General features: G+C 46.9%; 127 protein-coding genes and 3 tRNA genes (2 of these 130 cut by a window edge). 68 read left to right on the top strand and 62 right to left on the bottom strand.

From position 1 onward, the window contains the following. From cysM to eutC, 18 genes are all read left to right on the top strand, one after another. A protein-coding gene (gene cysM / locus A7981_RS04020) for a cysteine synthase CysM (protein WP_067264332.1) crosses the window boundary here: on the top strand, positions 1-732 show its 3' portion. Its footprint begins 156 nt before the window's first position; 732 of the gene's 888 nt are visible here — the last part of the coding sequence; its start codon lies beyond the left edge, outside the window; it ends in the stop codon at positions 730-732. Positions 733-769: 37 nt separating this feature from the next. Further along, positions 770-1,549, top strand: a complete 780-nt coding sequence (locus A7981_RS04025) for a 3'-5' exonuclease (protein ID WP_067264335.1) — start codon at positions 770-772, stop codon at positions 1,547-1,549. A gap of 326 nt (positions 1,550-1,875) precedes the next feature. Continuing rightward, positions 1,876-2,814 (top strand): ABC transporter substrate-binding protein, encoded by a 939-nt coding sequence (locus tag A7981_RS04030; protein ID WP_082889254.1) that lies wholly within the window; start codon positions 1,876-1,878, stop codon positions 2,812-2,814. Between the two features lie 38 nt (positions 2,815-2,852). Then, a complete protein-coding gene (locus A7981_RS04035; protein WP_067264341.1) occupies positions 2,853-3,818 on the top strand; it encodes an ABC transporter permease in 966 nt (321 codons plus the stop codon). Between the two features lie 10 nt (positions 3,819-3,828). Continuing rightward, positions 3,829-4,740 (top strand): ABC transporter ATP-binding protein, encoded by a 912-nt coding sequence (locus A7981_RS04040; RefSeq protein ID WP_067264343.1) that lies wholly within the window; start codon positions 3,829-3,831, stop codon positions 4,738-4,740. Between the two features lie 3 nt (positions 4,741-4,743). Further along, the gene (locus tag A7981_RS04045) at positions 4,744-5,520 is read left to right on the top strand and encodes a creatininase family protein (RefSeq protein WP_067264347.1); all 777 of its coding nucleotides are present in this window, start codon (positions 4,744-4,746) and stop codon (positions 5,518-5,520) included. Between the two features lie 50 nt (positions 5,521-5,570). Next, positions 5,571-6,935: a type III glutamate--ammonia ligase gene (glnT, locus tag A7981_RS04050; protein ID WP_067264350.1), complete on the top strand. Its 1,365-nt coding sequence runs from the start codon at positions 5,571-5,573 to the stop codon at positions 6,933-6,935. A 242-nt stretch (positions 6,936-7,177) separates the two neighbouring features. Next, positions 7,178-7,642, top strand: a complete 465-nt coding sequence (nikR, locus tag A7981_RS04055; RefSeq protein WP_067264353.1) for a nickel-responsive transcriptional regulator NikR — start codon at positions 7,178-7,180, stop codon at positions 7,640-7,642. Between the two features lie 8 nt (positions 7,643-7,650). Further along, positions 7,651-8,379 carry an urea amidolyase associated protein UAAP1 gene (locus tag A7981_RS04060; protein WP_067264355.1) on the top strand — a complete coding sequence of 243 codons (729 nt, stop codon included), beginning with the start codon at positions 7,651-7,653 and terminating at the stop codon, positions 8,377-8,379. Further along, the gene (locus tag A7981_RS04065) at positions 8,376-9,044 is read left to right on the top strand and encodes an urea amidolyase associated protein UAAP2 (protein WP_174545132.1); all 669 of its coding nucleotides are present in this window, start codon (positions 8,376-8,378) and stop codon (positions 9,042-9,044) included. Before A7981_RS04060 ends, A7981_RS04065 begins: the two co-directional genes overlap by 4 nt. A 99-nt stretch (positions 9,045-9,143) precedes the next feature. Continuing rightward, the gene (locus A7981_RS12335) at positions 9,144-9,272 is read left to right on the top strand and encodes a hypothetical protein (RefSeq protein ID WP_256365540.1); all 129 of its coding nucleotides are present in this window, start codon (positions 9,144-9,146) and stop codon (positions 9,270-9,272) included. Further along, entirely contained in the window at positions 9,265-12,921 is a 3,657-nt protein-coding gene (gene uca, locus A7981_RS04070) for an urea carboxylase (protein WP_067264360.1), read from the top strand. Before A7981_RS12335 ends, uca begins: the two co-directional genes overlap by 8 nt. Continuing rightward, a complete protein-coding gene (gene atzF / locus A7981_RS04075) occupies positions 12,921-14,309 on the top strand; it encodes an allophanate hydrolase (RefSeq protein ID WP_067264363.1) in 1,389 nt (462 codons plus the stop codon). The genes uca and atzF overlap by 1 nt, the downstream gene beginning before the upstream one ends. 31 nt (positions 14,310-14,340) lie before the next feature. Further along, positions 14,341-14,751: an amidase gene (locus A7981_RS04080; protein ID WP_067264365.1), complete on the top strand. Its 411-nt coding sequence runs from the start codon at positions 14,341-14,343 to the stop codon at positions 14,749-14,751. Positions 14,752-15,019: 268 nt separating this feature from the next. After that, the gene (locus A7981_RS04085; protein WP_067266511.1) at positions 15,020-15,865 is read left to right on the top strand and encodes a TorF family putative porin; all 846 of its coding nucleotides are present in this window, start codon (positions 15,020-15,022) and stop codon (positions 15,863-15,865) included. A 60-nt stretch (positions 15,866-15,925) separates the two neighbouring features. Continuing rightward, the gene (eat, locus tag A7981_RS04090; RefSeq protein WP_067264368.1) at positions 15,926-17,293 is read left to right on the top strand and encodes an ethanolamine permease; all 1,368 of its coding nucleotides are present in this window, start codon (positions 15,926-15,928) and stop codon (positions 17,291-17,293) included. A gap of 97 nt (positions 17,294-17,390) precedes the next feature. Continuing rightward, positions 17,391-18,788 carry an ethanolamine ammonia-lyase subunit EutB gene (locus A7981_RS04095; RefSeq protein WP_067264370.1) on the top strand — a complete coding sequence of 466 codons (1,398 nt, stop codon included), beginning with the start codon at positions 17,391-17,393 and terminating at the stop codon, positions 18,786-18,788. Positions 18,789-18,852: 64 nt separating this feature from the next. Beyond that, a complete protein-coding gene (eutC, locus tag A7981_RS04100) occupies positions 18,853-19,707 on the top strand; it encodes an ethanolamine ammonia-lyase subunit EutC (RefSeq protein ID WP_082889205.1) in 855 nt (284 codons plus the stop codon). 50 nt (positions 19,708-19,757) lie between these two features. Here eutC and A7981_RS04105 read toward each other — a convergent pair whose 3' ends face one another. Next, positions 19,758-20,768 (bottom strand): helix-turn-helix domain-containing protein, encoded by a 1,011-nt coding sequence (locus tag A7981_RS04105; protein WP_067264373.1) that lies wholly within the window; start codon positions 20,766-20,768, stop codon positions 19,758-19,760. A gap of 395 nt (positions 20,769-21,163) precedes the next feature. Then, on the bottom strand, positions 21,164-21,658 hold the full coding sequence (locus tag A7981_RS04110) for a hypothetical protein (RefSeq protein WP_067264376.1): 495 nt from the start codon (positions 21,656-21,658) through the stop codon (positions 21,164-21,166). A 236-nt stretch (positions 21,659-21,894) separates the two neighbouring features. Here A7981_RS04110 and rlmD point away from each other — a divergent pair, with 236 nt between their 5' ends. The 10 genes from rlmD to A7981_RS04160 all read left to right on the top strand — a co-directional run bounded on the left by rlmD (position 21,895) and on the right by A7981_RS04160 (position 31,703). After that, positions 21,895-23,220 (top strand): 23S rRNA (uracil(1939)-C(5))-methyltransferase RlmD, encoded by a 1,326-nt coding sequence (rlmD, locus tag A7981_RS04115; protein ID WP_067264378.1) that lies wholly within the window; start codon positions 21,895-21,897, stop codon positions 23,218-23,220. Between the two features lie 223 nt (positions 23,221-23,443). After that, on the top strand, positions 23,444-24,904 hold the full coding sequence (locus tag A7981_RS04120) for an ABC transporter substrate-binding protein (protein WP_067264381.1): 1,461 nt from the start codon (positions 23,444-23,446) through the stop codon (positions 24,902-24,904). A 24-nt stretch (positions 24,905-24,928) separates the two neighbouring features. Further along, positions 24,929-25,792, top strand: coding sequence for a hypothetical protein (locus A7981_RS04125; RefSeq protein ID WP_131800928.1), 864 nt, complete (start codon positions 24,929-24,931; stop codon positions 25,790-25,792). After that, positions 25,789-26,271, top strand: coding sequence for a L,D-transpeptidase (locus tag A7981_RS04130; protein ID WP_067264387.1), 483 nt, complete (start codon positions 25,789-25,791; stop codon positions 26,269-26,271). Before A7981_RS04125 ends, A7981_RS04130 begins: the two co-directional genes overlap by 4 nt. Further along, on the top strand, positions 26,264-27,172 hold the full coding sequence (gene nikB / locus A7981_RS04135; RefSeq protein ID WP_067266518.1) for a nickel ABC transporter permease: 909 nt from the start codon (positions 26,264-26,266) through the stop codon (positions 27,170-27,172). Before A7981_RS04130 ends, nikB begins: the two co-directional genes overlap by 8 nt. Next, positions 27,169-27,993 (top strand): ABC transporter permease, encoded by an 825-nt coding sequence (locus tag A7981_RS04140; protein ID WP_371440339.1) that lies wholly within the window; start codon positions 27,169-27,171, stop codon positions 27,991-27,993. Before nikB ends, A7981_RS04140 begins: the two co-directional genes overlap by 4 nt. 1 nt (position 27,994) lies before the next feature. Beyond that, positions 27,995-28,711, top strand: a complete 717-nt coding sequence (locus A7981_RS04145; RefSeq protein WP_067264390.1) for a queuosine precursor transporter — start codon at positions 27,995-27,997, stop codon at positions 28,709-28,711. 10 nt (positions 28,712-28,721) lie between these two features. After that, the gene (gene nagZ, locus A7981_RS04150) at positions 28,722-29,771 is read left to right on the top strand and encodes a beta-N-acetylhexosaminidase (protein ID WP_067264392.1); all 1,050 of its coding nucleotides are present in this window, start codon (positions 28,722-28,724) and stop codon (positions 29,769-29,771) included. Positions 29,772-29,875: 104 nt separating this feature from the next. Then, a complete protein-coding gene (locus tag A7981_RS04155; RefSeq protein WP_067264394.1) occupies positions 29,876-30,565 on the top strand; it encodes a Bax inhibitor-1/YccA family protein in 690 nt (229 codons plus the stop codon). Between the two features lie 88 nt (positions 30,566-30,653). Continuing rightward, positions 30,654-31,703: a rhomboid family intramembrane serine protease gene (locus A7981_RS04160; RefSeq protein ID WP_067264397.1), complete on the top strand. Its 1,050-nt coding sequence runs from the start codon at positions 30,654-30,656 to the stop codon at positions 31,701-31,703. Between the two features lie 20 nt (positions 31,704-31,723). On the opposite strand, the gene A7981_RS04165 is transcribed toward A7981_RS04160, so the two are convergent. Genes A7981_RS04165 through A7981_RS04190 form a run of 6 tightly spaced genes read right to left on the bottom strand, consistent with a single transcriptional unit; the run spans position 31,724 to position 36,880 of the window. Next, positions 31,724-31,948, bottom strand: a complete 225-nt coding sequence (locus tag A7981_RS04165) for a hypothetical protein (RefSeq protein WP_254258496.1) — start codon at positions 31,946-31,948, stop codon at positions 31,724-31,726. 35 nt (positions 31,949-31,983) lie between these two features. Beyond that, on the bottom strand, positions 31,984-32,487 hold the full coding sequence (gene tadA, locus A7981_RS04170) for a tRNA adenosine(34) deaminase TadA (RefSeq protein WP_067264399.1): 504 nt from the start codon (positions 32,485-32,487) through the stop codon (positions 31,984-31,986). 15 nt (positions 32,488-32,502) lie between these two features. Next, complete coding sequence (locus tag A7981_RS04175) at positions 32,503-34,458, bottom strand: DUF3488 and transglutaminase-like domain-containing protein (protein ID WP_067264401.1); 1,956 nt, start codon at positions 34,456-34,458, stop codon at positions 32,503-32,505. Beyond that, entirely contained in the window at positions 34,459-35,448 is a 990-nt protein-coding gene (locus A7981_RS04180) for a DUF58 domain-containing protein (RefSeq protein WP_254258497.1), read from the bottom strand. After that, positions 35,429-36,340, bottom strand: coding sequence for a MoxR family ATPase (locus A7981_RS04185; RefSeq protein ID WP_067264405.1), 912 nt, complete (start codon positions 36,338-36,340; stop codon positions 35,429-35,431). The genes A7981_RS04180 and A7981_RS04185 overlap by 20 nt, the downstream gene beginning before the upstream one ends. Positions 36,341-36,376: 36 nt before the next feature. Then, positions 36,377-36,880 carry a phosphate-starvation-inducible PsiE family protein gene (locus tag A7981_RS04190; protein WP_067264407.1) on the bottom strand — a complete coding sequence of 168 codons (504 nt, stop codon included), beginning with the start codon at positions 36,878-36,880 and terminating at the stop codon, positions 36,377-36,379. A gap of 229 nt (positions 36,881-37,109) precedes the next feature. Between A7981_RS04190 and A7981_RS04195 the strand changes: the two genes are divergently transcribed. The 3 genes from A7981_RS04195 to A7981_RS04205 all read left to right on the top strand — a co-directional run bounded on the left by A7981_RS04195 (position 37,110) and on the right by A7981_RS04205 (position 39,312). Further along, the gene (locus A7981_RS04195; RefSeq protein ID WP_067264409.1) at positions 37,110-38,180 is read left to right on the top strand and encodes an alkene reductase; all 1,071 of its coding nucleotides are present in this window, start codon (positions 37,110-37,112) and stop codon (positions 38,178-38,180) included. A 61-nt stretch (positions 38,181-38,241) separates the two neighbouring features. Beyond that, positions 38,242-38,841 (top strand): nitroreductase family protein, encoded by a 600-nt coding sequence (locus A7981_RS04200; protein ID WP_067264412.1) that lies wholly within the window; start codon positions 38,242-38,244, stop codon positions 38,839-38,841. Between the two features lie 87 nt (positions 38,842-38,928). Then, entirely contained in the window at positions 38,929-39,312 is a 384-nt protein-coding gene (locus tag A7981_RS04205; protein ID WP_067264415.1) for a co-chaperone YbbN, read from the top strand. A gap of 66 nt (positions 39,313-39,378) precedes the next feature. On the opposite strand, the gene A7981_RS04210 is transcribed toward A7981_RS04205, so the two are convergent. The 9 genes from A7981_RS04210 to purB all read right to left on the bottom strand — a co-directional run bounded on the left by A7981_RS04210 (position 39,379) and on the right by purB (position 45,961). Further along, positions 39,379-39,927: a YcnI family protein gene (locus A7981_RS04210; RefSeq protein WP_067264418.1), complete on the bottom strand. Its 549-nt coding sequence runs from the start codon at positions 39,925-39,927 to the stop codon at positions 39,379-39,381. Between the two features lie 10 nt (positions 39,928-39,937). Further along, positions 39,938-40,264, bottom strand: a complete 327-nt coding sequence (locus A7981_RS04215; RefSeq protein ID WP_067264421.1) for a hypothetical protein — start codon at positions 40,262-40,264, stop codon at positions 39,938-39,940. 40 nt (positions 40,265-40,304) lie between these two features. Further along, positions 40,305-41,318: a peptidoglycan DD-metalloendopeptidase family protein gene (locus tag A7981_RS04220; RefSeq protein WP_067264424.1), complete on the bottom strand. Its 1,014-nt coding sequence runs from the start codon at positions 41,316-41,318 to the stop codon at positions 40,305-40,307. Further along, entirely contained in the window at positions 41,318-41,974 is a 657-nt protein-coding gene (locus A7981_RS04225; protein WP_067264427.1) for a protein-L-isoaspartate(D-aspartate) O-methyltransferase, read from the bottom strand. Before A7981_RS04225 ends, A7981_RS04220 begins: the two co-directional genes overlap by 1 nt. A 46-nt stretch (positions 41,975-42,020) precedes the next feature. Next, positions 42,021-42,761: a 5'/3'-nucleotidase SurE gene (gene surE / locus A7981_RS04230; RefSeq protein WP_067264439.1), complete on the bottom strand. Its 741-nt coding sequence runs from the start codon at positions 42,759-42,761 to the stop codon at positions 42,021-42,023. Positions 42,762-42,879: 118 nt separating this feature from the next. Next, complete coding sequence (locus A7981_RS04235) at positions 42,880-43,602, bottom strand: HugZ family protein (RefSeq protein ID WP_067264442.1); 723 nt, start codon at positions 43,600-43,602, stop codon at positions 42,880-42,882. Between the two features lie 9 nt (positions 43,603-43,611). Beyond that, a complete protein-coding gene (gene wrbA, locus A7981_RS04240; RefSeq protein ID WP_067264445.1) occupies positions 43,612-44,205 on the bottom strand; it encodes an NAD(P)H:quinone oxidoreductase in 594 nt (197 codons plus the stop codon). Then, a complete protein-coding gene (locus A7981_RS04245; protein WP_067264447.1) occupies positions 44,202-44,585 on the bottom strand; it encodes a hypothetical protein in 384 nt (127 codons plus the stop codon). Before A7981_RS04245 ends, wrbA begins: the two co-directional genes overlap by 4 nt. A 5-nt stretch (positions 44,586-44,590) precedes the next feature. After that, positions 44,591-45,961: an adenylosuccinate lyase gene (gene purB, locus A7981_RS04250; protein WP_067264450.1), complete on the bottom strand. Its 1,371-nt coding sequence runs from the start codon at positions 45,959-45,961 to the stop codon at positions 44,591-44,593. 137 nt (positions 45,962-46,098) lie between these two features. Here purB and A7981_RS04255 point away from each other — a divergent pair, with 137 nt between their 5' ends. From A7981_RS04255 to A7981_RS04270, 4 genes are all read left to right on the top strand, one after another. Beyond that, complete coding sequence (locus A7981_RS04255; RefSeq protein ID WP_131800929.1) at positions 46,099-46,428, top strand: hypothetical protein; 330 nt, start codon at positions 46,099-46,101, stop codon at positions 46,426-46,428. A 109-nt stretch (positions 46,429-46,537) separates the two neighbouring features. Beyond that, positions 46,538-49,105 carry a bifunctional aconitate hydratase 2/2-methylisocitrate dehydratase gene (acnB, locus tag A7981_RS04260; protein ID WP_067264458.1) on the top strand — a complete coding sequence of 856 codons (2,568 nt, stop codon included), beginning with the start codon at positions 46,538-46,540 and terminating at the stop codon, positions 49,103-49,105. Between the two features lie 186 nt (positions 49,106-49,291). Beyond that, on the top strand, positions 49,292-49,759 hold the full coding sequence (locus tag A7981_RS04265) for a FecR domain-containing protein (protein WP_131800930.1): 468 nt from the start codon (positions 49,292-49,294) through the stop codon (positions 49,757-49,759). Then, positions 49,749-50,342: an OmpA family protein gene (locus tag A7981_RS04270; RefSeq protein ID WP_067264463.1), complete on the top strand. Its 594-nt coding sequence runs from the start codon at positions 49,749-49,751 to the stop codon at positions 50,340-50,342. Before A7981_RS04265 ends, A7981_RS04270 begins: the two co-directional genes overlap by 11 nt. A gap of 66 nt (positions 50,343-50,408) precedes the next feature. Here the strand turns inward: A7981_RS04270 and A7981_RS04275 are convergent, their stop codons facing one another. From A7981_RS04275 to sodC, 3 genes are all read right to left on the bottom strand, one after another. Then, positions 50,409-50,942, bottom strand: coding sequence for a TIGR00645 family protein (locus A7981_RS04275; RefSeq protein ID WP_067264465.1), 534 nt, complete (start codon positions 50,940-50,942; stop codon positions 50,409-50,411). Between the two features lie 57 nt (positions 50,943-50,999). Further along, the gene (locus tag A7981_RS04280) at positions 51,000-51,845 is read right to left on the bottom strand and encodes a 23S rRNA (adenine(2030)-N(6))-methyltransferase RlmJ (RefSeq protein WP_067264468.1); all 846 of its coding nucleotides are present in this window, start codon (positions 51,843-51,845) and stop codon (positions 51,000-51,002) included. Between the two features lie 79 nt (positions 51,846-51,924). Continuing rightward, positions 51,925-52,446, bottom strand: a complete 522-nt coding sequence (gene sodC, locus A7981_RS04285) for a superoxide dismutase family protein (protein ID WP_067264472.1) — start codon at positions 52,444-52,446, stop codon at positions 51,925-51,927. Between the two features lie 148 nt (positions 52,447-52,594). Between sodC and A7981_RS04290 the strand changes: the two genes are divergently transcribed. From A7981_RS04290 to A7981_RS04320, 7 genes are all read left to right on the top strand, one after another. Continuing rightward, the gene (locus A7981_RS04290; protein WP_067264475.1) at positions 52,595-52,888 is read left to right on the top strand and encodes an EF-hand domain-containing protein; all 294 of its coding nucleotides are present in this window, start codon (positions 52,595-52,597) and stop codon (positions 52,886-52,888) included. 135 nt (positions 52,889-53,023) lie between these two features. After that, positions 53,024-53,992, top strand: coding sequence for a cation diffusion facilitator family transporter (locus tag A7981_RS04295; protein ID WP_082889206.1), 969 nt, complete (start codon positions 53,024-53,026; stop codon positions 53,990-53,992). Between the two features lie 77 nt (positions 53,993-54,069). Further along, on the top strand, positions 54,070-54,252 hold the full coding sequence (locus A7981_RS04300; protein WP_067264479.1) for a 4-oxalocrotonate tautomerase family protein: 183 nt from the start codon (positions 54,070-54,072) through the stop codon (positions 54,250-54,252). After that, positions 54,249-56,060: an excinuclease ABC subunit UvrC gene (gene uvrC / locus A7981_RS04305; RefSeq protein ID WP_174545134.1), complete on the top strand. Its 1,812-nt coding sequence runs from the start codon at positions 54,249-54,251 to the stop codon at positions 56,058-56,060. The genes A7981_RS04300 and uvrC overlap by 4 nt, the downstream gene beginning before the upstream one ends. Next, positions 56,060-56,638, top strand: coding sequence for a CDP-diacylglycerol--glycerol-3-phosphate 3-phosphatidyltransferase (gene pgsA / locus A7981_RS04310; protein ID WP_067264485.1), 579 nt, complete (start codon positions 56,060-56,062; stop codon positions 56,636-56,638). The genes uvrC and pgsA overlap by 1 nt, the downstream gene beginning before the upstream one ends. 60 nt (positions 56,639-56,698) lie before the next feature. Continuing rightward, a tRNA-Gly gene (locus A7981_RS04315) sits at positions 56,699-56,774 on the top strand. 70 nt (positions 56,775-56,844) lie between these two features. After that, positions 56,845-56,918: transfer RNA gene (locus A7981_RS04320), tRNA-Cys, on the top strand. A 49-nt stretch (positions 56,919-56,967) separates the two neighbouring features. Here A7981_RS04320 and A7981_RS04325 read toward each other — a convergent pair. Further along, positions 56,968-58,848, bottom strand: coding sequence for a transporter substrate-binding domain-containing protein (locus A7981_RS04325; protein ID WP_067264488.1), 1,881 nt, complete (start codon positions 58,846-58,848; stop codon positions 56,968-56,970). Between the two features lie 604 nt (positions 58,849-59,452). Between A7981_RS04325 and A7981_RS04330 the strand changes: the two genes are divergently transcribed. From A7981_RS04330 to A7981_RS04340, 3 genes are all read left to right on the top strand, one after another. Further along, a complete protein-coding gene (locus A7981_RS04330) occupies positions 59,453-60,094 on the top strand; it encodes a phosphatase PAP2 family protein (RefSeq protein ID WP_067264492.1) in 642 nt (213 codons plus the stop codon). A gap of 101 nt (positions 60,095-60,195) precedes the next feature. Beyond that, positions 60,196-60,282: transfer RNA gene (locus A7981_RS04335), tRNA-Leu, on the top strand. Between the two features lie 230 nt (positions 60,283-60,512). Beyond that, complete coding sequence (locus tag A7981_RS04340; RefSeq protein ID WP_067264494.1) at positions 60,513-61,691, top strand: hypothetical protein; 1,179 nt, start codon at positions 60,513-60,515, stop codon at positions 61,689-61,691. A 9-nt stretch (positions 61,692-61,700) separates the two neighbouring features. Here the strand turns inward: A7981_RS04340 and A7981_RS04345 are convergent, their stop codons facing one another. The 11 genes from A7981_RS04345 to A7981_RS04400 form a co-directional block, all read right to left on the bottom strand. Continuing rightward, complete coding sequence (locus A7981_RS04345; protein WP_067264497.1) at positions 61,701-62,684, bottom strand: tyrosine-type recombinase/integrase; 984 nt, start codon at positions 62,682-62,684, stop codon at positions 61,701-61,703. 156 nt (positions 62,685-62,840) lie between these two features. Beyond that, entirely contained in the window at positions 62,841-63,746 is a 906-nt protein-coding gene (locus tag A7981_RS04350) for a hypothetical protein (protein ID WP_131800931.1), read from the bottom strand. A gap of 157 nt (positions 63,747-63,903) precedes the next feature. After that, entirely contained in the window at positions 63,904-64,737 is an 834-nt protein-coding gene (locus tag A7981_RS04360; RefSeq protein ID WP_067264510.1) for a protein NO VEIN domain-containing protein, read from the bottom strand. Further along, on the bottom strand, positions 64,738-66,510 hold the full coding sequence (locus tag A7981_RS04365; protein ID WP_067264512.1) for a DEAD/DEAH box helicase: 1,773 nt from the start codon (positions 66,508-66,510) through the stop codon (positions 64,738-64,740). Next, positions 66,507-67,763, bottom strand: coding sequence for a hypothetical protein (locus A7981_RS04370; RefSeq protein WP_067264513.1), 1,257 nt, complete (start codon positions 67,761-67,763; stop codon positions 66,507-66,509). The genes A7981_RS04365 and A7981_RS04370 overlap by 4 nt, the downstream gene beginning before the upstream one ends. Before the next feature lie 5 nt (positions 67,764-67,768). Then, a complete protein-coding gene (locus A7981_RS04375; protein WP_067264515.1) occupies positions 67,769-68,227 on the bottom strand; it encodes a BglII/BstYI family type II restriction endonuclease in 459 nt (152 codons plus the stop codon). Between the two features lie 5 nt (positions 68,228-68,232). Further along, positions 68,233-69,168 carry a site-specific DNA-methyltransferase gene (locus tag A7981_RS04380; protein ID WP_067264518.1) on the bottom strand — a complete coding sequence of 312 codons (936 nt, stop codon included), beginning with the start codon at positions 69,166-69,168 and terminating at the stop codon, positions 68,233-68,235. Between the two features lie 99 nt (positions 69,169-69,267). Then, a complete protein-coding gene (locus A7981_RS04385) occupies positions 69,268-69,978 on the bottom strand; it encodes a hypothetical protein (RefSeq protein ID WP_067264519.1) in 711 nt (236 codons plus the stop codon). 4 nt (positions 69,979-69,982) lie between these two features. After that, positions 69,983-70,486 carry a hypothetical protein gene (locus A7981_RS04390; RefSeq protein WP_067264520.1) on the bottom strand — a complete coding sequence of 168 codons (504 nt, stop codon included), beginning with the start codon at positions 70,484-70,486 and terminating at the stop codon, positions 69,983-69,985. A gap of 2 nt (positions 70,487-70,488) precedes the next feature. Beyond that, positions 70,489-71,376: a ParA family protein gene (locus A7981_RS04395; RefSeq protein WP_067264521.1), complete on the bottom strand. Its 888-nt coding sequence runs from the start codon at positions 71,374-71,376 to the stop codon at positions 70,489-70,491. 56 nt (positions 71,377-71,432) lie between these two features. Further along, positions 71,433-71,702 carry a helix-turn-helix transcriptional regulator gene (locus A7981_RS04400; RefSeq protein WP_254258498.1) on the bottom strand — a complete coding sequence of 90 codons (270 nt, stop codon included), beginning with the start codon at positions 71,700-71,702 and terminating at the stop codon, positions 71,433-71,435. A 58-nt stretch (positions 71,703-71,760) separates the two neighbouring features. On the opposite strand from A7981_RS04400, the gene A7981_RS04405 reads away from it, so the two are divergent. From A7981_RS04405 to A7981_RS04410, 3 genes are read left to right on the top strand one after another with little or no spacing between them, the layout of a single operon-like run. Continuing rightward, a complete protein-coding gene (locus A7981_RS04405) occupies positions 71,761-71,967 on the top strand; it encodes a DNA-binding protein (RefSeq protein ID WP_067264523.1) in 207 nt (68 codons plus the stop codon). After that, positions 71,964-72,179, top strand: coding sequence for a hypothetical protein (locus tag A7981_RS11985; protein WP_131800932.1), 216 nt, complete (start codon positions 71,964-71,966; stop codon positions 72,177-72,179). The genes A7981_RS04405 and A7981_RS11985 overlap by 4 nt, the downstream gene beginning before the upstream one ends. Positions 72,180-72,181: 2 nt before the next feature. Then, complete coding sequence (locus A7981_RS04410) at positions 72,182-72,364, top strand: hypothetical protein (RefSeq protein WP_067264524.1); 183 nt, start codon at positions 72,182-72,184, stop codon at positions 72,362-72,364. A gap of 1 nt (position 72,365) precedes the next feature. Here the strand turns inward: A7981_RS04410 and A7981_RS04415 are convergent, their stop codons facing one another. Then, on the bottom strand, positions 72,366-72,557 hold the full coding sequence (locus A7981_RS04415; protein WP_067264527.1) for a hypothetical protein: 192 nt from the start codon (positions 72,555-72,557) through the stop codon (positions 72,366-72,368). Positions 72,558-72,599: 42 nt separating this feature from the next. On the opposite strand from A7981_RS04415, the gene A7981_RS04420 reads away from it, so the two are divergent. The 10 genes from A7981_RS04420 to A7981_RS04460 all read left to right on the top strand — a co-directional run bounded on the left by A7981_RS04420 (position 72,600) and on the right by A7981_RS04460 (position 78,655). Further along, complete coding sequence (locus A7981_RS04420; RefSeq protein ID WP_082889207.1) at positions 72,600-73,832, top strand: replication initiation factor domain-containing protein; 1,233 nt, start codon at positions 72,600-72,602, stop codon at positions 73,830-73,832. Between the two features lie 2 nt (positions 73,833-73,834). Beyond that, complete coding sequence (locus A7981_RS04425) at positions 73,835-74,125, top strand: hypothetical protein (RefSeq protein WP_067264530.1); 291 nt, start codon at positions 73,835-73,837, stop codon at positions 74,123-74,125. A 2-nt stretch (positions 74,126-74,127) separates the two neighbouring features. Then, the gene (locus tag A7981_RS04430) at positions 74,128-74,316 is read left to right on the top strand and encodes a hypothetical protein (protein ID WP_067264533.1); all 189 of its coding nucleotides are present in this window, start codon (positions 74,128-74,130) and stop codon (positions 74,314-74,316) included. Positions 74,317-74,325: 9 nt separating this feature from the next. After that, positions 74,326-74,469: a hypothetical protein gene (locus A7981_RS12055; RefSeq protein WP_165595535.1), complete on the top strand. Its 144-nt coding sequence runs from the start codon at positions 74,326-74,328 to the stop codon at positions 74,467-74,469. Positions 74,470-74,526: 57 nt separating this feature from the next. Beyond that, positions 74,527-74,661: a hypothetical protein gene (locus A7981_RS12340; RefSeq protein ID WP_256365541.1), complete on the top strand. Its 135-nt coding sequence runs from the start codon at positions 74,527-74,529 to the stop codon at positions 74,659-74,661. A gap of 207 nt (positions 74,662-74,868) precedes the next feature. Then, entirely contained in the window at positions 74,869-76,215 is a 1,347-nt protein-coding gene (locus tag A7981_RS04435; RefSeq protein ID WP_131800933.1) for a hypothetical protein, read from the top strand. A 1-nt stretch (position 76,216) separates the two neighbouring features. Further along, positions 76,217-76,561 carry a DUF2523 family protein gene (locus A7981_RS04440; RefSeq protein ID WP_082889208.1) on the top strand — a complete coding sequence of 115 codons (345 nt, stop codon included), beginning with the start codon at positions 76,217-76,219 and terminating at the stop codon, positions 76,559-76,561. 2 nt (positions 76,562-76,563) lie between these two features. Continuing rightward, positions 76,564-76,782 (top strand): hypothetical protein, encoded by a 219-nt coding sequence (locus A7981_RS04445; RefSeq protein WP_067264539.1) that lies wholly within the window; start codon positions 76,564-76,566, stop codon positions 76,780-76,782. Next, the gene (locus A7981_RS04450; RefSeq protein WP_067264543.1) at positions 76,775-77,971 is read left to right on the top strand and encodes a zonular occludens toxin domain-containing protein; all 1,197 of its coding nucleotides are present in this window, start codon (positions 76,775-76,777) and stop codon (positions 77,969-77,971) included. The genes A7981_RS04445 and A7981_RS04450 overlap by 8 nt, the downstream gene beginning before the upstream one ends. Before the next feature lie 393 nt (positions 77,972-78,364). After that, positions 78,365-78,655 carry a hypothetical protein gene (locus A7981_RS04460; protein ID WP_067264546.1) on the top strand — a complete coding sequence of 97 codons (291 nt, stop codon included), beginning with the start codon at positions 78,365-78,367 and terminating at the stop codon, positions 78,653-78,655. Positions 78,656-78,753: 98 nt separating this feature from the next. Here A7981_RS04460 and A7981_RS04465 read toward each other — a convergent pair whose 3' ends face one another. Both A7981_RS04465 and A7981_RS12345 read right to left on the bottom strand, forming a co-directional pair. Beyond that, positions 78,754-79,494 carry a DUF4124 domain-containing protein gene (locus A7981_RS04465; RefSeq protein ID WP_165595536.1) on the bottom strand — a complete coding sequence of 247 codons (741 nt, stop codon included), beginning with the start codon at positions 79,492-79,494 and terminating at the stop codon, positions 78,754-78,756. A 251-nt stretch (positions 79,495-79,745) separates the two neighbouring features. Then, complete coding sequence (locus A7981_RS12345) at positions 79,746-79,880, bottom strand: hypothetical protein (RefSeq protein ID WP_256365542.1); 135 nt, start codon at positions 79,878-79,880, stop codon at positions 79,746-79,748. A gap of 39 nt (positions 79,881-79,919) precedes the next feature. Between A7981_RS12345 and A7981_RS04470 the strand changes: the two genes are divergently transcribed. Then, positions 79,920-80,849, top strand: a complete 930-nt coding sequence (locus tag A7981_RS04470) for a DedA family protein/thiosulfate sulfurtransferase GlpE (protein ID WP_067264552.1) — start codon at positions 79,920-79,922, stop codon at positions 80,847-80,849. 30 nt (positions 80,850-80,879) lie between these two features. Here the strand turns inward: A7981_RS04470 and A7981_RS04475 are convergent, their stop codons facing one another. The 12 genes from A7981_RS04475 to aat form a co-directional block, all read right to left on the bottom strand. After that, the gene (locus tag A7981_RS04475; RefSeq protein ID WP_067264555.1) at positions 80,880-81,137 is read right to left on the bottom strand and encodes a hypothetical protein; all 258 of its coding nucleotides are present in this window, start codon (positions 81,135-81,137) and stop codon (positions 80,880-80,882) included. 54 nt (positions 81,138-81,191) lie between these two features. Then, complete coding sequence (locus A7981_RS04480) at positions 81,192-81,473, bottom strand: helix-hairpin-helix domain-containing protein (protein ID WP_067264557.1); 282 nt, start codon at positions 81,471-81,473, stop codon at positions 81,192-81,194. Positions 81,474-81,519: 46 nt separating this feature from the next. Continuing rightward, positions 81,520-82,221, bottom strand: a complete 702-nt coding sequence (gene pyrF / locus A7981_RS04485; RefSeq protein WP_067264559.1) for an orotidine-5'-phosphate decarboxylase — start codon at positions 82,219-82,221, stop codon at positions 81,520-81,522. After that, positions 82,218-83,381: a lipopolysaccharide assembly protein LapB gene (lapB, locus tag A7981_RS04490; RefSeq protein WP_174545135.1), complete on the bottom strand. Its 1,164-nt coding sequence runs from the start codon at positions 83,379-83,381 to the stop codon at positions 82,218-82,220. Before lapB ends, pyrF begins: the two co-directional genes overlap by 4 nt. Positions 83,382-83,474: 93 nt before the next feature. Continuing rightward, positions 83,475-83,732 carry a lipopolysaccharide assembly protein LapA domain-containing protein gene (locus A7981_RS04495; RefSeq protein ID WP_067264564.1) on the bottom strand — a complete coding sequence of 86 codons (258 nt, stop codon included), beginning with the start codon at positions 83,730-83,732 and terminating at the stop codon, positions 83,475-83,477. 129 nt (positions 83,733-83,861) lie between these two features. Next, positions 83,862-84,146, bottom strand: coding sequence for an integration host factor subunit beta (locus A7981_RS04500; protein ID WP_067264567.1), 285 nt, complete (start codon positions 84,144-84,146; stop codon positions 83,862-83,864). A gap of 11 nt (positions 84,147-84,157) precedes the next feature. Then, entirely contained in the window at positions 84,158-85,873 is a 1,716-nt protein-coding gene (gene rpsA, locus A7981_RS04505) for a 30S ribosomal protein S1 (RefSeq protein ID WP_067264570.1), read from the bottom strand. 102 nt (positions 85,874-85,975) lie between these two features. Then, positions 85,976-86,656 carry a (d)CMP kinase gene (gene cmk, locus A7981_RS04510; protein ID WP_067264573.1) on the bottom strand — a complete coding sequence of 227 codons (681 nt, stop codon included), beginning with the start codon at positions 86,654-86,656 and terminating at the stop codon, positions 85,976-85,978. A 34-nt stretch (positions 86,657-86,690) separates the two neighbouring features. After that, entirely contained in the window at positions 86,691-87,983 is a 1,293-nt protein-coding gene (gene aroA, locus A7981_RS04515; protein WP_067264575.1) for a 3-phosphoshikimate 1-carboxyvinyltransferase, read from the bottom strand. Beyond that, positions 87,984-88,874 carry a prephenate dehydrogenase/arogenate dehydrogenase family protein gene (locus tag A7981_RS04520; protein WP_067264579.1) on the bottom strand — a complete coding sequence of 297 codons (891 nt, stop codon included), beginning with the start codon at positions 88,872-88,874 and terminating at the stop codon, positions 87,984-87,986. It abuts the gene before it with no gap. Between the two features lie 239 nt (positions 88,875-89,113). Further along, positions 89,114-89,848 carry an arginyltransferase gene (locus tag A7981_RS04525; RefSeq protein WP_067264582.1) on the bottom strand — a complete coding sequence of 245 codons (735 nt, stop codon included), beginning with the start codon at positions 89,846-89,848 and terminating at the stop codon, positions 89,114-89,116. Beyond that, a complete protein-coding gene (gene aat, locus A7981_RS04530) occupies positions 89,845-90,540 on the bottom strand; it encodes a leucyl/phenylalanyl-tRNA--protein transferase (protein WP_067264585.1) in 696 nt (231 codons plus the stop codon). The genes A7981_RS04525 and aat overlap by 4 nt, the downstream gene beginning before the upstream one ends. A gap of 97 nt (positions 90,541-90,637) precedes the next feature. Between aat and A7981_RS04535 the strand changes: the two genes are divergently transcribed. The 4 genes from A7981_RS04535 to A7981_RS04550 all read left to right on the top strand — a co-directional run bounded on the left by A7981_RS04535 (position 90,638) and on the right by A7981_RS04550 (position 96,068). Beyond that, positions 90,638-91,012: a hypothetical protein gene (locus A7981_RS04535; RefSeq protein WP_131800935.1), complete on the top strand. Its 375-nt coding sequence runs from the start codon at positions 90,638-90,640 to the stop codon at positions 91,010-91,012. 85 nt (positions 91,013-91,097) lie between these two features. Next, complete coding sequence (locus A7981_RS04540) at positions 91,098-92,489, top strand: TolC family protein (RefSeq protein ID WP_254258499.1); 1,392 nt, start codon at positions 91,098-91,100, stop codon at positions 92,487-92,489. Then, positions 92,489-93,862 carry a multicopper oxidase family protein gene (locus A7981_RS04545; RefSeq protein WP_067264595.1) on the top strand — a complete coding sequence of 458 codons (1,374 nt, stop codon included), beginning with the start codon at positions 92,489-92,491 and terminating at the stop codon, positions 93,860-93,862. Before A7981_RS04540 ends, A7981_RS04545 begins: the two co-directional genes overlap by 1 nt. A 49-nt stretch (positions 93,863-93,911) precedes the next feature. Beyond that, positions 93,912-96,068 carry a YgiQ family radical SAM protein gene (locus tag A7981_RS04550; protein WP_067266535.1) on the top strand — a complete coding sequence of 719 codons (2,157 nt, stop codon included), beginning with the start codon at positions 93,912-93,914 and terminating at the stop codon, positions 96,066-96,068. A gap of 82 nt (positions 96,069-96,150) precedes the next feature. Here the strand turns inward: A7981_RS04550 and A7981_RS04555 are convergent, their stop codons facing one another. The 5 genes from A7981_RS04555 to A7981_RS04575 all read right to left on the bottom strand — a co-directional run bounded on the left by A7981_RS04555 (position 96,151) and on the right by A7981_RS04575 (position 98,662). After that, complete coding sequence (locus A7981_RS04555) at positions 96,151-96,552, bottom strand: response regulator (protein WP_254258500.1); 402 nt, start codon at positions 96,550-96,552, stop codon at positions 96,151-96,153. Between the two features lie 131 nt (positions 96,553-96,683). Further along, positions 96,684-97,316 (bottom strand): response regulator transcription factor, encoded by a 633-nt coding sequence (locus A7981_RS04560; RefSeq protein WP_067264601.1) that lies wholly within the window; start codon positions 97,314-97,316, stop codon positions 96,684-96,686. Positions 97,317-97,382: 66 nt separating this feature from the next. Further along, positions 97,383-97,940, bottom strand: coding sequence for a bacterioferritin (locus A7981_RS04565; protein ID WP_067264604.1), 558 nt, complete (start codon positions 97,938-97,940; stop codon positions 97,383-97,385). Between the two features lie 64 nt (positions 97,941-98,004). Beyond that, positions 98,005-98,433, bottom strand: coding sequence for a hypothetical protein (locus tag A7981_RS04570; RefSeq protein WP_131800936.1), 429 nt, complete (start codon positions 98,431-98,433; stop codon positions 98,005-98,007). A gap of 64 nt (positions 98,434-98,497) precedes the next feature. After that, entirely contained in the window at positions 98,498-98,662 is a 165-nt protein-coding gene (locus A7981_RS04575; protein WP_067264610.1) for a DUF1328 domain-containing protein, read from the bottom strand. 129 nt (positions 98,663-98,791) lie between these two features. Between A7981_RS04575 and A7981_RS04580 the strand changes: the two genes are divergently transcribed. Together A7981_RS04580 and A7981_RS04585 are read left to right on the top strand one after the other, a co-directional pair. Beyond that, a complete protein-coding gene (locus tag A7981_RS04580) occupies positions 98,792-100,186 on the top strand; it encodes a CHASE3 domain-containing protein (RefSeq protein WP_067264613.1) in 1,395 nt (464 codons plus the stop codon). A gap of 159 nt (positions 100,187-100,345) precedes the next feature. Next, positions 100,346-100,861 carry a BON domain-containing protein gene (locus A7981_RS04585; RefSeq protein ID WP_067264617.1) on the top strand — a complete coding sequence of 172 codons (516 nt, stop codon included), beginning with the start codon at positions 100,346-100,348 and terminating at the stop codon, positions 100,859-100,861. 83 nt (positions 100,862-100,944) lie between these two features. On the opposite strand, the gene A7981_RS04590 is transcribed toward A7981_RS04585, so the two are convergent. From A7981_RS04590 to rpiA, 5 genes are all read right to left on the bottom strand, one after another. Continuing rightward, a complete protein-coding gene (locus tag A7981_RS04590; RefSeq protein ID WP_067264620.1) occupies positions 100,945-101,472 on the bottom strand; it encodes a lipocalin family protein in 528 nt (175 codons plus the stop codon). A gap of 79 nt (positions 101,473-101,551) precedes the next feature. Then, positions 101,552-103,003 (bottom strand): DEAD/DEAH box helicase, encoded by a 1,452-nt coding sequence (locus tag A7981_RS04595; RefSeq protein ID WP_067264623.1) that lies wholly within the window; start codon positions 103,001-103,003, stop codon positions 101,552-101,554. A 122-nt stretch (positions 103,004-103,125) separates the two neighbouring features. Further along, a complete protein-coding gene (locus tag A7981_RS04600) occupies positions 103,126-103,863 on the bottom strand; it encodes a pseudouridine synthase (RefSeq protein WP_067264627.1) in 738 nt (245 codons plus the stop codon). Between the two features lie 2 nt (positions 103,864-103,865). Next, positions 103,866-104,384 carry a DUF3617 domain-containing protein gene (locus A7981_RS04605; protein ID WP_067264630.1) on the bottom strand — a complete coding sequence of 173 codons (519 nt, stop codon included), beginning with the start codon at positions 104,382-104,384 and terminating at the stop codon, positions 103,866-103,868. Between the two features lie 45 nt (positions 104,385-104,429). Continuing rightward, a complete protein-coding gene (gene rpiA, locus A7981_RS04610; RefSeq protein ID WP_067264634.1) occupies positions 104,430-105,104 on the bottom strand; it encodes a ribose-5-phosphate isomerase RpiA in 675 nt (224 codons plus the stop codon). Positions 105,105-105,157: 53 nt separating this feature from the next. Here rpiA and A7981_RS04615 point away from each other — a divergent pair, with 53 nt between their 5' ends. Continuing rightward, positions 105,158-105,931: an RNA methyltransferase gene (locus A7981_RS04615; protein ID WP_067264648.1), complete on the top strand. Its 774-nt coding sequence runs from the start codon at positions 105,158-105,160 to the stop codon at positions 105,929-105,931. On the opposite strand, the gene hslO is transcribed toward A7981_RS04615, so the two are convergent. Beyond that, entirely contained in the window at positions 105,928-106,803 is an 876-nt protein-coding gene (gene hslO / locus A7981_RS04620; RefSeq protein WP_067266548.1) for an Hsp33 family molecular chaperone HslO, read from the bottom strand. The two genes, A7981_RS04615 and hslO, sit on opposite strands and share 4 nt — an antisense overlap. Positions 106,804-106,992: 189 nt before the next feature. On the opposite strand from hslO, the gene A7981_RS04625 reads away from it, so the two are divergent. Then, positions 106,993-108,654, top strand: coding sequence for a diguanylate cyclase (locus tag A7981_RS04625; RefSeq protein ID WP_067264651.1), 1,662 nt, complete (start codon positions 106,993-106,995; stop codon positions 108,652-108,654). On the opposite strand, the gene gluQRS is transcribed toward A7981_RS04625, so the two are convergent. From gluQRS to A7981_RS04640, 3 genes are read right to left on the bottom strand one after another with little or no spacing between them, the layout of a single operon-like run. Next, a complete protein-coding gene (gene gluQRS / locus A7981_RS04630; protein WP_067264655.1) occupies positions 108,651-109,547 on the bottom strand; it encodes a tRNA glutamyl-Q(34) synthetase GluQRS in 897 nt (298 codons plus the stop codon). The two genes, A7981_RS04625 and gluQRS, sit on opposite strands and share 4 nt — an antisense overlap. A gap of 4 nt (positions 109,548-109,551) precedes the next feature. Continuing rightward, positions 109,552-109,863 (bottom strand): DUF3301 domain-containing protein, encoded by a 312-nt coding sequence (locus A7981_RS04635; protein ID WP_067264657.1) that lies wholly within the window; start codon positions 109,861-109,863, stop codon positions 109,552-109,554. A gap of 16 nt (positions 109,864-109,879) precedes the next feature. Further along, positions 109,880-111,058 carry a PilT/PilU family type 4a pilus ATPase gene (locus A7981_RS04640; protein WP_067264660.1) on the bottom strand — a complete coding sequence of 393 codons (1,179 nt, stop codon included), beginning with the start codon at positions 111,056-111,058 and terminating at the stop codon, positions 109,880-109,882. A gap of 237 nt (positions 111,059-111,295) precedes the next feature. Here A7981_RS04640 and A7981_RS04645 point away from each other — a divergent pair, with 237 nt between their 5' ends. Next, a complete protein-coding gene (locus A7981_RS04645) occupies positions 111,296-111,967 on the top strand; it encodes a hypothetical protein (RefSeq protein ID WP_067264664.1) in 672 nt (223 codons plus the stop codon). Between the two features lie 8 nt (positions 111,968-111,975). Here the strand turns inward: A7981_RS04645 and pap are convergent, their stop codons facing one another. Then, a protein-coding gene (gene pap / locus A7981_RS04650; RefSeq protein WP_067264665.1) for a polyphosphate:AMP phosphotransferase crosses the window boundary here: on the bottom strand, positions 111,976-112,830 show its 3' portion. Its footprint extends 633 nt past the window's final position; 855 of the gene's 1,488 nt are visible here — the last part of the coding sequence; its start codon lies off the right edge, out of view; it ends in the stop codon at positions 111,976-111,978.

A 112,830-nucleotide genomic window follows, 5' to 3' on the forward strand; every position in this document is an offset into this window, starting at 1 on the left:
GCCGAAGCGCGTGGCGATATCAAACCCGGAGATACGCTGATTGAAGCGACTTCGGGTAATACCGGGATCGCATTGGCAATGGCCGCTGCCATGCGCGGCTACAAGATGGTGCTGGTGATGCCAGAGAACCAGAGTATCGAGCGTCGACAGACAATGAAAGCATTTGGCGCAGAGCTTGTGCTCACCCCAAAAGACGGCAGTATGGAGCTGGCGCGTGATGTTGCCTTGAAGCTGCAAGCCGAAGGTGAAGGCATCGTGCTGGATCAATTCGGTAATCAGGATAACCCGCTGGCGCACTACGAAGGTACAGGCCCCGAGATATGGCGTGATACCAAGGGCAAGGTGACGCATTTCGTTTCCAGTATGGGCACAACAGGCACCATCATGGGCACATCGCGTTACCTGAAAGAGCAAAACCCTGATATCAAGATCATCGGTGTGCAGCCTGAAGAGGGCGCGCAGATTCCCGGTATCCGTAAATGGCCTGAAGAATATCTGCCCAGCATCTATGATGCAAAACGTATCGATGAGTTGGTCTATGTGAGCCAGAAACATGCGGAGAGCCTGACAAGGAAACTTGCCAGCGTTGAAGGTATATTCGCAGGTATATCATCTGGCGGTGCTTTGCATGCCGCGCTTGAGCTTTCCAAGACGGTGGAGAATGCTGTGATTGTCTCTATCGTGTGTGATCGTGGTGACCGCTATCTTTCCACTGGTGTATTCCCGGCTTAGTGTGCTTGCGCGTGATTTTTAGATAAAGTGAGCTGAGATGATCCCCACCCTAGTTTTTGATATCGAAACTGTTCCTGATACCGAGGGTATCAAGGGTTTGCTCGACTTGCCTCATGAAACTGCGGCGGATGATATCGCTAACATTGCCTTTCATCAGCGCCGTCAGAAGAATGGCACTGACTTTCTGCCGCTGCATCAGCACCGCGTAGTAGCGATCTCATGCGCGCTGCGTGAGGGCGACAGTTTCAAGGTATGGACTTTAGGCGCACCGGATGAACCTGAAGGCCAGATCATTCAACGCTTTTATGATGGCATCGAGAAATACACGCCCAATGTGGTCTCATGGAACGGTGGCGGATTTGATCTGCCCGTTTTGCATTATCGCGGGCTGATCCACGGTGTACAGGCACCACGGTATTGGGATATGGGCGATGATGACCGTGAGTTTAAATGGAACAACTATATCAGCCGTTACCATATGCGCCATCTTGATTTGATGGATGTCATGGCGATGTTCAATGCACGTGCCAATGCCCCGCTGGATGATATTGCGCAGTTATGCGGATTCCCCGGCAAGCTCGGCATGGATGGCAGTAAGGTGTGGGATGCATTTAAGAATGGCGAGATCGAGGCGATACGTAACTATTGCGAGACAGATGTTGCTAATACCTATCTGGTATTTCTGCGTTTTCAGCTTATGCGCGGTCAGTTGAATCGGGAATCTTACGCCAGTGAAATCGCGCTGGTGCGTGACACACTGGCTTCTTATGGTGCCGTACACTGGCAGGAGTTTCTAGCTGCATGGCCCCCTAGTTAGGCATCATCTTTTTCTGTTATTGGTTCGACCTTTAAAAACCGCTGGCTGATTTAATCTCCCAGCGGTTTTTTTACGCTTGAAACCGGTATATTGTTATGCACGTTTTTCAGGCGTGGTGCGATGGATTGGTGCAAATTTTCGTTTTATATATTTCTCTGTTTTGCTCGATGATCAATCAACTCCATGAATATTAGATATAAATATTAGTGGCATACCACTTGCTTTAGTATTACTGAATTTAATTTTAGTAATACTATGACAAAGGAGCCATCGTGACATCACTATCTAGTTCTGGACGTTTCAAGCAGTTTTCGGCAGCGGCAGCTATGGTCGCTACACTATTTATTTCCAGCGTTGCACAAGCCGCGCCACTCAAGATCGGCTATAGCGATTGGCCGGGCTGGGTGGCTTGGCAGGTTGCGATTGAAAAAGGCTGGTTCAAAGAGGCTGGGGTCGATGTCAAGTTCGATTGGTTCGATTATTCGGCTTCGATGGACGCATTCGCCGCAGGCAAGATCGATGCGGTCACCGTGACTAATGGTGATGCGCTGGTGACAGCCGCTGGTGGTGCAAAAAACGTGATGATCATCGTTACCGATTATTCTAATGGTAACGACATGATTGTCGGCAAGCCGGGAATCAAGACGCTGAAAGACCTTAAAGGCAAGAAGATCGGTCTGGAGTTGGGTCTGGTTGAGCATCTGTTGCTACTGAATGGTCTGGAAAAAGTCGGCTTGAAAGAGACCGATGTGACCATTGTGAATACCCCCACTAATAACACGCCACAGGCATTAGCTTCTGGCGATCTGGCAGCGATCGGCGCTTGGCAACCGAACTCCGGTGAAGCGATGAAGCGCGTACCTGGTGCAAAGCCGATTTACACCTCCGCTGATGAGCCTGGCCTGATCTACGATGTATTGACTGTGAGTCCAAGCAGTCTTTCCAGCCGCAGAGCAGATTGGGAGAAGGTCGTGAAGGTTTGGGGCAAAGTAGTGACCTACATCAACGACCCAAAGACCCAGCCAGATGCTGTGAAGATCATGTCCGCGCGTGTTGGCCTCAAACCTGAGGCTTACTTGCCATTCCTCAAAGGTACCAGATTGTTGACCCTTGATGAAGGCAAAGCCGTCATGGTGAAGGCTGATGGTTTCAAATCACTTTATGGCTCTTCAAAGATCGTGGATGACTTCAACGTCAAATCCGGCATTTACAAGAAGCCGCAAGATTTGAACCGTGCCATTGACCCTACCCTAGTTAATAAATAAGCAACCAATCAATAAGCTACGAAGTCTGGAGAGGTTGAATGGGATTATCCAACTGGTTCGTCGTCAGGCAGGAGCTTAGTTCGCGCAGGAAAAAAGGCTTAGCGGTTGCTTCTTTTCTGCTGCCTATCCTCCTGTGGTGTCTGGTGAGTTATGTGCCTTTTATCTGGCACCCGATGATGAAAGTCAGTGAGCCTGGTGATGTAGATTATTTTCAGGTGGATATGCTGGTGGATAAGGTGACTTACCGTCAGGAGCTAGAGAATATGCAAGAGGCTGGCAAAGCTTTACCCACGGCCAGCCCTGCTAATCCTATTTATCTACCAGCACCGCATGCTGTAGTGGAAGCTTTTTATACTGCGTTTACTACACCGCCTGCCCAGCGTGATGGCCTCTGGTTGCACCAGAGTTTGTGGCAGAGCATACAGGTGATCTTCTGGGGATTTTTGATCTCATCGCTGATTGGTGTTCCCTTGGGAGTGCTGGCTGGTACTTATACAGTCGTTTCAAGATTGTTCGAGCCGTTTATCGAGTTTTTTAGATACTTGCCGGCACCAGCTTTCGGCGCGCTGGCGGTGGCTGTGCTGGGGATTTATGACGGCCCCAAGATCGCCATTATCGTGATTGGCACGTTGTTTCAGCAAATACTGGTCATCGCCAACACTACGCGCAAACTGGACTACTCGCTGCTGGAAGCCGCCATGACTTTAGGCACCAGCAAGATCAAGCTGTTGCGCTATGTGGTCATTCCTGGGGTATTACCTGACCTCTATCGCGATCAGCGCATCTTGCTCGGCTGGGCGTGGACTTATCTGATCGTAGCTGAGCTGATAGGCACATCATCAGGCATCACATGGTTCATCACGCAGCAAGCGCGGTATGAGCATTTCGATAATGTATATGCCGCTATTCTCATGATCGGCATCATCGGACTAAGTTGTGACTTGTTGCTCGCTTGGCTAGGTAAGCGTTTGTTCCCCTGGAACAAATCAGCGAACAAGGAATAAGGAGTACATCATGGAAAACGATATGGACTACCTGAAGCAGTCAGATGCGGTGAAAGCTCGCTTTGACAAGATCAAACAGCGTGAAGTGATTCTCGAAGTGAAGGGGCTGGATAAGGTTTACAAAACTGCAAAAGGTCATACGACTGCGTTGAAAAATATCAATTTCAAGGTACATAGGCGTGAGTTTGTCTGCGTGATTGGCCCTTCCGGTTGCGGAAAATCATCGCTGATTCGTATTCTAGCTGGGCTTGAAAGTTATAGCGGTGGCGAAGCCTTACTTGATAACGAACCGATTGATGGACCATGCCGTCAGCGTGGGATGGTGTTTCAGGGATATACCTTATTCCCTTGGCTGACCGTACGAAAAAACGTGATGTTTGGTCTGGAAATGAATGGTGCGACCAATGAGGAGGCTGGTCGCGAGGTCGATCTGTGGCTGGAACTGGTTGGACTGGAGAAATTCACTCAAGCTTATCCGCATGAACTTTCCGGTGGTATGAAGCAGCGTGTGGCGATCGCTCGCGCACTGGTCAACCAGCCACGTATCTTGCTGATGGATGAACCCTTTGGCGCGCTGGATGCACAGACGCGCGCCAAGATGCAATCTCACTTGCTTGAGATATGGCGCAACATCGATATCACCATCCTCTTTATCACGCATGATTTGGATGAAGCTATTTATCTGGCTGACCGCATTCTGGTGCTGAAAGCCCACCCCGGTGAGGTGCAAGAAATCATCGAAGTCTCGGTGCCCCGTCCGCGTAACCCAGAGCAGTTCAACTCACCGGAGTTTTTGGCGACCAAGGCGCGTTTGGAAGCATTGATACACCCTGCGGAAAAAACCGAACATAAAGATGAGCCGGATGTGCATATTCCAAGTCGCATGATCCGCTTCGTCAATGTTGAAGATAATGTGGAGTAGGGCATGACCATTAGCAATACACAGTGGGCACAAGCAACTTGGGATGAGATTCCGCCTCTGCTGACACAGGCTAACCAGTCAGCGATCTTGCCGATTGGGGCTACTGAGCAGCATGGCCCGCATATGGGGTGCGGCATGGATTACGTGCTGGCGGATATTTTGTGCCGAGCCGTTTCGGCAAGGACATTGGTGCCGATGTTGCCGACGATGCCATACGGTTGCTCCATCGGTCACAGCCAACGGTGGCCCGGCACATTGGCTGTTACACCTATTACCCTTATTAATTTGGTCAAGGATCTAGGCGATTGGGCATATCACAGTGGTGTGAGGCGTTTGTTTATCGTCAACACCCACGTGACCAATGCCGCGCCTTTGCGTTGCGCGCTCGAAATGCTACGCAGTGAGCGTGACGACATGATGGTGAGCGTTATCAACTCCGCCACCATAAGCCCGCGTGTCAGGCAGTTCCATCACGCAGATGGGGAGGACTGGCATGCGAATGATGCCGAAACTTCGCTCATGCTGGCGACCGCGCCTGACATGGTGCGGCCTGAAAAAATGGATATGGCTGATGACCCTGACCGCACGGACGGTCTGGTGTTTTCGCACCCGGTGAATCGTACCAGCCTGAATGGCGTTACCGGTAAACCGAGCATTTCAACCGCTGAAAAAGGCCAGCAATGGTTTGAGTGGATGGTCGAGGATTTGAGCGCGCTGATCTTGAAAGGTACAGAAGAAACACCACCGCTCGCGCATTCGTATTTCCATCATCACGCATGATCTGTTGATTTTATTATTTTGAATATCTGTTATTTACTGAAAGGTTTGTTGTGTCAAAGACTACTGTAGAGATCGCCAAAATCCAGGATGACCTGAAAAGCAAAGGCGTTAAATATTGCATAGGTGCTTATGTGGATATCCACGGCATACCAAAAGCCAAAGTCGTACCGATAGACCACCTGCCGCAGATGGCAGCCGGTTCTGAGCGTTATACGGGCTATGCGCTGGATGGGTTGGGTCAGGCACCGAGCGACGATGAGTTGAACTCTATCCCTGATCTTGACCACATCATTCCGCTGCCATGGGAGCCGAAGGTGGCATGGATGCCAGCTGATAACGGCTTTAAGGGGCAACCTTATGCGCTCAATACCCGCGTGGCGCTGAAGAACGTGCTCGCACAAGCAGCCGAGATGGGCTTTGGCATGAATCTCGGCATCGAGTGCGAGATCTATCTACTTAAACAGGAGGCCGATGGCAAGCTTGCGATCCCTAACCCTGACGATAAGCTCACCAAGCCTTGCTACGATGTGCGCGGTTTTATGGATAGCTTTGGCTGGTTAGACAAAGTAGCGACGGCCATCAACGACTTGGGTTGGGATTTATACTCCTTTGACCACGAAGACGGCAACAGCCAGTTTGAGTTTGATTTCAACTATAGCGATGCACTGACCATGTGCGACCGTTTTATCTTTTTCCGCTACATGGCCAAGCACTATGCAAAAGAAGAGGGGCTGCTCGCCACCATGATGCCAAAGCCCTTTGCGGACAAGACAGGTACTGGCGCGCATTTTAATATGTCGTTGTACGATTTGAAGACCGGCAAAAACCTGTTTGCCTGCGATCCTAAAGATGACCCACGCGGCATTGGGCTGACTGAGCTTGGTTACCAGTTCATCGCTGGTATTCTTAAGCACGGCCCAGCCTTGTGTGCGGCTTTTGCGCCTACGGTCAATAGTTATAAACGCCTAGTACGCCGTGGTGCCATGAGCTACTTCAGTTGGGCGCCTGTATTCAACTCATACGGCTCCAACAATCGTACCAACTCGGTACGCGTACCTGAGGGCGGTGGCCGTTGTGAGTCGCGCAATGCCGATGGCGCGGTCAACCCTTATCTGGCTGCTGCGCTGGCCTTGGCTGCCGGGCTAGAGGGCATTCGCGAGAAATTGAATCCCGGTGCACCTAATGAAGATAATCTGTATGCGATTTCTGAAGAGGAGCGCAATAACCGTGGCATTGAATTCCTCCCGCAAACATTGCAGGAAGCCGTAGCCTGCTTTGCTGCTGACCCTTTGATCGAGGCAACTTTAGGTAAGGAGCTACGCGATGAGTTCATTACCTACAAAACGCAGGAATGGGAGACTTATCACTTGTCGATCAGCCAGTGGGAGGTTGACCGCTACAGCTACATGTTCTAAAAATACGGGCGCTGGCTTACTGCGCTGCTGTGATCAGGCTGCATGCGCTGCTCGAAATCCTCACGTACTTTTTGTACGTTCCGGTTTCTGTGCTGCTCTTTAGCCTGCTGACAGCGGCTCGCTACAGCCCTCGCCCATATTTGAAAAAGGCTAGATGATCTTAGATTTTTCGCAATTTTTTGCGGGAATATTAATGGATACTCAGGTTGCCAGATTGTACTAAGAAAAAAAGTGGAAGAAAAATGAACGAAAAGAGTAAGAAAAACCAGCTGGTCAACCGCATCAGCATCTCGTTGCCGGAAGATCTGCATGCCGAGCTAGACATCATGGTGGCCGAGCGTGGCTTTGAAAGCCGTTCACAGGCTATCAACGATATGTTGCGGCAACAGTTGGTCGAGCATAAACGCGAAACGGGTAACGAAGTGATGGTGGGCACGATCACCATTCTTTACAACAATGCGACACGCGGCCTGCAAAAGACCATTGCCGACTTGCAGTACAACCATCTCGACGAAGTCATCAGCTCATTGCACGTCCATTTGGCTGATAACAAAACCATGGAGGTGATTTTAGTCCAAGGACCCGCACAGAAAGTGCAAGCGATCGCTAATGAGATCGTTGCCCTACGTGGCGTGATCACCGGCAAACTACAGTTGATGGGGGCTGTTATTCCGCCGTTACATCCGATGACGAGAACAGCAACATAGGAAACAGCATGGCAATAAATAACGATACAAGAGAGATGTTATGGGAGGAGGTCATCCCCGGCGGCAACCATTGGTCTGGTCTTATCCGCCGTGGCACGGCCCTTAGATTTACTGACATTGAAGGCGGCGCCAATCTCTCAGCTCTGTTCTACAACCCGGAAGACAAGCTTGAGCGCTATAACATGCCCGATAGCCTGAAAGCGCAGCACACCGCTTTTTTGACTACAGGTAATGTGTGCTACTCGGATATGGGGCGCGTGATGTGCTCGATTATTGGAGACAGCGTGGGCTGGCACGACACTATCTGCGGTGTCTCGGATGCGGCGATGATCGCGGCCAAGTATGGCGAAGCTGATTTTCAGAGCCATCGCAACGACATGTACCGTAGCGGCAAGGATGGCCTGCTGGTCGAGTTGGCTAAATACGGTTTAGCCAAGCGCGACTTGGTTGCCAACGTCAATTTCTTTAGCAAGGTCATGCCTGACGAGGCGGGGCAGCTTAGTTTTGTCAGCCAACACAGCAAAGTGGGTGATTATGTCGATGTGCGTTTCGACATGAATGTCTTGCTGGTGCTTTCGACTGCGCCACATCCACTTGACCCTAAACCAAAATATCAACCTGCATCAGTAAAAGTCAGTGCATGGCATGCCGGATTAGCTGGTGCTGATGATGCCTGCCGGATTTCCTGTGACCAAAACGGCAGGGGCTTCATCAATACTGAAAGGTATTATCTATGAGTCAGGCCATATCTCAGCTACTCACGGAAAGTACGCTAGACCTTAAAGATGCAGTGCTCGACCAGATATGCAAAGCCGGAGATCCATGGATGGCCGAAGTAAAAAAGGGTCAAACTTTCCGTATTCTTGATCTTGAAGGTAATCAGGCGGTGGATACCTTGTTCTACAGCGCCGCCGACCTGGAAGAGCGCTACAGTGCGGTCGATACCATAGCCCGCCAGATGCAACTCTACCTGACGACCGGTTCTGTGTTGTACTCCAGCGAAGGGCGCCCGATGTTGACGATTACCGCAGATACCTGCGGACGCCATGACACGCTGGGCGGAGCCTGCGCAGCAGAAAGCAATACAGTACGTTATGCCTTGGATAAACGCCCTATGCATAGCTGCCGCGATAGTTTCATGCACGCACTTAACCATTGCGATTGCGCCACCCACAGGCACATGAGCAAGCGCGACATCACCGCAAACATCAATTTTTTTATGAACGTACCAGTGACGGCAGAGGGTAGCCTGAGTTTTGCCGATGGCATTTCTGCCCCCGGAAAATATGTAGAGATGCGTGCAGAGATCGATGTAGTGGTGCTCATCTCCAACTGCCCGCAGTTGAATAATCCATGTAACGCTTATAACCCGACCCCTGTAAGGCTCTTGGTGTGGGATTAAAGCGGGTGACAAGTTTCTAACAAGTACGTGAATCAACCCCTCGACGGGACGGCCCGGCGAGTTTGACACAACGCGGGACGGCCCGCACAAGGTCAGTTCATGTTTAATAAAGTGTTGATCGCGAACCGCGGCGACCAGCCATCTTTAGATGGCGCAGCGGCGAAGCCAAAAAGCTTGTTGGTCGAAGACCATGCAGGCGATTTTGCCGCGGAGGTTCAATATGTTTAAGAAGGTACTCATTGCCAACCGCGGCGAAATCGCTTGTCGTATCATCCGTACCCTGAAAAAGATGGGTGTGCGTTCTGTTGCTATCTACTCTGAGGCTGATGCCGGTGCGCGTCATGTGCTGGATGCCGATGAGGCTGTTTGTATCGGTCCGGCCGCTGCATCCGAAAGCTATCTTGATATTGCAAAAGTGATCGCCGCCGCCCAGCAGACTGGTGCACAGGCGATTCATCCTGGTTACGGATTTCTCTCTGAAAATCCAGCATTCGCTGAGGCGTGTGAAGCTGCAGGAGTCGCCTTCATCGGCCCCACGCCGAGCCAGATGCGCGATTTTGGCCTTAAGCACACTGCGCGCGCATTGGCTGAAGCCAACGGTGTGCCTCTATTACCCGGCACCGGCTTGCTGGCAGATGTGCTGGATGCTCAACGTGAAGCTATCCGCATAGGCTACCCCGTTATGCTGAAAAGTACGGCAGGTGGTGGTGGCATCGGCATGCGTCTGATATGGGGTGAGCATGAGCTGCTGGATGCTTTTGAATCCGTGCAGCGATTATCGCGTGCCAATTTCAAGGAGTCCGGCATTTACCTTGAGAAATACGTGCAGGCGGCGCGACATATCGAAGTGCAGGTATTCGGCGATGGGCAGGGCAATGTAGTCGCCTTGGGTGAGCGAGATTGCTCCGTGCAGCGCCGTAACCAGAAAGTGATTGAAGAAACACCTGCGCCCAATATTAGCGATGCGCTTAGGCAACGCCTGTTGCAAACAGCAGTGAAGCTTGCGAGTGCGATTGGCTATCGCTCCGCCGGTACGGTTGAATTCGTCTATGACAAAACAGGTAGTGAATTTTACTTTCTGGAGGTGAACACGCGCTTGCAGGTGGAACATGGTGTCACTGAGATGGTTGCAGGGGTTGATCTGGTCGAGTGGATGGTGCGGTTGGCTGCTGGTGAGCGTGACTTCATGACGGGCTATGTGCATCAACCGCAAGGCCATGCCATTCAGGTACGCATCTACGCGGAAGACCCTAACAAAGCATTTCAGCCAAGCTCTGGCGTGCTGACAGAAGCTCTATTCCCCGATTTTTGCCGTATTGATACATGGGTGGAGAAGGGTAGCGAGATATCGCCTTTTTATGACCCCCTTGTTGCCAAGGTTCTGGTGCACGAAGTTGACCGTCCTCATGCCATTGGCAGTATGCAGAAAGCACTCGAAGCAACGCGGCTCAGCGGAATCGAAACAAACCTAGACTATCTACGGCAGGTGTTGGCCGATGCTGTTTTCCCCGCTGGTGAGCAGACCACGCGCTACCTCAACACCTTTGAGTATCATCCGCATACCATTGATGTGCTGGAAGCAGGCGTCCAGACGTCGATACAGGATTATCCGGGCCGTATGGGTTACTGGGCGGTTGGCGTGCCACCCTCCGGGCCGATGGATCATTTGGCCTTTAGGCTGGCGAATTGTTTAGTCGATAATGCCGAAGGCACAGCGGGTCTGGAAATCACGCTCATCGGCCCACGCCTTAAATTCAATACGGATGCGGTTATTGCCATTACGGGTGCTGCGATTGAGGCAGAGGTCGATGGTATCGCTGTTGCACTATGGCAGTCGCATGCGGTCAAGGCTGGCAGCACCCTGCGACTGGGTAAAATACTGGATGCCGGTTGCCGAAGCTATCTTGCCTTGCAAGGTGGCTTCGATGTGCCGGATTATCTGGGCAGCAAATCCACGTTTACTCTGGGTCAATTTGGCGGGCATGGTGGCAGAACATTACGCGTGGGGGACGTGTTGCACTTGGTTGCTCAGGCTGTAGACATACGTTTGGCAGAGCGAAGCTTGGCAATGCACGCAAAGCCGACTTATACGCACAACTGGGAGATAGGTGTGCTTTACGGCCCCCATGGCGCGCCGGATTTCTTCACTGAAGATGACATTGCCATGTTCTTCAGCACCGATTGGGAGGTGCACTATAACTCCAGCCGTACCGGCGTGCGCCTGATTGGCCCCAAACCGCAGTGGGCACGTCAGGATGGCGGCGAGGCGGGTCTGCATCCTTCTAATATCCACGATAATGCCTATGCCATTGGCACCATCGATTTTACTGGTGATATGCCAGTCATTCTTGGGCCGGATGGCCCAAGTCTCGGAGGCTTTGTCTGCCCTGCGACCATCATCCAAGCCGAGTTGTGGAAAATGGGGCAGCTCAAGGCTGGCGACAAGGTCAGGTTTAAACGACTAACGCAAACTGATGCATCCGCAATGGAGGCGGCACAGAATCAGTTGATCGTAAGCCTGAGTGAAGTAAAAGCTGAAATCGCTGCTCCCGTCACTGGTTCCAGCAAATCACCTTACAGCCCAATACTGGCACAAATCCCGCAGAGTGCCGACCAAATCAAGGTCGTCTACCGCCAAGCAGGCGATAAGTATCTATTGGTGGAATACGGCGATCTGGTGCTTGATCTTAACCTGCGTTTTCGCGTACATGCCCTCATGCTATGGTTACAGCAACAGATAAATGAGTGGGGCATACGCGGCATCCTCAACCTCACGCCCGGCATTCGTTCTTTGCAGGTGCATTACGATAGCCGGGAGCTGCCGCTCAATCGTCTGCTCGATATTCTTCAAGCCGCCGAGCAGGAGTTGCCAGCGGTGGATGAGATGGAAGTGCCAACGCGCATCGTCCACCTGCCTTTGTCTTGGGACGATGCCGCAACACAGCTGGCGATCGAAAAGTACATGCAGTCGGTACGAAAAGATGCGCCTTGGTGCGATACCGCCTCCGGTAACGCCAGTAATATCGAGTTCATTCGTCGCATCAACGGGCTGGATAGTGTGGAAGATGTTAAGAAAATCGTCTTCGACGCCAGCTATATGACATTGGGTCTGGGCGATGTCTACCTCGGTGCGCCAGTGGCTACACCAGTCGATCCGCGTCACCGTATGGTCACCACCAAATATAACCCGGCACGTACCTGGACCCCCGAGAACGCTGTCGGCATCGGTGGTGCCTATATGTGCGTGTACGGCATGGAAGGCCCAGGTGGTTACCAGTTCGTTGGCCGCACCATCCAGATGTGGAATCGCTGGAAAGAAACCGCTGATTTCCCTGCGGACAAACCTTGGTTGCTGCGATTTTTCGACCAGATACGCTTCTATCCGGTTTCTGCTGAGGAGTTGTTGCAGATGCGCGAAGATTTTCCCCGCGGCAAGTTCCAACTCAAGACTGAGGAGCAAGTATTCCGCCTTAAGGACTATAACGCCTTCCTGCGCAAAGAGGATGCATCAATCACTGCCTTCAAGACGCGCCAGCAAAACGCATTCGATGCCGAGCGCGAGCGGTGGGTAGCCAGTGGACAGGCCAATTACAGCAATGAGGTTGAAGTCGCGAGCGATGCTAGCGATACTCTGCTAGAACTACCTGCCGATAGCCGTGCGGTGGCCTCGCACGTTTCCGGTAGCCTGTGGCAGGTTAAGGTCAAGGTTGGTGATAGCGTGACCGAAGGCGATGCAGTCGTCGTCGTTGAATCCATGAAGATGGAGATCACCGTCCCCGCGCCATGCAGCGGCACCATTACCCATGTGTTCTGCCAAGAAGGAGCCCAAGTCGCCGCAGGGCAGAATCTTTATGTCATTCGTACAGGAAGTAAATAATGAACGATCACTTGAGTCTGGAAATCAGCCAGTTACGCGCACGCTATCAATCTGGAGAATTAACCCCCTCCATGTTGGTGGATATACTCGATAGGCGCATCGGTTTTGAAGATAGCGGCAATATCTGGATACACCGCCTGAGCCGCGATGAGATGTTTGCCTATGCCCGGCAACTTGAAGGAAAATCTCCCGCGGATTTGCCTTTGTACGGTATTCCATTCGCCATAAAAGATAATATCGATCTAGCTGGTATCCCGACTACTGCTGCCTGCCCGGAGTATGCCTACACGCCCGAAAAAAGTGCGACCGTAGTACAAAAGCTGATTGATGCCGGTGCTATTCCTGTCGGTAAGACCAATCTTGACCAGTTCGCCACCGGCTTGGTTGGTACACGCTCACCCTATGGTGCTTGCCATAACAGTTTTAATCCTGACTATATCTCGGGTGGTTCCAGCGCCGGTTCAGCAGTATCCGTTGCACTGGGCTTGGCAAGTTTCAGCTTGGGGACAGATACAGCTGGTTCTGGTCGTATACCTGCGGCCTTCAACAATCTTGTCGGGCATAAACCCAGCGTTGGCCTTGTTAGTGCGCATGGTGTGGTGCCCGCCTGCCGTACGCTGGATTGTGTTTCCATCTTTGCGTTGACGGCGGTGGATGCCGCTAGCGTACTTAAAGTCGCCCAAGGCTATGACGAAGAGGATGCCTATTCCCGTGCCAAGCCACTGACAGAAGAACCCGCGCTCAAAGCAGGGTTTACTTTCGGTATACCTCGGCAAAATCAGCTGGCCTTTTTTGAGAGTAAAGAGACACCAGGCTTGTTCAATGCTGCCATCAAGCAGCTTGAGGCAGCTGGCGGCAAGCCAGTGGAGATCGATTTCTCCTTGTTTCTTGAGACCGCTAGATTATTGTACGAAGGCCCATGGGTCGCAGAGCGTTACGCAGCCATCAAGGATTTTTTCGAGGCAAATCCCGACGCCATATTCCCCGTGACGAAGAAAATTATCGGTGGCGCCAGCCGTTTTAGCGCCGCCGATGTTTACAGCGCCCTTTACCGTCTGAAAGATATGCAGCGCAAAGTGCAACATGTGTGGACTGATCTAGATTTCATCGTCACACCCACCGCTGGCACGATCTATACCATCGCCGAATTAGAGGCCGAACCGGTAGTTTGCAATTCCAATCTTGGGTACTACACCAATTTTATGAATCTGTTGGATCTTGCCGCTATCGCTGTCCCTACCGGTTTTCAGTCTAATGGCCTGCCGTTTGGCATCACTCTCTGTGCCCCTGCTTTTAGCGATGAGCGCCTACTGGCGTTGGCTGCACGACTAGATCAACAAACCCCGCGTACCCTTGGCGCTACCAAGCTAAAAATGAGTACGGCTTAATTTAATGCGACTGAATTGAAAAGGAGTTCCAATGAGTAAAGAAAATCAGACCTTTGTAGAGGTTGCCGTATGTGGTGCACATATGAGCGGCTTACCGCTTAACGTGCAACTGACATCACTTGCCGGTGAGCTAGTCAGTAAAACCACGACCGCCCCATATTATCGCCTTTATAAACTGAATGGCTTTACGCCTGAACGCCCAGGGTTGTTGCGGGTGAAGGCAGACGGGCAAGCCATTGCACTGGAGGTCTGGCGGCTACCAGTCACTAATTATGGCGCTTTCGTCGCAGGGGTGCCTGCACCTTTGGGCTTCGGGACACTGGTGTTGCAGGACGGTAGCCAAGTGCAAGGTTTTCTCTGCGAAGCCTATGCCACTGAGGATGCCATCGACATTTCCGCCTATGGCGGATGGCGCGATTATTTAACCAAAAAAGACGCGTAATGAAAGCGTTGCAACACCATGGAGGAGAGGCGATTCCCTGAATATCGGGAAGTATCGTCGAGGGGAAGAGCGCTTTGCCGAAATAGGCAGAGAGATTTGCCAAAATGGGATAGTGCGCTTATGTGTAATCAGCGATTATCTTATTCAGTGAATCATGCTTTTATCTCGTTTTTAGTTTTAGGTATCACTCAGTTGCTTTGTTGTAGCCATCTTTTTTATGAATATTTATGGGAGACTTAAAAATATGTTGAGTAATCGTTTTAAATTAATGAGCGCCCTGATGTTAACGGCTGGCGTCTGTTCACCAGTGCTGGCAGAAGAGGCAACCATGGCAGAGCCAGACTGGAGCTTCGTATCCAGCGCTACGCTCGCCAGTGATAACATCTTCCGCGGCCAGTCACAGACTTGGGGTAAACCTGCCGTTTTGCTTGGCGTTGAAGTCGACCATAAATCCGGCCTATATGCGGGTCTTGCTGCTGCCAACGTATCTGATCATTGGTTGCCAGGTGCCCATGTTGAGATCGATTACTACGGTGGTTATCGTGACAAGCTACCGGGTGCGGCTTCCGTTGTTGCCTACGATGTTGGCATGATCTATTACACCTATCCGGGTGGTGCCAACTGGGATCAATCGGATTTCCCGTCCAAAAGCAATTCACTGAATACCCTCGAAGCCTATGTTGCCCTCACTTATGACTGGCTGACATTCAAGACCGGCCGTGCGATGACTGAATACTGGGGTTGGAGCACGAATAACTCACCTGTTAACGGCGGTTTTGCCGGTGATCTGGGTGCGGGTGTAACGGGTAATACCCGCGGTTCTTACTACTATGAGCTGGATGCAAATTATGCGCTGAATGATAGCTGGTCGCTGATCGGTCAGGCTGGTCGTCAGGTCATTCACAATGCTACCGGACTTGATATCAACTACTACAAAGCTGGTGTCAATAAGGCTTTCGATGCAGGCTGGTCTGTGCAGGCGGCCTATTCATGGACTAGCGAGCCTGATGCATATAAAGACTTTGTCAGCTTGCGTAACGGCCTGCGTGGCAATCCTTCTGATTCAGACGTCGCTAAGGATGTCTTTCTGGTTAGTATCACCAAGGCATTTTAATCAATACGGCGGCCTGCGAGCCGCCGTATTTCCTTTGCGTAACATGACGGGAGTTTTTATATGAGCACTTCTTTAAAGTCATCCCTTAACGGCTGGCATCTGTGGGGTCTGGCCGTTGGTCTGGTCATCTCTGGCGAATATTTCGGCTGGAGCTATGGTTGGGCAGCCGCAGGTACATTGGGTTTTCTTGTGACTGCGATCATCATCGCGATCATGTATACCACCTTTATTTTCAGCTTTACCGAGCTTACGACAGCGATTCCGCATGCGGGCGGGCCCTTTGCCTATGCACGGCGTGCTTTGGGTTCCAAAGCGGCGTTTGTCGCAGGTTTTGCCACATTGGTAGAGTTCGTGTTTGCGCCACCCGCAATCGCTATGGCGATCGGCGCTTACCTCAACGTGCAATTTCCTGATGTTGATCCCAAGATGATGGCGGCTGGTGCCTACGTGGTCTTCATTAGCCTGAATGTCATCGGTGTACGTATCGCCGCTACATTCGAGTTATTTGTTACTGTATTGGCGATTATTGAGTTGCTGGTATTCATGGGTGTGGTGTCACCTGGTTTTGCTTTAAGCAACTTTGTCGCTAATGGTTGGGCCGGTGAGAGTGAATTCAGCATGGCGGTGATCCCCGGTATCGTTGCAGCTATTCCTTTTGCTATCTGGTTCTTTCTTGCCATCGAAGGTGTTGCCATGGCGGCAGAGGAGGCCAAGGAGCCCAAGAAGACAGTGCCTAAGGCTTACATCGCAGGTATCCTCACGCTACTTTCATTGGCGATTGGTGTGATGATATTTGCTGGCGGTGCTGGTGACTGGAGAACCCTATCCAATATCAATGATCCATTGCCGCAAGCGATGAAGATGATTGTTGGGGAGCATAGTGGCTGGTTGCATATGCTGGTATGGGTTGGTCTGTTCGGCCTGATTGCTTCATTCCACGGCATTATTCTCGGCTATTCTCGCCAGATATTCGCTTTGTCGCGCGCTGGCTATATGCCTAAATACTTCAGTGAGGTCAATGACCGCTTCAAGACGCCGCACCGTGCCATTATTGCAGGCGGTGTCGTCGGTGTTGCTGCGATATTCAGTGATGACCTGATCCAGTTCGGCGGCATGACATTAACGGCCAACCTGATCACCATGGCGGTGTTCGGTGCGATTGTGATGTATATCGTCTCCATGCTCAGCCTGTTCGCACTGCGCAAAAAAGAACCTAATCTGGAGCGTCCGTTCACAGCGATCGCGTATCCGCTGTTCCCGGCAATCGCGCTTGGCTTGGCTGTAGTCAGCTTGGTGACCATGATATATTACAACCAGTTGCTGGCTTTGCTGTTTGTCGTTCTGATGGCGCTGGCTTTTGTGTATTACTCGTTCACCCAGCATCAACGTGATGCATCGGCCGACAATGTCATGCCGACAGTTGCCTGATAACGTTAGGCGAAGACTTAAGCGAATCGCCGCGCCACTTTAAAAATGGCGCGGCACCTGTTTTAAATACTGTTTTTGAATACTGTGGATTCCACTCATGCAATACAGTCATAGCGTAGGGGCGAACCTGTATCGCTTCACTGATCTGAAAGACCTGCTGGCCAAGGCGACTCCGGCCCGTTCCGGCGATTATCTCGCGGGCGTTGCGGCAGAAACCTATGCTGAACGCATGGCGGCGCGTATGTGCCTTGCAGCTGTACCTTTGCGACAGTTTCTCCAGGAAGTAGTCGTCCCCTATGAAGAGGATGAAGTCACCCGCCTGATCATTGATAGCCATGATGCCAATGCCTTTGCCGAGATCAGCCACCTGACGGTAGGCGATTTCCGCGACTGGCTGCTTTCCGATGAGGCTGATAGTGCTGTTCTAAAACGCGTAAGCCCCGGCATTACGCCTGAAATGGCAGCGGCAGTCAGCAAGCTGATGCGCAATCAGGATCTGATCCTAGTGGCCAAAAAATGCCACGTTACCACGGCTTTTCGCAATACTATTGGTTTGCCGGGACACCTCTCGGTTCGCCTGCAACCGAATCATCCCACTGACGATGCACGCGGCATTGCCGCTTCTATGCTGGATGGCTTGTTATATGGCTCTGGCGATGCGGTCATCGGCATCAACCCTGCGACTGACAGCATCCCTGCGCTGATGGACCTGTATTATCTGGTGGACGAAGTCATCAATCAGTATGCCATTCCTACCCAATCCTGCGTATTGACCCATGTGACCAACCAGATTCAAGTCATGGAGCGTGGTGCACCTGTCGATCTTGTATTCCAGTCGATTGCCGGTACAGAGAAAGCCAACCAGACATTTGGCATCAATATCGGCATCCTGCAAGAAGCTTATGAGGCAGCGTTAGCGCTAAAGCGCGGAACCATAGGCAATAATGTCATGTACTTCGAGACTGGTCAGGGCTCCGCGCTCTCAGCTAACGCCAATTTTGGCGTCGACCAACAGACCATCGAGGCGCGTGCCTATGCTGTTGCCCGAAAGTTCTCGCCGCTACTCAGCAATACTGTGGTCGGTTTTATCGGGCCTGAGTACCTGTATGACGGCAAACAGATCATCCGCGCCGGGCTGGAAGACCATTTCTGTGGCAAGCTGCTCGGCTTGCCGCTAGGGTGCGATGTTTGCTATACCAACCACGCTGAGGCAGACCAAGACGATATGGATACCCTCATGACGCTGCTGGCAACCGCTGGGTTGACTTTCATCATGGGCATCCCGGGGGCTGACGACATCATGCTCAACTACCAGACTACTTCATTCCATGATGCCCTCTACCTGCGCAAGGTGTTAGGGTTGAAGCCTGCGCCTGAGTTCGAGCAATGGTTACGCAAAATGAACATCATGGATGACAATGGCAACGTGCGTCCCGTGACCAATAGCCACCACATGCTACAGAATATGCCACGCAACTTGTTGAGCGCGGCTTGATCATCGCAGCGCATAGAAGCCATCCAGATATGACGCCGCCCGTAGAGATATCATCGCAACTGCCATGAAAAAAGATGTAAATCCGTTGTCAAACAATCCGCTTGCCGATAGTCCGTTGCCACCGGACAATTCACTTTCAGCAAGTAGCGCGTTTTCAGTTGATCCGTGGCAACAACTTAAAAGCTTCACCCGTGCGCGCATCGCACTCGGTCGGGTCGGCAGCAGTCTGCCTACGCGTGAGATACTCGATTTTGGCATGTCACATGCCATGGCGCGTGATGCAGTGCATTTGGCGCTAGATGTCGATGCACTATGCCAAGGCCTTGAAAATGATGGTCATGAGACGCTACAGGTACACAGTCGCGCGCTAGATAGAGCAAGTTACCTGCTTCGGCCAGATTTTGGCCGCAAACTGGATGATGCCGCAATTAGCCGCTTGCAGGCAGCATGTCCTACTAAGCCAATAGATTTTCTGCTCGTCGTGGGCGATGGCCTCTCTTCACTGGCGGTTGAACGTCATGTGCAGTTGTTAGTTGCTGAGATCAAAAGTGCCATGCCACCTGAATGGCAACTCGGCCCCATCGTCGTCGCTAGTCAAGCCCGTGTGGCAATTGCCGATGAGATCGGTGAGCTGATGAAAGCGAAGATGGTTGCAATGTTGATTGGTGAGCGACCTGGCCTCAGCTCCCCAGATAGTCTGGGTATCTACCTGACTTACGGGCCGCGTGCAGGCATGAGTGATGCCGATCGTAACTGTATTTCCAATGTGCGCCCGGAAGGCCTGAATTACGCCCCTGCTGCCAAAAAGCTGCTGTGGCTGGCGCGAGAGGCTATGCGACTTAAGGTTTCTGGCGTGGCATTGAAAGATGAAAGCGATTCAACTGAAGTAGAAGTGCAGCCCTTAAACCTGTTGGAGTAGATCAGGATTAAATGTTGAGGGTTAATTACTTAAGGTTAAGTAGCCAGTTGTTAGCTATGTGTAAGTAAATCCAGATGATCAGATTCGCCATGCATGCGCCGGAACGTACACGAAGGCAATTCGCCAAACATCTTTTTGTACTCCTGCGAGAAATGACCAAAATGCCAGAATCCCCAGTAAGTCGCTGCCTCAGTGACAGAGTTAGCTGTTTTCAACATACGTCTCACACCGTTTAGGCGTTCAGCACGTAGAAAAGCGATGGGGCTGATATCCATCGCCTGCTCAAAATGATATTGCAGGTTGCGCCTGCTCATTCCCAACTGCTTGCATAGCTCGGCTACAGAGAGTGGAGCATCACTTGGGTGCATCACAAGGTCTCGCACATCGGCGATTGTGCCCCATGTTTTGCTGCGTAAGGGTAGGCTTTCCATACCCATTTCATCTGTGAGGCTGTCGGCGACCACGGCCAGCGCAGCCTCCCTCAGTACGCGCGCGAATTCATCCCGTTGTAATAACTCTGGCTTGTGTTTCAATAAGTCGAATACCGCAAATAAAAAGTGGCAAAGCATATCCCACGTTTGTGACGAGACATTCAGAATCTGTGCTTTTTCTGTTCTTTCCCTCACTAGCCGTGCATGCTCTGGTGAAAGGCGTGCCAGCAGGCTATCCAGTTGTACCGAGATCACGCCCACCAGCATTTTCTGTGCTGAAATGAACTCAAACCCGTTGCTGCCTGAGTAGAGGTGCAGGCCATTACGCTGGCAATGGCTGCCGCAGAACATTCCCTGCTGATGGGTGAGAGGAAGGCCTATCGCTACTACGTTTTCTGAGGTCTCTCCACGCTGGTAGAGTGATTGCCCGGTGTATTCCAGAAAGATATGCACATCCTGCAAATGTATCTGCGAGATATATCCCTTGAAGTTACCTGCTGATATTTGCAGGTAATCCTGGTTCCATCCACTTAATAATGCCGCTTGCTGTTCAAAATCATGCGTCTGCTCATGCCGCAGTGAGCCGGGCAGATATCGCATCTCAGGTTTCAGAAGGGGGGCAGCGATCATTTATATGAATTCAATTAAAAATAATATGAATAAAATTAAAATTAGTAATACTGAATAGAGCAAAAAACATACCTGAAAATATGGTCAAACTAGGGGTGATGTTGCTATTAAAGACTTGTTTTCGCTCTTTAAGCGTGCACGATGGTCTCTAGTGCGCCAAGATGTGGCTCATTAAATCAGGATGATCTGGAAAAGGATGATTGATGCTTGGGTTTTAAACGTTGTGAACACTTGCAGGCCATAAGCGTAGCACCGCTAATGTTTAGTAATACAAATGAACGCAGCAAGGGTAAACATGCAAATACTCTTTTACTATGCCCCTTGCTGAGTTCACTTTTGCCTGCATCTTTAGGCTCGCATCGATTGTTGCAGGATCGATGCGGCCTGCGTATGGCTTAGTTTATTATTCGGCGGCTTTTAATGTCAGATTCCATAGATTTTATTTTTAAACCCTTGAGCGTCCTTACCACTACTAGGGTGTCCTCCTTGACCTCTTCTACTGTAGGGGCACCTTGCATGGAGGTCTTATCGGTTTCTGTGTAGGTCACAGTCGCTTCGCGCCATGGAAATTTCGATGGCTTCACGTGAAGGTTGTCATAAGACGTTGTAATCTGTATCTGTGCCAACGAAAACCCTGAACCAATCAGTCTAAGGTATGGACACCATTTATCCTTGCCTGATATTTGCAGTGACTCTTCAGTATTGGTCTTTCCATACACTTCGATCTCAATATCATTGGTAAATGCATCACATACATTCGGGTCACCGGAGTAGATTCTACTGTCTAAATTGACTAACCATTTTTCCATGTGGGATTCAGAGAATGTATATTTCGCGTGCGCGAAAAATCCAATCATTATCGCAAGTACGATCATTATTCTTTTTAGCATGTGGTTCGCCCCTTTATGGATATAGAGAAATCAAGATGGATTGTTTGATTGAAATGGCTGTAATCAATGCCAGCACAGGCAATTTTTTATCATGACATTGCTTCTGTGCAAGTTTTTCAGTCTACGGTTTTTAGCCTACGGTTGAAAGTCTATCAATTTTCTAGGGATTGCATGATAAATATCCTAATCAAGATTTAATTTATAAGACTTTTATCTCTGCGGTAAAATAGTCGGTTATGGAAAATGTATCTATTGCACTGATTGAATCTTTAGACCAAGAAGGGCGCGGCGTCGCCCATGTCGATGGCAAAGTCATCTTTATTGATGGCGCTTTACCGGGTGAGCAAGTCACCTACAAATCGCACCGTAAGAAGCCAAGCTATGAGATCGCTGATGTCGTTGATATCCTGAAATCGTCCAATCTGCGTACTGTCCCAAAGTGTACTTATTTTGGTAAGTGTGGCGGGTGTGCACTGCAACACCTCGATTTCTCGGCACAGGTGGCAGCCAAGCAACGCATGCTGGAAGGCGATCTTTGGCATATCGGTAAAGTAAAAGCGGAATCCATCTTGCCGCCTATCTATGGGCCTGCCTGGGGTTATCGTCATAAAGCTAGATTACGCGTCCGGTATGTCGCGAAAAAAGGTGGTGTACTAGTCGGCTTCAATGAAAAGGGCAGTAGCTTCGTAGCCGATATGGATAGCTGTGAGGTGCTTCCGCCGCATCTTTCTGCGTTGATTGTTCCATTACAAGACCTGATCGCCCAATTGACGGTGCGCGACCGTTTGCCACAGATCGAAGTGGCCGTTGGTGAGTATGCGACTGTGTTGGTATTGCGTATCCTCGAGCCATTGCAAACACAGGATGCACCGCTGTTGAAAGCTTTTGCCGATACCCACGCTGTGCAGATTTGGACGCAAAGCAAAGGCCCGGATACCGTGAAGCCATTTTACCCACCTGATCCTGAAACTATAGGCGCTGGCTTGAGCTATTCATTACCGGAATTCGGACTGACATATCCATTCAAGCCGACTGAGTTCACGCAAGTGAATCCGCATATCAATCAAGTGATGATCCGCCGTGCGATGCAGTTGCTGAATCCGCAATCTACTGAGCGTATTGCCGACTTTTTTTGTGGTCTTGGCAACTTTACCTTACCTATCGCGCGTAGCGGTGCCCGTGTATTTGGCATGGAAGGGTCTGCGGCTTTAGTGAGTCGCGCGGTTGAAAGTGCAACATTGAATGCTTTGCAGAATAGCGTGGAATTCCAAGAGGCGGATCTTTTTAAAATGACGCCAGAAGCGCTGGCAAGTCTTGGCTATTTCGATAAATGGCTCATTGACCCGCCGCGTGATGGAGCAATGGAACTGATCAAGGCATTGGCTGATGATGGTGCAAATAGTCCGCAGCGCATCGTCTATGTTTCATGTAATCCTGCAACTCTTGCGCGTGATGCTGGTCTTCTAGTGAATAGCAAAGGATATCGATTGCTGGCTGCAGGTGTCATCAATATGTTTCCGCATACTGCACATGTGGAGTCGATCGCCTTATTCGAACGTTAATTTAAAACTTACAAATCCATCCTGCTGATTTGTAAAGTCAGGAGGATGCAATGTCAGGCCGAAATGAAAGACAGATTTTTGATGGCAGCAATAGGCGTTCAGAAGATAGAAGAAAATCTGGACGCAGAAAATCCGATAAAATCGTTACATTGATTAAATACCTTGTTGTCGTTGGCGTCACAGTGTTTATAATCAAGGCTCTAGGATTTTGACGATTTGATCTATGAAATTATGGCCGCTGGGTTTTATATTGATTGGCGGCTTGCTTCTCTGCACATGGTTGTCCGCCTGTAGCAAAACATCTCCTTCTTCCGAAATCCGTATGGCGCTTTCGCAAGGGCCACTTAATCTTGATCCCCGCTACGCTAGTGATGCCGCTTCTGCACGTATCAATCGTCTGATATACAAAAGCCTGATCGATTTTGATGCACAGACAAAGCCGTGTCCTGATCTTGCTGCATGGCAGGTATTAGATGACCGTCATTATCGTTTTACATTAGTTAGCCCTAGGGCAACTTTTCATAATGGGGTTGCTCTTACTGCGAAGGATGTCGCCGCGACGTATCAATCCCTGTTATCGTTAAAAAATTCCCCCCATACCGCTGAGTTTGCCAATATCAGTGATATTCGCGTTGTCGATGAAAATACCGTGGATTTTTATCTCACTGTGCCGGATACGGATTTTCCCGCCAGATTGATCATTGGTATCTTGCCTGCAGAGCTTATTCAGCAAGCGCACGATTTTGCCCATGATCCTGTTGGTAACGGGCCATTGAAATTTGCGTCATGGCGCGGCACGCTTAAGTTGTCGCGTATATCTGACGGGCAGGCCTTTAACCTGCAAGAGGTGAAAGATCCCACAGTCAGGGTGTTGAAGTTATTGCGCGGCGAGGTCGATTTATTGCAGGGTGATCTGCCGCCAGAATTAGTGAAATATCTAGCAAAACAATCTGATATCAAAGTCCAGGCGAGTATAGGCAGTAACTTCTCCTACCTAGGTTTTAACCTGCAAGATCCTGTATTAGGTAAATTAGAGGTTCGACAAGCGATTGCGCATGCCATTGACCGTCCAACGATTATTCGTGAAGCCATGGTGGATGAAAGTCGCCCAGCAGGTGCCGTGTTGCCACCTGAACATTGGGCCGGTAATCCTAACTTGCCTACTTACGAATATAACCCCCAGCTAGCGCGCGAGTTATTGCAAAAAGCAGGCGTCACATTACCGTTGCGATTAGTCTATAAAACCTCGACAGATGCACAGCGTGTGCGCTTGGCTACGATTATGCAAGCACAGATGCAAGCAGCAGGAATAGCGCTTGAGATACGTAGCCTAGATTGGGGTACGTTTTTCGATGATATCAAGCATGGGCAGTTCCAACTTTTCGGTTTGACGTGGGTCGGCATTAAAACGCCAGATATATACCGCATGGCTTTTCATAGTCAATCTGTGCCACCTAAAGGCGCCAACCGTGGGCAATTAAAAGATACTAAGTTGGATCAACTGCTTGAGGCTGAGCATTGGTCTGCTGTGACACAATACGTACATGAGCAATTGCCGTATGTGCCGCTTTGGTATGAAGGCCAGTTTGTCGCTATGCGTAAAAACTTGGTAGATTATGCGTTAAAGCCGGATGGGAATTGGGATGGGCTAAAAACTATTAAGAAAAACAATGTCAATTTTTGATAATTATGAATCAAGGGGAAATGATTGAACAAAATATTAATTGGCGTTTTTTTGATGGGTATGCTGAATATTGAAACAGCATTAGCTGAGAGTTATTTGTTTCCAACCGATATTCTTCCTAAAGGGAAATTTGATATTGTTTTGGGTATCCAAAAGACAACTATTTCTCGGGATATGGAGGGGAATCTTGGTGGAGCCATCATCCATTTAAAACAAGATCGTGATGTGCTCGCAGAAAGGCTTAGCCTACGTTATGGCTTTGCTCCTAACTGGCAATTTGGAGTGGAAACAAGTTACAGAAGAAAAGATGAGTTAGTTTATAAAACTAAGCCAGACAGTGCCATATTGGTATCTAATCAGCCTTATAAAAATGATGGGGCTGATAATCTGGACTTATTCGTCCGTCACCGCCTTGATTTACCAATAGATTCACGACTGTCAGTTGTAGTAAATGCAGGTTTGGATGCGGATACAGCAGCTAATGATTATACGGGATTCAATATTGGCGCAATGGCTGGCTGGAGGTTTAACGATGATTTGAAAGGGTATGCCGGTTATTCAGTTTTTCTATCGGATCAGGATACGTTAAGTGACAGGCAGACGTTATCTCTAGGGTTGCATAAAAAGATATCGTCTATATTTACTCTCATTCCGCAATATCGATATACATATTATGATGCAGCTCATGTCGGTGATGTAACGCTGACTCCATCAAGGAATGGGCAGTCGCTCGGCATTGCTGCACATATTCAAGTTTTGCCGACTACCTATCTTGTACCTTATGTGGGCGTTGACCGCTATAGTAATTATAATGATGTAATCGTACGTTACAGTGATAATAGTTCAGATAATCGTACATACTCTTTTAGCATTTATCATTTATTTTGAAGATCGAAATCTCAATCGGTAAGCAGCAACTGAAGCTCTTTGGTGATAGCGGCAGCTTGCTGGCTGAATATCCTATCTCCACTGCAATTATCGGTGTAGGCGAAGAAAAGAACAGTTATCGTACTCCTAGCGGCGCACATATCATTCGCGCCAAGATTGGTGAGGGCCGAGAGATAAACACCGTGTTTATCGCACGTCGACCAACGGGGGAGTTGCTTACACCTGAGCTTGCGGCGCAACATCCTGCACGTGATTGGATACTGACGCGCATTCTCTGGCTTTCGGGTTGTGAGGTCGGTGTGAATCGCCTTGGCAATGTAGATACTATGCAGCGTTATATCTATATTCACGGCACACCTGATACTGAGCCTATGGGTATTCCTTATTCACATGGATGCATCCGCATGCGTAATGCCGATGTGGTTGAGTTGTTTGATATGGTGCCTGTCGGCACGTCTGTACTGATTAATGATGATTAAGCGTTTGTTAGGCATTATCCCCGTAGTGTTTGGGGTGCTATTGCTGACTTTTTTACTTGTACATCTTGTGCCGGGCGATCCTGTCGAAGTGATGCTTGGCGAATCTGCTACCACTGCCGATAGAGCGCAGTTACGTAGCGATCTTGGGCTGGATCAGCCTTTAACTATCCAATTTTTGACCTATCTTAAGCATATAGCGCATGGTGATATGGGGCGTTCTATCCATACCCAAAGTGACATATCCGCCATGCTGGCTGATCGGATTCCACAAACGGCAAAACTGGCGCTGCTTTCATTGGCGATTGCTATTGCTGTGGCTTTGCCGCTTGGTATTCTAGCAGCGCTTAAATCCAATCAATGGCAAGATCATCTCGCTACACTCAGTAGCCTGACTTTGTCTGCCATGCCGCATTTCTGGCTGGGGCCATTACTTATGCTGGTTTTTGCATTATGGCTGGGCTGGTTACCTGTGAGTGGTATGGAGAGTAATGCTTCGATTATATTGCCAGCGCTGACACTAGGGTTTGGTCTCGCGGCGATTCTGACGCGTATGACCCGTGCAAGCTTATTAGAAGTATTAAATGAAGATTTCGTCCGCACCGCACGTGCCAAAGGCCTCAATGAAAAGAATGTGATCGTACGTCATGCCTTGCGGGCAGCTTTATTGCCGATCATCACGGTGCTGGGCTTACAACTTGGTGGACTGCTCGCTGGAGCTGTCATCACCGAGACCGTTTTTAGCTGGGATGGTGTAGGACGGTTGCTGGTTGAATCCATAGAAAAACGGGATTATCCCGTCACGCAAGCGTGCGTATTGGTCATTGCTTTAAGCTATGTGGTGATCAATCTGCTGACAGATATAATCTATACCCAGCTTGATCCGCGGGTTAAATACGCATGATGCAATTTAACTTGAAAATCGGGAGGTTCTTGAGAAACTGGCCGTTCTTGACCATACTTTTCTGGTTATTGGTCGTGATGACCGCCAAGCTGGTTGATTTGACCCCAAACCAGATAGCACTTGCGAACATATTGCATGCCCCAGACCTCAGCGGATTGCTCGGTTACGATGATCTCGGCCGTAATATCTTTTCCCGCGTGCTTGCCGGTGCACAGGTTTCATTGATAGTTGCATTTGTTGTCACTGGGGTCACGTTGGTCTCAGGCACAGCACTCGGGCTGCTTTCTGGCTACTACGGCGGATGGGTGGATCATCTACTCATGCAAGTGACGAATGTGTTTCTGGCGTTCCCCGGCATATTGCTCGCCATCGCTTTTGCGGCTGTGCTTGGCCCCGGACTGAATAACCTCGTCCTTGCGTTAAGTATTACCGGATGGGTCGGTTATGCGAGGCTGACCCGTGCGCAGGCATTGGCATTAAGGGAGCGTCAGCATGTACAAGCAGCAATATCGCTTGGCGCGTCCACGCCGCGCATCATGGTGACGCATATGCTGCCTTTGTTGGCAGCGCCTCTGGTTGTCGAGGCGACATACAGTATTGCCGGATTGGTCATCGCTGAGGCCAGTCTTTCATTTCTCGGTTTGGGGATACAAGCACCTAATGCCTCTTGGGGTTCAATGCTGCGAGATGGCGTTCGTTATATGTTGATCGCGCCACATTATGTGTTGGCTGTTGGCATCAGCCTCATGTCACTTGTACTTGCTATTAATGTGCTTGGTGACAGATTGCGCGACCACTGGGATATCAGGCGAGAGATTTGATATGAGTGCGACCAATAAAACCCGGACTTACAAGTATTACGATTTTGTCATGGTCGCATTCGTCACGGTGCTGGTGTGTTCCAACCTAATCGGCCCGGCCAAAATATCGCAGATTAACGCCCCTTTTTTCGGTACGCTGACTTTTGGCGCAGGGGTGCTGTTTTTCCCTATCTCTTTTGTATTCGGCGATATCCTCACAGAGGTCTATGGCTATGCACGGTCGCGTCGCGTAATTTGGACAGGTTTTGCTGCCTTAGCATTTGCATCGTTTATGGCGTGGATGATCGTCGCTTTGCCGCCAGCCCCTTTCTGGCACAACCAGCAAGCTTATGAGGTCGCGTTTGGTTCAGCATGGCGGGTATCCTTAGCCGGCCTGGTAGCTTTTGCGGCAGGGGAGTTTGTCAATTCGGTGGTGCTGGCAAAGATGAAGGTGTGGACACAGGGACGTTGGCTATGGACACGCACTATCGGTTCGACCATTTTTGGTGAGGGCGTGGATTCCATCATATTTTATCCACTGGCTTTCTATGGCACTGGTATTATCCCGGATGACAAATTGCCGCTGGTTGTTCTGGCGCAATTTATCGCTAAAGTCGGTGTTGAAGTGCTGCTTACACCACTGACTTACAAGATCGTGAATTTCCTCAAGAAAGCGGAAAATGAGGATTTTTACGATACAAATACGAATTTCAACCCATTTTCACTAGAAGCTAAATGAAAGACCATTTATGTCTTTAGGCCCAGTAATGCTCGATGTCGTTGGAACCGAGCTTGATGCAGATGACATTCGTCGGTTGCAACATCCTTTGGTTGGTGGCGTCATCTTGTTTGCCCGTAATTATGAGTCGCCAGCACAGCTCAAAGCACTCACTGCCAGCATCCATCAGGTACGTCAGCCACCACTGTTGATCGCCGTCGATCATGAAGGTGGCCGCGTACAGCGTTTTAAAGAAGGTTTTACGCGTATTCCACCCATGCGCGAGTTTGGCAAGATATGGGATAAAAACCCAAAACGCGCTAGGCAACTAGCAGAAGAGGCTGGCTGGATACTCGCCGCAGAGTTACGGGCGCATGGCGTGGATTTTAGTTTTACACCAGTCTTGGATATGGATTACGGCGAGAGTCAGGTGATTGGCAACCGCGCCTTTCATGGCAACATTCAAGCCATTAGCGAGTTATCCTTCTCATTGATGCAAGGCCTTAAAAAAGGCGGCATGGCAGCTGTCGGCAAGCATTTCCCTGGACATGGTTTCGTGGTCGCAGACTCCCATGTGGCTATCCCCATCGATGAGCGTAGCTTTGATGAAATTGCACAAGCCGACATGCAGCCATTTCGCCAGCTGATTGATGATGGTTTGCCCGCCATCATGCCAGCGCATGTGATCTACCCTAAAGTAGATGATAAGCCTGCGGGCTTTTCAGAGCGTTGGCTACAAAAAGTACTGCGGCAACGTCTAGAGTTCAATGGCGTGATCTTTAGCGACGATCTATCGATGGAAGGTGCCGTAGTTGCTGGCAACGTGACGCAACGCGCTTTGGCTGCACTTAACGCAGGCTGCGATATGGTATTGCTATGTAATCGTCCTGATCTGGCGGATGAGCTGCTTGAGAGCCTTAAATGGGATATCTCAGGTACAAGTATTGCAAGGCTTGCGCGCATGCATGGTAAACATCATCCATTGGATATGGTAGCTTTGCGTGAAAATGCTGACTTCACCCATGCGGTGCATCAAATAGGACAGGTAGGCATTGCTGAAGGAGATTTCTTCACAGCGTAGCTAATCTAGAACTTCTCTAAACTGTCATGATTATCGGTTGAAACTTTTTGCATCATCCGTTAGTCTTAACATAGGCATTTATCTATTTTTAAGGGAAACACACAATGCAAACGAATTATCAAGTCGCACGTAATTCTGAAGTGCTTGTAGCGGATAGCAACAAGGTACTACGCAATACGTATGCACTTCTCGGTTTAAGCATGATACCTACCGTTATCGGTGCATTCATTGGTTTAAGCCTCGATCTAACATTTGTCGCACAGCATCCGATCATGTATGTCATCGGTACATTGGCCGTCATGTTTGGCTTGTTCTACGGTATTCAGGCTAATCGTAATAGTGGTCTGGGTGTTGTTCTGTTGCTGGCTTTAACATTGTTCATGGGCGTGATGCTGGGTCCTATATTGCAGGTTGCATTGAATCTGCGTAATGGCGCACAGCTGATCGGTTTGGCTGCGGGTGGTACAGGCATTATCTTTTTGACGCTGGCTGGTATCGCAACTACGACCAAAAAAGATTTTAGCTTCATGGGCAAATTCTTGATGGTCGGCATTGTTATGCTGATTATTGCTTCAATTGCTAACCTGTTCTTCCAGATTCCTGCATTCTCACTGGCTTTATCTGGTGTGGCTGTGTTGCTGTTCTCTGGCTTCATTCTTTACGACGTAAGCCGTATTGTGAATGGTGGCGAGACTAACTATGTGATGGCGACATTGTCTATTTATCTGGATGTATACAACTTGTTCGTTAACTTGTTGCAAATCCTGATGGCGGTTCTTGGCGATCGCGATTAAGTTTTGTACTGCATCTAGTACCGCAATCAAGAACCCGTCCTTGTGGCGGGTTTTTTATTTCAATTTCGATTATTCCTAATTCCTGACTATGGCTCTGTTTGATACCTCTGCCAATTGGCCTGCGCTGAGTAAAGTGCTTGCTGCGCGTACTGCCACGGCGCCAGTGACTAAAGTACTGGTGTTGGCAAACCTCATGGTCTTTGTTGCCATGTTGTTCAATGGCGCAGGTTTTTGGCATTCTCCCAATGCTGTACAACTTGCATGGGGTGCGAATTTTGGCCCGGCAACGCAAGATGGGGAATGGTGGCGTTTAGCTAGTGCCTTGTTCCTGCATTTTGGTATTATCCATCTAACCTTAAATCTTTGGGCTTTGTGGGATGGTGGCCAGCTCGTTGAGCGCATGTATGGCCACGTAAGATTCGTTGCCATCTATTTTATCAGCGGCCTAAGCGGTAACTTGCTCTCTTTGGTCGTGCAAGGAAATCTGGCGGTCTCCGGTGGGGCTTCCAGCGCGATTTTTGGTGTGTATGGCGCATTGTTGGTATTCCTTTGGACAGAACGCCAGCATCTTGACGCGGATGAGTTTCGCTGGTTATTCTGGGGCGCCGTAGGTTTTTCTGTTGCGACTATCATTCTGGGTTTTATTGTTCCAGCGATTGATAATGCCGCGCATATCGGAGGTTTTTTTGCAGGTGTGGCTGCGGGTTTTATCTTTGCCCGACCTTTGGTGTCAGTAAGGGTATTCACGGCATCACGTATTGCTGCGACGGTGATATTTCTGCTTGCTATCGGCATTTTGATCTACCGAATTCCTCAGCCAAGTTACAAGTGGAGTGATGAGTTATTGATACAGCAAGAGATCAATGATTTTGTGAAAGATGATCAGGCACTCAATCGTGAGTGGCTAAAGATCATCCATGAAAGTAAGCAGGGTAATGTGACTTACTATGACCTAGCCGTAAAGATCGACAACGCCATTACAGATCGCTATGAAGAGCATTTCGAGCAGCTTTCACAATTGCCTTATGATCCTTCTATGCCATCGGCCAATAAGCTTGAAAGTGTGCTGCAATATACCCAACAGAAACGCGATGCATCCCGTGCATTGGCAGATAAATTAAGAGACCGTCATCCTTGATTCAAGAGGTTGCTGCGCTTCTATTTAGATGCGTTCGCTTTCAGTTTATCTATCCCTATGACCACGAGGGATGTGATCCATAGAATCGCTTTAAAAGTGTTCAGCACAGGGATCAGGCTCCAGAACATATTGCCCAATATCTGCCTGCATAGCATGGATTTAAAGCAGGCTGTCTTGTATATGGTCGAAAGCAGGCAAAGGCCAAGTGAAACAAAATAGATCACGATGTACTCAAGTGGGATCAATCTCTATTCTCCTCATATCAATATCATCTTTTTAATTATGTGATTACCTTACCATCTTTTACTGGAGCGTTCAGGTTCTGCTGTTTTGATTGAGCGCGCCGCTGAGCAAAGAAGCGCGTAAGCATGGCGCCACATTCTTCCGCCAATATACCGCTTACCACTTCAGTGTGATGGTTAAGTCTGTCTTCTGCCATCAAATCCACCACGCTGCCACACGCACCCGTTTTAGGGTCATTCGCGCCATAGACTAATCGTGAGATGCGTGCGTGTTGGATGGCACCGCTGCACATGGCACAGGGTTCGAGCGTCACATAAAGTGTGCAGTCCGGTAAACGGTAATTACCGAGCTTTTGTGCGGCATCGCGTAAAGCAGCGATCTCAGCATGTGCAGTTGGGTCATGCAAACCAATCGGCGAGTTGCTACCGCGACCGATGATCTCACCATCTTTGACGATAATAGCGCCCACAGGCACTTCGCCGGAGTCGGCAGCCTGCTGGGCAAGTTGTAACGCTATCTGCATGTATTCGTTATCTGTCATAAGTGAAGAAATGGTCTAGAAGGCATTAACTAATTGTTTAAAGGCCGCAATCGAGGCAAAGTTTTTTGCGTATCGCAGATTGGTATAAGCCTGCGTGATTTCCTCTATCTGTACAGATTTCTGCGGTAGACGTCTGCACGCACGAATGCTGAAATCTACGGGCCCTTCATGATCGTATCGCTGCAAACCGGACTTAGCCAGTTTGCGTAAGAAGTCATTATATATATTCTGGATAGGGTCGCGCTTCAGTCTTTTTCCGCGCAATAGAAAATAACACAGGACTGATAATACGATGCCAGCCATGACCAGTAATGCAATGACTAGATCATCCCATGAGAGTTTGTCACCAGTGAGGTAACGCAGCAACTGCATCTGGCGTTCCTGGTTATAGCCAAGTACCCATTGGTTCCAGCCGTTATTTGCAGCATCCCAGTTGAGGTAAAGTTTGCGTAACAAAGGATAATCTCTGCGTGACATTAACGATAACGCTTCGCTATCATCGACTGATTCAGCGATGTTCCTTTCAATGCGTTCAGGAGCCACAGCGGCTGTTGGGTCAACACGTACCCATCCACGATCTTTTAGCCATACCTCGGCCCATGCGTGGGCATCTGATTGGCGAACGATGAGGTAATTATTCACTGGATTAAGTTCACCACCTTGGTAGCCAGTCACTACACGCGCTGGTACGCCTGCTGCACGCATGAGAAAAACAAAGCTGCTGGCATAATGCTCACAAAATCCGCGTTTTGTATTGAAAATGAAGTCATCTACTGGATTATCGCCAAGTATCGGTGGAGATAATGTGTAGATGAATGGCTGGTTGCGAAACATCGATAGCGCGTTCTGAACGATCTTCTCTGGGCTATCTTGACTTTCCAACCACGATGCAGCTAATTCTCGGCTTTTTGGGTTTTGTTTTGGCGGTAATTGTAACAACAGCTTACGTTGTCTATCTTCTAGCTGGTCTGCGAGTTTGTAGCTGGTGTATGAGCTACCTGAATAGCGAATACGCGTGCGTATAGGGTCTTTCGACAGCACTTGTCTGTCACTGCTCAACTGCGTATCTGGTGGTGTGGATGAAGGAAGATCCAGCATCAATATCCAGTTACGGTTATGGGGTTCTAAGGTAACAGTGTAGTTGGTCGGGTTGCCTGTAGTTTCTAATGTCTCTGGTATATAAGTTTGTCGATTGATACGCCATGTGCGTCCATCGTAATAAGAGAGAACAGGTCCGCGCCAATAGAGCTGCTTCTGTGCTGGCGGATTTTCCTGGAACTCCACCCGAAATGCAGTAGCACCTGATAGGCTGAGCTTGTTGATGCTGCCTGGCTCCATCGAATCAGAAAGACCAGACATCCCGCTATTTGCATCTCTGGGAACACTCCATAATGGCCCCGGCATGCGGGGAAACAAGATGAAGAATACAATCATGATAGGCAATGCCTGCGCGATGATGCTACCCGCCAGTTTTGTTTTAAATCGCCAACCATAGGCATGGCTGTAATGATGAACACCAATCAATGTGCTAGTGAGCGCTAATATCGGTAATAGCATGAATGCGCCGACGGGCAGCGTTTGGCTGAATAGGAATGTATTGATGGTCAGAAAATATGCGATGAAGATGACAACGATGTAATCTCTGCGCGTGTAGGTCTCCATCAGTTTAAGCGCAAGCATCAATGCAAGTAGGGCTACGCTGGCATCTCGCCCGAAAAGCCCGTGATAAGTCACTGCGATGCCGATCGTGGCTGCAATGGTGATCGGGATGAGAATGACCAGCTTGGGTAATCCCCAAGCCTTTTTGTCTACCAGATAACGCCAACCGCCAAACCCTGCGATTAGCAGCGATACCCATAGTGCAAGATGCGAAACATGCATCGCCATGACTAATGTCAGTGACCCCAATAGCCAATGCAGGTCATTGCTTGAAGGTTTGGGCGCCGTTGTGTCGATATCTACTTTCGCCACTTAGACAATCTCCAGTAATGCGAGTGCTTGCAGGCAGGCGGCGTAATGATCTTCGCCTGTATTCGGCGGAAACTCATGCTTCGGTATACGCAAACCATAGGGTTGCCTGTCGGCATGCGCATCGATGATCCAGCGCGTCAATTGCTGGATTCGTTGCTCGCTATCTATGCCGGGGAGAGATTCCCAATCGAGCCATAAGATAGATTGTGCTTCTCCCTGAAACAGTTTGGTCAGGATACCTTGCTCGCGGGAGGATGCCTTCCAATCGACGCGTTTAGGTGAATCCCCTAATTGGTACTGGCGGTGCCCTGCAAAATCATCATCGCCCGTGCGCGCATCAAGTGAGCCCGCCGCGCCTTGATCTGGTGTGCTGGGGATAGGCACACTTTGTGATGCCGGATGCGGATATACAAGGCAGCGGCAATCAAGTTCTACATACGACCATGCGTGAAATAATCCAAGCGGAAACTCAGTAAAGAAAGTGATCCTTCCCGGGTTCAGCCAACCCCGTTTTTTTGCAGGTAGCGCCAGTTTCAGCGAGGTCTCACTGCTTGCGCCAATATCTGCATACGTTGGGATTATCTCGTTAAAGTGCGCCCCTATACTGTAGCGTGGACGCTGTTTATCTTCTTTAACCATGATCTCAAAGATAGCGTCTTCACCTGCGAATACAGGGTCTATTCTTCTGCTAGTAATGACTAAATGCGCTAGATTGCGCCAAGTATGCAGCATGGCGACAACACCCATGCCAGCTAATAGAAAGGTGAGTACGAAGCCCAAGCTAAGACTATAGTTAATCGAACCCGTGAGCATCGCGATGAGAATGACGGCAAAGAAAAGCCCATAACGTGTGGGGATGATATAGATGTGTCTGGCAGTTAAAACCGCAGGAGATTTAGAGGGTCGTGCCACCCGTAGCCATTTCTTCCAATCGATCAACTTGATTGCCATATGGCGATAGCGTAAGTGGCTATGGGATAGCCACGGCATTGAGCAAATGCGTGCCGATATCGGCTACAGCATCTGCCCTGTTCGCGGGGTGTAAACGGTGCTCGGCGATGCCAGGCAAGATCGCTTGCACATCTTCAGGTAACGCAAAATCCCGTCCATGCATTAGCGCCCATGCTTGTGCGCATTGTTTCAGCCCCAACCCAGCGCGAGGTGAAAGGCCAGCAGAGAACTTACCTGAAGTGCGTGTGTAATCCAGCAGCGCTTGCAGATAATCCAGCAGGGCATCGGAGATATGAATATCCCGTACGGCTTGTTGTAGACCGGATAAGCCATTAGCATCTATACAAGGATTGATCTTGCTGACGTTATTGCGTCCACCATTATCTTGTAGCAGTGCGCGCTCTGATTTTGCATCTGGATAACCCAGCTGTATGCGCATCAGGAAGCGGTCAAGCTGTGATTCAGGTAGCGGGAATGTACCGATATGATAGGTGGGGTTCTGCGTTGCGATCACGAAGAAGGGCTGTGGTAACTTGCGCGTTTCACCTTCCAACGTCACTTGGCCTTCCTCCATCACCTCAAGCAATGAGCTTTGTGTCTTTGGCGTCGCGCGGTTGATCTCGTCCGCAAGCAGCACATTGGTAAACACTGGCCCCGGATGAAACTTGAATGATGCTGTATTACGGTCATAAACTGATATGCCCAAGATATCCGCTGGTAGCAAATCACTGGTGAATTGCACGCGGCTGAATTTCAGCCCCAGCACCTGTGCCAAGGTATGCGAAAGCGTGGTCTTGCCCATCCCTGGCAGATCTTCGATCAATAGATGACCGCGCGCTAATATGCAGGCCAAGGCGAGCTTGATCTGCTGCTCTTTGCCCAGGATGATGCGGCTGGTCTCAGCAATGATTGTATCGGTTACATTACGCATAGAAGTTGAAGCTTTTTAAAAGTGAGTGCTTTAGTGTTAATCGTGATCGACGAACTTCGATGACCAGCGAACCAGTACGTACATGATGCCCAGCATCAAGCCAGCACCCACCCACATGGCAAGATCTATGGGGAGAAGCTCGCCTTCTTCCATCGGTACCATCACCAGTTTGCGCAATACCACGATGATCGCGACCTCTATAAATGCATCGACTTCCAGTTTGCTACCGCGAAGGTAACGAATCTCGGCAGTGATCAATGCGGATATCGACCATAACAACATCAGTGTACCCAGTGCATTCAGAAAGCCATGGACCAGATTATGGGCACTGATGGCTTGCCGCACATCCACAAAGAAAAGCCAGGTGAACATCAATACCGCAACAGCTAATGCCAAGCCGATTATGATGTGGGCAAATCCATTGAGCCAAACCATCGCACGTACCGCGTAGCGGTTGACGGCATATAGCTCACGCGGGATCAAGACTTTTTCTTTTTGAGTGGAGCGGTGAACTCTTCTCGGGGTATGTTCTGTATTCATATGTGACGCGCTCAACCTGTTTTTATTTAAATAGCGTTTTCTGGGACAGTCATTGGGATTTTGGCATTACACGGCCAGTTGTTCCAGCTTTAGTTTTATTTTTAGCATGCATATGTGGAATTTAAATCTGTTTCGATGCCTGAACCTACCAAACATATTAATATCTATATACTCACTGAAAATATAAAAACATCATCTTTGAATGATATTCAAACCCTAAGGAGATTTTATGGCTGTTGATCTATTTTCCCCGATTCATCTTGGTAGTATTTCACTAAAAAACAGAATTGCCATGGCACCACTAACCCGTAACCGCGCTGGTGAAGGAAATGTGCCTCAAGATATCAATGTTACTTATTATGCGCAACGCGCCTCTGCTGGTGTCATTATTACCGAAGCGACGCCTATTTCTGATATGGGGCACGGCTATCCGGCAACTCCGGGTATTCACTCTGGTGCGCAGATTGCTGGTTGGAAAAAAGTTACTGACGCAGTCCATGCCAAAGGCGGCAAGATCATCTTACAGTTATGGCATGTCGGGCGCATCTCACATCCTTCGTTATTGCCTGAAAATGCTTTGCCGGTTGCACCTTCTGCCATCAAGCCAGCAGGGCAGGCATTTACTTATCAAGGTTTGACAGATTTCGTTCAGCCACGAGCGCTGGCCCTAGATGAACTCCCAGCCATCGTGGCTGACTATGTGCAGGCTACAAAGAATGCATTAGCAGCAGGTTTTGATGGCGTTGAGGTACATGGTGCTAATGGTTATCTGCTTGACCAATTCTTGCGTGATAGTACCAATAAGCGTACGGACAACTATGGGGGAAGCATCGAGAACCGTGCCCGCTTGTTACTGGAAGTCGTGAAAGCGGTCGCCGACGTAGCAAGCGCTGACCGTGTTGGTGTGCGTATCTCCCCATTGAATCAGTTCAATGACATTTCGGATTCTGCCCCTCAGGTGCTTTTCAACTATGTTGCAAAAGAATTAAGCCATTTGGATATTGCTTACCTTCATGTAGTTGAAGGCAGTATGGTCGAGGGTGCTGCCATCGATTTTGATTTTTTGGCGCTTCGCAAGCAATTCAAAGGCGCGTATATTGCTAACCTTAATTACGATAAAGCGACTGGCAACGCAGCGATTGCTGAGGGTCGTGCTGATGTAATCGCTTATGGTAAAGCCTACATCGCTAATCCTGACTTGGTCGAGCGCTTTGCGCAGAATGCGCCGCTGAATGCCGCCGATCAATCCACCTTCTACGGCGGTGGTGAAAAGGGATATATTGATTATCCTGCACTTTAAATTTGTACTTTAATTTTCGTACTGTGGAATAAGCTTTCAAATAATTATCTTAAGGAAAACAATGAAAAAACCAGCTACCACCCAAGTCGCAATTGACGAAACCATCGCTAATCGCTGGAGCGGACGTGCGTATGATGCAAGTAAGCCAGTGAGCCATGACCAGGTCATTGCACTGCTGGAAGCAGCGCGCTGGGCGCCCTCATGTTTTGGTGACGAGCCTTGGCGTTTTATCGTGATGGATAAAACGACGGATGTAGCGGGTTGGCAAAAAGGTTTTGATTGTCTAGTCGAATTCAATCAAACATGGGTAAAAGACTCTCCGGTATTGCTTTTGATTACGACAAATACCTTGTTCGGCCATAACAATAAACCTAACCGTTTCGCCAGCTATGATGCGGGTGCGGCTGCTGAAAACTTATGTTTACAAGCCGCAGCACTGGGGATAATGGCGCACCAGATGGGTGGATTCGATGCAGATAAGGCGCGTAAGGTATTTGGCATTCCTGAACAGTTTGAGATTCTGTCCATGATCTCAGTCGGCTATCAGGCCGATATATCCACTGTCACTGGTGAAGCACTTGAGCGTGAAACAGCTCCGCGTAAACGCAAAGCGCTTGGAGAGGTGTTTTACAAGTCTGAATGGGAAAAACCAATCGCTTAAAGTAACGCAGCAGCTATATCTAACCTCTGCCCCTGTATTTAGGCTTCTGATAGAATAGCTGCAATTTTAATGAACTGGATATAGATCATGGCGGTTGTACAATTAACCCGTGCGAATTTCAAAGACACCATCGTCAATAACGAGATTGTGATTGTCGATTTCTGGGCACCGTGGTGTCAGCCTTGTGTGACATTTACGGATGTTTTTACTGCCGCCTCTGAGCAAAACCCTGATATCGTTTTTGGCATGGTCGATACGGATGACCAGCCAGAGATCGCTGAGTATTTTGAAGTCGAAAAAGTACCGGGAATATTGATCATTCGAGAGCAAGCTGGTATTCACGCACAGATCGGTGAGATTGGCGCACCTGCGCTGGATAAATTGATTCAATGGGCGCGTGATTTCAATATGACTGAAGTCAGGCAATATTACGCAGAAGAAGATGCAAAGATTGCTGAACAGAAATCCTGAACTTAGGATTTTTGGTAATAAAAAAAGCACATCAATTATCGATGTGCTTTTTTTATGGCTGAGCTGTTAATGTATATGGTCCATGCCATTCATATGCATGGGTGCAGTAATGTCGATGACTGGAGCAGGGGATTTAAGTGATGCTGCTGGTTTATCTGGCGTGGCGACCTCATTCCAATCGATGCGGCCTGATTCACAGATCTGCGTCACCGGAATAGCGACAGTTGCTGCTTCATCTGGTAAGCGAACCTGAATAGAGAATTCATCAAAATACTCATTTGGTAACTTACCTTCATTCCAGACAATCAGGCTTGTATCTTCTGAAATAAGCTTGCCGTGTGATTTGTAAGGCGTAGTCAGCTTGATCGTTTGGGTGCTTAGTGTCCAGCCCGGTTTAGGCATTGGTTTTGCGCCATGAATATTTTCTGGGATATGTATCTGTACCTCTTTAGTTGCTGAACCATCGCAGCCATGTGTAATTCTGAAGGTAAGCTTTTGATATGTGCCAGTGGTGCCATTTTGTGGCTCTACTACTGCATGCGCGTGAGCATTCGATATAATCAGGCTAGCTAGCGCGAGGGGCAGTAGGGTGCGTGTTGTAGATATTGTTTTCATAGAGCGAGTCTTAGAATGAGCCTGTAGTCAGAAGCTGATAAACAAAAAATGCACCGATTGCCATCATGGCATACAGGGGAAAATTGCCACGGCTTGTGTTCTTACCTTCGACTTTTCCACTTAGCCATCGGTTGAGGAGATATAAAACCGCAATGACGATGGGAATCCAGAACAGGCCAAGCGATGAATCCATCATCTTGCTTAACAATTGCCTTAATCCACCATCATCTTTAAAGAACTCGACCGATAGTCCGATCAATCCAATGAGTAAAAGCCCGAACTGAAAAATAGAGATCAATACTTTGACAAGTGAATCCGGGTGGTTCTTCTGTGCCATGGTGGTGATTCCCTTATGAACGCTTAATGTATGTTTTTACTTATGGGTTAGCGGGCAAGTATTTTTCAGGGTCTACAGATTTACCCTGACGGCGAATCTCGAAGTGCAGTTTAACCCTATCCGCATCAGTATTACCCATCTCGGAAATCTTCTGTCCTTTGCTAACCTGCTGTCCTTCTTTTACCAATACCTGATTGTTATGTGCATACACAGAAAGATAAGTGTTGTTGTGCTTGATGATCACTAATTTCCCATAGCCGCGTAGGTCAGAACCGCTGTAAATCACTTTGCCCGCGGCAGCGGCTATTACTGCCTGACCTTGTGTACCTGCAATGTCGATACCTTTGCCGTCTGAGGCGTCTGTGAATTGCGCAACCACTTTGCCTGTAGTCGGCCAGCCCCAGTTGATGCTTTCATCGCCGCCTGCTGTCGTATCTGCTTTAGGGGCCTCTTGCACGGGTTCTGTTTTTTGAACCTCTGTTTTTGGTGGATCCACTATAACTGGAGGTGCAACCACTACTGCGGCAGGTTTGGGTGTTGCTGTGGTGGTTAAGGCTTGAGCGCTATATGGTTCTTTGATTGCCTTGGGCTCATTCAACACCAATAATGCGCCAGATACTGGTTGCGATGCTTGAGGCGCTGATGTCGTAGGTGCTGGTTTTGTGCTGCCTGGGTCCATATTCAATGGCCGGATGATGACATCACCATCGGTCGTACTTTTGTCACCAGTGGATGATGGTGTTTTCAGACTTAATTGTTGGCCGATATAAATGATATAGGGCGCTACAATGTTATTAGCCTGCGCGATTTCTTTGTAGTCATAGCCATACTCAAGGCCTATGCTATAGAGCGTATCGCCTTTTTTGACGGTATAGCTGTTTGGGCGCCAGTCTTTCTCTGTCATCGCTGGTTTTGCTGCGGCTGTTTTTGCAGGTGCTGGCGCACGCTCAATCACTGGTGCAGGTCTGGTTGCAGTACATGCAGCCAGAAGTATACATAGCAGATAAACGGGGTGGAGCAGGTGTTGGTATTTCACAGTTTTATCACCCTGCATCAATTCGTTCCGCCGAGTAATGGTACAAATTTAACAGCCTCAAGCTTAGTCTGGCGATATTCTGTTTCTGTACGTTCGATTAAATACAATATCTGTTCCTCTGTGCCTACGGGGATGACCATACGACCACCAATGGCTAGCTGTTCCAATAGTTCATGCGGCACATGACTGGCTGCTGCTGTCACGATGATACCATCGAAGGGCGCCAGCTCAGGCAAGCCAAGCGTGCCGTCTGCATGTTTGACCTTGATATTGCGCATGCTTAATTTTCTCAGGTTGCCTCGTGCTTTGAGCAATAGCGGGCTAATTCGTTCGACTGAATATACTTCTTTAGCGATTTTGGATAGAACGGCAGTTTGATAGCCACAGCCTGTACCTATCTCCAATACTTTGTTCAAGGTGTTATTGGCACGCAAAATCTCAGTCATGCGCGCGACGATGTAAGGTTGCGAAATCGTCTGGCCGAAACCGATAGGTAGCGACACATCTTCGTATGCACGTGAAGATAATGCTTCATCGACAAAGATATGCCGTGCGATGCTGCCGATCGCACTTAATGTCACCTCATCTTTGATACCTTGTTCTCGCAGACGCGCCAACATACGCTCACGCGTACGTTGTGAAGTCATGCCGATTCCCCGAATTACTGTGCTCATAATGTTTTAGTTGGTCTGGTTTCTTTATATTCAGCTTGATTTAGCCTTAACCTAGCCATGTTCTTAAATTATCCAATTGATTATATTGGGTTAAGTCTACTTGTAATGGCGTGATCGATACACGGTTATGCGATACAGCATAAAAATCTGTGCCATCCCCCGCATCCTGCGCACTACCTGCTGCGCCAACCCAATAAACGGTTTCGCCACGTGGTGTTTTTGATTGTATCGCGGGTTCTGCCTTGTGGCGTTTACCGAGGCGTGTGATCGATTTTCCCTGCAATGCCTCATATGGTACATCTGGTACGTTGATATTCAGTAATACAGGTGGCGGGAAAGCATTCTTCTGGTAATGCTGCACCATCTCGACTGCGACTTTTGCGGCAGTCTCAAAATATTTTGAGTTATGGTGTGACATAGAAAATGCAAACGAAGGCACACCTAGCAAAAAGCCTTCCATCGCGGCTGCAACGGTGCCTGAGTAGATCGTATCATCGCCCATATTGGCACCATCGTTAATGCCCGAGATCACCATGTCAGGCAACTGATCCAGTAAGCCTGTAACAGCCAAGTGCACACAGTCTGTAGGGGTACCATTCACATAAAAGAAGCCATTAGGTGCCTTGCGAACTGTCAGGGGACGATCAAGTGTTAGCGAGTTACTTGCACCGCTGCGATCCCGTTCGGGGGCAACTACGACAACTTCAGCTATTTTAGAAAGATGTTCCGCCAGCATATTGATGCCTGGTGAAAAGTAGCCGTCGTCGTTGGATATCAGGATTCGCATGAGTATTGAGTGTGTGGTTTACTGGATTATAAGTGAAATATGAAGATTTTTTCGCTTACCTTTTGCTAATTGGGGCAGGCATCAGGTTTCTTATACAGGAATAAGCATTTACTGTGCCTTAACCCTCATTCTCGCGACTTGCATGCGCCATGCTGACCAAAGCTTTTCGGGCAGAGTTGGCATCGGTGGCGGGTGTTTCAAAATCAAAACGCAGGTAATGGGTATCGGCGCCATCTGTCGTGGCTTTCACATCAAAGCCGAAGCAATCTATGCCTAGCATCTCGGCTTTGGCCGCTGATATCTGCTTAAAGTGTTTGGCATAAGCAATCAGGCTGTCTTGATGGTCGGTATTCATATGTTCGACGATGCCATCTTCCTGCAAGGCAAAGTAATTTTCAGGCGGCAGCAAGTCGGATTTTGCTATCCACGAGATCTTACCGAACCCACCGATATAACGTGCATGCTCTATGTGTATGCGATAGAACGAAAAATCATGCATCTCAAAATAACTGGCAGCTTGTGGCAGGTAACGCAGATATCTTGCCTTGAGCGCAGCATCTGCATCTACGATGACATGTGCATTGCCAATGAGTGTGAGTCGCGCGTTGGCTTGCAAGTCATCGGCACCGGAAAACACCAGAAGGGATACTTTGCTATTGGTTTGGATGTTTTTAGTGTGCTCGGCAAGCGTGCTGATCAACATGATAGGCTGCCCTGTGTGATCAACTACAAAAGGTGTGACTGAGCCGAATGGGTAGCCTGCATGCTTGGCAGATACTGTTGAAAGCACGCCATGGCGGGTGCTGTATAAAAATTGATTTGCCTCTTGAGACAGATTCATGTGCGTAAATTATGCACTTAGCTTGAGTGCTGTTTCGGCGAGACGTTTACCTAGCGCGATGCAAAGCTTGCGTTCATCCTCTGTAATCGCCTTGTCATCTGATGGGCCACCGATGTGGCTTGCACCATAGGGTGTACCGCCGGATGACGTGCTGCTCAGCGCGGCTTCTGAGTATGGCAAGCCGACTATCGTCATGCCGTGGTGCATGAGCGGCAACATCATGGTCAGCAAGGTCGTTTCGTTGCCACCATGCATAGAGCCTGTAGAGGTAAAAACTGCAGCAGGTTTGCCAATCAGGCCACCTTTTAGCCAAAGTCCGACTGTGCCATCAATAAAATACTTCATAGGCGCTGCCATATTGCCAAAACGGGTAGGGCTGCCAAGTGCTAGGCCGATACACTCATCTAGGTCTTTCAGCTCTACATAAGGCGCACCACTGTTTGGGATATCTGGCTCCGTAGCTTCACAATTTGCCGAGACTTTAGGCACAGTGCGGATGCGTGCTTTCGCGCCATTCACGCTTTCTATTCCGCGTGCAATCAGCTGCGCCATCTCTCGTACGGCACCACCTTGGGAGTAATACAGGACGAGGATATCGCTCATTGTGGCATCACGCTTTTTCTCGATTTTACGAATCGGCTAAATGATAAAAGTCGATCACTACCAATCTCGCGCCACAATATCTTATGGCTGCTACGATATACACGGAAGCGGTCTATCAATGGTTCGTTGTCTGGGTCACCAGCACATACGCCGCCATGTCTCTCATAGATGCGGATATCGAAATATTCGCGGGTCTTTTCTTCAGTGTAATATCTTAGGCACTCAGGCGTTGTCCATGAGGCATATGCCTTTGAGTGGGCGATCTTCTTATCCAGATATTCGATAGCACCAGCCTCATTTAAAGTAGCAGCAGAAGCGAAAGTCGAATAAGCAAGCAATAGCAACCAACTGGTTTTAAACAATAAACGTTTCAATAACATGATGATTAGATACGCTTTGCCAATTCTGCAGCCTTGCCTGTGTAAGTGGCAGGTGTCATGTCGAGCAGCGATTTTTTGGCGTCTGCAGGAATATCAAGCGCTTGAACGAAAGCATGTAATGACTCTTTATTGATACCGCCTTTGCCTCGCGTGAGTTCTTTGAGCTGTTCGTATGGATTGGCAATGCCATAGCGGCGCATGACTGTCTGAATTGGTTCAGCCAAGACTTCCCAGTTGCTGTCTAAGTCATCTGCCAAGCGCTTGGCATTCGCTTCAAGTTTGTTCAGACCTTTTAAGCAAGAGTCGTAACCAAGCAATGTATAGCCAAAGGCAACACCCATATTGCGCAGTACGGTTGAGTCTGTAAGGTCGCGCTGCCAGCGCGAGATTGGTAACTTTTCAGCAAGATGACGCAGAATCGCATTCGCCAAGCCAAGATTGCCTTCGGAATTCTCAAAGTCAATCGGGTTGACTTTGTGTGGCATGGTGGATGAGCCGACTTCGCCTTCTTTTACTTTTTGCTTGAAATAGCCAACCGAGATATAGCCCCAGATATCTCGGTTGATGTCTATCAGGATCGTATTGATACGTGCCATAACATCATATAGCTCAGCCATATAGTCGTGTGGTTCGATCTGGATGGTGTAAGGGTTATAGGTCAGACCTAGTTTAGTCACGAATGTCTGTGCGAAACTTTCCCAATCAAAATCCGGGTAAGCTGAAAGATGGGCATTAAAGTTACCGACCGCGCCATTGATCTTGCCTAGAATCTCATTCTCGGCCAATTGCTTACGCTGACGACGCAAACGATAAACGACATTCGCCAGCTCTTTGCCTACTGTAGTGGGTGAGGCCGTTTGTCCATGTGTGCGTGAAAGCATCGGCGCATCGGCTAGCTCTTTAGCAAGCTCAGTGAAGCGGGTGATTAGCTTGTCCAGCATTGGCAATATTACGTCCTGACGCGCTGCTTGTAGCATCAATGCATGAGATAGGTTATTGATATCTTCAGAAGTACAGGCGAAATGGATGAATTCACTTACGGTGCGAATCTCGCTATTGCCGTCAAAACGTTCTTTCAACCAATATTCCAAAGCTTTCACGTCATGATTCGTTCTGGCTTCGATCGCTTTGACTTGTGATGCTTCAGTTTCGCCGAATTCCTTGATCGCGTTATCAAGCTCTTGTTGCGTGGCAGCGCTGAAAGCGGCAATCTCTTTAAGAGCCGGTTCTGCAGCGAGTGCCTTTAGCCATTCGACCTCGACAAGTGCGCGGTAGCGTATCAGGGCATATTCGCTGAAATATGGGCGTAGAGGGTCAAGCTTTCCTTGATAGCGACCATCAAGCGGTGAAAGTGCATTAAGCGCGGTAAGTTCCATCAAAAACCTTTGTTCGTAAGTTGCATGAATTGCTAATTTGGAATTTTACCCTACAACGCAGATTGTAAAAAATTTAGCTGCATTGTATTAATCTGGAGGACAATGATTGCACCAAGCTGGAGCAAAGAACTTTTCACATGCCCAAAACTCTATCTATAGTGGATTCATTTTTCTCACGTATGTGGATGGGGCGCATTGCCTTGAATACCCTGACTCGCTCTTTATTATCTATATGCCTTATCATGCCCAGCCTTTCATTCGCGAATGAGGCGGAGCAATATCCCAGTGTTGCAGACAATATTGCGGCAATGGATAAAGACCATGACGGCATCGTGACTGTGTATGAGGTGCGCGCTTTTATCGAGAGCAAGCATGGCAAGAACTACCAAAAAAAGGTGTTAGATGACATGGAGTCATCCGCCAAAGGCAAGAGTTGCGCGACGCCATTTGCCCAGTCTTTTTACTGATTTAGCGCATTTTAGGCACGTTCGTTGCGTGCAATCTCATGTATTCCATTTCACGCGCAATCTGTGCGCTGTATAATCTTAACCTACACTCAATAGTTGATTGAATCTTATGCTGATAGCCTACCGTGAACATGTTGCAGAGCGCGCAGCGCTTGGCTTGCCACCACTTCCTTTAACCGCTGAGCAAGTCGCACTGCTTGTCGATCTGCTGAAGAACCCACCTAAAGGTGAAGAAAGCACGCTGCTTGAGCTGTTACAAGACCGTATTCCTGCTGGTGTGGATCAGGCTGCTTATGTAAAAGCGGCATTTCTTGCAGATATCGCTAAAGGTGAAGCTACTTCGAGCCTGATCTCTCCATCTAAAGCGGTTGAACTGCTGGGTACGATGTTGGGTGGCTATAACGTGCAGGCTTTAGTTGGCTTGTTAGATAGCCCTGTGGCGGCTGAAGTAGCCACTGCACTTTCACATACGATTCTCATGTTCGATGCGTTTCATGATGTTGCTGAAAAGATGCAGGCTGGCAATCCACACGCTAAAAAGCTAATCGATTCATGGGCGAATGCTGAGTGGTTCACTAACCGTCCGGCATTGCCCAAAGAGATTCGCGCTATCGTATTCAAGGTGCCGGGTGAGACGAATACCGATGATCTTTCACCAGCACAAGAGGCGTGGTCGCGTCCTGATATCCCGTTGCATGCCAAAGCGATGCTTGTGAGCAAAATGCCTGATGGTTTGCAAACGATCGAGACATTAAAGCAAAAAGGTTTACCACTTGCTTATGTGGGTGATGTGGTCGGCACAGGCTCTTCACGTAAATCAGCGATCAATTCCGTGCAATGGCTGATGGGCGATAATATTCCGAATATTCCAAATAAACGTACTGGCGGTATCGTACTTGGTGGCAAGATCGCACCTATCTTCTTTAACACGGCTGAAGATTCGGGCGCTTTGCCTATTCAGTGTGATGTCTCAAAAATGGAAACTGGTGATGAGATCGTCATCTATCCATATGAAGGTAAAGTATTGAATGCGCAAGGTGAGACTATTTCCAGCTTTAATCTTGCACCATTGACTATGCCGGATGAAGTGCGCGCTGGTGGTCGTATTCCGCTGATCATTGGTCGTGGTTTGACTGGTAATGCGCGGCAATTGCTTGGGCTGCCACCTTCAGAATTGTTCATTAAACCAATCGCCCCGAAAGACACCGGCAAAGGTTACACGCTGGCGCAAAAAATGGTGGGTCGTGCATGCGGCTTACCTGAGGGTGTAGGTGTTCGTCCGGGTACTTACTGTGAACCCAAGATCACTACTGTTGGCTCTCAAGACACCACTGGCGCCATGACCCGTGACGAATTGAAAGAGCTAGCCTGTTTGGGTTTTAGCTCCGATTTGGTCATGCAAAGCTTCTGTCATACAGCGGCTTACCCTAAGCCAGTCGATATCAAGTTGCAACATACTTTGCCTGAGTTCATGTCCAGCCGTGGCGGAGTTTCGTTACGTCCGGGCGATGGCGTAATCCACTCTTGGCTGAATCGTTTGATCTTGCCTGATACGGTCGGTACAGGTGGTGATTCGCATACCCGTTTCCCCATTGGTATTTCGTTCCCGGCAGGGTCTGGCTTGGTCGCCTTCGCTGCTGCAATGGGCGCTATGCCACTTGATATGCCTGAATCTGTACTGGTGCGCTTTAAAGGCGAGATGCAACCAGGCATCACACTGCGCGATTTGGTGAATGCTATTCCCTATGCGGCTATCCAGAAAGGTGATCTCACTGTTGGCAAGCAGGGCAAAAAGAACATATTCAATGGTTGCATTCTGGAAATCGAAGGTTTACCTGATCTCAAGGTCGAGCAGGCGTTTGAATTCGCTGATGCTTCCGCCGAACGCTCGGCTAATGGATGTACTGTGCACTTGAATAAAGAGCCTGTCATCGAGTTCTTGAATTCTAATATTGTGCTCATGCAAAACATGATCGATAACGGCTATGAAGATGCACGTACTTTGCAACGCCGTATTGCCTCTATGCAGACATGGCTTGAAAAGCCTGAGCTATTGCAGCCTGATGCCGATGCAGAATATGCCTATGTGCTAGAGATTGACCTGAATGAGATCAAAGAGCCATTGGTCGCTTGCCCGAATGACCCGGACGACATCAAACCCTTGTCCGCTGTTGTGGGTGATAAGATCGATGAAGTCTTTATTGGTAGCTGCATGACCAATATCGGCCACTATCGCGCTGCAGCCAAAGTGCTTGAAGGTGCTGGCAGTATTCCAACACGTCTGTGGATCGCACCGCCAACCCGTATGGATGAAGGCCAGTTGCGTGATGAAGGGGTCTATTCTGTATTTGGTGTTGCGGGTGCGCGTACCGAAATCCCCGGTTGCTCGCTTTGTATGGGTAATCAGGCGCGCGTTGCCGATAAGGCCACAGTGTTCTCGACCAGCACGCGTAATTTCGATAACCGTATGGGTAAGGATGCGCGTGTCTATCTTGGTTCTGCAGAGTTGGCGGCAGTTTGCGCACGATTAGGTCGCATGCCGACTCCGCAGGAGTATCTCGATACAGTGGGCGACAAGTTGAGTAAGAATGCAGACAGCATTTACAAATATCTTAACTTTGACAAAATGCCTGAGTACACAAAGAAAATCATCCCCATTGCTGAGGTCGTTGCTTAAAAGCAAGAAGGTTGAAAGTTGTGCAGATAAAGGTCGTGAAATACGACCTTTATCTTTGGTAGTTGTAACGTCGATTGTCCATTCTAAATATTGGACGGTATCTGCCGTTAACCTATCGATGGAGTTGAATCGTTTCACACATTGTATTTATAGAATTTATATCGTAGTAGTGCTGGGAGTTACAGCGTGAAGAAGAGTCTATTTTTTCGTATCTGTTTGACCTTAATGCTGGCATTGTGTTTTAGCCATGAGCTGTTAGCCGCTACCGAAAACCTACCCGCAGGTAAGCTAAAAGTCGTGAATGGCAATGTGCAGATTGTTCGGTCTGGACAGTCAATGTCTGCAAAAGTAGGTGACTATTTAAATGCGTTAGATGAGATAGTGACTGGTCCCAATAGTAGTGCTGGCATCACCATGCAGGACGATACGCTGATGAGTATGGGGCCCAATAGCCGACTTGCGCTGAACCAATATGCCTATGATCCCGTGACCAATGAAGGCAAGCTGGATGCTTCGCTCATCAAAGGCGCTTTGCGGTTTATCTCTGGCATTATCGGTAAGACTTCTCCTCGCTCTGTAGCCATACGTACACCAGTTTCGACCATTGGCATACGCGGTACTGACTTCATTGTCGAGGTGCCTGATGGTCAGTAAGCGTAATTGGCTATGCATTTTTACATCGATACTAGTCGTTGCTGGTTGTGCAACACCTGAAAGAATCGTGCTTTTGCCGCAGGCCGATGGCAAACCAAGCGCTGTGATTGTGGAGTCCCGAGCTGGTAAGGTCGTATTAGATAAACCATATGCCATGGCTGATGTTTCCAGCAGTAGTATCAAGCCCGGAGCGACCAATGCAGCAGCGGTTAATGAGCGATATGCCGATATCCAAAAATCCATGCCGCCCAGACCAACGATCTATACGCTTTACTTTATCTTGGGCACAACAAAGCTGACAGCTGAATCTAATGCCCAACTGGATTCGATTCTTGAACAAATGAAAAAGATACCAGCGGCTGATGCCATTATCGTCGGCCATGCGGATATGGTGGGCACCGATGCTGTGAATGACAAGTTATCTAGAGACAGAGCTGAGTGGGTCAAGAATCTGCTGATCAAGAAAGGCATCGATATCGATCACGTGGAAGCCGTAGGGCGGGGGAGCCGTGAACCTTTAATCCCGGCAAAGCGTGGTGTGGAAGAGCCAAAAAATCGACGTGTCGAGATCAGGGTCAGGTGATTGCTCGACTCAAAAAAACATAATAAAAAAGCCGCTGTTGCGGCTTTTTTATTAATACGAGAGTGTTTAGTGTTTGCTATCTGAGTGCGTCATCAGCTTATCTATCCATGCGATAGAGATAGCAGATGCCACGAATGCCATATGAATCACGGTTTGCCAGATCAGCACTTTTTCATCCAAATTTGGCGCATTGATGAATGTTTTAAGCAAATGAATCGACGATATACCAATGATCGCAGTCGCTAGCTTAACTTTTAGCAGATTGGCATTCACATGAGACAACCAATCAGGCTCATCAGGATGGCCTTTTAGATTAAGGCGAGAAACAAAAGTCTCATACCCACCGACGATCACCATGATAAGCAGGTTGGAAATCATCACCACATCGATTAACCCAAGTACGATCAGCATGATATCCGCCTCATGCATGTCAGGTACTTTTTGCACTAGGTGAATCAGCTCCACCATAAAGTGGAATACATAGACGCCTTGCGCGATGATCAGGCCAAGGTAAAGCGGCACCTGTAACCAGCGGCTACCGAATAATATGGCGCTCATCGGGCGCGTAGCGTATGAGAATGTCGTGTTCTTTTCTTGCATCGAGTAGTTTCCTTTTTATACGAATCTTTTAATCAGTTTATCAGCGCTCGGTTGACCTTAGGGTATCTGGCTTTCCAGTTTAAAGCTTGCGCTATCATCCAGCCCAAGCTTCTTTTGAAGGTAAGGCATCGCTTCCGCAAGCGTTGCGGGTAATGTCCACGGTGGGTTAATAATGAACAGGCCACTGCCATGCATGCCGAATCCTTCAATAGATGGGGATTGCACAGTCAGCGATACATTAAGCCAGCTTTTGAGTTGGAGCTTGGCAAGCTGTGTCAGCATTTGAAGAGGTTCAGGCCGTTGTAACAAGGGATACCAAATGATGTAAGTGCCAGTCGCGAAGCGTTGCAGGCTTTCCTTGATCGAGGTGACTACGCGTTGGTAATCCTGCTTTTCTTCATATGGCGGGTCGATCAGCACAACGGCACGCCGTGAAGGTGGCGGTAATAGTGCTTTGATCCCAGCAAAGCCATCTTCAGTCTCAATCATGACTTTACGGCCAGCCTGCTTGAAGTTCTGCAGCAATATCTTGCTGTCACTTGGATGTAGTTCAAAAAGCCGCATGCGGTCTTCATTGCGAATAAGCATTTCTGCGACCAACGGCGAGCCGGGGTAATATCGTAAATGCCCGTCCGGATTGATCTTCTTTACCAGCGCGACATACTCTGAAAGTGCTGTGGGCACATCATCAGCATCCCAAAGTTGGCTGATGCCACCACTGAACTCTTCGTTCTGCGTAGCATACCCTTGGTTCAGGGAGTATTTCCCGGCGCCCGCATGCGTATCGATATACCAATATGGTTTATCTTTTTCTGAAGCGTACGACAAGACTTGCATCAGCACGAAGTGTTTGAGCACATCGGCATGGTTGCCAGCATGAAAGGCGTGGCGGTAACTTAACATTGATCAGGTTTTTCTTTATTTTGGTTTAAAGCTTAATTTGAGGGTGGACTCTTGTTTTAGGTAGATAGTTGGCTTTTGATTATTCGATGACACCACAAGCTAAACGAGCACCGCCACCACCGAGTGGTTTTGGCGTGTCGCTATAGTTATCTGCCCCCTCGTGGATGATCACGGCATGTCCAATTAGGTCTGCTACTTTAAGATGTGGCGCAAGCAATGCACGTGTGGCACTGCTATCTTCTTTGAATTCAAGTGCGGGCAGGTCGCCTTTATGCCCAATACCGTCCGGGCCTTCATGTTTGCTTGTTTTTAACGGGTCAAAATGACCGCCCGCAGCTAAACCTGCTGTCTTCTTGCCGTCTTTCTCAGCAACGTCACAACTGGCTTTTTCGTGAATATGAAAGCCATGCAAGCCTGGAGCAAGCTCGCCCAAGTCAGGGTCGATCACCAATCCTTTATCGCTATCGGAGAATTTGACTGTACCGATAATCTTGCCAACACCTACATCGCTGATCGCATTGATGACGACTATCTTTTCAGCAGCAAAGGCAGAACTACTTGCCAGTAATGAAGCAATGATCATTGCATGCGTGATTTTCATGTCTGACTCCTAAAATCGAATATGGTTAACTGCATTATAAAGGCTTGAGGGGATGCTTTTGCATAAATCATGATGGGTTGGTCAACCGAATCACCCTATGGTTCGTTTTAGAAGCAGCCATGTGGCCTATTCAATCAGGAGAATTATCATGAATTTTAAGAAAGCGGTAGCGCTGATCAGCGTGTTGGGTTTGTTCGGTTTTGGTTTAGCGCATGCTGATGAAGGACATGAAGGCCGTCGTGGTATGGATCTTGGTGCCAAGGCTGATACGAATAAAGATGGAAAGATCAGTTACGATGAATTCCGCGCTGCTCAAGAAAAACGTAGTGCCGAGCAATTTAAACGCCTTGATACCAATGGCGATGGCTTTATCGATAAATCCGAACAAGATGCCATGCGTAAGAGAATGGAAGAGTTCCGCGATAGAAAGCAAGATAACTGATCGCTTATAGTTGTGATGACAGACTAGAAAAATCGATAGTTTGTTTATGTCAAAAAGGCATATACAAAATAAAGCAGGCAAATGCCTGCTTTTTTGTTGTGCTGAGTAGAGGCTGACTGCTAGCATAGGTGCTATATGGCACATAACCACACACACGATCACGCGCATACCCACGACCATGCGCACACAGCGCAAGGCACATTATTGTGGCCTTTGTTGCTTACACTCGGTTTTGCCATCATCGAGGCGATAGGCGGCTGGTATACAGGCTCGCTCGCATTGTTTGGTGATGCAGGGCATATGTTCTCCGACTCCGCGGCCTTAGCGTTGGCGAGTCTGGGTGCGTGGATGGCGAGCAAGCCTGCCTCACAACGTCATAGCTATGGGCTGATGCGGTCTGAGGTGATTGTGGCATTCCTCAATGGTCTATTCATGCTAATTGTTGTGATTGCCATCGTGTATGAGGCAATACAACGTATACAAGCGCCGCAACCTGTGCAAGGTGCAGAGGTCATGCTGATCGCGATTGTTGGCTTGGTGATTAATCTGATCGTTGCCAGAAAATTGCACCAGCATCAGACCAGCATTAATCATCGTGCTGCTTTCCTGCATGTGATGGGTGATCTTTTGGGATCTATCGCCGCTATCGTGGCGGGCGCTGTGATCTATTTCAGCGGTTGGTTATTGATCGATCCGATACTTTCGATATTGATCTCCGTGTTGATCTTTATATCCACGATTAGGTTACTGCGGGAAGCCTTGCAAGTCTTGATGGAGGGTGTGCCAGCACATATCGATCTGCAAGAGGTCACGCATGCCTTATCTCATTTGCCTAACGTGCATGAGGTGCATAGCCTGCATGTATGGGCACTATCATCTGAAGTAACGGCACTTTCTGCACATATCGTGCTGGCTGATATGCAGGCATGGCATCCTGTGTTGAAAGATGTACGTCATTTACTGCATGAAAAATTTAATATTGGGCACATCACCTTGCAACCGGAGAGTATCGATGCACTCAATCAAGGTGAGGTGGGTTGCTGGCTCACGCATAAAGAGGATGCTAGTGCGCATCATCACCAGCGCCATTTACACAAGCATTAAGATAGAGCAACCATAAAAGAAAGCAGCCATAAGACTGTTTTTGTGACGTAGTATCAATTTGGGAAAAGGAGAAAAAGATGCCATACGTGAGTATCAAAGTCGCAGGCTCATTAACACGTGAGCAAAAAGCCAAAATCGCCGAAGAGGTTTCCGATACGCTTGAGCGCATCGCTAAAAAGCCAAAGTCTTATACCTACATCACGTTCGAAGAGATTGCTGGTGAGAACTGGGCTGTAGAAGGAAAATTGCTGGATAGTTGATTGGTAGTATGTTTGACCCTAAACCGTATTTAAAGACGCTCCCCAAGCTTCCTGGCGTGTATCGCATGATCAATGCGCAGGATGAGGTGATCTATGTAGGCAAGGCGCGCGACCTGAAGAACCGCGTGTCTTCCTACTTTCAAAAGAATCTGCCTAGCCCGCGCACACGCATGATGGTTTCTAATATCGCGCGTATCGAGACCACAGTGACACGCTCAGAAGCCGAAGCCTTATTGCTTGAGAACAACCTCATCAAGAGCTTCATGCCACGATACAACGTACTGTTTCGTGATGATAAATCTTATCCTTATATCGCATTGACGGGCGATGCCTATCCTCGCCTAGCATTCCATCGTGGCGTGCAGCGTAAGGGCAGCAACTATTTCGGGCCGTTTCCCAATGCAGTCGCTGTGCGTGACAGCATTCAATTATTGCAAAAGGTCTTCCGGCTACGCACCTGTGAAAATACAGTATTTGCCAATCGTTCACGCCCATGTCTTTTATATCAGATCGAACGATGCACTGCGCCATGCGTAGGTTATATCTCCGAAGACGATTACCAGCATGATGTGACGCATGCGACTTGGTTCTTGCAAGGGCGTGAGCAACAAGTCATGGATGAGCTTAGCGAAAAGATGATGAAAGCGGCTGAGACGCAGGACTATGAAGGCGCTGCTATATATCGGGACCGCATGCAAAGCTTACGGCAGGTGCAGGCCAAGCAGTTCGTTAGCGACTTTAATGTGAGCGATGCCGATGTGATTGCCTGCGCGGAGTTGCAGGGCCAGCATTGCGTCAATCTGGTCATGATTCGCGGCGGCCGCCAGCTCGGTGATAAGAGTTTTTTCCCTAAGAATGCAGATGGATATGAAACGCCAGCATTGGTTGAGGCCTTTCTTGAGCAGCACTATGTCGGCATCACCATGCCCCCACTTATCATCGTCGGGGTCGAGATCGAATCCGCAGCGCTTGAAGAAGTGTTTAGCGAGCAAGCCAACAGAAAAGTGCGCATCAATACCAACCCGATTGGTGACAAACGTGTATGGTTGAAGATGGCGCAAACAAATGCAGAGCTGGCGTTACAGCAACGCTCTGCCCAACAAGCCAACCAGCACAGTCGATTACTTGCATTGCGCGAAGCGCTTGATCTGGCAGATAGCACAGAGCGCATCGAATGTTTCGATATCAGCCATACGATGGGTGAAGCTACCGTAGCTTCCTGCGTCGTTTTTGATAAGGGTGCGATGCAGAATTCCGAATACAGACGCTACAACATTACTGGCATTACTCCTGGCGACGATTATGCGGCAATGCGTGATGCTTTAACCAGACGTTATAAGAAGATCGCGGCAGGTGAGGGCAAGTTGCCAGACCTCGTATTCATCGACGGTGGCAAGGGACAGCTCGGTGTGGCGGTAGAAGTCATGCAGGAAGTCGGCTTACCTGATATCCTCTTGGTCGGTATCGCCAAGGGCGAAGAGCGCAAACCGGGTCTGGAACAACTGTTCTTCCCTGATCGAGCTGATCCTATTGGCTTAAAGAAAGATAATCCCGGCCTGCACTTGTTACAGCAGATTCGAGATGAGGCACACCGGTTTGCGATTACAGGGCATCGTGCCCGACGCGCCAAGGCACGTATGCATTCATCGCTTCAGGATATCGCAGGTATCGGTGCTAAGCGGCGTCAAAAATTGCTGACCCATTTTGGTGGGTTGGATGGTGTTAAAAATGCAAGTGTTGATGAACTTGCGCAAGTAGAAGGCGTCAGCCCAGTGTTGGCAGAGAAAATTTATCAGGAGCTTCATTAATGCTGTGGAATATCCCAAACAGCCTCACTATGTTGAGAATACTGCTTATCCCCGTGTTCGTTGGTATATTTTACCTGCCTGTGGATATGCTGCCTAAGCACTGGGTCAATCTTTCAGCTACGCTTGTCTTTGCATTTGCTGCTGTCACAGATTGGCTGGATGGATATCTTGCCCGCGCACTAAATCAGACATCGTCTTTCGGTGCGTTTCTCGACCCTGTGGCTGATAAACTCATGGTGGCCGCTGCACTGATTGTATTAGTCGAGATTCAGCGGCTTAACGGTCTGTGGGGAGCTTCTATCGCGTTGATTATCATTGGTCGCGAGATAGCCATTAGTGCCTTGCGTGAATGGATGGCGGGTGCCGGCGAGCGCGGCAGTGTTGCCGTAGCATTTATCGGCAAAGTGAAGACGGCCGCACAGATGACCGCCATCTTGTTCTTGCTGTATTACGATCCAATTGGCGCAATCAATGTAAAATTTATCGGTGAGATATTAATCGCGATCGCCGCGATTTTGACATTGCTATCAATGGCTTATTATCTTAAAGCAGCTTGGCCCCGTATCAGTCTTAAATAGAAGGCGCAATCCGGCCTTGACACAGGGCTGAAAATCCTTAAAATGGCGCCTTCTTTCGATGCGGGAATAGCTCAGTTGGTAGAGCGATACCTTGCCAAGGTATAGGTCGCGAGTTCGAGTCTCGTTTCCCGCTCCAAATATAAAAAAGGGAAGGCATCATCAGATTGCTTTCCCTTTTTTGCTACACCATCCCCGTGATGGACGACGGCGCGATAGCAAAGCGGTTATGCAGTGGCCTGCAAAGCCATCTAGACCGGTTCGACTCCGGTTCGCGCCTCCAAGACCTTGTCTTAATTCAATGAATCCTCTTAGATCACGCTGTTGAATTTTTATTTAAACGCAAATGTTTTGCGAGCAACAGATGCGATTGGGTTAGCAAATACCACTGTTAAAATCAGCAGCAATATCAAGACCCCTAACATCAGCAATATCGATGAGCGCAAAGTATCCATCGCGCTGCCTAGTACATTCTTCGCTGGTACAACAACGCCAAAGTAATCCGAGTTTTTATTACCTCTATCTAACTGGTAAACATAAGACAGATAGGTATCGCCATTATTACTAAAGAGTCGGGAGGTATTTAGCGACTGCTCATGGCTGGTTGTATTGATCAATTCTGGATATGGGACTGTCATGATCTTTTTGCTCATTGTGGTATCTAGCGTACTCAGCCATTTATGTCTTAAATGGTCTTTATATTCAGGCTCAATGTTCTTGATCGCCATTTCTAATAATGGGCCAAGTTCGCGCAAACGATTGGTAACCAGAAAGTGAAAATTCTTGGGGATATTGGCATTGCCTGTATCTACCATCTCAACATAGCTCAAGCCTTCAATAAAGTAGCGGTTAGCCATGAAATGCAGAATCACCGATGCATCCATTGTGGCATCAGCGTTACCATCGCGTACTGCTTCAAGCGCAGCTTTGGATGAGCTGACCTCTAGAATTTTGATGTCAGGATAGCTTGTATGAAGGGCTTGAATACTTGCCCATCCTTTAGGAATCGCTATGGTTTTGCCTTTCATCTCAGCAAGAGATGCTGGTGTATCCTCTCCATCACGAAATGCCAGTCCAATCGGTAGATTAGCGATCGGGGCGCTCAGATAGCCATTGGTACTATTTTTATTTGTCTCTGCAATCGGTTGAAGAATGTCGACTTTATCCTGCTCGAACTTCTCCATCAAACCTGTCCAGCTATAACCATTAATGAACTCGATCTGCAAGCCAAGCTTCGCTGCGGCGAGTTTTAAAAGGTCGACTGTATATCCTTGTGGGTCGCCAGCGACTGAGAAATCCAGCGGTGGCCAATCCTGTTCGTTGGATATCTTAACTGAGCCTAGACTATCAATATATTGGCGTTGAGAGTCTGGTAACTTCATTGGTTTTATAGGGGCGAATACTTGTTCATCCCCCTCAGACTTGTTGCGGTTTGAAGCGAGTATTTCACCTGACGCTTTGTAAAGATAAACCTCACCTTGGCTACTCAACGGCTGTTTGTTTAAATAGTTGGCTAGTGCTTCTAGTGGGGTATCGATACCAAGTACGGTATCTTCATCCGGCAGTTTGATAGAATATGTTTGCCCCGGTATTTGAGGAAAACTGAAAATATAGGGCGATGTTTTGTTGATCGTATCTGTATGCGCATCGTTGAACCACGGACGTGATCTTGCATCGTAGTTACTTGGTTCATATCGGCTGGTGCGGAGCTGTAAGTGGTTGTCTAGAAAGTCTAATTGCTTGACCCGTTTGCCATTAAGCGGATAAATGCGGTTAACTACCCAATGATCTTTGTCTTGGGCCTTAAGGTATTCGCGCATCGCAGGATTGTTATCTAGGCTGATCACCTCATAAAAGTCACCATTTGAGAATCCAAGATAGATGTTGTAGAAAGCAGGGTTAGATAACATTGCATTCGCGAATAGCTCCGTGATCTTGGCTGATGCCCTATTGTCGACTTTTAGGTCAGTATATTTTGATAATGTCTCTGCAAGCTGTTTGGCGCGTTGTTCTCTGATATCGATAAAATCATCGACATCTTTTGCAGCTAATTGGTAGCTGGATAAAGCAGTTTTGATCGCGGCATTACGGTTCGAATAGTATTGAATACCGATAATAAGGCTGGCTATGATGGCCGCAGCAGGTAATACGGTTAAGATGGCAAAAGTCCGATTGGATGCGCTTGGATGATTTCTCGCTGAAATATCAGACACCGTATTCCCCTAAATCAAGATTGATAACACTTACATTGTTATTTTCTCTGACTATATAAGAATTTTATTCTGCTGTGAATCTTATTCCAATCTCGTCAGATAATAATACGATAAAGCATAAAAACGATATTTTGGAAGGGCAGCTTGAATGCGCAGATAGCGCGCGTTTATGTAGTCAATTAGATGCTGAGAGAGGGGTTAGTGCGCCTAATCTATATCGGCAGAGTCACACTAGGTCAATGACGACTCATCGGCTTGTCATATCAAGCTTACTGCCTTATTCACTGCACTAACGTTTCTATTTTAGCGCATCTATTCTAGCCTTAGCCATTCATATTGATTTGATGGATATCGCACATATCTCAGTAGATCTTGGGCGGGAGCAAAGTCAATGTAGTCGGTGGCGCTAACCTCATAAAATCTCTCAGTGATTTTTTAATGCAGCATTTTTGTTTTCTTATTATGGGCTACACCATTTTTAATCCATTTTATGAACCCATAGGCTTGCATCAGCTTACTGATAAAATAACTCTGATTAAAATAGCGGCCGGACTCTTTTCTCTAGCGCTGTTTCAGCTCAAATCTCTATACATAAAGGTTTTATGTGCGACTAGTCTATATTTCTGTGTCATTGGTAGTGCTCGTTTGTACCTTGCTTAGCGTTCTATATCTCGATTACCCCTTAGCTAGCTGGATTGAGACTCATATCAGGAGCCAAGGCGTATTCCGGCTATATACCTCTAATCTGCCCAGCCATCTTTTTGTTTTTGTTGTCATTGTGTCTAGCCTGAGTTTAGCTGGCTACCTTTGGTTGACCCTGCAAGCCAAGAAAAACAAGCATCGACTATTTTTCTTGGTTACGGCCCTTGTATTGCCATGCGCATATTTAACCAAGACCTTACTGAAACTGGCATTCGCAAGAATAGAAACACGGTTATGGTTATCTCACCCTAATATCCAAGCACCCCACTGGTTTAATTTTGATCATATGGGTTTCGATAGTTTTCCATCGGGGCATATGCTTGTTTTTACAACGCTCTTTCTATCTTTCTGGCATTTTTACCCGCAATATCGCTGGCTATACTTGTTTTCATGGCTTGGGTTAGCAGTCGCATTGCTCTTGACGAATTATCATTTTCTCAGCGATATCATCGCTGGCGCATGGGTTGGTTGCCTTGTTTACTATGCCATACATTCAATCCTTACCAATCGACGATTTAATAATGGAGTCTTGAAAACAGGCTGAATCTATTGGTCAAAACAATCGAGTCAGTGTTAAAATACGTCCCGCTGAACATTATGGTGTCTTGGTTCCAAGCCACTTTCTATATTTTCTGCAATCGTGTTGCCCGGGTGGTGAAATTGGTAGACACAAGAGACTTAAAATCTCTCGCTCGCAAGGGCGTGCCGGTTCGATTCCGGCCCCGGGCACCAATAAAATCAAAGACTTAATCTTAAGTCGCTAAGTTGTAAAGATTCCTAGTGTCAACCAAGTGTCAACGGATTGAACCTTATACTTTTTTGAGGGCATTCCGCATGATAAAGTGCGGCTATACATATCCGATTGTTAGTTTTTGATAGGGGTTCGATTGTCGTTTTCGCATGTACTTCTAACTATCTCACTTCTTTGTGCTGCTTTAGATGCTTCTGCAGGCCTTCCCTATATGTCTAAGACCATTTCATGGGATGAAGATGTGCTACTTGCAGATGGACATCTATTATCGATTCATAGAACCGCTACTCATGGGTCCGATATATGGGGAAATTCTGGTGATGGGGTATTAAAAGAACAAACGATTAGATTCGTATATGAGGGTAAAAAGGTCAAATGGGAGAGTGAAGAAACATCGCCTGTAGTTTATATGCCTGAAATACTTGGATTTATTAATGGCATGCCTATCTTGGTATTTCCCATCCAGCGTTGGGAAATGTGCAAAAGATTCGATTACCCGCAAGAGGGCTTGGTTGCTATGGGCTATAAAAATGGACGCTGGTCGAGAATCGAGTTTTCATCTTTACCCAAAGATCTTAAAGTGAATCTACTGCGTAGTATGCATGCGATTAAATATTGGAAAGATTATCAGAGCAGAAGGATTACGATATCAGATAAACAGAAGCTAGAGGACAGTGCAAGTGGATGGGGGTCGACTCAACAGGGCCAGTCTTTGTTGGAGTCTAGTGGTTTTCATGCTTCTGGTAGAGACGCTTGCGCTCAGATACACCCATTATATGATCAAGGATTTGAGGATTCTAAGGCCGAGAATGCCATAGCAGAGATGAATGCTCGATCTATTGATGCTGAGATACAGTCCTTATCATCCACGCCGGAAACGATATCTTCAGATGATTTTCGTAAAGCAAAAGGTACATGGACAGGCGTAGGGTATTTAGGAGCAAGTTGTAGTGAGACTGTAGATAAGATTGAGCAGCTTGGCCAATATCGTGATAACGGAGGGTGGAGCCTAGTTGGCTTCACACTTATTTTAAAGAATGGTACTCGGATTCCGTTTCAGCAACCCGAGATTAAACCTATGCAAGCTCCAGCAGCATTAGAGACTGTTATCTGTGATAAAAGCATTATATATACAGTAAAGCGACAAAGCAGGTTTGAATTGATGGTTCACCGTTTATCGTTAACTGGAAAATCGAAAGATGCATTGCAGATAAAACTACACCCGACAATGTTTTTCGTAGAGGGAAAATGGCCGACTGTATGGGAGGTTTCCTTATTGAATGACCAGTTGGATATCGTTCTCGGCACTTACTCTTACCAAAGTACGGCAAATCGTGGGGGTATTCTTGAGCAAAAGGTGAACTACTCTGTTAGGTTACCGGCACCTTAAGCTCAAAGATCACATAAGCGCTGCAATGGGATTATATTTTTTCGCTTCTAGCATCTGATCAGGAGCCAGATGTGCATATCGCATAGTCATCGCTAAAGTTGAATGCCCCAGTAATCTTTGCAGGACTAGGATATTTCCCCCATTCATCATGAAGTGACTAGCGAATGTATGTCGCAAGACATGTGACATCTGACCCTCAGGTAAGACTAATCCAGATCTCTCGATACTCTTCCTGAATCGACCATAAGCAGATTTGAACAATCGCCCTGTAAAACTCTTATTTGCTACAGCGTGAACCTCGGTTATCAACTCATCAGAGACTGGAATGGATCTATTCTTTCCGGACTTTGTTTTACTCAGATGTATCTGGCCATCACGAATTTGACTGATATTCAATTGTTCAGCCTCACTCCAGCGTGCACCAGTCGATAGACATATCTTTGTTATCAATAAAGCGTCACCAGATAATGAGTCAAGTAATAGCTTTATCTGCTCTAACGTCAGATAAGAAAGCTCTCGCTCCTCTATCTTGAACTGACGTATCTTCGCTAAAGGGTTATCTCTCTTCCATTGCCCCAAGCGTTTTAGCTCATTGAATACTGCTCTAAGGTATGCATGGTCGCGATTGATGAAATTAGGGGAAATGCCTGCTTCAAGACGTTTGCTCCGATAAGTGGAAAAATCTTCTGCGGTAAATTTATCAGCCGTAGGATTACCTAGTGCCGCACAAAGGTTTTTTAACTTGCGAAGAGTGTTCTTAGCCTTTAGCTGTTGCCCATGATGTTGCTGCCAAATATCGACTAAGTCTGATAAACGTCGCGTATCTCGTTTCTGGGGCTGCCATTCATGAGATTGATTGATCTGTGTCTTGATCCAAGCTTCCCAAGCTAAAGCTTCACCCTTGGTGTCAAAAGATTTGCGGTAACGCTTGGTATGCCTGCCACCCGGTTGTATATCTACGATCCATCCTTTAGCTGATTTATTGATACTCATATTGTTGGGGAAATAAATAACTGAAAAGGGGCATGTTATCCATATACTTATCCCAATCAAACTTCGAATGACAATAGATGCCTTTATATTCCATTAGACGAAAAAAAGCCCTGAAGAGGTTATCGTCAGGGCATCTTTATCAATCAGAAAAGAGGGTCATGGCTCATAAAAAGTCATTGCGATGATTACAAAATGCTCTCCAGACACAGTATTCAAAAGCGAATTTGAAATACTCGTAATCTTGGGATTTAAAGATACAAGTTGCTCTGAAGAAATTACCCCGGTCAATGCTGCATTAAGTTCGGCTGTTAGATCGTTTCGGGTCGTCGTATCTTCTGATGCGGATTTTACCCAGTAGCCTGAGATCCCTCTTATCAATCGTACATATTGATTTGAAGATAGATGCGCACTGCAATCCTCAAGCCGCTTGGGGACGCTGATTGCTCTAAGCTTATTGAGAGCCGAAGTCGAAAGTTTTACAACAACGAAATCAGCCTTTGTTTTCACAGTGATGGTTTGGAATCTGTCTAAGGTGGTTTTTATATTGGCTGAAGCCTGTTTTAAAACTTCTCCACTGACCCCTATGTTTTTAAGCGCTTTTATTATATCCGTTGAAGCCGTGCCATTCGCGGTATTCTGAACAGTATTCTGATAACTGATACTGTAAGGCACATAGTTGATATCCAGATCAGATAATGTGAATGGTGAGTCCGCTGACATTCCGCAGGTTGCAGGATCAGTCCCTTTTTTGTCATCGTCAGCAAGAATGCCACCTACATAATCCAGCCATCTTGGAGACCCATCCACAATCGGAAGGGCAGGCTGGTATTTTGACATCAACAGACTTTTATCACCTGTAGGAGCGCAATTGTTTTTAGCAAAATTAGCGGGACATGCCTCACTGGGTGACAACTTCATTTCACCAACAGATATCTTCGTGAACACCGAGCAAGCACTTAATGAGATTGCAGCGATTGTTACCAGAAAGATTCTGATTAGAGTTCCCGAGTGTTTTTTTATTACAGGCAAGACATTACTATCGACTATTGCTGAAACATGCATTTTTTTGATTTCCCCGGATAGAACAGAATTTGACTATATGAATGTTTTATTTTTCTTAACTGTCTACCCTTCACGTAAATAAATCAAGCTATTACGGATATCAGGTTTGGTATTTTAGATTCTGGAAGATTTTCTAACTATCATTTTGAAATGATCATTATTTAAATGCATTAAATGGGATACGTACCGTTTCCCATTTCCCATGTCCTAGATTGTTTGGGAGATGGTCTATTAATTTTTCTTTATCAACTACGATTAGATTGACTGGATTTGCGTTCAAAGACCACAAGTGCAAGCAATAATTTTTTGAGGTCTCTGCGACGTTCCATTCATTTCTTGTGAGAGTGAAATAAGCTTCTTTGATCCCCATAGTCGAACCTTTAACTTCTATTTTTAAAGGTTCTTTATTCCCTGGCTCCACTTGTGATAAAACATCAAATCCAGAGAAATTAGACTCTAGAGATTGCCATTTAGCGGGTTCACCCGTCCTCTGCGTTTCATGTTCAACGGATCTTCGCTCAGCATCACGTCCTATTTTTAGAAGGGCCGTAGATTTTTTCGCTTTAGCTGCATGACCTAGTGTGTCCCACCATTCAATTAATTCGTCAGTCCAACTATCTAAGAGCCCCGCTTCTTTAAAACATTGGGAGGCATCTGCCGGTAAAGCACTTCTTGCTTCCGCTCGCCCGCTAGGGATTTTTCTTGCCCATAGTGGCTCATAAAAGCTGATCATATCGATAATCTGGGTTCGTAACTGGTCAATAGGATTCCCCTGGCTAAGAATGTTCAGACCCTTATCTGTGACAAAAACTAATCCATCGCCATCAAGCGCGATCCAGCCACAATCTTGTGATACTTGGAGTACGATGTCTGCAGAAGCGACACCAAACATTTGAAATGATGCTTTGAATTCTTCATGACTCACAGGCTTTGCCTGTAGATGTTGAAGAAATTTAACCGACGAATATAGCGCCCCTACAGAAAAGCTCATTTAGGTAGCCTTTCCTTGTAGGTAATTGAGTATCTCTCCTATATCCTCTTTTTCAAGATCAGTGGCTTCAGGATCTAGTGTAATGGGATCAATATTTAGATCTGGATCATCCAGCACTTCGCCCATGCGTTGTACTTTTGCTCGTAAGCGAGAATCAACAACCTCGTCAATGGTTCCTGGAGCACATACAATTTCAATGTAGGTTTTTTGTTCGAGAGTCAAACCAAATCGATGTATTCGATCTTCAGACTGTAAGTACTGAGCAGCATTAAAGTTGCGATCTAGATAGATTGCATGATGGCAAACAGTATGAAGACTAATTCCTTCAGAACACGCAGCAGGGTTGGCTACTAAAACATAAGTATGCTGATCGTCATGGAAACGTTTAATTTTTGCTTCGCGAGTATCTTCTTCCTCTTCACTACCAGCTTCAACGCCACCATGAATATATTCAGCTTTTAGATCTGCAAGTCTAGCTGCAATTAATTCAACATTTCCTACAAATGAGGACCAGATAACGGTTTTTTTGCCTTCATAAGCCAATTGCCGTGCCCGATTGCATACCCAATCGACTTTAGGGCTATCCTCTTCAGAAAGTATTTCTGCAAGTATGCCTTGGTGGGCTAATGGTGTATTAGCCAATAGCATAGGGTTAGACACCAATTGAATTAGTCTTAGAACGCTTCGACTAAATCTTCTAACTGCATTACGATCTGCAGTTTTTAGATTCGCAGCCTCTAAAGCCGTCTCTGATTTTAATAAAGTATATAAATATTGTTGCGCCGGGGTGAGGCTGACAGGAATAGAAACTCTATTTACCTTTGGTAAACCTAACTCTATCTTTGTTGTTCTAACAAACACTTTCTGGATTAAATCTTTAACAGTAGAGTCTTCCGCTTTAATTTCAGGGTATAAGAAGTTAAATTGAGGCACTAAATCACTAATATTATTTGGTAGTGGTGTACCACTCATAATTAACTTATTTGATGGCAAATGCGCTAAGCTTAAAATTGCTTTACCTATGACACCTGTTGCACCACGCTTCATGCGATGACTTTCGTCCAAGAAAACCATGCAAGGATGTTCATTCAGAAAGCTACCCAATAACTCAATGACATTAGGAACTTGCTGGTAAGTAATGAGTAGAAGTTTTTTAGGGTGGGTCAGCAAGGCAGAAATGTTGTTAAAGCCACCTATAAGCCTGCAGATATCATCTTTTAGGGCAGGTAGGCATTCTTTGAGTTGCTCCTCCCATGCTGCAAATGCATTTTTTGGGGCAATGACCAAAAGATGTGTATTTTCATTACGCATTATCGCAAAATAGGCTAAAGCTTCTGTAGTTTTTCCTGCGCCAGGAACTGAGAAAGTTGCTGCTGCTTTATATTTGATTAGTTTGTGAATATTTCTAAGCTGTTTGTCAGTGATCGGACGAGCAAACTTAAGTGCTGTTAATTTTGGCCGGATTGCGTCAAGTGAGAAAATCTCTTCACCATCTTGATTAAAGCTCTTAGATTTGGCTAAGGCTTCTTTAAGTAGTTTTGTGGCCTGATCGTCAACATTGAGCGTTAATCCATACTCTTTAGCATAGAAGCCTATGCTGCTTCTAACTGCTAAGAAGCTCCACCATGGAATGGCAAATTGACTTGGACCAATATCCTCAAACTCATCAGTTTGATCAAGGCAAGTTCTTCGGATGTGAATCCATCCAGCACCGTTTTCATCAGAAATTAGTCGAACTTGCCGAGTTTCAGCGACATACTCAACTAAAATCATTTAAGCCAGGACCTGATCTTTTCTATGGATTTTTCAATTGAAGCTAGCTGATCCTCTATACCTTTCTGTTCTTGATGATCAGTCAAGGCGGCAGTAGAGTCGAGTAGGGCCGTATTAGCTTTTCTCACTTGAGATAAAACAAACGTTACCTTCTCAATTTCTTTTAATTTAAGTTTTTCTGCTGTGACAACATCGGTCACAATATCTCTGACTTGCTCAAATTTGTTTGGATCTGACAAAACCTCTAATACATCTCCGAGATTTGATTCATCAGCTGCGCCAAATAGATCTAAAGCTGCGCCATCTGTTTCGATTGGCTTGGGCGTTAGATCAAAATCATTTCTTACTCGAGTGACAAATTGATCAAAGTATTTAGCAGCAGAAGGGATAGCTTCGTAAAGCCTGCCACCTCCTGTACTACCGTCAATTAAGCAATACGCTAATTTCTCAAAGCAAAGCTTTTCTGGTGCGATTTTAATCTTTGATCCAGCTTTGCGTAACTCCATAAATGCATACTTGGTTTGTTCTAATCGATGGTATTCGTCAGTCCAGCCTCTATCCGCTAAGTACGCATCAGCATAGTTCAATAAATCAATTAGATCTTCGACTTCTTCTGGCGATACCTTATCAATTTTTGCAAGCTGTTCTTTTGTGTAGTTATGCTGCTGTCTTTTTTTTCGGTATTTAAGCGCGCGAGCGTACCAGGTATATTCCTCTTTAATATCTGGCGCAATTTGTAGTGCTGCTTCTAAAGCATCTATATCTTTTTCATCGGCAGGAGGCAATATGACGATGTTGATGAATTCAAAGCTCTTATACTTAACCTGATCGGTATAGTACAACTCCCTCATTGTGCATAAGCGTCGATTACCGTTTATAACAAATCCGTCATGAGTAACGATTAAAGCTTCAGTTTGTTCATTTGCTTTGAAATAAGCTAACAGCTCTTTTTCATTCTTACCCAACATGGTTTTCAATAATTCATGTTGAATCTTTTGAGCCTCTTCAGATTCCCAGTCTTTTTCAAAAACGGATTTATCCACTAAAGGATGAGTAGCTAAGTACTCTGCTTGAGCAGCATAAGTTCTGCCATTGTCGAGTCGATATTTTGGAAGTTCTATAGAGACAGTAAAAACTTTTAAATACTGGTTTTTGCCTTGGAATGCAGGGACAAGCTGAGTTCGCTCACTAGGAGAATGTGCGAGCTTATCTAAATGCTCTTTTCTTTTTGGATAAGTCCACCCCAGCTCCATTTTTATTACTCCCCTTGTAAACCAAACACCACCATCGGAATTGTTATTGTTTCTTTAAAGATTGTTAGCTCATCTATAAAACGCTCAAAATTGGCTATATTGTCGCCAAGCTTATTGGCCCAATTTTTGGTCGGTATGATGTAAATTGCCCCTGAAATTACTTTATTCTTATATGCGGTTTCTAACTTAATTAGATCTGCATAATACCTGCTCACGTTTCCTGTTTGTAAACATAAGCCTATATCATTTAATACAGAAGTAATACTAATTCTTGATCGTTGATCGATTCTTACGGCATTTGACCAGCCTTGACTACCTAACTCTTTAAGAAGTTCGGCTCTAATATCTTTAGATTTAATTTTTTCGGGTAATACGTAAGCTTTGAGAGTGTCGCGAACGTTCTCAATTTTATTTGAATCTATACCTTCTTTATCCGGGTGAAATAAATACTCTTTGATTTGCATTTCTCTTACTCCATTATTGGTTTTATTGAGAGCTTAGACTGCGTATGATCGTATATTGGTTTGTCATGCGGCCTTACTTTTGCTGTGCCATCAAATGCATCTTGGATTCTCTTGGCGGCAATCTTTACATATTCGCCATCTAGTTCACACCCTATAAATTTTCTTTTTAGCCTGGCAGCTGAAACACCTGTGCTACCAACTCCACTAAATGGATCAAAGACCGTATCGTTTTCATTTGTTAATGCCAATGTTAAGCGATCGATTAATGCCACTGGGAATTGGCAAGGATGCCCAGTTTTTTCAACATGATTAGCTTTAACATTCGGAATCTGCCAGATGTCTTCCCCATATTCAGTCCAGATATCTTCTGGATTCTTGCCCATCGGATTACTAGAGACTGTGCCTGCCTTTGGTCCCTTGTAATGACGTTTGGCTGGATATTTAGAAGGCACACGAACCTTATCTAAATTAAATGTGTAATCATCACCCTTTGTATACCACATGACCATCTCATAGCGCCCGCTAAATCTCTTCTTAGAATGCAATCCATGGCCAAACTTCCATACGATCCTATTTCTGAGCTTTAGACCGAGTTTTCTGAAAATGGGATGGAGTTCAATATCTAAAGGAACGATATGCCCATTATCAACATAGTTCCCAACTTGCCAGCACAGGCTCCCACCTTCCACGATATGCGGAACAATATTTTTAATAATGTCCTCCTGCCATGCTAAGTAATCGTCTAATGCTTGGCGTTTTTCATAGACCTTGCCAATATTGTAGGGAGGTGAAGTAACAACCAAATTAAAGAGAGGTGATTCTGGAGTGAGCGCGCCAAGGAATTTTTCTACGCCCCCTTGCCATATCGTACTTGAGCCAAAACCATTAATGGTTTTAATCTCTTTAACTGCTTTGGCAGTTTTGATAATTTGAGGGTTCATTGTATTTTTGTAAAAAATGCGAATAACTTACGGTACCACTTTTAATCTAAAAGATCTATGGGGTAAATTATATCTTATTGATTAATATTATTATTTTATCTATGCTACATCTAACTTTAATAGAGCTTTTTTCTCGCCAGACAAACCTTTTAGTAATGCTTGTTTGCCATCCTTAGAAAATAAATCCCATAGTTCTTGTCCTACGGTTGTGAGAAACAATTCATGGGTAATTTCTTCGCCAAGTCTAAAGGTTGTTGTTGCAATTTTTAAACCTGTTTCGTGATAACCAAAATCTGAAAAGGTCTGACCAAAAGGCCATAGTCCGGGTACTTGGCCATGAATTATTGCTGAAACATCACTATACCAATCGTTTATAGCTTGATGTAGCCCAAGTTTATGCTGCAGAGATGCATAGTTTTTCGTATGTGTTTTATGATATTCAAGAACCTCATTTTTGCTAATGTAATAATCCTTATTATTTGCTAAGGTAGTTAGTTCGCTTAAATGGGTTCTAAAATAAGTGTAATACAATGCAGATTCTAATATTGATCGCATTGAGCTTGCAGCCGCTTTATACAGCCCTAACGCAAGCAAAGCTGCAACACTATGGCCTGCAGCCTGCATTTCCCTTACAAAGCAAATAGCTGGATTAGTATGTTCGACGTTTTCTAATTGCTTAGACCAAACTGCCATTCTTAAATTTGTGTTTGCAATTTCATTAATAGTGTCATCATTTTTTAAAAATAATTGGCAGTTATTATTCCAATCAATTTTATTAATTGCTTCTGTAAGTTTAATAGCAGCGCTCATAAGCCTATCTAATCTTAGAAATGCCAGCTAAGAATGCATCTGTTTTCTCTATACCTAGTAATTTCTTTAGATTAGTTATATATACCTTGTCCGAATAAGTTAAGTATCCCTCAAGCATTTTCTTAACACCTTTACCACTGTAATTCTTAGCAATCATAGATTTTAGAGATGGGCTTGCACGTCCCAATAAAACTAATAAATTTGCCTCTGAAATACGTTTTTTTCTGACTTGGTTATATATTTCAAGAAAATCAGTCTCAGAGAATCGTGGCTTTTTACTAACTTTTGATTGCAAAGAGACCGGATTTTTTTCCTTAAAATTTTCTTCACCTGAGTGTCTCAGAATTGGGATAATTTTCCTTAACATTTCTGATAGAGCAAAGTTTATATCGGAATTCGGTGAAATCAGAGCTTTACTTAAATTAAGGATTTCTGTTTCGGACAAATCAGAATTTAGAATTGCTGCAGTAATAACTCTGCTGATCTTTTGGTATGATTTTGGCAACATATTTAATCCTTTATTCTTCCTAATAATTCTCGCGAAACTTTTAATAAGTTTCCTAAAGCTTCAGTGCTATATGCTTTAGAGCTTGTCCAAACAAAGTTTTTTCCTTCCTCTGGCTCACTGAATGCTTTAAATTTTTTAAGTGTTTCCCCTAAACATAAATCACCATATTCTTTATGCTCTCGTATTTCTAGTTCTTGATCAGATTTTCCAGATCTTGCGGTATGGTTAAATAAAATATGGGCGGTAGGTGCATTTTTAATGAGTGTTTTTGACTTAATAAATTGCATCATTAAACCAATGCCACGTACCGCATATTTTTGCGGTATTACAGGGATCAAAACATGATCAGAATTTCTGAGTGCAGTTTTTGTAAATAACGAGCCTGCTGGATGGCAATCTATAAAAATTACATCGTATGTTTTTTTACACTCTTCAATAAACTTTTCAAATCGCTCTTCAATGGGCTTTGTATTTACATTTGCTTGCCCTAAAGCAACGTACATTAAATCTAGTGTAGAGGGAATGATATCTAACACACTCCCGTTATGAAATTTACGAAAAGTAAAAACAATGTCACTTAATTTTGGAGGAGTGTGATTACCAGGTACCTGTAATTGGAATGGGTCTAAATCTACTTCATTATCTTGCAGAATAGAAAGGGTGGTTTTCCTTTTTTTCTCTAAATCAAAATAAACTGCAGGCTTTATATAGGCCTGTGTGAGGTTAAATTGAGGGTCGTAATCAATTAATAGAACATTGGTTCCTTTTTTAGGATCCTGAAGGGGGCCATTTAATAAATTGTATGTTGCTATTGCCCCGCCAATATTCATGGTTACGGTGGTTTTTCCGACCCCACCTTTCATATTCATTACTGTTATTACCTTCCCCATTACTTCCCCCTTATTGCAGTTCTCGATGGTTTTCTAGGAATATTTAACTCTTACTTCTAGCCAGTTGTCTCCGGTTTCTTCTGAACCACTTCAATCTTATCTGTAAGTAGATAGGCTGCGTATTCAGGCCATTGCTCTGCGATTGATTTCAGAACACCAGCTTTAGGCTCATGTCGCCCTTGTTCAACACCTATCAATGTGCCGATAGGAACACCAGTCCTAACGCTAAATTCCTCACGTTTTAGTCCTGTTGCTTCCCTAACTAGTTTTATTTTCTTGCCTGTGTCCATTGACATCAATATCAGTTTTGTATAATGTGATTTCACGTACGTGAATTCACGTATCAAATGACACGTAATGAAATCTAATGAGGCCTAACGCATTATGGACACCCAAGTTGATGCAAGTCAATTGCCATCTGTACCTGTCATGTCACGAAAAAAATTCGCTGACTTGGTAGGCGTCACAGAAGACACCGTGACCGGATGGATAAATCGTGGATATCTACCTGTTGTAGACATAGGTAAATACCGCCTCATCAACCTCGCACTTGTGAACAAGATAGCGCTAGAGCAGGAGTTCAAACTATGACTCCACGCTCAGCCCTCCAGATATTAGGTCTCGATTACAGCCCAGAACGCCGTAAATGGGATTCATTGACCTCGGACGCAAGAAGACTCTGGCTAAAGATATCCGGCTATAGCGGATATTCTAGATTCTCGTATCTCAATTGGGATTCTCTGCCTGAATCGATGGCAGACAAGCTTCGTGACACATTCCCATCGTTAAATGTGCAGGCATGAATATGAAGAAGAGAGTCCTTCCATTCAGACACTGTCCAGTTATCCAACGTCAGCACTTTATGGATTTCCTGAAGATGCCGGCAGGCCCTGTCTTGAAGTCACAGATAGATGGTTTTGAGTGGACCAGAGATATGGTGCTTAAGACCTATCTTCGTCAATTAGGCGGGATGTGTGCCGTATGGTGACTTACATGAACATGGGCGGCTTTGGCACCATCTCGACCGTCCAACCATCTTTAGTGAATGCTTCGGCTGTTGCTTCAGCTTCTTCGACTGACTCAAAGAATCCAGCTTCATCCTTTGGTACAAGCAATACCCCACCTTGGCCATCACTCGCTAGATATAGATCATCGATTCTCACTATGAAGTGGTCAGCCATCGTCATTCCTTTTTTAAAAGATTCGATTCTAGGACATTTAGCATGAAGAAGAAAACGATCCTTCCATTCGCCGACGTAGATGTGATCCTGCGTGCCACATTGACCGCAGAATATTTTAGTCGCATCAGACAACAGACCCAGAACACAGAAGAGCAGGGCGCTTCACACGTGCAAGCTGAGGAGCGCCCGCAGCGGAGCGAGGACGCACCGCAAGCGGTCACCCCCACTAGTAACACGGGGGGAAAGAAAATAAATCTCGTATGTGAGGGAGGAAAGGCAAAGCAGTTACTACAAAGGGTTCACTCAGAAAATGAGGTCTGCTTTATCGATTGGCTGAATGTTACCTGTCATGAGTCTAGTTTCATGTGGGGTGCCAGAACAGTCATAGATGACGAGCAGTTGATCATGGAAGTCAGCTCTAAATGTGAATCCATATTTGGCTTTGGCATTACTGCCAAAAGAGATAGGGGAGCTAATTTCTACAGAACCTCCTTTGTGCTTGGTGATAAGTACGGTCTGGTTTGCTACGGCGGTCAACGTAACACCGTCCTGATCATGTTGAATGGTGAGGGTTGTACTGCTGCTCAGCACGGGTGGGAACGTAGATTCTACGAGTTCCTTCAAGTAGCCACGACACCACGAATCACTCGTATCGATCTTGCCCACGATGATATCGAAGGCAAGACATTCACCATGGAATCTTTGGAGAAGTCCTATGAGGACGGAGCATTCAACAACGGTGGGCGCAATCCTGATAATGAGCTGCGCGGCAACTGGAAGAATCCTAATGGTAAGGGGCGAACAATCTATGTTGGCCGCCGTACGAATGGAAGGTTTTTCCGCGGCTATGAAAAAGGCTGCCAGCTTGGTTCACCAACATCCCCTTGGGTCCGCCTTGAAGTTGAATTCAAGAGCGTTGACCGTTTCCTACCTTTTGACATTCTCCTCAGACCGCAAGACTACTTCTCTGCGGCTTATCCGATATTAATCAATTTCAGCGAAAAAGCTGAACGCATATTTACTACCCAAAAGACCGTTGAGGTCTCCTATGAGCGCACCAAGACTTGGTTAAAACACCAGTGTGGATCTGCGCTAAACCTAATGTTCCAGATTGAGGAAAGTGCTGACAAAGTCCTCGGTTTGGTCATGCGTGAAGGAAAGATACCCAAAGGCATTACGGTACCTAGCTACCTGACTGCGGGTGAGTTCCTCCACAACTTAGCCAAGACCGTCATTCCGGCGGGATATATCGATGAAACTTTTGAAAGGTATTGATCATGAAATTCAAGACAAACGCAACAATCCTCGGCGCACGCCAATTTAACGACACGGTAGAGGGGCAGCGATACGACTTCACCAAAGTCCGTGTACTGATGCCTGTACCTGACGGTGCTCAGAACGAGATCGGTTATAGCCAGGTGGAGATGCAATACGGCACCCACGACAACTTTGCAAAGCTGGAAACTTTGAAGTTCCCGGTGCAGGCAGAGTTGGAGATCACCGCGACCTCAAAAGGTTACGAGTTCAACGGCTTTACTGTGGCAAATCAAGTCAAGGCAGCAGCCTAATCATGCAGCGGGTCTTCGTCATCCAGTGCAAGAGTACAGGCCAGTTCCTCACTGAAAATTTGTACTACACCAAATCCCTCAAAAGGGCTGGAAGGCTATACGACCCGCAAGAGGCGATGGACACGGCAGATAACAACATCAGTGATAACGACTGGGAAGTGCATTCTTTCTGGGAAGTAGAAAAAGAGTAGGGAACAGATATGACCGAAGCCGATTTTGCCCTTTTAGGAATAGATGCACCGACCATTTTGTATGTTTGGTCATGGGGGTTCGGCTCGGTCGTATTTTCTTGGTTCATGGGATTTCCGATAGGTGCAGCGATTAGCACTATCAAAAAGCTTTAGGGCATGTTGCCTTAACCGTGACGGCGGAACCGTCTTTTTAAAAAAGGAGTAGTAGAAATGGCTGATATTTTCGCAGCAGTGGACTTCACAACAGTAGCGGCTTGGGTCGGTACGACCGGTGTCGTATTGATCGGCATCGCGATGGCGTTCAAGGCTATCGACCTTGGTAAACGTGGTGTGAAGAAAGCTTAAGTATGACGGGTGCCCTCATAGCATTGTTCTGGGCGATGGTTGCCTTGATCGGTGCTATGAGCGGCTTCGTTTTTATCCAGGTGATAAGGAGTCGGTTTTGAGAGTGATGTTGCTGCTAATACTGCTATCAGGTTGTGCTCAACAGCCGCTTTGCGACATGTCCTGTTGGTTTCCTTGCTCCGCGCATAGGTCTATTGGAGCATGCGAATGAAACGAATGATTAGAAATATCTTGTTCTTGATAATCGGTTTATTGATAGGAGGAAATATAACGATTGCTAAAGCCGATACAGTAGATGCTCCGACCAAATATTATGTCATCAACTCATCTAACGGATTGTTTGACACACCAGACCCAGCTTGTAAATCTGCGAACGCCACACTTAAATTTACAGGCACGTGGTCAACTAGTAATCAGTATTGCTATACCAGCACGAACGTGCAGGCCACTGGCTATCCCGTAACTCGCTCATTCACATGTCCTAGTGGGTCAACACCTACCAGTACGACGAATACTCCGCATACTTGCACATTCACAGTCGCTTGCGTAGCCCCACAGATCAGGAACCCGTCAACCTATGCTTGTGAGAATCCTGCCCCGACATGTACCGCAGGCACATCTAATAGTTATTCGAATACCAACCTTACTGTAAAGGCAATGATGCCTGAATCAGTTTGTATAGAATCTTGTACTTACAATTTCAGTGGAAAAACATCAGTAGGTGCTGGTGAATTCGCTCAAACTTATGGTTCTGTTGGCGGTGCTACTGGTGCCTCATGTACTGCATCATCTGTTTCAACGGCCCAACAAGCAGAAAAAGACTGTATTGAACAAGGTAAATCATTTATTACGGCCTCTGGCACAACAACATGTGTTTCACCAGGAACACCAAATTCGCCCCCGATCACGAATAAAAGCAATGCAACTAGTTCATCCACTAATAGTAGTGGTACTACAACCAGTAACACCACTACGAACACGACTGTAAATAATAATCAGGTAACTGTAACCAATACGACTATCACAACGAATCCTGATGGATCTACCTCAACTGCCACTAATGGCACGACCCAATCGTTAAACTCCTATTGCCAGTCAAATCCGTCTGCTTCGATATGTACGACAGGGAGTTTCAGTGATGGCACAACCGGAAGTAATACACAGAGCTGTACTGGGTGCGCAACCGAGGCTACTGCTACTGCGATAAAGGACAAACTTACTGTTGATGGTTCTGGTTCCGGCGATGCTGCTGCTGGCTATCCATCGGTGCCTGATTCTTTCTATACAGCAACATATCAAAATGGTCTTCAAGGTGTCTGGGGCGACTTTAAGGCACAAGTGAATAGCACTCAGTTTGTCAGTGGGATAAATGGCTTTGTCCCATCAGGATGGGATTCAGGCACAGCCCCAAGTTGGAATATCGATTTCTCCGGCCTTCATGCAGGTTGGGGAAGTATTGAAGTCTCTCCAGCATCGAATATCTGGCTCTTCATCAAGATCGTATTCGTAGTCACCACATTGTTCCTTTGCCGAACGATTATCTTCGGGGGTTAACGTGCAAGCCATTTGGAGCGCAATTAAGGGCATTTATAACTTTATCATAGGCTTTCCGGCATGGCTTTTAAGTCTGCTTGTAAAGCTTTTAACAAGCGTACTTTTGATGATTAAGGATGCGGTTTGTTGGGTATTTGACCAGCTATTCCAAATCGTCATCACTATGCTCAATTCATTCGATTTCACAGCCATCAATGAGGCAACCAGCTACATGAATCTGGTCCCTGCTGATGTCGTGAATATCTTGGGTCTTTGTGGTGTGGGTTACTGCCTTGGCCTGATCGCAACGGCTTTGATAATCCGCTTTTTATTGCAGTTGATACCGTTTGTTAGATTAGGGAGCTAGACATGTTGGATGATCTGTTGGGAGATATAGAGGATTTCTTCGAGGACATGTATGACTCGGTCTTCGGTGATGAGAATGCTCAGATGGAACGCTTGTATGAAAGAGAGCAGGAATTCATTGAGAACCATAATGACGATGAGATAGCAGAATATCTCATGAAAGAATATGGTGAGACGCCCGAAGAGTACTTCAATCTGGATGATATAGACCTAGATGATTAACCTGCTGATTGGTCCGCCAGGAGGAGGAAAATCTTATGAAGCGGTCGCGTTCCATCTATTACCGGCGCTCGAACAAGGTCGTAAGGTTATTACGAATCTCCCTCTCGTGGTCCCGGAGGTTCTTAAGCTTTATCCGGATGCTGAACCGTTAATAGAACTCAGGTCAGAGACTAAAGCAGTACGGGCAAGACCAGACATCAAGAAGGCTCAATGGCTATATAAAACCCTAGGTGTCCCCCTTAGACAAAAACACTTCGTCAGTGCAGCATTTGCACATGCTGAAGACTATGGTGACCCATGGCGTCATCCCGAAACAGGAGCAGGTCCTCTTTATATCATTGACGAGTGCCATATACCTTTGCCCAGAAACGGCACGCCAATAGCAGTCGAACATTGGTATTCGCTTCATCGTCATGAGTCCGCCGATGTGCTTTTGATGACACAGTCCTATGGCAAGATAAATCAGTCCATCCGTGACCTTGTGCAGATCTGCTACAGGGTTCGTAAAAATACTGCCATGGGTAGCCAGAACAGCTATATCCGTAAGGTCCAGGACGGTATCCGCGGCGAGGTGACTAATACCGGCATTCGTAAATATAAAGCTGAATACTTCCCTTTATATAAGAGCCATACTAGAGGTGGCGGTTCTGAGCTTGCAGCAAATGACATCATTCCATTCTGGAAGAGATGGCCTGTACTGGGAACAGGACTATGCCTGCTTTTAACTCTATTCATGATATCTACCATGGATTTCGGAAACCCGCTAAAACCAAAAGCTAAACATGCTGAGGTCAGCAAGCCAAATATCCAACATATCCCACCAAAAGTCCTGACCAATCCCCTTAAAGAGATACGTCATGATGAGATAGCTCAAGTGGAGCCTATTAAGGTCGTTGCCACTAAGTCAGAGAAAGTGACTGAGCCATTAAGTGGACGCGGCATTCACATCGTCGGACATATCACTGGGTATATGAACGGGCATGCAAGAGACGTTTGGAGATTTGCTGTTAGCCAGAATGGCCAGTTATCGTTCTATCTAACACTTGAAGATATACAACGGGCCGGATATACGTTCCTACCTTTGAATGATTGTGTCGCTACACTGACTTATATGAATATCACTAGAACGATAGCTTGTGATGCACCTACTCAGCAGGTCACGATTGGCGGTGTTGGAAAGAGTTCATGAGACGTATTTTTTCTGTCGACGAAGTGTCAACCAAAAAGATATATAACGAATCACAAAGAGTTAATATCTTATATAAGTTATTGATTTATATTTATATAGTGATGTGTAGAGATGCAACACGGGAGACTTAAAATCTCTCGCTCGCAAGGGCGTGCCGGTTCGATTCCGGCCCCGGGCACCAAATAATTCAAAGACTTACAGAGATTAAGCGACTCGCAGTTTTGAGTCGTTTTTATTTTGTGCGCTCCGTCATCTTACCCACAGCCTATTGCATCCCATTTATATTAAGCGGAGAGTATTGGGATAAAAAAGCTTACTTAATTAAGGCATTGCGTATTAGGTGAATAGGCTTATAGTGAACTTCATAAATAAGTTAATCATGAAGGATTGATTATGTTGCAAACCCTTATCAATGCTATTAAAGACCGCGAAGTTTTGAAGTTGAGTTACTCGGGAATAAGCCGTGGTGTACAACCTCATGCAGTTGGCGTATCCCTTGCTGGGAGAGAGGTTTTGCTATGCTACCAAATTAAAGGGGATCACATAGGGGCAGGGCATCAGTGGAACTTGATGGAGCTGGCAAAAATCACCCACGTTGTTGCAACAGGGGAGATTTTTGCACAGAATGCTCCCGACTATAAAAAGGGGGATGAGCGATTCAGTAGGATTTACATGGAGGTCTGACGCAAATATCGCGTACTAAAATAAGACCAGATATATCAAGTTAGCTGGTCGTCAATCTTAAATTCACCTTGCTGAATTATTCCAAATATTGGTCATCTTTAGTATTTGCTATATATCTCATTTTTTAATGCCGTCCATGCTTTATAGCGGGCATCATCATCAAGACGGTCTAGCGCAATTCGATAACTTCTGCGCTTTATTTCGTCTTCATTACTTAAGCGTTTAGGGGCTTTTCGCATATAGGCCAACTCTTCATTTGATGCTGCAATATTCTCATCAGATGACGAGATTGACCTAATGGCAGATTCAAGCTCATTTGTTCTTTCGTTGATTGCGTGTTGCGACATAAGTTCTGGCGCAGTGGCGGAAGTGACTTCGCTTTTTTGTGCCTGACGGGGTTGATTGATGTAATTTCTAAATCGGCTAGCGTCGCTGGCGCTATCAACGATCTTGATATCTTCATTATCACTTCCTGATGGGCATGGGGCCTCGCTGTACACCGTGTTACCCGCGCTTTTACATTTGTATATGCTGGGTGGTTTTGGGGCGATTGGGTCGGCGTGAACTTCAGGGACTACCTCGTCAACCGGAGTGCTTTCAGGGGTTATTGCCTGCGTGATAGGCGGCTCAGTATGTTCTGTAAGCGGTGGCGTAACAATATGAGATGTAATATGGGTTGAAGGCTTAATTGCTTTTTTAGATTGAGCAGAGTGTCCCCATTGGAGAAATGAAAATACTAATATCAGGCTGATTACGCTGGCGATAATAATGACAGTCCACCCGCTGGAGTTCTTATTGAACTTCTTACCTTCAAAAATCTTGTTTAAATTATGTTCCATGCGTGTAACTTTCATAGCCCATCATATATTACTTTTTGTTCGTTGATTATGTGCACTCAGGTTGATACAAGTCAATTATGATTATTGAACCCCTTGCAGTCGTCGCTATGCATAAGAGGTAAAGTGAGCAATATTGCTTGGGCGACCATCTTTAACGTGATAGCTAAATGAGAATAATTGAATGAGATGATAAACAGATGATTTTTGAGATTGTTAGACGAGATAGTATCGGCATCGATCTTGAGTTAAAGTTAAGCCATGATATCAACTAAGCTACTATGTTGGCTCGTATGCGCGAGTATTGTATTATCCGGTTGTGCTTCTTCGCCTACTTTCTCTTTCCCCAACCCTGCATCAAGTACTAGGCCATCGTAGGGTTTTAACACCTTAAACTGGCTGAACAAAAAAAGTCTGGATCAATAGTAATGAGTCATCTGCTACATTTAATCGAGCAATATGGTCTTGCGCTGGTGTTCATCAATGTTTTGCTTGAACAGGTGGGTTTACCTTTACCAGCTTACCCAACGCTGATTATTTCAGGGGCATTATTAAGCCAAGGTGATTATGCATCCGCCACTTTATTATTGCTGACTGCTGTCGTTGCATCGCTGATTGCGGACATTTCATGGTATCGGGCAGGTAGGCGCTACGGTAAGCGTGTGATGGCCATGCTCTGTAAAATCTCTCTATCACCAGACTCATGTGTGAGGCAAACATCCTCCATCTATACGCGATGGGGCGCACCTTCTTTGATGGTCGCAAAATTTATTCCAGGGTTTGCTTCGATTGCAAGCGGCATGGCGGGCACGATAGGTACACGTCAATCTGCATTTATATTCTTCGATGCGATTGGTGCCGCGTTATGGGCTGGGTTGGCGATATATCTGGGTACATTATTTAGTACCACAGTGGATGATCTATTGAATGTGCTCTTGACGCTGGGAAAATGGGGTAGCTTTTTGATTCTAGCTGCATTTGTGGCGTATATCGCATCAAAATGGTGGCAACGCAAACGTTTCTTGAAGTCATTACATATGGCGCGTATCTCCGTAGAGGAATTACGTTTGATGCTAGAAGAAGGGAATGCGCCGTTCATTGTGGATGTACGGTTGCCTGCCTCACAACAAGCAGGTCGAATTCCCGGTGCTGTAGTCATATCCAACAATGACGTGAACTCGTTAATGCTGGATGCACCGTTGGATGGTGAGATTATTGTCTATTGTGAATGCCCAAATGAGGCCTCTGCGGCAAAGGTGGCAAAATATCTGATGGGCAAGGGTTACACGCGAGTGCGGCCATTAACTGGCGGCATTAATGCTTGGATTGCTGCCGGGCATGGGATTGAAAAAGAGTAAGTTTTAGCCTGACTATTTACATTACGCTATTCAGCTTATCTCTTGATCCTGTAGCAGAATGGAGACTCTTGCGTGCAATACCATATTTTCAAGCACCAGCCTTGTCACAGTGGCAGCCATGATGTTTTCTCGAGATTGTGCATCTGAATCAAGACTATTGAGTAATTCAACCACATTCAAGCATGCCAATTGCCTTAGATCGGTTTCATCAAATGGCAGGCCGGAAAAATCAATCGGGTCTTCTTTTTCGATTTCTTCCAGCAGTTCAAGCAGTATTTCTGGTTTCATGATTCCAGATACCTATCGCGTTAGATTCTAATTAGAAAGACAGTCCATCCAGCATTACTGGCTCTTGGCTTTATCAGCTTTGCCGCCTTTAACGCTGATCTCGTCTTTGATCTTTTCTATTATCTTAGGACCAAAGCCTTTGACATTATCCAAGTCGTTTATCGATTTGAATGCACCATGCTGCTTGCGGTATTCAATGATCGCTAGCGATTTTTTCGGACCTATGCCGGTGACAGATTGAAGTTCATCTTGCGTTGCGGTATTGATATTCACGGCTGAGAGTGCGGGCAGCGAGAAAGCAAATGTAAGCAATAAAATGAGGAATATTTTTCGCATGATATTTTCTCTAATCTAGCTCGGCTTAGATATAAATTCTTTGGATTTAAGCGATCTCTTGTACGATGGCATGCAATGCCGCAAGTGGATCATCGGCTTTGGTAATGGGTCTGCCAATCACTAGATAGCTAGCCCCCAGTTTTAGCGCCTCTGAGGGCGTTACGATGCGGGATTGATCATCTTTACTTGCAGATGCAGGGCGTATGCCTGGTGTTACCAAACAGAAATCTGCCCCCAGCTTTTCCCTGAGTATCGGTGCTTCCTGGGCTGAGCATACGACGCCATCCAAGCCAGCCTCTTTAGTCTGGGTTGCTAGGTTAAGTACGTGGCTTTGCAGATCGGTTTGTACGCCGATTTTTTTAAGCGAGGCTTCGTCCATGCTAGTCAGCACTGTAACGGCAATCAATAAGGAATCATAACCGCTTTTGGCTACCCCTTCTTTTGCTGCACGCATCATGGTTTCACCGCCAGACGCATGTACGTTCAGCATCCATACCCCCAATCGACTGGCAGCTTCGCAAGCTTTGGCTACGGTGTTGGGGATGTCATGAAATTTCAGGTCGAGAAAAACACCAAAACCTTTTGCCGATAGCTCTTCTACCAAACGTGGCCCCGCCGCGGTGAAAAGCTCTTTACCGACTTTTAACCTGCATAGCTTTGGGTCTAGCTGCTCGACTAGATTTAATGCAGCGCTAGCCTCGGCGTAGTCTAGCGCAACGACGATTTTAGGATCTGGAGTAGAGGTCATACAGCGGTTTCGCTAGGTTCGGATGGCAGAGATTCCCAAGCGTTGCATGCAGGGCATTGCCAATGGTAATTTTTGGCACGAAAACCACATTGGCTGCAACAGTAAACATTGCGGTTGCCTATCGCCCGGCGAACCGTTTGTTGCATGAGCAAAGTATCTTGTGCTTCGCTTGTGTCGCTCGCCGCACGTGACTCCAAAAGCTGGTCAAGTGTTTGCAGACTAGGTCTTTTTGCCAGTTCGTCACGTGCAAGTTTTGCGGCACTTTCAGCGCCTTCTTCTTTCATCGTTGCCTGATAGACTACGTTCAATAATGTGGGTAGCTGGTAGGTCTGCAAATAATTTCTCAGAAGCTGCATGCCTTCGGCTGTTTCCCCGATTGCGCGGTAGCTATTCAACATTTTCTCGGCAATCAAGCTGAGATATTCAGGGTCTTGGAACTCAATACGTTTCCAGATGGAAATTGCATTTTTATGCGTGTTGTTCGCTGCCTCCATGTCGCCCAACATGATGTTTGCCCGCACACAGTTCTTGTTGGCATCTAGTGCTTTATCCAGCTCATATCTCGCTGTATGAAGATCGTTATCTAAAATGGATTTCATCGCTGTTTCGCAATAATATTGCGCGATTTCCTTACGGAAGGGGATGCCGGATAAACGTTCTAATTCGGTAGCGATCTTGATCGCTCGATCCCACTCGCGTTCACGTGTGTATATCTCGAGCAATGCGCGTAATGCAGGCTGTTTGTAGCGGCTATCATCCAGTGACTTGAATAACTCTTCAGCACGGTCGAATAAACCCGCTTTTAGGTAATCCTGCGCCAGTTCAGCCATCACAGCCTGTTTTTGGGTATGGGGTAGTTCTTTTCTATCCAGCAAATTCAGATGTAAGTGAATGGCTCTATCTACTTCGCCTCTGCGGCGGAACAGACTGCCTAGTGCAAAGTGCAGCTCAAGTGAGTCAGCATTCGCTTCGACTGCCTCAGTAAATGCTTCAATCGCCTTGTCATGCTGGTCTGAGATAAGGAAGTTCAGGCCTTTGAAATAAGCTGCTGGCAAGGTGGTGGATTCTGAAAGCAGTTGGTTAATGTCCACACGTGCCGCCAGCCAGCCTAGCGTAAAGAACAAGGGTAGGGCGAGTAGCCACCAGTATTCGAATTCCATCATGGTTTCTGGGTCTTCTCTAAGTGAATTTCACGTAAGTGCATTTCAGGAGGGTGCGATATCATTATTCAGTTTTTATTTTCTAGGGCCGAGTTATGTCTTAGCACCCAGTGACTTGAGTTCACGCTTGATCGCTAATAATTGCTGGCGTTGTTTGATTAATGCGCCGATAAAAGCCATTAGCCCGACCAATGTGCCGATCAAAAACGAGATAAAAAGCATCAGCCACAAAGGTGCTTGCCAGATAAACCCCAGATAGTAACGAACCTCTACAGGCTCTGCATTCTTAAAGGCAAAACCAAGTAGCAGGATGAATAACAAGACGCCAAGCGCAAGGTATAAATATCGCATGCCTTAATTTTACTAAGGTGCGCCGAAAAGTGCTAATGAATCTGGAAAATATATAAAGAAGATGTACATGAAAAAACGGCAATATCCCATTTTTGTAGAATATTGCCGTTCTTCTAAAGCAACGATTACTTAAACAACTAAATCAACGCGCTCTCTTAACTCTTTACCTGCTTTAAAGTGCGGTACATATTTCTCAGGTACCTGTACTTTAGAGCCGGTCTTTGGGTTGCGACCAAGACGCGGTGGGCGGTAGTTTAAACTGAAACTACCAAACCCGCGGATCTCGATACGCTCACCAGTCGAGAGGTTGTCCGACATTGAGTCAAGGATAGCTTTTACTGAAAGCTCAGCATCCTTGACGACAAGCTGCGGAAAACGCGCGGCTAGATTAGCTATTAGCTCGGATTTTGTCATGGCTAATCGCCTTACTCGTTGTTTTTGCCGTCAAGTTTAGCTTTTAGCAGAGCGCCCAGATTAGTGGTACCAGCTGTGCCAGCGTCATTGCTGTATTTTTGTACTGCATCTGCTTCTTCAGCAATATCTTTGGCTTTGATCGACAGAGTAATTGCACGCGTCTTACGATCAACGTTAGTGATGCGTGCTTCGATTTCGTCACCTACTTTAAGTGCAGTTGTTGCATCTTCGATTTTTTCGCGTGAGATATCAGCAGCACGGACGTAACCTTCAACTTCGCCATCCAGAGTAATCACAGCGCCCTTAGCTTCAACAGACTTAACGGTACCCTTAACGATTGCACCTTTATCATTCACTGTTGTGTAAGCACCGAATGGGTCATTGTCCATTTGCTTAACGCCAAGAGAGATACGCTCTTTCTCAACATCGATGCTAAGTACCAATGCTTCAACTTCATCACCCTTCTTGAAGTTGCGAATCGCTTCTTCGCCAGTCTGGTTCCATGAGAGGTCAGATAAATGAACCAAACCATCAATGCCACCTGGCAAGCCGATGAATACACCGAAGTCAGTGATTGATTTGATCTGGCCGCTAACTTTGTCACCCTTTTTGTGGGTGGCTGAGAAATCATCCCATGGGTTAGCTTGGCATTGTTTCATGCCCAATGAGAGGCGGCGGCGGTCTTCGTCGATCTCAAGGATCATGACTTCAACTTCATCACCTAATTGCGCGATCTTAGCTGGATGAACGTTCTTGTTTGTCCAATCCATTTCAGAAACGTGAACCAAACCTTCGATACCTGGTTCGATTTCAACGAATGCGCCGTAGTCGGTCAAGTTAGTGACTTTACCGAACAGGCGTGTGCTCACTGGGTAACGGCGTGTCAATGCAACCCATGGGTCATCACCAAGTTGTTTGATACCTAATGAAACACGGTTTTTGTCTTGATCGAACTTAAGAATCTTAGCTTCAACTTCTTCACCAACTGTAAGCACTTCTGATGGGTGCTTAACGCGACGCCATGCCAAGTCAGTGATGTGTAGCAAGCCATCGATACCACCGAGGTCAACGAATGCGCCGTAGTCGGTGATGTTCTTGACGATACCCTTAACGATAGCGCCTTCTTTCAATGAGCCAAGCAATGCTTCGCGGTCTGCACCCATGTTCTCTTCAAGAACAGCACGGCGTGAAACCACAACGTTGTTACGCTTGCGATCAAGCTTGATAACTTTGAAATCCCATTCTTTGTTTTCGAATGGCGTTGTATCTTTTACTGGGCGTAGATCAACCAATGAACCAGGAAGGAAAGCGCGGATGCTGTTAACCATTACAGTCAAGCCACCCTTAACGCGACCATTGACCATACCCTTGATGATGCGAGCCTCATTCATCGCATTTTCAAGATCAAGCCATGCAGCCAGACGTTTCGCTTTCTCACGGGAAAGCTTGGTTGAGCCGTAGCCATCTTCAAGTGTTTCGATCGCAACTTGAACGAAGTCGCCAACGCTAACTTCAAGTTCACCGCGATCATTATGGAATTCGGTAGTAGGGATGATGCTTTCGGACTTAAGTCCTGCGTTAACGATAACAAAGTCGTCGTCAATCGAGATTACTTCGGCGGTGATAACTTCACCAGAGCGCATTTCTTGACGCGCCAAGCTTTCTTCAAAAAGTGCTGCAAAGCTTTCGCCGGTAGAGGAGGTTGTGTTGGTTGAAAGATTAGCCATTAAATAAATTACCTAAAGTGCCCACCGTGCAGTGGGAAAAATTAAAAAAGCCATGAACTCGTGAAGCTCACGGCGCTATATTGATTACTACTACAACTAATACTATTTATTCAGGGATTTTTCTGCGTAAGACAGTACGGTTTCGACTGCTTGCGCTATGCTAAGATTACTCGTTTCAAGCAACTCGGCATCTTCAGCTTGCTGCAAAGGCGCTACCAGCCGTTGCTGGTCCCTGACATCACGTGATTGCAAATCTGACAGAATATCCGCTAGATTAGCATGGATTCCTTTTGACATCAACTGCTTATATCGCCTTTCAGCGCGAATCTCAGCTGTTGCTGTTAGGAATATTTTGGTGGTGGCATCAGGGAATATCACCGTTGCCATATCCCGGCCATCTGCAACGAGCCCCGGTGCTTTGCGAAAGCTATGTTGTAAACCAACCAGGGCATGCCTGACTGCGGGATGTACGGCGACCTCTGACGCACCTTTCCCCATTTTTTCAGTGCGTACATCGTCACTGACATCTTGGCCATTCAAATAGATATTTCCATCCTCGAACTGGATATTCAGGCTAGGTACCATCTTGCCTAATTCCACTGCATTTGCCCAATCGATATTCGCCGCTAGTGCTGCCAGTGCAACGATACGGTAAAGCGCGCCTGAATCGAGGTAGTGGTAGCCCAGCTTTTCAGCCACAAGTTGAGCCACTGTGCCTTTGCCCGATGCGGATGGGCCATCGATCGCAATGACAGGAATGGATTGATAGTTGGTAGATTTCAAGTTCTTTTACTTAATGATAAGTGGTTATTAATGATTAACTTTGAATGATAGAGGAGAATCGCTCGAAGTAATCAGGGAAGGTTTTGGCAACGCAACCGGGATCATTGATGGTGATGGGCACGCCGCCGAGTGAAACCAGCGAAAAGCACATCGCCATGCGATGGTCATCGTAAGTGTCAATCACAGCATTGGGCGTCAATTTTTCTGGGGGCGTAATGGTGATGTAATCGGCACCTTCTTCAACGGTAGCACCGACTTTTCGTAATTCAGTTGCCATGGCTGTCAATCGGTCTGTTTCTTTGACGCGCCAACTGGCGATATTACGTAAAGTGGTCGTGCCATCAGCGAATAGCGCCGCTACCGCCAAAGTCATTGCGGCATCTGGTATATGGTTACAATCCATATTCAATGCTTTAAGTTTGCCATTTGTTGGCGCGCTGGACTCTATCCAGTTATTTTCCCAGCTAATGCGCCCACCCATTGCCGTTAAGGCTTCTGTAAACCTGATATCGCCTTGAATACTATCTTTAGTGATCCCTTGTACGCGTACAGGGCCAGCGCCAATAGCGCCCGCAGCTAGAAAATAAGAAGCTGAAGATGCATCGCCTTCAACAAAAACTTTTCCTGGGGTTTGGTAATGACTATTCCCACGGATGAAAAATCTTTGCCAGCCCTCGCGCTCTACTTGAACGCCGAATTTTGCCATCAGGTTCAGAGTGATCTCAATATAAGGTTTTGATATCAATTCGCCGATGACTTCAATCCTAAAGTCTTGCTTGGTCAAGGGCGCAGCCATCAATAAGGCGGTGAGGAATTGGCTGGAGACATTACCTTTGACTTGTACTGTGGGGGTGGCCTTTATTTTAGCTGGAGATACCTTCAACGGTGGAAAACCGGGTGCTCCTAAATACTCAATATCTGCGCCAGCCAGCCTTAGTGCATCGACGAGATCGCCGATGGGGCGTTCATGCATGCGAGGAACGCCTGAAAGAGTGTAATGTCCGTTGGAAAAGGCCAGGGCCGCAGTGAGCGGGCGGAAGGCCGTGCCTGCATTCCCTAAAAAGATATCGGCCTGTTTGTTTGGGAAGTTGCCGCCAGTGCCTTGGACTATCCAGCCATTTGCGCCTGTTTTTTCTAAGCTAACACCTAGTGCTTGTAGCGCTTCCAGCATGCGTTCGGTGTCATCGGAGGCTAGGAGGTCATGGATATCAGTGATGCCATCAGACAGTGCCGCGAGTAATAAGGTACGGTTGGATATGCTTTTTGACCCGGGAAGAACGACATTTCCTCCTGCTTTTGTAGCTGCTTTTAGTACAAGTGTTTCCATTTATTCTGTTTCGCTGCTTCTCTGGGCTGCTATTTTTTTGTTTTCAGCCCATGTATTGCGTACAGTGCTTGCGCGCTCAAATAGCGCTTGCAACTCGGCGCCGTTGTTTTCTTGTAAAAGCGTTTGGATATTGCTTAGTTGTTGCTGGTATGTAGTAAGCTCAGTCATGAGGGCCGCACGATTTGCAATGCTGATATCGCGCCACATTTCAGGCGAGCTGCCTGCGATTCTTGTGAAGTCACGAAAGCCGCTAGCAGCAAAATCGAAGAACTGTTTTGCGTCGGGGCGTTCGGCTAAATCTTCTACTAGGGCAAAGGCAAGCAGATGGGGCAGGTGGCTCACAGCAGCAAAAATACTGTCATGTTGCTGCGCTGACATTTCGTTAATCAATGCGCCTGCATCGTGCCAGAGTTTGCGCACTTTTTCCAAGGCAAGCTCACTGGTGCTATCGATGGGGGTCAGCACTACATTCTTGCCATCAAAAAGATCGGCTTTGGCTGACGATACACCACTTTTTTCTGCGCCTGCAATCGGGTGCCCGGGCACGAATTGGCTGATTTTTTTACCAAGCGCGCCTGCATATGCAACTACATCAGACTTTGTGCTGCCAGCATCGGTAACAATGGTGTTGGGGGTAAGGTGAGTGGCTATAGAGGCAAGTATGCTGGCCGTTTGCGCTACCGGTGTTGCTATCACGATCATATCTGCATCAGCCAATGCAGTTTCAATATGGGATTCTGCGCTATCAATGACGCCTAGCTCAATCGCTTCATCCAGACTCTTATGATTCCGATCCACGCCTGTTATATGCAATGTAGGGTGTTTGCGTTTGAGCGCGAGGGCGAGTGAACCGCCAATTAGACCAACCCCGAAAATGACCAGTTTATTCAATTGATAGCCGTGCTTTGTGACTGGAATATAAAGCCGGATTATAGCATGTCGAACTTATACTTAAGCTGGAAGGATGAATCAGGGAAGCAAGAGCGGCGTTCCAAACTTGGGTTTGCAAGCTAGAACGCCGATTGCTTTGGAGATGACATTGAATGAGATTCATTATTATCTGAAAAGTTCAATCTATGATTGAAATGTAATTTCAAGTGATGGAGATTGAATGCTTGGGATTTTGATGCTTAAAGCAGCTTGGTAAGTGCTATAGGTACCCATTCAGTGTCTATTAACGCCTCTTGCGGCACGAATTTCTGCTTGTATGCCATCTTGGCGCTTTCCTTGATCCAGTAACCGAGATAGAGATAATCGAAATTATTCGCCTTGCACCATTCGGTTAACCACATGACATTATAGGTACCGTAGCTTGCATGCGCATCGCTGGCATCGTAAAACGTGTAAACAGCCGAGATGCCATCGCCAACGATATCGAGCACGCTGACCATTTTAAGGTCGCCATCTAGGCGGAATTCAGCCATCATGCTTTCAACATTGCTTTGCACGAGAAAATTGCGGTATTGCTCAGCCGTTTCATGATCTTTTGCACCATCATGACGGGCGATCTGGTAGGCAGAGTAAAGCGCGAAATGCTCTTCGTTAAAAGTCAGCGGGATAATCGTAGCAGTGAGGCTCTGGTGTTGCTTAAATGCACGCCGTTGGCTGCGTGTGGGCTTGAAGTCTTTCACGGGCAGACGTACGGGAATGCAAGCGTTACATAACTCACAATGCGGGCGGTATACGAATTTACCGCTACGCCGGAATCCTAACTGGATCAATCCGTTATAAGTTGGTGCGTCAACAAGGTGTTGAGGGGAAGCGATGAGTGATTGTGCCAGCTGCACTGGTAGATAACCACAGCTATAAGGTGTCGTCACATAGAACTGTAACTTGGCTAAAGGTATGTCGTTCGGTAATGTCATGAGCTTACGTTGACCAGTCTTGAGAGTCTTTGTGAGAAATCATCTCTTGAGATTTCCCGCGCACCTAATGATGCTAAATGGGTTGTCTTCATTTGGCAATCTATCATGCGGAAATCTTGCGCTTTTAAATAGTTGACCAAGTGGACGAATGCGATCTTGGAGGCATCGGTTTTTCGGTGAAACATGGATTCACCATAAAACATCTTACCTAGCGTGACGCCATACAAGCCGCCTGCCAATTCGCCATTTATCCATGTCTCGACACTGATGGCGTAGCCCATGTTATGGAGCGCTTCATAGCCATTGATGATGTCAGGGGTGATCCACGTACCATCCTGACCTAATCGTGCCGTTTCAGCGCAGGCTTGCATGACTTCACGGAATGCAGTGTTAAAGCGGACTTCGTAATTGTTCTTTTTCAGCGTCTTTGCCAGTGAGTGCGATATCTTGAGTTCGTCCGGGAACAGCACCATGCGTGGATTGGGGCTCCACCACATGACGGGTTCATCTGCACTGAACCAAGGGAATATCCCGCGCCTATAGGCCTCAAGCAGACGTTCGGGTGAGAGTTCTCCACCGATGGCGATCAGACCATTTGGTTCTATGAGTGCCGCATCAAGTGGCGGAAAGTGCGAGTGTGCATCTAGCGCGGTCACCCGCCCACCCGGTAGCTGATAGTAATAGTTACTCACTGCATCATGCCTTTATTGTTTGTGGCTTTGAACTTACTTTTATAGCTTTACTAGTTAGGCCTTTACTTGAGTTTATACTTTGTGATTCAATCATTCCATGCAATTCATATCCATGCGTCTAATGCGCGCATTTATCTTTGTGTTAATGACGATCTTCGTTGCCAATAGCGTTTACGCGGGCACGATGATGACTGCTGCAAAAACGGCAGTGGATGCGCATGCACATCATGAGGTAGCTATGCACATGGACGGCATGATGCACGACACGCAAATGCCTCACCATGATACAGACCAGCATCATTCCGGCTATTGCCATGATTGTCTTGCATGCCTGAATATGTTGCCTGTAGATATCTCTACCCATACACCTGTGATACCCGATGCCCTCAGTATCGTGATGCACGATGTGCTCTATAGTTCTCCTGCCACCCCAACGCTCCAGCGGCCCCCCATATCCATTCTATCCGCTTAGTTTTACCTCACAATTTGCTATAGGTGCTTGATGCCTATGGCAAGTGTTTTGATATTCGTTTTGTATTTAAGTGATGGAGATTTTCATGCATAACGCAATGAATAATCGATATATAAGGGTAGCTCTTTGCCTACTGATTTCATTTTTTCTGAACGCATGTAGTGATTTCAGTCAGGGCAATGGCTTTGATTCAGTCAAGGCTACTGTGAAGCAGCAAACAGGTCGAGATATTGAATGGCCAAAGACGGCCGCCGCAGAAGATGATTTAGGTAAACGCATCGATATTCTGATGAGCAAGCCATTGGATATCGATGCCGCTGTTGAAGTCGCCTTGTTAAACAATAAACGCCTGCGCGCCTCTTTTTATGATCTAGGCATCAGTCAGGCTGATCTGGTTCAGGCCGGTCGTTTGCCTAATCCGCGTTTCGCCATGCTTTATGCCCGTAATAGTGGTGATTACAAGATAGAACAGGCCTTAACTTTCAATATATTCTCCCTGTTGACCATGCCGAAAGCCAAAGCGATAGAGCAGCAACGTTTTGAATTAACGCAAAAAGAGGTCGCGCAGGATGTGTTAAGGCTGGCGCGAGAGGTACGTATCGCTTGGGTGCAGGCAGTTTCGGCGAATGAGTCACTACGTTATATGACGCAGGTGAAGGTGGCGGCAGAAGCAAGTGCCGAACTGGCGAACCGCATGACGATCGCAGGCAATTGGAGTCAGCTTGATCGTGCCAGGGAGCAGGGGTTTTACGCTGAAGCAATGCTCGAGTATAGCCATGCGAAAAATGCACAAACTATTTCACGCGAGCAACTGGTGAGGTTGTTGAGCTTGTCTGGCGATCAACGTGATTTTGTACTCGCTGAACGCTTGCCGGATTTACCCCAGCAGCCGGATGCGTTGCCGGATGCTGAGAAAGAAGCGATGCAGCAGCGGCTGGACTTGCAGATAGTGCGTATGGAGACTGACCGATTAGCCAAGGCGCTTGGCCTGACCAGAACTACCAGATTTATCAATGTGCTGGAGCTTGGGCCTGCACGCGTTTTGGAGGGGGGGCGCAGCGAACCATACAAAAATGGGGTTGAAATCGCCTTTGAGCTGCCGCTTTTCGATTGGGGTGAAGCACGCGTAGCCAAAGCAGAAGCGCGCTATATGCAGGCGTTGAATTCGGCAGCACAACAGGTAGTCAATGCGCAGTCCGAGGTTCGGCAATCCTATGCCATTTACCGTACACATTACGATATCACCAAGCATTATCGTGATGAGATCGTGCCTTTAAAGAAGACGATATCTGCGGAGAACCAGTTGCGTTACAACGGCATGCTGGTGAGTGTTTTCGACCTGCTTGCCGATGCGCGTACACAAATCTCCAGCGTCAACCAATATATCCAATCACTGCGTGATTTCTGGATCGCGCAAAGTGATTTGCAGATGTCCTTGATAGGCAGTATCGCAAGCAATGAAAAGGAAGCGCAATAATGACCTCACGTCGTGATTTTTTCAAATTAGCGGGCGCTGCCGTTGCAGCCAGTGCTGTCAGTAAAGTCGCCATGGCAGCCTTGCCGGAGATCGTATCGACGAATACTGCTGATACGCAATCGCCTTTATCTCCCTTGAGTGGTCGCCCTTATCATCCGGTTGTCACCCTCAATGGTTGGACATTGCCCTGGCGCATGAGTAATGGGGTAAAAGAATTCCATTTGGTCGCCGAGCCTGTCGTACGCGAGATAGCGCCGGGCATGAAGGCCAATCTTTGGGGCTATAACGGGCAGAGCCCTGGCCCAACCATCGAAGTAGTGGAGGGGGACAAGGTGCGCATGTATGTGACCAATCGTCTGCCTGAAGCGACGACCATTCACTGGCATGGGCAGCGCTTGCCTAATGGAATGGATGGCATTGCCGGATTGACGCAACCGGCAATCGCCCCGGGCAAGACTTATGTATATGAATTTGAAGCCAAGCGCCCCGGTACTTTTATGTATCACCCGCATGCGGATGAGATGATGCAGATGGCCATGGGGCTGATGGGTTTCTGGGTAACGCATCCCAAGAATCCCAAGTTCATGCCGGTTGATCGGGATTATGTGTTTCTTCTAAACAGCTACGATATCGACCCCGGTAGTTACACACCGAAGACCAGTACCATGCTCGATTTTAATCTATGGACATTCAATAGCCGTGCCTTTCCCGGGATTGCGCCCATGGTGGCACGCAAGGGGGAAAGGGTGCGCATTCGGGTTGGTAACCTGACGATGACCAATCATCCCATTCACCTGCATGGGCATGAGTTCGAGGTGACAGGCACTGATGGCGGATGGGTGCCTAAAAGTGCACGCTGGCCGGAGGTGACCACTGACATTGCGGTGGGACAGATGCGGGCGATAGAGTTCATTGCTGATGCGCCGGGCGACTGGGCATTCCATTGTCATAAGAGCCACCACACGATGAATGCGATGGGCCACCAATTACCCAATATGCTCGGTGTCGACCAAAGTGACCTGCTTGATAAGATCACTCATCTTGTCCCTGATTATATGGCGATGGGGAAAAGCGGTTCGGGGGATATGGCTGAGATGGCAGGCATGATGCCCTTGCCAGAGAACACCTTGCCGATGATGGGTGGCCAGGGGCAGTTTGGCCCGATTGATATGGGCGGCATGTTCACCACTGTGAAAGTGCGCGAATCACTTGCAAAAGATGATTACAAAGATCCCGGCGCTTATCAGCATCCTGCAGGTAAAGTCGCCTATGAGTTACACGGAGAGGAGCCCGATATACAACGGGAAAAAACACCCGAGCCGATGGGCGATATGGAGATGAATGTGCTTAAGCCTATGAACCACGCGCATTAATATCAGGTATCGCTTCGTAATCAATCGATTACAGAGTAAAATGCGCGCCATGGAACAATACAGCGGAATGCTTGCTAAACCGATCAATAGCTATCGCCCTTATTGGGCGAAACGCTTTGGTGCGTCCTCGATGCTGCCGATGAGCCGCGCCGAGATGGATGCGCTCGGTTGGGATAGCTGCGACATCATCCTCGTGACAGGCGATGCCTATATCGATCATCCAAGCTTTGGCATGGCTTTGGTTGGGCGTCTGCTTGAAGCGCAAGGTTTCCGTGTAGGCATCATCGCCCAGCCGGATTGGCAATCTGCGAATGCATTCAAAACTTTGGGCAAGCCTAATCTTTATTTCGGGGTCACCGCGGGCAATATGGATTCTATGGTCAACCGCTATACGGCTGATCGCAAGATACGTTCTGACGATGCTTATACACCCAATGCTGAAGGCGGAAAACGGCCTGACCGTGCGATATTGGTCTATTCGCAGCGTTGCCGCGAAGCATTTCCTGATGTGCCTTTGGTAATTGGCAGTATCGAGGCTAGCCTGCGTCGTATCGCACATTATGATTACTGGTCTGACAAGGTACGCCGTTCCGTCTTGATGGATTCCAAAGCGGATATCCTGCTTTATGGCAATGCCGAGCGTGCATTGGTCGAGTTGAGCCATCGCATCGCCAAGGGCGAGAGGATTAGCGAGATCACTGACATCCGTGGTACAGCTTATCTGCGCAAGGGATTACCTGAAGGTTGGCAGGAGATCGCCTCCACTAATCTGGATAGGCCGGGCACGATTGATGCCCCCATCGACCCTTATGCGATGGAACCCGCCATGGAAAAAACAGGCGAATCCTGTGCTTCCACAGCAGCCAATGCCGCTGCCAAAGCTGAAGACCCTACTGTAAAACCTATTACCATCGTCAGGAAAGTTAAGGCGGATCGCTCAAGGCAGGTCGTACGCCTGCCAGCCTATGAAGAGGTGGCTAAAGACCCGGTATTGTATGCACATGCTTCACGCGTACTCCATCTGGAAGCAAACCCCGGTAATGCACGCGCATTAGTGCAGCGACATGGTGACCGCGAAGTCTGGTTGAATCCGCCGCCGATACCACTGACGACTAAAGAGATGGATTACGTATACGACTTGCCGTATGCGCGTAACCCGCATCCGGCTTATCAAGGCAATAAAATTCCTGCGTGGGACATGATACGTTTCTCGGTGAATATCATGCGTGGCTGCTTCGGCGGCTGTACATTTTGTTCGATCACCGAGCATGAAGGCCGCATTATCCAAAGCCGTTCAGAAGAATCCATCTTGCGCGAAGTGGAAGAGATTCGCGATAAGGTCGAGGGTTTTACCGGGGTGATTTCTGATCTTGGCGGCCCCACAGCCAATATGTACCGCATGGCCTGCAAGTCAGAGGCCATCGAGACCTCATGCCGCAAGCTTTCGTGCGTGTATCCTGGTATCTGCGAGAACCTCAATACAGATCACTCATCATTGATACAGCTTTACCGTAAGGCACGTAGTATCAAAGGGGTGAAGAAGATACTGGTGGGTTCTGGCCTGCGCTATGATTTGGCCGTGACCTCGCCAGAGTACGTCAAAGAGCTAGTGCAGCATCATGTGGGCGGTTATTTGAAGATCGCGCCTGAGCATTCTGAAGAAAACGTGCTTTCCAAGATGATGAAGCCGGGGATGGATGCCTACGATAAGTTCAAGGAGATGTTCGAGCGCTTCTCCAAAGAGGCGGGTAAAGAGCAATATCTCATCCCTTACTTTATCGCGGCACACCCTGGCACGACAGATGAAGACATGCTGAACCTTGCGCTTTGGCTAAAAAAATACGATTTCAAGTTGGATCAAGTGCAGACCTTTACACCAACGCCAATGGCGATGGCGACCGCGATGTATCACTCCGGCAAGAATCCGTTGCGTAAAGTGACGGCAGACAGTGATGATGTCCCCATTCCTAAAGCGGGCAGTGTGCGTCGCTTACATAAAGCCTTTATCCGCTACCATGACCCCAATAATTGGCCGATGTTGCGTGAAGCATTGAAGCACATGGGGCGTGAGGATTTGATAGGTAATGGCAAGAAACATTTGATCCCTGCATGGCAACCGTTACCGAAGCCGGTTGAAGCTAGAAATGCGGCATTCAAACGTAAGCCATTACCGAGTAGCCATCGCGCGAGGCGTAACCCGTCTTAATTGGTGTTTTTTAGAGGTTGCTTAAGTTTTCCGGGATTTTTTTGATGATACTTACTGGTCAATCATCAGCCTGATAAGCAGACTATTTAGATGCCATGAATTTCTGTGTCTCTGCCTCTATGGTGTCGATAGCAAGATCAAAATCCATTGATTTATCGAAGAAATGCTGTACGCCCAGCGCTTTAGCTAACTGGCGATATTGGGTATGCGCATGATTGGTGAAGATAATCGACAGCGGTTTCGCGAAAGGGAAATCATCTTTCAGTGTTTCACGGATTACTTCAAAACCATTCCCTTGGGCTAATTCAATGTCTACGATGAGTATATCGAATGCGCGCTCATGCAATAAGGCAACGGCTTCATTTTGTGTGGCTGCGACGGCTTCAAATGCCAGCCCGTTACAAGAGGAAAGGGTTTCCATGATCGCTTCGCGTAACAGGAACGAATCTTCAACCAACAATGCTTTCATTGATTGAGTATTCATCGTCCACGACGATCTATTTGAGGGTGATGCGCTTTCAAAGACTGGTTGCACTTTAAATAACTCTACCTTTCTATTATGATTCTTTCCCCTTTCTCGACCTATCAGGTTTTGTCCTACAAAGTCCTACAAGATTATGTAATCAATGCATTCTTGATTGCATAATATGTTAGGTCTGCATTTGTTTTTAAACTCATTTTTTCAAGAATGCGTGTTCTATATGTGCTCACAGTTTTGATGCTAATAAATAACTCTTCGGCTATTTCTGTTGCACTGCGACCGCTCGCAAGCTTGAAAAATACCTGAAACTCTCTTTCTGATAATGTTTCATGCAGTAACTTATCATGAGGTTGCGTGATCTCATTGGTCATTAACTCTGCTAAAACAGCCGAGATATAACGCTTACCGTTTGCAATCGCACGAATCGCAGTGATGATCTCTTCCGGCTCTGCGTCTTTGGAAAGATACCCTTTGCAACCGCTACGAATGAGGTTCAACGCATATTGCTCTTCTGCATAACCGCTTAGCATCAATACTGGCAAATCCGGGGCTACGTGCTTCAGGTCGCGTAGCGTATCTACACCATTCTTATCCGGCATTGAAATATCCATTACGATAATGTCGAATGCCTGTGCCCGAACTAGCTTGATCGCTTCTATTCCTGAACCCGCCTCACCAGTCACTTCAAGGTCAGCTTCCAGCTCAATCAGATTCTTTAAACCTTGGCGGACGATACTATGATCGTCAACTAACAGTATTTTTTTCATAGCGCTTTTTGAGTGTAAAAAATAACAGTATAAACATTTTGTGCGCTTAGTTAACTCAATTGGGCATTATGAACGTTTTAGCCAGTCTGATAATTCGTCTGCATGCTCTTCTTCAACAGCAAGAATCCCTTCAAGCATCCTGCGGGTAGTAGGGTCCTTATCGCCAATGTGCAAGATCAATTCATGATAAGCATCGATGGCAATACGCTCAGCAATCAGGTTTTCCTTGATCATGTCTTTAAGATCCAAGCAAGGGATGTAATCTGCATGACTCCGACTCACTAAACCATCCGGTGAAAAATCAGGTTCACCGCCAAGCTGTACGATACGGGCAGCAATTTCGTCAGCATGGGCTTGTTCTTCTTGCGCATGTACATTGAATTCATTAGCAATGGCCTCAGAGTTTATGCCTGTGGCTGTGAAATAATGACGTTTATATCGCAGGCTACAGACTATCTCAGTAGCAAGGGCAGCATTCAGCTGCTCGATCACTGCTTCGCGGTCACCCCGATAACCCGCTGTTTGGGCACCATCTTCTACATTTTTGCGGGCATTATTTCTAATGGTTTCAATATCAATCTTGAATGCTTCATCAACCGTATGCAGCTTATTTAGGTTTTGCATGATTTTTCCTTTTATTAGTCTTTACAGCAGCGTTGATGCTCATCCTCGGATGAGCATCAACTGGCTATTCAGTCGCTTCTTCTTTTGCGCTTGGCGCAAGCAGGTAGCCAATAGCCACACCTGCAACTACAGCCACTGACAACGCGAGAAACGAGCGTTTTCTAATCAGTCGTTCAGTACTTGTCTTGCTAACTTTAAACGCGTGTACCAGTTCTTTTTGTACGACATCTTTCCATTCAGTAGCTTGATCAACGAGATCATCAGTCAGCTCATTTGCTTTTGCTGGTATGTCTTCTGCATCTAGAATGGCTCTAATACTTGAAAGTAGTGCCAAAGCATCTTCTTTGGTATCAAGAGACTTGCTCTTTACTTTTTTGCTTAGTTGCGTCACCGATTTTTTTGCATCTCGTGATATTTCTTTCACATTGTCTTTTGCTGTATCGATCAGTTCTTCGGCGTTTTCTTTAACATCTGATTTTGCGGTATTAAACATGCTATGCTCCTTAAAAATAACGAAAAATTCTTTAGAATTCATCTTGTGATGCTTGAAATTTTAGTTACTTGGCGTTAAATACTCCGAGTAAAAGTGAAATGACTGTAATAATCAAAAATATAAAGAACAGGATCTTGGCGATCCCGGCTGCGCTTGCTGCGATCCCTGAGAAACCAAAGAAAGCGGCGATAAGCGCAATCACAAAAAATACGATTGAGTAGTGCAGCATGATGAGCCTTTCAGTTATTGACTGAGTTGTTGATGTCTCACACTTTATGCTGAATACCCAGAACAGATGAGTGGGGTATCGCTGAAAGCTATGTCGGAGCGCGCTGACAATATGTAAACGTTAGGGAATATGAAGAAAATTCTTTTTTGGATCGATGAAATTATTAAGCGCTTAGGTGGGCGCATCATCGCTACGCTTACTGCCGCGATGGCGCTTTCTATTATTGCGGTTATGTTTACTGATGGATGGATCGTTTCCATGGGTAAGCAGGGCGACGCGATTTCACATATCCGCGATAACATTGCGACGATTTATCAGTTGCGTACGAATGTGCATCGTGCAGAGAGTGCGCAGCGTGGCTATCTGCTTACCGGGCGTGAATTGTATATTGCACCTTTCAACGATGCGATTGACGGTGCCCGGGCAAATATCAAAAAGATTCAGAATGAGCGGCAATCCAATCTAGTCCTGAAAAAACAAAGTGATCTGGATTGGCTGGATGCCATTTCGGCAAGCCTAGAGGCTAAAGCTGCAGAAATGAAAATGACGTTGAGTCTGACAAAGGCAGGTAGTACGGAAGAAGCAAAGCGTATTGTTGATCTTGATCAGGGTCTTAGTGAGATGAGCAAGTTTATGCAGTACACGCAAGTGCTGCTGGATAAACATAACGATGCTTTAACGATTTTATTAAATGAGCGTAAAACCAGTTTATTGCTTATTCGCATTGCAGTCATAGGTAGTGCGGTGATGTTGCTTTTGCTGGTTATTGTGGTGATCAGGCAGCTTCTAATCGAGATGGTCACGCGGGATCAACTGCGTCAACAACTGGCACAAGATTGTAAGATCTATGAAGATCAGCTTCATGAAAGTACGCGACAACTTAAGATACTCGCGCTAGGTAATCAGGGCGATGTGGAGCGTGAAAGGCAGAAGCTTGCCCGTGAATTGCACGATGAGCTTGGCTCTATCTTGACTGCGACCAAAATGGATGTGAATTGGGTTATCCGCAAATGTAAGGATACGGCACCAGAGATCGTAGAAAAATTACGTAAGACCATTGGTTATCTGGATCAAGGCATACAGTTCAAGCGTCAGGTCGTACAAGACCTTCATCCTTCCATGATCACTACTTTTGGTTTTTGGCCGGCATTAAAATCTTTGATCGAAGATAGTGCGGAGCGGAATCATTGGGAGATGGATGTGATGCTACCCGAAGAAAGTGTCGTGCTGAGTGAGACTATCGACTTGATTGCCTATCGTGTAGTGCAGGAGTCTCTGAATAATGCCAGTAAGTATGCACAAGCCACGAAGGTCTCTGTGCATATGCTGATAGAACTGAATTACCTGAAAATCGATATTCAGGACAATGGTATCGGGGTCGATATGCAAACGATCGATGCAACACGCCATGGCTTATCGGGCATGCGCAATCGCGTAAAGGCCATTGGTGGTCATCTCGATATCACAAGTGCGGTGGGTGAGGGCATGACCACGCGCGCGCTCTTGCCATTAGATAACAAATAACTGATTACTTTTGCATGATTCGGTTGTAGGTTGACGCTTACATCCGAATCGTTCTCTGTCCGACTGTTTAATACTCCCCTGTTGATTAATATAGCTGCACTACAAAACGAGAAGAAATTTAATCGTTCTGTTTCATATTAATAAATAGGAGAATAAACAATGAAAACTCAATTTAATCTTAAAGCACTTTCAGTTGCAGTAGTGTTCGCGGTAGGTGTAGCAGGTGTAAGTTCTGTGTCTATGGCGCGATCAGAAGACATCAATCAGCCACCCGCAGTAGAGAATTTTAAAAAGCTGGATGTAGATAGTGATGGCACTTTGACTAAAACAGAAGCGGCTAAAGATCCATTATTCACCAAGGCTAACTTTGCGAAAGCCGATATCGACAATGATGGCACTTTAGATAATAGCGAATATGCTGATTTCAAATCACAATCACAAAATAAAGAAGTTAAACGTGTAGTGAATGACAGCGTGATTACTTCTAAAGTGAAAGCAAGCATCTTGAAACAACAAGGCTTTGATGGTTTAGAAGTCAGTGTTGAGACACATAAGGGCGTGGTACAGCTAAGCGGGTTTGTTGATCACAAAGATCAAATCACACTTGCTGGTAAAATCGCTAAATCAACTGAAGGTGTGGTATCTGTAAAGAATGACCTAGTCGTAAAAGGCTAATTTGTTTTTCAGGACTTCTTCAATGTTGTAGCTAGCTAACCGCATACCGTAACAGGTATGCGGTTTTTATTGCGGTGCTTTTATCATTGTTGTACCTGTATTAATGTCTTGGTATCGAATCCCAATAGCTTGGCTTGATTGATTAATGCATCCTGAGTATCTTTAGGCAGGGTGGGTGTTCGAGAGAGTATCCATAAATAAGAGCGGTCTGGCCCGCATACAAGCGCATATTGATAATCTTTACCGATGACCAGAATATTGTACGCGCCATAAAATGGGCCGAAGAAAGAGACTTTTAATTTTCCGGAGTACGATCCATCCTGATTCTGTGGATCGACGAAATAGGCTTTGCCTTCCGCTTCATTCCATTTTTGCGTCTTAGGGTCAAAGCCCTTATTGATCACCTTAATGCCACCATCATCTCGCAGGCTATAGTCCGCAGTGACTTTAATCAGGCCGCGTTCAAACGAGTGATCCATTCTGGCTATCTCATACCAAGTACCAAGATATTGCTCTGCTTTGACATGCTGAACGGTTTGAATACCTTCTGGTACACCCAAGCATGCAGTCAGCAGAGTAGACAAAAGAAGTAGTACGCTGGTCTTTATCATATACACGCCCTCATTATTCTACTTTGTGACCACTTGCACGCTGATCAAGTTCATCAGTGCATTTGTTGGTGCTTGTAAACTACCTGAAATTGCGTTTTACGGGTTTAGGGGCAAATAGAGGGCTCTGCGGCATCGATTGATGGCGTGCAGCCTCGGACAAAGGCTTACCGTTATTGTCTTGCGGTTTTTTATTCTGGCCTTTGTTGTTCTGGTTTGGATGATTATTTTGGGCTGGTTTTCCGGTTTTTTGCTGTTGCGGATGACCTGACCTTGCCGGATTTTTACCTTGTGGCTGTTGCGTGCGTGATGTCTGGGGTTGTCTGTTCTTTTGCTGCGGATGTCTGGATGGCCTAGGTGGGCGTGGTTCTTCTACATCGGGTTTGGCTGGCGGTACGAATCCGGTTATTTCGGCTCGTGGTATTTCGCGCTTGATCAGGCGTTCAATCGCTTTTAGCAGCTTCAGTTCTTCATCATCCACCAACGACACTGCTGCACCTGAACTGCCAGCGCGGCCTGTACGCCCGATTCTGTGGACATAGTCTTCTGGCACATTTGGCAATTCAAAATTCACGACTTGCGGTAACTGATCGATATCCAAGCCGCGTGCGGCGATATCGGTAGCAACCAGCACAGGCATTGAACCATCCTTAAACTGTGCAAGTGCTTTGGTGCGTGCCCCTTGGCTTTTATTGCCATGGATCGCGGCTGCGGCGATACCGTCTTTAACCAGTTTTTCAGCTAAACGGTTTGCGCCATGTTTAGTGCGCGTAAATATCAATACCTGCTTCCATGCATTTTGCTTGATCAGAAAGCTAACCAGATCGCGTTTTTGGCTCTGCGTCACAAGGTAGACAGTTTGCTCGACCAGCTCAGATGCGGTGTTTCGTCGTGCAACCTCAACAAAACCGGGGTTATGGAGCAGGCCATCAGACAGTGCTTTGATCTCGTCAGAAAATGTCGCTGAAAATAATAGGTTCTGCCGTTTTGCTGGCAATAGCGCCAATATCTTTTTGATATCGCGAATGAATCCCATATCCAGCATTCTGTCGGCTTCATCCAACACCAATATTTCGATATTTGAAAGGTCGACGGTCTTCTGGTTTGCATGATCTAGCAAGCGTCCAGGTGTTGCCACTAAGATATCTAAAGGTTTTTTCAAACGTGAGATTTGCGGATTAATCCCTACGCCACCAAACATCACCGTTGATGTAAGGAGGAGGTATTTACCGTAGGTCTGTACAGACTCTTCCACTTGCGCCGCTAGTTCGCGGGTCGGTGTTAAAATAAGGCAGCGTGGTTTTCCCGCTTGGCCTTTTGCTGGTTTTGTATGCAGCAAATGCAGTAAGGGCAGGGTAAAACCTGCGGTCTTTCCAGTGCCTGTCTGGGCACCTGCCAGCAAGTCACCGCCATTCAGGACTTGTGGGATCGCCTGTAGCTGGATCGGAGTGGGGGTAGTATAGCCTGCATCTGCAATGGCACGAAGGATGGGCTCGGCTAAGCCTAAGTTGGTAAAGCTAATGGTATCGGACAAGCTGGGAACTCCTGCAACGGCCTGCTATGCATTGCATAACACCAATCAAGGCTGTCGGGTATAGTGATTTGATCTAGAAGAGGGATGTTTATGTAGATTGGTTGAGCCACAAACAGGCCTGATTATACGTTAATTTCAATGGGTGTTGATAATGACTGTTTCTGATTCAATAGCTTAAGTGCCGATTCGTCCAGCCAGCGCCACTCTCCGGGTGCCAGGTCATCCGGCAGGTCAAGCCCACCAATTTTAATGCGTTTTAAAGCCTCGACACGATTGCTCACTGCGGCGACCATGCGCTTCACTTGGTGGTATTTACCTTCAGCGAGGGTCATATGAATAATCTGATCGCTGATTTGCTCACAGGCCAGTGCCGCAATAGGTAACGGCTCATCTGCTAATTGCACGCCTTGCAAAAGTGTTTCAATCTGCTGGCTATCTACTGCGTGTTTGGTGGTGACTTCATAGACTTTAGGTACTTTGTGCTTGGGTGAACTCATGCGGTGAATAAATTGCCCATCATCCGACAGCAGTAACAAGCCCGTAGTATCTTCATCCAGCCTGCCTATGCATTGCACGCCTCGCTCCAAAAGTTGCGGAGGAAGCAAGCTAAAAATGCTCGGATGATGCTGTGGCTTGTGGGAGCATTCATAATGCGCCGGTTTGTGCATCATCAGGTAGGATTTTTCGCGGTATTGCCATGCTTCGCCGCGTACCGTGAATTCCAGATTGTGCGTGTCAAATTCGGTAAAAGGGAAATCACATACCTCGCCATTCACCGTGACTTCTCCATGACGAACGATCACGCGGCAGTTTTTGCGGGAGCCGAATCCCTGAGAGTGCAAAATACGTTCAAGCTGCATATCTATTGCTTACCGTAAGTGGGGACATTGGCATCACACTTTGCTTTGAGCCACTTTCCACTCATCTCGGTTGTTTGATCCATTGGCGGTGCACCTTTTACCATGCCGCGCATCGACCATGTACCCTGATAGTATGAATCGCTGAACACGGTCATCTCGAACTTGCCAGTAGCGCTTAAATCACCTGAACACAACATATCGCCGCTGATCTTGTTGCCAGCACGTTTGTAATTACTGATCTTGCAGTTATCCTCAGTTTTTGGCAGTTCAATCGGTTTGTCGAGTTTTGCCTGTTCTGGGGTGATACATTGTTGCGTTACCATGGGTTTGTCGCCGAATGGCACTTCTATGCCCATATTCTTCATTTGCTCAAGTTGTTCAGCTGGGATCGCAGGCATGCCTTTGATATTCGTCTTGATAGTCGTTTCCCATTGTCCGGGTTTGATGCCCTCAGCAGCGTGGCTTATGGGGGTGAAGCCTATGATGCAGAGGGCAATGGTCGCTAACACTTTATTTTTCATGAAAATCCTTTAAGGTAGGTCTATTGCATTGATTAATTTAAAAAATCAGGCATGTCGTGTTTCTATCTTGCCATCGTGCACGATAAACACGGTGCTAGCCAATTTGTAGAAGAGGCCATGCTCGACAACACCCGGTGTATTATTCAAGAGGTGATTCAGTTCTGCAGGTGGTAATGAAGCATCAAACACCATTTCCAGCACTAAGCTACCATGTGATGTCATCGCAAGGCCATCCTTACTGGCATTGGGGCGTAACGTTCCGGTTGCGCCCACGTTTGCCAAATGTTGCTTCACTAATTGCCAGGCAAAAGGCATCACTTCAATGGGAATCGGATATTGTTCACCTATGCGGTTGACCAGTTTACTTTCATCAACAAGCACGATGAATTGCTTACTTGCCGTGGCCAACAGCTTTTCGCGCACAAGGTCAGAGCCCCGACCTTTAAGCAACGCTAAATCAGGTGACACTTCATCTGCACCATCTACATAGAGGTCTAGTTCTGTTAATTGTTCAATCGCAATTAATGGCAAGCCTGCTTCTTTTGCTTTGATTGCGCTGATATAAGAGCTTGCAACTGTGGTGACATTCAAACCTTCAGCATGTCTTTTGGCTAGCGCTTCGATAAAAAAATTGGCTGTCGAACCTGTGCCAAGGCCAACAATCATGCCATTTTCTACCAGATTTGCCGCATGAGAGGCGACAAGTGCTTTATCACTCATGGGGAATTCTCGAATTAAGTTAAAATACGGTTACATAGATTTAATTGAATACCATGACATTTAAGCATATTACCTCGCGTGACAACGTTCTTTTCAAGCAGCTTAAGAAACTTGCTGATTCATCACGCGAGCGTCGTAAACAGAATCAGACATTGCTTGATGGCGCACATCTGGTCAATGCCTATATTGACCACTTTGGCATGCCTGAGTTGCTTATTATCCCCGAGGGATTCTCTACTAACGAGGTAACGGGGCTTATCCAGAATCTATCTGATATCCCCACTGTGATGTTCACCACGTTGATGTTTGCTGAGCTTACCCCAGTCGCATCGCCTACCGGTATTCTAGCACTCATCAACACGCCTGTTATTGAAACTCCGGCGGCACCTGAGTTTGTACTGATGCTTGAAGATATTCAAGATCCCGGTAATCTTGGCAGCATGCTGCGTTCGGCTGCTGCTGCTGGTGTGCAGACCGTCTATCTTTCAGAGGGATGCACAGATGCCTGGTCACCAAAATCGCTCAGAGGCGGCCAGGGCGCGCAATTTGTATTACCCATCATCGAGCGGGCAGATTTGCTAGAAACCATTTCCGAGTTTGCTGGGAATACCTATGCAACTACACTCAGTGGTCAGTGCATCTATTCATTTGATTTAAGCCAACCAACCGCTTTCATTATCGGCAATGAGGGTACGGGTTTAAATCAGGACACCATCAAAGCTGCAAATCATGCAGTCAGTATCCCCATGCACGGGCAAGTTGAATCACTCAATGCCGCCGCCGCTACGTCTATTTTCTTGTTTGAGCGTGTGCGGCAGACTGTTTAATGCTTGCTAGGCGTGCTCGGCATGACGATTTCATGGCTGAGTAGTTGTTCGACATCTACCTTGTCAAAGATATAGTCTGCATTGCAAAAGTCGCAAATGATTTCAACATTTCCACGTTCTTCGATAATGCTGTTGACCTCTTCTTCGCCAAGCATTTTGAGCATATTGCCAACACTTGTCCTTGAACAACTGCATTGGAATTTAACCAATTGCTCAGGAAATAATCGAATGTCTTCTTCGTTGAAAAGCCGCTTGAGTAAGATCTCTGCTGGTAATGTCAGCAGTTCGGAGTCTTTCACCGTTTCGGCAAGATAGGATGCTCTTGTCCAGACATCCACATCTTGCTCAGGCTGGTCAGGGAGTTTTTGCAATAACATCCCGGCAGCAGATTTTCCGTCACAGGCAAGCCATATGCGTGTTTCTATCTGTTCCGAGCGTTGCATGTAGTTTTGCAGTACTTCACTGATATTGTCGCCCTCGACTGGAACGATACCTTGGTAGGCCTGTTTGCCGTCTTTTGGATCAAGCGTGATGAAGAACCTGCCATCACCTACGAGCTCACCAAAACTTTGGTCTTCAAGGTCTCCTGACCATTTGGCAGTTGCACGTATATTCAATGTATCAGTGCATTCCACAACCAATAGGCTGATCGGTCCTTTGCCTTGCACCTGCAATACCAAAGCGCCTTGCATTTTTAGCGTAGCTGCAAGCAGTATGCTTGCCACCATCAGTTCGCCAAGTGCCTGACGTAATATTGGTGGGAGTTTCTGGTGTTGTAGCGCAGTATTGAACGTGTTATCCAGATGCACGATATTGCCGCGAATCGGGTTGTTCTCAAATATGAAACGATGGAGTTGGTCTGGTTGTTGCATAGGCTTTTTACGAAAAATATTAGGTTCTTGGGCTTGATAATACATCATAACATTGAGAGAAATATCATGTGTCTTATTCAAGATATGCGTCCCCAATTAACAAAAAATTGATGAGATGGCTAAATTAAGTAAGAATCTAGTTGTCTGTTATTTAATGATAAGCCCAATCAGTAAAAAAGAGTCTGTGTTTTGAGCCCACGTTTAAAGGCTTTTTTAAAGCCACAATTCTTTGCATTCGTTTTCGCAATGGCGATGGTTCCAGCGCTTTTTATGCTGCTGCAACGGTCAACAAACGAGCTCGTTGATTCTCGTCGCCTTGTAGAACATACCTATACCGTATTAAATCGGCTTGACCTTTTACGGCTGGATATCGAAGGTGTCGAGACGGCCCGGCGTGGGTACTTGATCATGCATCAAGAGCAGTATCTGCAGCCTTTCTATTTTGCCAAGCAGCGTATCCCTGAAGATCTCTCGACATTACAAACGCTGACTAAAGATAATCGGAGTCAGCAGGCTCACTTGACCGCAATCATGCCTATCATTGACGAGTTAGTGACTACCGCCGGGAATAATATCGCGATTCCACCTCATGATGCGGTAGCAAGCATGACGCACGCGAAAGCGATTCTCGATAGAGCGCGTCAGATGATAGAGCGCATGCAGGTTGAAGAAAATAGGCTGCTCACTTCCAGATCGCTTGCTACAGAACAGAAACTCTATAATTTGAAGTTACTGCTTTGGGGTATGAGTATCGGCTTTATTTTTCTACTTATCATCTTGTTCGTGAGCATGTATCGCGAGATTATTGAGCGTCGCCGCGTTGAGTTGGGGTTGATTGAGAGTCAGGCATTCAATGAGATGACGGTTTATAACCTGTCTCTTATGAGTGAGATGACCAGCCTTTTACAGGCGTGCTCCAATACCGAAGAGTCACTTGATGTGATACGCCAATTCGCCGCACGACTATTAAGTGTTGATGCGGGTGTTTTATATCTCTTCAGGGAATCGCGCAATCAGGTAGAGGCCAGTATTAATTGGGGCGCTCCCGCAAAAAGTGAAGTCATTTTTCAACCGGATGACTGCTGGGCTTTAAGGCGCGGAGAAGAGCATCGGTTCGATGCGGGGCACAACTCTCTGGCGTGTAAGCATTTGTACCATGATGACGATATTTTCAGCCTCTGCATTCCCATCGTGGCGCAGGGAAATGTACTTGGCGTACTGCATCTGGAGAATCATGGGACTCTTGAAATCAGTAGCGTCGAGAGAAATATTGCAGTTAATCTGGCAAGCCAGATCGCATTGGCACTGGCAAGTATCAAATTGCGTGATACCTTGCGTAATCTGTCGGTAAGAGATCCGCTGACAGGTTTGTTCAATCGCCGCTATATGGAAGAATCGCTGCATCGCGAAATCGCCACAGCACAAAGAAAATCCCGCCCACTCGGTTTAGTCATCCTTGATCTCGATCATTTCAAGAAATTCAATGATACGTTCGGCCATGATGCTGGCGATATGCTGTTGCGCGAAGTAGGCGCGCTGCTCGCCAAGAATTCACGTGCAGGCGATATTGCCTGTCGTTTTGGTGGCGAAGAGTTCGTGATGATTTATCCGGAGGCACCACCAGAGATGGTACAAGAGCTTGCTAATCAGCTGCGTCAACTGATCTATGCGCTGCAGTTACAGCATTACGGGCGCTCATTGGGACAGGTTTCAGCTTCGTTTGGTTTGGCGTTCTTCCCTGCACATGGGAGCAGTGGTGAAGAACTGCTGCGTAATGCTGACAAAGCACTTTATCGAGCCAAAGCTGCTGGTAGAAACCGCCTAGAAATTGCGGATGCCGGGAATAGTTAATCCGAACTAATCATTAATCGCTGCTGTGGGATTTTTACTAAATCCCAATGGAATATTGCCCATTCCCATAGGTGTTTCAGGTTGGTTTGTTGAAGTTGATGTGGTGGATATTGCCCCAGAAACTTTAACGCCAGAAAAAGTGCATCTACAGGCGTTTTTTCGTTGATGTCATGAGCTAGGGTCTGTTTACTCAATTTTTCGCCTTGTGCATTCGCCGCAATCGGCACATGCGCATAATTTGGCGTTGGAAACCCTAAGCGTTTTTGCAGGTAAATCTGGCGGCTTGTCGAATCCAGTAGGTCTGCACCCCTTACTATGTGGGTGATATGCTGCGCTGCATCATCGACTACTACCGCTAGCTGGTATGCGTAAAAGCCATCGGCGCGCTTTAATACGAAGTCGCCTATCTGCTTTGCCATGTTCTGTGAGATATTGCCCTGAATAGCATCTTCAAACTGAATATCTGTATCGTCTACCTTTATGCGCAATGCTTTTGCTTCTTTGCCGCAAGGCGCGCCATGACGACAAGTGCCGGGGTATATGAGGCCATCGATACCTTGGGTGGCCGAGTCGGATATTTCCTTGCGTGAACATGCGCAAGGATAGGCCAGGCCGGTATTGGCTAGCTGCGCTAAGGCGCTCGCATAGTATTCATGCCGCTGGCTTTGATAAAGTACGGCTTCATCCCATTCAAAGCCGAACGTATCTAGCGTTTTGAGAATGCTATCTGCTGCGCCCGGCATTTCGCGTGCGCTATCCAGATCTTCCATACGCACTAGCCATTTCCCTTGATGTGATCTTGCTTCGAGATAGCTTGCCAAGGCAGCCACCAATGAGCCGAAATGCAGTGGTCCGGTAGGGGAGGGGGCAAAGCGACCTACATAGGGCGACATGTCGTTAATGCACTGCTTGCAGATACGGTGGGATATGCCATGACTGGAGTTGTTTGCCAAGCAGAACCAATTGGCAGGTCAAACGCTCGCTACCAGTGGCGCTGACCTCAAAATCGTAGGTGCGTAATAAACGCACATGTCCACGGTTGTTACGGCCTAGCCTTAATCTGCTGCATGCGACTGTCTCATCAAGCAATTGCAGGTTGCAACGTGCTGCAAGATCACTGCCTTTTTCGATAGCGGTCTCTCTTGCCGTAATGCTGTCAAACCAGAGCCATGCGCCACCGATGACGCCTATTAGTAAAATGATTTCCACAAAGCTGCCTTATTCATTACCCAGCGACTGGCGTAGATGGTTCATCTTCTTCCGGTTTGTCTTCGTGTAAAGAGAGATGCTCGATGCTTGAGTTGCTATCTTTTGATTTTGCATCTTTACCGTGTAACTTGAAGCGTAAGCGCAATTCATTGATCGAGTCTGCGTTGCGTAAAGCATCTTCCTCTGTGATGCGGCCTTCTTCACACAGCTGGAATAGAGCTTGATCGAAAGTCTGCATGCCAAGCTCAATGGATTTTGCCATGGCTTCTTTTACCATGTTGGTTTCGCCTTTAAGGATCAAATCAGCGACCAATGGGGAGTTAAGCAATATCTCGATCGCAGCACAGCGCCCACCCCCTTTTTTAGGCACTAGGCGTTGTGACACGAAAGCGCGCAAGTTAAGCGAGATATCCATATGGAGTTGTGCATGACGCTCTTCGGGGAAGAAATTGATGATGCGGTCAAGCGCCTGATTTGCACTATTGGCATGTAGTGTAGCCATGCATAGGTGGCCTGTTTCAGCAAATGCCAAAGCGAATTCCATGGTTTCTTTATCGCGAATCTCACCGATCAGGATGACATCGGGTGCCTGACGCAACGTGTTCTTTAATGCCGGAAACCAATCCAGCGTGTCGCGACCGACTTCGCGATGGGTGATGAGACAGTTCTTACTTGGATGCACATATTCAACGGGGTCTTCGATGGTGATGATATGGCCGTAGGTGTTCTCGTTACGGTAGTCGATCAATGCTGCCAATGTGGTCGACTTACCTGAACCTGTGCCTCCCACCAGAATGATCAGGCCACGTTTTGCCATCATCACGTCTTTTAACTGATTTGGTAAGCCCATTTCATCAAAATTGGGGATCTTGGTGGTGATGGTGCGTAATACCATGCCCACATGCTCTTGCTGCACAAACACATTGACCCGAAAACGGCCAATCTCGCGAGGCCATATTGCGAAGTTACATTCCTTTTCCTGCTCGAACTGCTTGCGCTGTTTCTCATTCATCATCGCTTCGGCAAAGGCTTTAGTGTGGTCGCCAGTGAGCTTTTGCTGGGTAACGGGTGTCATCTTCCCATCGATCTTCATTGCGGGCGGGAAGTCAGCAGAGATGAATAAGTCAGATGCTTTTTTGTCTAACATGCTACGCAAAAGATTATGCATATATGCCAATGCTTGTTCTTGATTCATGCAGATGACTCCGAAATTAGGCAATGATGATTGAGTATTTAACCCCTATCTTAATCACGATGTGATTAGGCATCAACATAATCCATGCAATGGATGACGAAAATTGATATTGATATTTAAGTCGGCAATATGAAAAAAAATGTAAACCAGATTTATTGCATGGAATTTATCAGTTATAGTTAACAGAAAGCAGTGCCAATCCTTAAGTTTGTATATTTGAATCCGTATAATTCCCATATGACTGAAAATCGTGAGCAAGAGGCACTACGTGCGTACCTTAATCTTCTAGAGAAAAAGGGCGCAGATGCTTCTAACCTGAAACGGCGCGAAGCGTTCCTGCAAAAGCTGATGCCAGACTTGGCTGATAAGAATCCTGATGGGGCTATCTTTCGGGATGTCGTTGAAGATGTTATTGAACAGATAGACAATTCTGATTGGGCGTTCACCCTTTCTGTTGCCCGTGAATATTACCCATTCTGGATCAAGGATATCAAGGCGATAGCCGCAATGAGCTCCGGCGAGGCTTTTGAAGTAAAGCCGATTCAGTGGCAGCCGCAAGACTGTAACCTGAAAGCGATTTGGAAGCTGCTCGATAAAGAGAAATTTAGCCTAGTTGAAACATGGGCACTTAAGGCTTATGGTTTGGCATTACGGCAAGAAGGTGCGACCCAGGATATGGTCGATACACGCATCAAACTGGTGAAGCTTTTGCTGGTGCGTTTGCGTGATGCGCCGGATCAAAGCCCAAAGGTGTACCGTGTGGGGGTCGATTCGACGGTAGCGTTATTCTTGTTGCAAGACACACGCCGTTTATTTTTAGCGGTTGTCCGTGAGTTTTATTATTTCTGGATCGGTGATCCAGAAGCGGGGAACTACATTCGCGGTGAAACTCCGACTAGCCATTTCTAAATGTGGATTTAAAGACGCGCTAGCTTCTCTTCTATTTTTTCACATAATGTTCGCAATATCTTGATGCGGGCATAGTTCTTGTCATTCGCTTCAATAAGATGCCATGGTGCCACGACACTGCTGGTGCGTTCTACCATATCTGCCGCTGCTAATTTATAGGCATTCCATTTTTTGCGATTGCGCCAGTCATCAGGCGTGATCTTGAACTGTTTATACGCGATCTCTTCGCGTGCCGTGAATCGGGCTAATTGTTCTTCCTGTGTGATCTGTAGCCAGAACTTAAGCACGAGTACATCGTGCTTGCTTAGCTGTTCTTCAAAATCATTGATCTCAGCATAAGCGCGTAGCCAATCATATTGACTGCAAAACTTCTCAACACGCTCGACCAACACACGGCCATACCATGATCTGTCAAATATCGCGACATGTGCTTTGGCGGGAATTTTGCGCCAAAAACGCCATAAGTATGGTTGGGCTTGTTCTTCATCGCTGGGCGCTGAGATGGGGGTGACGTTGTAGATACGTGCATCCAGTGCTTGGGTGACTCTGCGGATTGCACCACCCTTACCAGCGGCATCTACGCCTTCGAACGCCAGCACTAGCGCCATCTTTTTGAATTTAGGATGTCTGCTCAGCTGGTTGAGCTTGCCTTGGTAATGCTCTAATTGATTGTTGTATGTCTCTTTATCCTGTTGCTTGGATAAATCTAAGGTATCAAGAATACGTAGCTTATCAATGGGTTTTAGTAATGGTGGTGCCTCTGGTTTTGGTGTCTTTTTCTTATGTTGGCTGATCCTTGATTTAAGGGTTTCAAGGAGATATTCGCCGGTGGTCAGGTTGCGGTAATTAGGATCAGTACCTTC

Source organism: Methylovorus sp. MM2, assembly GCF_001648895.1.
Classification (GTDB): domain Bacteria; phylum Pseudomonadota; class Gammaproteobacteria; order Burkholderiales; family Methylophilaceae; genus MM1.

What these genes read in the sequence shown, in the direction of transcription:
- A7981_RS04025 (WP_067264335.1), top strand. Translation starts at nt 770, where the DNA reads ATGATCCCCACCCTAGTTTTTGATATCGAAACTGTTCCTGATACCGAG.
- A7981_RS04030 (WP_082889254.1), top strand. Translation starts at nt 1,876, where the DNA reads ATGGTCGCTACACTATTTATTTCCAGCGTTGCACAAGCCGCGCCACTC.
- A7981_RS04035 (WP_067264341.1), top strand. Translation starts at nt 2,853, where the DNA reads ATGGGATTATCCAACTGGTTCGTCGTCAGGCAGGAGCTTAGTTCGCGC.
- A7981_RS04040 (WP_067264343.1), top strand. Translation starts at nt 3,829, where the DNA reads ATGGAAAACGATATGGACTACCTGAAGCAGTCAGATGCGGTGAAAGCT.
- A7981_RS04045 (WP_067264347.1), top strand. Translation starts at nt 4,744, where the DNA reads ATGACCATTAGCAATACACAGTGGGCACAAGCAACTTGGGATGAGATT.
- nikR (WP_067264353.1), top strand. Translation starts at nt 7,178, where the DNA reads ATGAACGAAAAGAGTAAGAAAAACCAGCTGGTCAACCGCATCAGCATC.
- A7981_RS04060 (WP_067264355.1), top strand. Translation starts at nt 7,651, where the DNA reads ATGGCAATAAATAACGATACAAGAGAGATGTTATGGGAGGAGGTCATC.
- A7981_RS04065 (WP_174545132.1), top strand. Translation starts at nt 8,376, where the DNA reads ATGAGTCAGGCCATATCTCAGCTACTCACGGAAAGTACGCTAGACCTT.
- A7981_RS12335 (WP_256365540.1), top strand. Translation starts at nt 9,144, where the DNA reads ATGTTTAATAAAGTGTTGATCGCGAACCGCGGCGACCAGCCATCTTTA.
- uca (WP_067264360.1), top strand. Translation starts at nt 9,265, where the DNA reads ATGTTTAAGAAGGTACTCATTGCCAACCGCGGCGAAATCGCTTGTCGT.
- atzF (WP_067264363.1), top strand. Translation starts at nt 12,921, where the DNA reads ATGAACGATCACTTGAGTCTGGAAATCAGCCAGTTACGCGCACGCTAT.
- A7981_RS04080 (WP_067264365.1), top strand. Translation starts at nt 14,341, where the DNA reads ATGAGTAAAGAAAATCAGACCTTTGTAGAGGTTGCCGTATGTGGTGCA.
- A7981_RS04085 (WP_067266511.1), top strand. Translation starts at nt 15,020, where the DNA reads ATGAGCGCCCTGATGTTAACGGCTGGCGTCTGTTCACCAGTGCTGGCA.
- eat (WP_067264368.1), top strand. Translation starts at nt 15,926, where the DNA reads ATGAGCACTTCTTTAAAGTCATCCCTTAACGGCTGGCATCTGTGGGGT.
- A7981_RS04095 (WP_067264370.1), top strand. Translation starts at nt 17,391, where the DNA reads ATGCAATACAGTCATAGCGTAGGGGCGAACCTGTATCGCTTCACTGAT.
- eutC (WP_082889205.1), top strand. Translation starts at nt 18,853, where the DNA reads ATGAAAAAAGATGTAAATCCGTTGTCAAACAATCCGCTTGCCGATAGT.
- A7981_RS04105 (WP_067264373.1), bottom strand. Translation starts at nt 20,768, where the DNA reads ATGATCGCTGCCCCCCTTCTGAAACCTGAGATGCGATATCTGCCCGGC.
- A7981_RS04110 (WP_067264376.1), bottom strand. Translation starts at nt 21,658, where the DNA reads ATGCTAAAAAGAATAATGATCGTACTTGCGATAATGATTGGATTTTTC.
- rlmD (WP_067264378.1), top strand. Translation starts at nt 21,895, where the DNA reads ATGGAAAATGTATCTATTGCACTGATTGAATCTTTAGACCAAGAAGGG.
- A7981_RS04120 (WP_067264381.1), top strand. Translation starts at nt 23,444, where the DNA reads ATGAAATTATGGCCGCTGGGTTTTATATTGATTGGCGGCTTGCTTCTC.
- nikB (WP_067266518.1), top strand. Translation starts at nt 26,264, where the DNA reads ATGATTAAGCGTTTGTTAGGCATTATCCCCGTAGTGTTTGGGGTGCTA.
- A7981_RS04140 (WP_371440339.1), top strand. Translation starts at nt 27,169, where the DNA reads ATGATGCAATTTAACTTGAAAATCGGGAGGTTCTTGAGAAACTGGCCG.
- A7981_RS04145 (WP_067264390.1), top strand. Translation starts at nt 27,995, where the DNA reads ATGAGTGCGACCAATAAAACCCGGACTTACAAGTATTACGATTTTGTC.
- nagZ (WP_067264392.1), top strand. Translation starts at nt 28,722, where the DNA reads ATGTCTTTAGGCCCAGTAATGCTCGATGTCGTTGGAACCGAGCTTGAT.
- A7981_RS04155 (WP_067264394.1), top strand. Translation starts at nt 29,876, where the DNA reads ATGCAAACGAATTATCAAGTCGCACGTAATTCTGAAGTGCTTGTAGCG.
- A7981_RS04160 (WP_067264397.1), top strand. Translation starts at nt 30,654, where the DNA reads ATGGCTCTGTTTGATACCTCTGCCAATTGGCCTGCGCTGAGTAAAGTG.
- tadA (WP_067264399.1), bottom strand. Translation starts at nt 32,487, where the DNA reads ATGACAGATAACGAATACATGCAGATAGCGTTACAACTTGCCCAGCAG.
- A7981_RS04180 (WP_254258497.1), bottom strand. Translation starts at nt 35,448, where the DNA reads ATGCCGTGGCTATCCCATAGCCACTTACGCTATCGCCATATGGCAATC.
- A7981_RS04185 (WP_067264405.1), bottom strand. Translation starts at nt 36,340, where the DNA reads ATGCGTAATGTAACCGATACAATCATTGCTGAGACCAGCCGCATCATC.
- A7981_RS04190 (WP_067264407.1), bottom strand. Translation starts at nt 36,880, where the DNA reads ATGAATACAGAACATACCCCGAGAAGAGTTCACCGCTCCACTCAAAAA.
- A7981_RS04195 (WP_067264409.1), top strand. Translation starts at nt 37,110, where the DNA reads ATGGCTGTTGATCTATTTTCCCCGATTCATCTTGGTAGTATTTCACTA.
- A7981_RS04200 (WP_067264412.1), top strand. Translation starts at nt 38,242, where the DNA reads ATGAAAAAACCAGCTACCACCCAAGTCGCAATTGACGAAACCATCGCT.
- A7981_RS04205 (WP_067264415.1), top strand. Translation starts at nt 38,929, where the DNA reads ATGGCGGTTGTACAATTAACCCGTGCGAATTTCAAAGACACCATCGTC.
- A7981_RS04210 (WP_067264418.1), bottom strand. Translation starts at nt 39,927, where the DNA reads ATGAAAACAATATCTACAACACGCACCCTACTGCCCCTCGCGCTAGCT.
- A7981_RS04215 (WP_067264421.1), bottom strand. Translation starts at nt 40,264, where the DNA reads ATGGCACAGAAGAACCACCCGGATTCACTTGTCAAAGTATTGATCTCT.
- A7981_RS04220 (WP_067264424.1), bottom strand. Translation starts at nt 41,318, where the DNA reads ATGCAGGGTGATAAAACTGTGAAATACCAACACCTGCTCCACCCCGTT.
- A7981_RS04225 (WP_067264427.1), bottom strand. Translation starts at nt 41,974, where the DNA reads ATGAGCACAGTAATTCGGGGAATCGGCATGACTTCACAACGTACGCGT.
- surE (WP_067264439.1), bottom strand. Translation starts at nt 42,761, where the DNA reads ATGCGAATCCTGATATCCAACGACGACGGCTACTTTTCACCAGGCATC.
- A7981_RS04235 (WP_067264442.1), bottom strand. Translation starts at nt 43,602, where the DNA reads ATGAATCTGTCTCAAGAGGCAAATCAATTTTTATACAGCACCCGCCAT.
- wrbA (WP_067264445.1), bottom strand. Translation starts at nt 44,205, where the DNA reads ATGAGCGATATCCTCGTCCTGTATTACTCCCAAGGTGGTGCCGTACGA.
- A7981_RS04245 (WP_067264447.1), bottom strand. Translation starts at nt 44,585, where the DNA reads ATGTTATTGAAACGTTTATTGTTTAAAACCAGTTGGTTGCTATTGCTT.
- purB (WP_067264450.1), bottom strand. Translation starts at nt 45,961, where the DNA reads ATGGAACTTACCGCGCTTAATGCACTTTCACCGCTTGATGGTCGCTAT.
- A7981_RS04255 (WP_131800929.1), top strand. Translation starts at nt 46,099, where the DNA reads ATGCCCAAAACTCTATCTATAGTGGATTCATTTTTCTCACGTATGTGG.
- acnB (WP_067264458.1), top strand. Translation starts at nt 46,538, where the DNA reads ATGCTGATAGCCTACCGTGAACATGTTGCAGAGCGCGCAGCGCTTGGC.
- A7981_RS04270 (WP_067264463.1), top strand. Translation starts at nt 49,749, where the DNA reads ATGGTCAGTAAGCGTAATTGGCTATGCATTTTTACATCGATACTAGTC.
- A7981_RS04275 (WP_067264465.1), bottom strand. Translation starts at nt 50,942, where the DNA reads ATGCAAGAAAAGAACACGACATTCTCATACGCTACGCGCCCGATGAGC.
- A7981_RS04280 (WP_067264468.1), bottom strand. Translation starts at nt 51,845, where the DNA reads ATGTTAAGTTACCGCCACGCCTTTCATGCTGGCAACCATGCCGATGTG.
- sodC (WP_067264472.1), bottom strand. Translation starts at nt 52,446, where the DNA reads ATGAAAATCACGCATGCAATGATCATTGCTTCATTACTGGCAAGTAGT.
- A7981_RS04290 (WP_067264475.1), top strand. Translation starts at nt 52,595, where the DNA reads ATGAATTTTAAGAAAGCGGTAGCGCTGATCAGCGTGTTGGGTTTGTTC.
- A7981_RS04295 (WP_082889206.1), top strand. Translation starts at nt 53,024, where the DNA reads ATGGCACATAACCACACACACGATCACGCGCATACCCACGACCATGCG.
- A7981_RS04300 (WP_067264479.1), top strand. Translation starts at nt 54,070, where the DNA reads ATGCCATACGTGAGTATCAAAGTCGCAGGCTCATTAACACGTGAGCAA.
- pgsA (WP_067264485.1), top strand. Translation starts at nt 56,060, where the DNA reads ATGCTGTGGAATATCCCAAACAGCCTCACTATGTTGAGAATACTGCTT.
- A7981_RS04340 (WP_067264494.1), top strand. Translation starts at nt 60,513, where the DNA reads ATGTCTAAGACCATTTCATGGGATGAAGATGTGCTACTTGCAGATGGA.
- A7981_RS04345 (WP_067264497.1), bottom strand. Translation starts at nt 62,684, where the DNA reads ATGAGTATCAATAAATCAGCTAAAGGATGGATCGTAGATATACAACCG.
- A7981_RS04350 (WP_131800931.1), bottom strand. Translation starts at nt 63,746, where the DNA reads ATGCATGTTTCAGCAATAGTCGATAGTAATGTCTTGCCTGTAATAAAA.
- A7981_RS04360 (WP_067264510.1), bottom strand. Translation starts at nt 64,737, where the DNA reads ATGAGCTTTTCTGTAGGGGCGCTATATTCGTCGGTTAAATTTCTTCAA.
- A7981_RS04365 (WP_067264512.1), bottom strand. Translation starts at nt 66,510, where the DNA reads ATGATTTTAGTTGAGTATGTCGCTGAAACTCGGCAAGTTCGACTAATT.
- A7981_RS04370 (WP_067264513.1), bottom strand. Translation starts at nt 67,763, where the DNA reads ATGGAGCTGGGGTGGACTTATCCAAAAAGAAAAGAGCATTTAGATAAG.
- A7981_RS04375 (WP_067264515.1), bottom strand. Translation starts at nt 68,227, where the DNA reads ATGCAAATCAAAGAGTATTTATTTCACCCGGATAAAGAAGGTATAGAT.
- A7981_RS04380 (WP_067264518.1), bottom strand. Translation starts at nt 69,168, where the DNA reads ATGAACCCTCAAATTATCAAAACTGCCAAAGCAGTTAAAGAGATTAAA.
- A7981_RS04385 (WP_067264519.1), bottom strand. Translation starts at nt 69,978, where the DNA reads ATGAGCGCTGCTATTAAACTTACAGAAGCAATTAATAAAATTGATTGG.
- A7981_RS04390 (WP_067264520.1), bottom strand. Translation starts at nt 70,486, where the DNA reads ATGTTGCCAAAATCATACCAAAAGATCAGCAGAGTTATTACTGCAGCA.
- A7981_RS04395 (WP_067264521.1), bottom strand. Translation starts at nt 71,376, where the DNA reads ATGGGGAAGGTAATAACAGTAATGAATATGAAAGGTGGGGTCGGAAAA.
- A7981_RS04405 (WP_067264523.1), top strand. Translation starts at nt 71,761, where the DNA reads ATGGACACCCAAGTTGATGCAAGTCAATTGCCATCTGTACCTGTCATG.
- A7981_RS11985 (WP_131800932.1), top strand. Translation starts at nt 71,964, where the DNA reads ATGACTCCACGCTCAGCCCTCCAGATATTAGGTCTCGATTACAGCCCA.
- A7981_RS04410 (WP_067264524.1), top strand. Translation starts at nt 72,182, where the DNA reads ATGAAGAAGAGAGTCCTTCCATTCAGACACTGTCCAGTTATCCAACGT.
- A7981_RS04415 (WP_067264527.1), bottom strand. Translation starts at nt 72,557, where the DNA reads ATGGCTGACCACTTCATAGTGAGAATCGATGATCTATATCTAGCGAGT.
- A7981_RS04420 (WP_082889207.1), top strand. Translation starts at nt 72,600, where the DNA reads ATGAAGAAGAAAACGATCCTTCCATTCGCCGACGTAGATGTGATCCTG.
- A7981_RS04425 (WP_067264530.1), top strand. Translation starts at nt 73,835, where the DNA reads ATGAAATTCAAGACAAACGCAACAATCCTCGGCGCACGCCAATTTAAC.
- A7981_RS04430 (WP_067264533.1), top strand. Translation starts at nt 74,128, where the DNA reads ATGCAGCGGGTCTTCGTCATCCAGTGCAAGAGTACAGGCCAGTTCCTC.
- A7981_RS12055 (WP_165595535.1), top strand. Translation starts at nt 74,326, where the DNA reads ATGACCGAAGCCGATTTTGCCCTTTTAGGAATAGATGCACCGACCATT.
- A7981_RS12340 (WP_256365541.1), top strand. Translation starts at nt 74,527, where the DNA reads ATGGCTGATATTTTCGCAGCAGTGGACTTCACAACAGTAGCGGCTTGG.
- A7981_RS04435 (WP_131800933.1), top strand. Translation starts at nt 74,869, where the DNA reads ATGAAACGAATGATTAGAAATATCTTGTTCTTGATAATCGGTTTATTG.
- A7981_RS04445 (WP_067264539.1), top strand. Translation starts at nt 76,564, where the DNA reads ATGTTGGATGATCTGTTGGGAGATATAGAGGATTTCTTCGAGGACATG.
- A7981_RS04450 (WP_067264543.1), top strand. Translation starts at nt 76,775, where the DNA reads ATGATTAACCTGCTGATTGGTCCGCCAGGAGGAGGAAAATCTTATGAA.
- A7981_RS04460 (WP_067264546.1), top strand. Translation starts at nt 78,365, where the DNA reads ATGTTGCAAACCCTTATCAATGCTATTAAAGACCGCGAAGTTTTGAAG.
- A7981_RS04465 (WP_165595536.1), bottom strand. Translation starts at nt 79,494, where the DNA reads ATGGAACATAATTTAAACAAGATTTTTGAAGGTAAGAAGTTCAATAAG.
- A7981_RS04470 (WP_067264552.1), top strand. Translation starts at nt 79,920, where the DNA reads ATGAGTCATCTGCTACATTTAATCGAGCAATATGGTCTTGCGCTGGTG.
- A7981_RS04475 (WP_067264555.1), bottom strand. Translation starts at nt 81,137, where the DNA reads ATGAAACCAGAAATACTGCTTGAACTGCTGGAAGAAATCGAAAAAGAA.
- A7981_RS04480 (WP_067264557.1), bottom strand. Translation starts at nt 81,473, where the DNA reads ATGCGAAAAATATTCCTCATTTTATTGCTTACATTTGCTTTCTCGCTG.
- pyrF (WP_067264559.1), bottom strand. Translation starts at nt 82,221, where the DNA reads ATGACCTCTACTCCAGATCCTAAAATCGTCGTTGCGCTAGACTACGCC.
- lapB (WP_174545135.1), bottom strand. Translation starts at nt 83,381, where the DNA reads ATGGAATTCGAATACTGGTGGCTACTCGCCCTACCCTTGTTCTTTACG.
- A7981_RS04495 (WP_067264564.1), bottom strand. Translation starts at nt 83,732, where the DNA reads ATGCGATATTTATACCTTGCGCTTGGCGTCTTGTTATTCATCCTGCTA.
- A7981_RS04500 (WP_067264567.1), bottom strand. Translation starts at nt 84,146, where the DNA reads ATGACAAAATCCGAGCTAATAGCTAATCTAGCCGCGCGTTTTCCGCAG.
- rpsA (WP_067264570.1), bottom strand. Translation starts at nt 85,873, where the DNA reads ATGGCTAATCTTTCAACCAACACAACCTCCTCTACCGGCGAAAGCTTT.
- aroA (WP_067264575.1), bottom strand. Translation starts at nt 87,983, where the DNA reads ATGGAAACACTTGTACTAAAAGCAGCTACAAAAGCAGGAGGAAATGTC.
- A7981_RS04525 (WP_067264582.1), bottom strand. Translation starts at nt 89,848, where the DNA reads ATGACATTACCGAACGACATACCTTTAGCCAAGTTACAGTTCTATGTG.
- A7981_RS04535 (WP_131800935.1), top strand. Translation starts at nt 90,638, where the DNA reads ATGCAATTCATATCCATGCGTCTAATGCGCGCATTTATCTTTGTGTTA.
- A7981_RS04540 (WP_254258499.1), top strand. Translation starts at nt 91,098, where the DNA reads ATGCATAACGCAATGAATAATCGATATATAAGGGTAGCTCTTTGCCTA.
- A7981_RS04545 (WP_067264595.1), top strand. Translation starts at nt 92,489, where the DNA reads ATGACCTCACGTCGTGATTTTTTCAAATTAGCGGGCGCTGCCGTTGCA.
- A7981_RS04550 (WP_067266535.1), top strand. Translation starts at nt 93,912, where the DNA reads ATGGAACAATACAGCGGAATGCTTGCTAAACCGATCAATAGCTATCGC.
- A7981_RS04555 (WP_254258500.1), bottom strand. Translation starts at nt 96,552, where the DNA reads ATGAATACTCAATCAATGAAAGCATTGTTGGTTGAAGATTCGTTCCTG.
- A7981_RS04560 (WP_067264601.1), bottom strand. Translation starts at nt 97,316, where the DNA reads ATGAAAAAAATACTGTTAGTTGACGATCATAGTATCGTCCGCCAAGGT.
- A7981_RS04565 (WP_067264604.1), bottom strand. Translation starts at nt 97,940, where the DNA reads ATGCAAAACCTAAATAAGCTGCATACGGTTGATGAAGCATTCAAGATT.
- A7981_RS04570 (WP_131800936.1), bottom strand. Translation starts at nt 98,433, where the DNA reads ATGTTTAATACCGCAAAATCAGATGTTAAAGAAAACGCCGAAGAACTG.
- A7981_RS04575 (WP_067264610.1), bottom strand. Translation starts at nt 98,662, where the DNA reads ATGCTGCACTACTCAATCGTATTTTTTGTGATTGCGCTTATCGCCGCT.
- A7981_RS04580 (WP_067264613.1), top strand. Translation starts at nt 98,792, where the DNA reads ATGAAGAAAATTCTTTTTTGGATCGATGAAATTATTAAGCGCTTAGGT.
- A7981_RS04585 (WP_067264617.1), top strand. Translation starts at nt 100,346, where the DNA reads ATGAAAACTCAATTTAATCTTAAAGCACTTTCAGTTGCAGTAGTGTTC.
- A7981_RS04590 (WP_067264620.1), bottom strand. Translation starts at nt 101,472, where the DNA reads ATGATAAAGACCAGCGTACTACTTCTTTTGTCTACTCTGCTGACTGCA.
- A7981_RS04600 (WP_067264627.1), bottom strand. Translation starts at nt 103,863, where the DNA reads ATGCAGCTTGAACGTATTTTGCACTCTCAGGGATTCGGCTCCCGCAAA.
- A7981_RS04605 (WP_067264630.1), bottom strand. Translation starts at nt 104,384, where the DNA reads ATGAAAAATAAAGTGTTAGCGACCATTGCCCTCTGCATCATAGGCTTC.
- rpiA (WP_067264634.1), bottom strand. Translation starts at nt 105,104, where the DNA reads ATGAGTGATAAAGCACTTGTCGCCTCTCATGCGGCAAATCTGGTAGAA.
- A7981_RS04615 (WP_067264648.1), top strand. Translation starts at nt 105,158, where the DNA reads ATGACATTTAAGCATATTACCTCGCGTGACAACGTTCTTTTCAAGCAG.
- hslO (WP_067266548.1), bottom strand. Translation starts at nt 106,803, where the DNA reads ATGCAACAACCAGACCAACTCCATCGTTTCATATTTGAGAACAACCCG.
- gluQRS (WP_067264655.1), bottom strand. Translation starts at nt 109,547, where the DNA reads ATGTCGCCCTATGTAGGTCGCTTTGCCCCCTCCCCTACCGGACCACTG.
- A7981_RS04640 (WP_067264660.1), bottom strand. Translation starts at nt 111,058, where the DNA reads ATGAATCAAGAACAAGCATTGGCATATATGCATAATCTTTTGCGTAGC.
- A7981_RS04645 (WP_067264664.1), top strand. Translation starts at nt 111,296, where the DNA reads ATGACTGAAAATCGTGAGCAAGAGGCACTACGTGCGTACCTTAATCTT.